The organism is Sphingomonas sp. KR3-1, from assembly GCF_040049295.1.
Taxonomy (GTDB): domain Bacteria; phylum Pseudomonadota; class Alphaproteobacteria; order Sphingomonadales; family Sphingomonadaceae; genus Sphingomonas.
On sequence record NZ_JBDZDQ010000001.1, the window covers coordinates 1,674,060 to 1,789,402 of the forward strand.

The following is a 115,343-nucleotide window of genomic DNA, read 5'->3' on the forward strand; positions in this document are numbered from 1 at the left end:
GTCGATGTAGCGCTTCAACATTCGCATGGAAGGTTTCGCCAGCGGTAACGCGGTTTGCGACAAATTGGCGAGCCTCTGATGTCCAACGCAGATCGATGCCATCAATCTGGTCAAGCTGCCCTGCGAGTGGGAACGGAATGAAGATGCCACTTGCCGACCGCCGCAGCGGCATGTCGCCGGCGTGGCGCTTGAGGCGGGTCAACAGGTCGGCGCTCCGCTCGCGCTCGCGGATCCCCAGATACAATCCGTCGAGCGCGTCGCCGACCCGGACATCTGCAACGATCCGAGCCATGTTCGAATTACCCAGCATCCCCCGCCTCATCGCCTGGCTCGACATAACCTTCGACGAGTTTTAGCGCCTGGTAGAGCCGCGCCAGGTTCTCATGCGACAAGGCATCGGGAGGACCGGGCCGGAAAATCTTGACGGGGGCATTCTCTAGCCAGTTGACGAAAATCTCGACGCGCTTGTTCGCGCCCACCTTGCGTTCGATCTCGCGCGACGCCTTGGCCATCGCGATCGCGGTCTCGACCTTAACCTGGGCCTCTTTGCCCTTAAGGTCAGCGGCTTCACGTAGATACAGCATCGCGTCATCGTCATTATAGACCGATTTCAACTCACGGATCTGCGCCCAGTTTTTGAATTTGTCATCATAGAGCAAATCATAGACAAGAGCCTTGAAGCCTTCGTCATCATTCAAGGTCTGGAGAATACCATTCCTCCGGCCCTTCCCAATTTCTTCAAAGTACTGGAAGTATTTTTCGGCCTTGTGCTTGACGGCAAATTTGTCCTTTGCGCGTTCCACAACATGATAATCTTCGAACTCATCGGCGAGCTCGACCATATTGATGTAACGCGTGACCCGATCCGTCTTGATCGCGAATCGGCGAGCGATCGTCCGACGTAGCTCCGTCTGGCGCGCCGGGGACGGGTTGGCGCGCCCTTCCAGTGAGAGCAGGCTCTGCCAAAAGGTATAAACCTTTCGAGCTTTCACGTATTCTGGCCAGTCCTGCTTGTAGTCCGGTTCGAAGTTGAGCGACACAATCACCGCCTCGCGATCGTCATCCGTCGCATGCTCGGTCAGTTGCCAAACCTGAAGCCATTCAGCGCGCATTTTCTGGTCGGCATCGAAGTCAGAGCTGTTCAAAATGTAGTAGCAGGCAGTGACGCGACGATTTCCGTCGAGCAGATTACCTTCTTGATCGATAATTGGCGGCTTGCGCACGCCGTTCGTTGCTACGCTTCGCGCGAGCTCGCTGATCTCAAACTGATCGTCTTCGGTGACTCCAGGCAAACTCATTTTGCCCAGCATGATCGACAGCAACTCTTCGGCGTTGGGCTGGCGACCATGGGCCTGCTGGAACTGGTTCAAGTGGATATCGATGCGCTGGTTCTCACCCCAGAGCTGAATGTCGCGCGTGCGTACAAAGCCCTCACGAACCGCAACGCTGCGCTCATGGAAAACCGGGGTGGGTAGCACCGGCCGCGGCGCAATCCCATTGTGCTCAACCAACTCCACGCGCTGCGCCGATTGCACCGGCTGCTGCCGCAGTGCAACGCGCGCCGATTCGATGCGGTCGATCAGAGCCTCGAGATCGGTCGTGAACTGCTCCGTCACGGCCTGATCCCCACGGTCAGCCGCCCGCTCGCGGATCTTCGTCAGGATCCTGCCAAGCAGCTGCCGCGCTTCCTCTGGCGCAAGCGGCGTATCAAGCCCGGCCTGAAGAATGTCACGAACGACGTCGCCCACATCGGCAGAAACGTGCTCCGCCGCGGCGATCAACGCGCGAAATTCATGGGAGATATCGTTCATTGGTCGGTGTCCTCATCGGCATCGAAGGTTGTGTCATTGTCGGGGTTGGTCGGAAGCGCTTCGATCTCGATACCCTCGGCGCGGGCGGCGGTGCGCAGCCGATCGAGACCGCGTGACATCAACGAGCGCGCGGCGCTGCGTGAAATGCCAAGGGTGTCGGCAACCACTTCTGACGATAGATCGGGTTCGCCAGCTTCAACGGCATCGATGATCAGTTCGACAACATCTCGAACCTGACCATGGCCAACCGACGCTAGGAGACGCCGTGCTGTAACGATGGCCTGGGCTCGGCGGTGTTCCGCCAGCGTATCAATCTCTTCCCGCTCTTGAGGGTGAAGCTCTGCCGGACCAGGCAGCGCCAGATCCTCGGTCAGTTCGCGCACCGACTTGTAGTTCGTGTTCCATCGATCGGTTGCGATATTGTCCACGGCCTTCCACAACCAGGCCCCCAGGTTCCCGACCTTGCGCCCACCTGACACGGCCGCGAAGGAAGATTCGACCGCCTCGGCAACACAGTCATCGATCTCGGCAGCTGGCAGTTTCGGCCATTTTTTGTGCACCCGGACCTTCAGACCTGCGAGATATCCGCTGACGTGGAGCGCTTCGACCATCGCCAGCGCATCTTTGGCGGTCGCCGCGACCTGGGCCGCGGCGACCAGCGCGCTCGCGCGCTGCGCCAAATCAGGTCGAAATGGATCGTTGCTCAACCTAGTGTCGCCCTGCTGGATCGGCAGTGTGTCGATCCTCTAGATGTTAGTCTGGAGGCGAAACAGGTTGGGAGCCACCGCGATCGGAAAAGCGATGGTCGGCCGGGCGATAATGGACAAAATCAGCGGGTGCTGACCGCCTTGATGCGCTTGCGCCGAGACACGGTTGTCGCGCGGCGCGCAACCCGGGGAGCGCCGGTGATCACATCCCCAAGCCGTTCGATGCGAACGGGTTCGCGCGACGGCAGGCGGACGATGAGGTCGAGTTGCCCACCGATTGCTTCGACATAACTTTTGAGCGTCGAAAGATACATGTCGGTTTGCTTTTCAATCTTCGAAACCGAAGGCTGCTTGATCTTCAGTGCCGAGGCAATGTCGGCCTGCGCCATGCCAGCGACCCGGCGCAATTCACCCAGACTCTCGACTTCATCCTTCAGCTCGAGGAAGCGCGCCTCGACCCGCTCCCGGCGATCCTGCGGAAGCGCCGCGACAATGTCGCCAAGCTTGCGGCCCATCACTTCGCATCCTTCTTCTTCGCGGCCGTCAAGCGATCCAGATGCGCCTGATAGCGCTTGTCGGCCGTCCGGATCAGCGTCTTGTAAAAGCGCTTCTCGCTGCCCCCCGACTTGTCGCCGGCGACCAGCAGGATGGCCTCCCTGCGCGGATCGAATGCAAAGGCGATACGCCACACGCCATCCGCAGCGTCGAAGCGCAGTTCCTTCATATTCGAGAACGATGAGTCATTGAGCGTATCGACATGCGGGCGCCCGAGCTGGGGGCCAAAAGCCTCCAGGAGCTTCGCTGCCGCAAGCACCCCATCCTGGACCGCCTCCGGCAATACATCGAATTCGCCATCAAACTCGTCGCCGAGAGAGACTTCCCAGCTCATACATAGCTCCCAGGCTATTTTTGTCAAGTTTTCTGCCTGACTGTATGTCTGACAACGAAACAGGCGGCCGCGACGCGGGCTGGCATTGCGGTAACGGCGCCTCCGCGGCATGCGTTGGAAATGCTCGACTTCCCGCCGCTAATCGCCCGCATCGAAGTGCAAATCCTTCATATAGCGCCCCCGATCACGCGAACCTTCGAACTGCCTTTCAGCTATACCCTGTCGGCGTTGCACCACATTTTGCAAACCGCGTTCGGGTGGAAGGACCAGCATCTGCACCGGTTCGAAATTGGCGGGCTCAATTACGGTCCGCCCGACCCGGAACAGGATGACGGAAGCCGCCGGACGTTCAATTCGAGCACGGTTCGGCTCGAGGATTTTGCGTTGCGCTATGGGGAGCCGATCGTCTTCCTGTATGAATATGATTTCGGTGATCGCTGGGTTCACGCGATATCGCTGAACGTTGCAGTGCGCGACGCTGCGGCGCGCTATCCGCGATGCACGGGCGGCAGCCGCGCGGGGCCGCCTGAGAACAGCGGCGGCGCGGAAGGCTATGCGAAATTACTTGACGCCTGGGGAACACCGGGAAATCCAGACCATAAGGAAACGCGCAAATGGGCCGGCCGCCGTTTCGATCCCGAACGCTTCGATCTCTCCAAGACCGACGAGGCTGTCCAAGAAATATGCCGGGTGCTGAGACTCAGAGATGAGAGTTAAGAACCTCCGCGTCGGGCGGACGCTCAGGGGATGAAGACACTGGCGCGATGATGCTGAAAATAGGGACGCGCCCGAGGCTGCATCGGCGACGGTGGCGGCCTTCGCCCTGAGTGCAGCCCAAGCCTGGTGGCATTGTCATCGCTCAGTTTGGAGGAAAACAGCAGCCGCCCGTCATCCTCAAACCCGAGCAGCCCCCGGTCGAACAGAAAGTCCGCATGGGGGGTGAGCATCAGGCCATTGAAGCCATCGAGCCGTTCATGCGCGGTCTGGCACGCCCGCCAGGGCTTGATGTGACTGGCGATCAGCAAGGTTGGTATCGCGACGCCGGTGACGCGGCAAATCGGTTCGACATCGAGCACGCGCTCGCGAAATAATCCCTGCCCGCGACGCGCACGCGAGAGTTGCTCCCGAACCGTCTGATCGAGTGTCCCATCCTGCTGAATGCGCTCTTCGACAATGTCGTCGAGAGCGGTACCAAAATCTCTAGCGGTCACCACTGCAGGAAATGAGCGGCCATCGAGTCGTACGTTAGCCGCTTCGAGCACAAGATCGATAACCGCGCGATCTACTGCGGCGAGATAGGCCTTCTGATTGCCGTTTCCGGTCTTCGCTTGAATTGGTGAATAGGTTGCCGGCAACAGCGGCGCCAGCCGATCAAGGATTGCTTTGGGGCTAACTGCGAGCGGCACGTCGATCCAATGGATGGGCAGCAGCCAGCCCGTGTCACTCCAATAAGTCCCGATTGATCCGAACTCGGTCGGTTTAGGCGCGCTGATTGCGAAATCAGCGACAATTCCAATGCGACCGACACGACCATCAGCATATGACAGAACCAGATCGCCTGGCCCCGCGCGACGCATGTTATCGTAAAACTGGCTGCGCGCACCATTGGCTTCGGTCACTGGCGACCAAAGATAGCCGCCATCGACTTCCTGGCGCACCGTTTGCGCATGGTTGACCCACCAACATTGCATCGCTCTTCATCATCGCTCGTATCATTCAGCGTTGGCAAGACTTGGGCATTAGGAGAGGTGCGGTTGCCCCACGACAACGCATGCCTATGCTGAATGGATGACGAGCGATCAGTTTCGAACCTTCGTGCACAGCGCGCCGCCGCTCGCTGGCCAACTCGGCTTGACGCATGTCACCGACTGCGCGCGTCTCGCCAGTCTGGTGCAGTCAGAGAAACTTGAGCCGCGCATGTGCGACGTGTTCGGCGAGAAGCTAATCTATCTGTTCTACGGCCGGCCCGCTTACCGCCGGGCATGGGACGGCGAGGCAACCTCTAATCTCGATTACGCGCGGATTTGCCTGATATTGCGCGACGAAGTGGTTTCTCAAGCGCACCGCGTTTTGCCGTTCGATAGCGGAGGATTCGCTCGCTACGCGAGCGCGTTCCACGACAGTCTCGAACTGGGCGACTTCGAAGTCGAAAAAGGCGACCATCCACTTCAGATAATCGGCGCCTTCTACGAATCGCTCGAACGCTACTGGACAATGGAGCCGATCCAGCCGCGCAGCTTCCCTGTCACGCAGAATGTCGTGCGCTCCTACTATCAGCTGATCACCGGTGGTCTTGCAGAAAAATTCGATGATCGCTGCGCGGCGATCGAGGTACAACTCGCCGACACCCTACCGCTTGCGGACCAGGTGCTTGCTTTAATCGGACCCAACCAGATTTTCGACGATCCCAAGGTTAAGGCACTGGTCGCGGCCTGGGGTGCGGAACCGCGCGGCTACCGCCTCACCCATATGTTCAACCCGGCCGAAACTGCCGGCAGATTGTTCAGCGAGGTTGAGCGATTCCTGGAGGATCGCAAATGGCTCTGAGCCCGATCACCCAGGCGCGGGCCATCGCGCTGTTCAACCCCACGCCCGGCCAGCCGGGTTTTCTGCAGCCTTTACTGGCCGGTCCCCAGGGCGACAATCAAAGCTATATCCAGATCGTCTCAGAGGACGGTCTTGTCGCAGGTTTCATGGCGGTACCTTGGCCCGAGCGCGACGTCGTCCTGCTGTCTGAAGAGCAGCCGATCGAAGTTGGGGCCGATAGCATTTGGGCGTTCGCATTTCCTGGGGAGGCGCCGCGAGTGCTGCATTGGGCGGCATTCCGCGAGGCAATGGGTACGCGCATCGCGCAAGGCGCCCTGGCGGATCATCCGCTATTGCAGTTCGACCTGGTCGACACCCTCAATCTCGCGCAAGCTAAACGCGAAACGTACCGACGCGCGTTTGATAGCTATCGAGAAATCGATCGCTCTAGCGCTGACCACTGGCGCGATCGGGCAATCCTTGAGCCGGCGCTACTGAGAGCACTGGCAGGTAAGCCAGGCGAGAATATCAACGAATTAGGGGACCTGTCACCGCATCCAAGATTAATGCTCCGTGCGCGCTTGCAAGATGATCATGTGGTAGTGACTGTGCCAGAGTTCGCGACCGGACTCGCAGCAAGGCTGAGCGACGCCTATCGCCAGCTCGCTAGCGACCTTCCCGAATTGTTTCCCCGCGACATGACCGTCCATCTGGAGGAACACCGGTCACCGGTCGCGAACCGGCACAAGCCGGCAACCATGACAGTCGTGCTAGTTGGGCGCGTTCAGGCTGGGCTGATCGACCGTGAACGCTGGAGCACTTTGGGCGTAGATGTTGTGGGCGCAGACCACTTCCGGCCGACGCGCGGCCGCGCGCCACACGCTTCGCTAACGATATTGCTGGCGGTGCAGACGGAATGGCGAGAACTTGTCGAGGTTGGTAGTCGATTAGACGAGCGCACCACATTGCTCGTATCGTTATCGACATCGGCGATGCCTTTGATCCGTGATCTGGAATTTCAGTCCAAGACGAGCTTACCAACGATCAGCTTCTTCGCGCCGTTCGCGACCAGCACCGTGCGCGGACGGGATCCGGTGCAGTTGATCGCGCCCCTGATCGACATTTTCATCCGCCATCGAGGTGAAAAGTATCCTTCTCACATTTTCGGGCTGGCCCCGCATCGCCTGCTGATGCGCGAACCAGTTCGCATGGGGCAGGACATCACAACGATTTCTTGCCGGCTCGCGGCGCGCGCGATCAGGGCAGGCGCGGTTCTCCATGGCCACGGCGAGCTATATGGGCAAAGCATCCCGGAGACAGTGGCCGCACAAAGCGGATACCTTCTGGCGCCACTGTTCGATTTGACGGAGCCGCTCGGAGGCCGGCATCTCGACAAGCGCCAGCCGGCATTATTGCTGCTGGTCGAGCGGACCCATCGTTATGAGACGGGCGAGAACCACTACCGCACCCTGATGGATGCGCTCGGGTCGCTGCTAGAGCTACGGGGCTGGGAAGTGTCGGAGCGCCACGAACGCTATCTAACAATTGGTACTAGTGACCGGCGATTCAACATCACGTTGGTCGATAGCGGCCACCACGGACCCGAGGAGGATCCGGCAGCACCGACGCCCGGCCTTGGCCGCGCTCCGCTAGTCGTCGTCCACGTTCAGCCGCGGCGCGAGGATCTGCTGATCGGCAATCGCGGCCAATTCCTGCACATCGCGATGGAGGACATTGCGCGAATGGTGCCGGGAACAGGTTGGATCTGGCCGGTGTTGCGGCGCCATCTTCTTGAGAGAGCGGCACGACCGACATTAGCAGCCCTACGGCTCAGCGCCGCGTTGGTGGTTGAGGCAATTCACACCGGTCGCGCATACCCCCATGATTTCAGTTGGGGAGAGATCGAGGCAACCTTCGGCGAGCAGGATCCTGAGCGTTTCGTCGATTTCTTTGGGGCCGGTATTCAAGGCGGACAGGCGTTACTCCGGGCGAGCATTAAGGACTCACAGGCGCCTAATGGGCGTCGACAGGTCTTGCTCGAACTTGGGATCGACGAAGAGGGCCCCTTCGTTGCCGAGCAGTATTAAGCGGCACCTGACTAGCCGATAGCATCTCCACGCAGAACGCAGAGATTAGTTCACGATCGAGCCTCCGATCATCGCGTTAGGTTTAGACTTGGGCGCGGATCGTTGCGGCGCGCTCCGCGAGTACCGCCGCCGGCCCTTCAAGCTCGTAGAAGGCAAATGGATTGAGGAATTGCCGTCCCCAGAACAGCGCTCTATCCACCTGCCCTAGGTTCGCCTCGTCGCACAGCGAGAGCCATTGCGCGCCAATAGTCTCGATCTGCTTAGACACGATCGCGATTGCTTGGTCAGACGTCATATGGAATTCGCCGGCGGCAGCTAGACAGGTGGCAATCTGGCTCGAGCGTTGCTGGCCAACAATCAGCATTGCTTGGCTGGCTTCCTGTCCGGCTCGGGCCTGTGGGCAAATGTCGTAGGCGGGCGTGAGAGCGAGCTGCGCCCCATCCCAAAAAGCGGCGTGGTTGCGCGCATGATCGTCGACATTGCCAACCAGGATGTTGAACGTTAGCCGCGCGAACAGCTCGTGCAGAGTCGCGGTCGGATCGATGAAGCGGAAGCGTATTTTTTCGGCAAGGTCCTGATAGCTGGCGTAGCGCGCCTGCATCTCGTCGAGCTCGAGGATGGTGAGAGCCGAGACCATCGCCCGCCGGTGCCAGTCATTCTCTGTCGGCACGCGATCAAACCGCTCGACTAAAAGCACATCCTTGCCCGCAGCATGGATCAGCCGGACCGGCGCGACTGATAGCCCAGCGAGCGCGGCTAGGCGCATCGCGATATATTCACCCTTCACGACCGAATAGGTGTCGCCGCTGCTGGAGAATTTAGCGACGTATTTACGCGACCCGTCCGTGAGCAGCGCCTTTGGACGGGCACCACCGATCGAACTGCCATGATGCAGGGCCTGATCGAGCTCCGGAGTGAGCGGCAGGTTCTTCTCAACCTTCTCCGCAGAGGCGAGCAGCTCCTCGACCGTCGCGTGCCTGCCGCCGCGTGGGGCATACGTGGTTGCAGACGTCTGGAAATCCAGTGCGCCGATTCGATCCGAGCCAGATTCGAGCAGGAAGACCAGCTCGTCCAGCTCAAGCCCATCAAGGTCGTCGCCTTTGACCCCGAAGGCCCTGTTGAGAATGACACGCCTTCCCCACGCGTCAGGGGCGCCGTCGCGGATCGCGCTCGCCATCGCGAGCGTACCGAGGGGCGCGATGGGTTCGCCTACGAGCGGGAGTTCCGGCATATAAAGCGGAATGGCGTCGGTCCGCTCGCGATACGAACGACCATAAATGAACTGGATACGCTCGCCATTGGGTACCAGCCGGCCAGCAACTACTGGCTTCGTGGCCTCGGGCAGCCAGGTCCAGACAAAGGCCTCGCGCGGATGTGGCAGCTTAGAAGTCATCGCTGATGCTCATCTGCTTCGGCCGCACGCGGCTAGGAAGTAGTGCCAGGCGCTTACCCGCTTCGTCGAGCCGCATCGACACGCCGTGCGTGTCCTCTTCGAACAGCGGAATGCCGAGGATGGCACAAGCCTCGAAGGCAAGTCCCAGTTCGACCTTCGGATCACCCTGTTCGAGCCGCTGCAAGGTGCTGCGGTCGATACCGAGCCGGTCCGCCATTTCTTGCGCGGTCATCTTTCGCGACTTGCGCTCAAGCTGCACAAGCGCGCCAAGGAGCTCTACCGCGGCAATTGTATAGCGTGCGTAGCTGCGCTTCTTTGATGCAGGCATTTGCGGGACCCATCCAGCGTTAAGTGGTTTAATGCGTGATGCATCCAGCAAATATACCTCCAGATACCCATTGTCAATGAATGTGCTGCATGCATCCAGCACTAAAGGCATTAATGCTGGATGCATCCAACAATCGCTTTTATCGCGCAGCTTTCGCTGTTGCCGGCAGGGAAGGCCTCAAGCCGATCGATTTTTGCAATTATCGCGCATCTGAAATGCGCGACAATTTATGGGCCAGGCGCTAGATCGACACCTGCTTTCTCGAAGCGATCGATGCATGGCAGCGTGCATCGCGTCGACTATCCGGCTATCTCACGCGTTTGACGGGCAGTACCAATGACGAGTCTAATTCCTTCATTCTCGCATTAGTCGATGAGATACCAATGGGAAGTTTGAAAGACACGCTGCTCGACGCCGAGACCTTCACGTCACACCCAGACCGCTTCGTTTCGGCCGAGTGTTTCGAGGACCCCTTCCTCCAACGGCTGATCACCGCGAACCTGGTGTCGAGGGTCTGCACCTATTCTGGCAGGAGAGCGCGCAAGCCTATAGCTGCGCCGCTGGATCTCGTCGTAACGCACATCCTCTCTAGTCTTGAATGTCACTACGACGATGCGGCCAATGGGGTGGCTTGGGAAGGTGGATATGTCGGCGACATGACGCTGGATACCTATGACCTGGTCGACGAGACGGTGACGTTTGCCGACGATGCGAGCGACACATTGCGCTTCGATATCGTAAATGCGCTACCCCAGCGCGACTGGAGCAAGATCGATCCCTATGGGCCGCGCGAGCGTGATGTGCTGTCGTGGAGCTGGAACGATTTTACCGAAACGGTGAAGCATGTCCGCCGATACTTCTTCGAGCGGCATCTCACATCGACCGATTGGCGAGAGGAGACCGTCTCGCCTTCGCAGCTGCTCAGTGAGGTTTTGAGCAATTGCGAGGCCACCGGAATGATAAGGGCGTTGCCGGCAGGTCAGCGTTATTTCCGGTGTCGTTCGCGCAAGAAGGGCGAGCGCTACATCCACCCCATCGATCTCGGGCCCCCGCCGGCGGTGAAGGCGTCGCAGAGCCGCATGAGCCCGGCAGGCATTCCGATGTTCTACGGCGCGCGTGAGAGGAAAACGGCTCGCGCCGAGATCCTCGAAGCGGGCCAGCGCTACGCAATCGCCGAGTTTCGAACCACTCGGCCCATCAGGATCCTCGACCTGACGATGTCTCCTCGCGTGAGTATCTTCGATCCACACAACGGCCATCTCAACGAGTGGGCACACTTCATGGGTGCGTTCGTGCGGGATTTCCAGCGCCCAGTGGCGCACGACGGCGCGGAGCATGTCGACTATGTGCCGACCCAAGTGGTGAGCGAATATATCCGCTCTTGGCCGCGCAAGGGCGGGCAGATCGATGGCGTCGCCTACCGAAGTGTAAAGAGGCCAGGTGGGCAATGCGTGGTGTTGTTCATCGATGCGAGCGAGGTCGAACCCGCAATCGACCCGCGTGAAGCACCCGCCGGTACGAAGATGCTTGCGATGCGAGTGGTGACGAATCGTGGCAAATACGCTGGCGAGCGGGGCGCCTGAGCACCCTTGCCGTCAACCGGATGGCTCACTCCAACCGAGGGCAGTGAGCGCAGTCGAAAGGCGGAGCGCCATGGCATCGCCGAACGGCCCGTCGACGGCCTTGGCGTGCGCGATCAATCCGCCAATATGACGCACCATGCCCCATATCGATGCGAAGTGGCGCGACGCAGCGTGCTCTGCCAGCCCGAACGTCTCGATCCCTCGAACATGTCCCTCAAGCCGCGCTCGATACTCGCGCGAGAGCCGCACTTGGCTGCCATCGACGAGAAGCCCGAGCACCAGCTTTCGCGCGCCGGGCGGCGCGATAGTGATCTTCTTCCGGTGCAGACGATGCCCGAAGGATGCAAATATCCGAGTGATATCGTTGAGGAGGTCGCGGATTTCCCGCCGCGTGATGTCGTCACTGGTCGAGAAAACGACGTCGTCGGAATACCGCGTATAGACTAGACCCTGGCTGCGCGCGAGCGATGCGAGAAGGTCGTCCATCGGCTCGCTGACCAGGTTCGAGAGCATCGGGCTGGTTGGGGCGCCCTGTGGCAAATGGCCGAGACGATCGTCGCTATAAGCAGTGATTTCCGTTGGGCCATGAACGCGGCGCGACTGCCATCTCGGCGGGATGCTCGCATAGGCTGAATGCACGCGGGTACAAATCCTTGCGAGCTCGAACGCGATCAGAGGTTGATAGCCGCACGAACGAAATATCGAATAGACTCGATCCTCCGAAATGCTCTCGAAGAAGTCGTGAATATCGAATTTGAACAGCCATCTCGCGCCAATGTGGCGGCTCGCGCATTTCAAGGGCGAGGCGCCGCGCGCATAGGCCATACTGCAGATGTGAACCGGGCGGTTCGCCAAAACCTGGCGCGCGATCCAGCGCTGCACGCTCAACAGCTGCGGCTCTGGAGATGCGATCAAGCGGCTGCCGCCAGTCTTCTTGCGGATGGTGAACGGCGTATAGCCATCCTCGCTGCGGGAAACGATCGCCCTCAGATATTTGTAGTCGGCGCCGGTGATGTGAGCGAGATGGCGCAGCGTCAGAATAGCCGGCACGCCATTGCGCTCTACGCGTTCAGCCTGGGCGAGAACGTGCTGAATGGTCTGGGACGAAAGACCCGCCGCCAGAGCGTTGGCACGATATTGGTGGGGCGAAGCGCCAATCATCTACTTTGGTCACCCCCGTGACGACGACAAGCGAGACGGCTCGAGACATCGAGAGAGGAAGTCTCGCTTGTCGCCGGCGCGAATGGCGGCTGATTTTTCCAGCCGAATGCGACGCATTCGGCCGCCGGTTTCCCGGATGGACGCCGACGGTCACCCGCCGGCAACGCTAGGTGTCAACGCCCCGCCCTCAATTGCCGAGGATAGTAGGGCTCGTCACTGCCATTCAATAGGAAATCGTCGCCGGGCAACGTGATCTTCTTGGCGTGCTGCAATTCAGCACGGCCACGATCGGTCAAATGGAAGCTGCGGTCGATCAACTTGAAGGTTGTGCAAAGGTCGGCGGCGCGGCGGACTGCGGGCAGAGATAACCCTGTCAGCTGCGCAACCAAATGCCGATCCCGGGGGCGGCGTGCGATCGCTGCGAGCACCAGCATCATGTCCTGTGTGTCTTGAGACCGCAATTGGCTCCAATCGATCAGCGATAGTCGCGGCTGCTGCAACTGCCGTACCGCCGAGGCTCGCTGCCGATCACGGTCTGTCAGACTGAAGAGTGCGCGAACGTCGTCGGGAATACCTTTGTCTAGGAAAAATGGTGCCCAACCCGGGTGGCCGGCGCGAAACATCTGCCATAAGATCACCGGCAGATTGTTGGGAGCACTGTGCGAGAAGGCAAGCAGGCCACCCGTGTCACCGTAGCCGAGCGGCGAGGTTTGAATGGCGGTTGAGGCATAGGTCGTACATAATCTCTTGATGCGCTGGATCTGATCCTCGTCCCACTTCCGGGTCCCGATCGTCGGGCACATCGTATGGACGTGGACGTGTTCCTCGCCGAACGTGCGTTGCAGGTTCCGAAACGCCAGCGGCGTGGCCGCATAACAGGCCACATGATATTCGATGCGCTGGTAGGAGAGCCAGCTGCGCAAGGTTGGATGCGCCTTGAAGCCGCGGTAGAAGGTCTTGATCCTGCCTCCCGAGCCCGAAAAATCATCGACCAGCAAGATGGTGCGGCATCTCGCGCCGCGCATATTCTTGAGGCTCGGCGCTTCGACAAAGGGCTGTTTGACGCCAGCAGCGCGGCGAACGCCATTTAACATCGCCGCGACGATAGCCTCGCTGCCCGGAAAAGACTGAGGCAGCAGGAGACGCGCGGGCGCATCGCGCCCGTGCTGAAAATAACGCTGGCCGGGAGCGAGCTCGCGTACCGGCACGAGGGCGATCGGATTTGGGAGGCTGTCGGCAAGCGATTCGATCAGCCCGGACAGGCCGATCTGCAACGCGTCCTGTCCAACGAGCTCAATACTGTCGAGCAACAGCGCGGCACTCTCGCGCTCGGCGACATCGAAGTTGCCGAGCCAGTTCAGGCCGCGGGGCGTATCGCTCAGGAGCAACCCAATCCTCTAACGTTGCTTTTGGACGGAGAAACCGAAGGCTAAGATGATACCCTCCGGCAAGCTTTCGGCCAGTATTTTGTGCGTTGTCCTACTGCACGAGCCTCGTCCCAGTAGATCGCTATCGGCGATCCGGAACGGATGCCGTCGATCGGTAACCCTCGCGATTGCAGATTTCTTGGTTCAGGAAGTTCGGCAAAGAATGTGTCGGGATGAGGGTGAAGTGAGGCTCGAGCATAACGTCCACTCACGTCCAGCCTTATCCACGAATCCAGAGTGTGCTATTGATAGTTACGGCGATCTTTAAGTCGACGATTTTGCTCGCAAAATCAGCGGCTTAGCTGCCCAGCTAGAAAGCTCTTCTGGGCTTCAATAGGAAGCCCGTTGCGCGTCCGATTAACGCAGGTGAGAAGGTCCTCGCCGAGACTGAGCGTCGGACGCTTTGCCAAATTCCAGCCTAAGCCGATGCAACGCTCAAAGCGATCGTTACTTCCCAAATAATCCCACCTCTAGCGGTGGGAAAAGTGGCGGGTAGTCCAAGACATTCAGATGATTTTCCACGTTAAAACAATGGGTTGCTAGGGAACTGGAAATCCCTCCCGCTCCGCCATTTCGCCTGCTTCAGGGTCCGTCAAAACTCTTCCGGATTACTATAAACCCTGCAGAGAGCCGGGACCCTCCACCCTCATCGGATTTCACTCGAAGAGCGGGCAGAGGAATCAGGCGTCGCGCCTTCGTCGCACCAAATGGCATCCGTTCGACTGCTGTTCGAATACCCAGCGCTGGCCCGTAAAGCGCTCGATGGTGTCGCGCGCGGTCAATGCATGCTGGCTCGGCTTCACCGTAGTGAAGCTGCCACCACCCGCCAGTGCGAAAGGCAGTAGGAGCTGGTCCGCCAGATAGGGTCCCGCGAACGCATCGGAAGCCAGGAACCCGGCCATGCGATGCGCTGCCGTCTTGGCGAGCGATTCCGCCGACAGGCCCAATTTACCGAAACCCGTGAAAATCTCGGTGGCATGCTCGAACATCGCCTCGAGCAACAACACGTTGCCCGGGCCCTGTTCCTCCGGAAGCTGCCGCGCGGCAAACGCATCTTCCGGCCAGTCGGGAAGCAGTTTGCGCACCGTCGCAATCTCGCGCTCGGCGATGTTGGGTGCCAGCGCCGCGAACAATGCCGTGCCGGACACGGACCGAAGCGCGCCACGATCGAGGCAGTCGATCGGCGCCAGCGTGCCCGGCACGATATCCACCTCTATCCGCCCTCCCCCACGCGGATAGAAGCCGTGACGGACGAGCCGCATCTCGATATTCGCGCCCATGCGACGTATCACCGGCACGAACGCCTTCGCCATGAAGTCGAACGGCGGGGCGAGCATGTTGTGGGTCCCGCCTTCGAGGACGAGCCGCGAGGGGCCGCCGGCCAGCAGCAGCGGCATCAGCAGGGTCTGGAAGACCAGACCGGTGCTGCCCGCCGTGCCCACCGCGAAATGATATTCGCCGGGCGCGACGCGGCCGGGCGTGAAGGTGAAGTCGGACGCGCCGACCGCTACACCTTCGCAGATGGCGCCACCGATCGCGCACGCCGCCTCGATCGCCGTGACGTGCTGGCGCATCAGCCCCGGCTTCTCGCGCTTGCCGCGCGCATTGGTGATGCGGAACGGCTGCCCGGTGACGAGCGACAGCGCGCAGCTATTGCGCACTACCTGCCCGCCGCCTTCGCCTTCCGATCCATCGATGATGATCATGTGTTTACCAGTTCACGAAAAAGTTGATCCGAGCGATCGACGAAACGATCGCGCAATTTGCGCGCCGGGAGCTCGGCCGCTTGGCCGAGCTCGTCGCGGATCAGTGCATCGATCGCGGACAGCCGGGCCCCGTTCGCACGTTCGTTGGTGCGGGCCTTTGCCTCGACCAGCGCATCGATCTGCTCGACCAGCACGGCCGGCAGATCGCTGGCCGCAACCAGTGCCTGCAGGTTCATCGGCGGACGCGATGCCGGGCTCAGCCGGATTGTCCGGATCGCCAGCGCCGGGCGCAGTGCGTAGAAATACTTCTTCACCGGCACCGGATCCCCACCATAGAGCCACCGATCCGCGGCCAACTTGCCCGATCGCGCATAGTGATACGCAATCGCGCGCGGATTGAGCAGATCGTCCGCAAGGCGCCTCAGCCGGCCGACAAAGCGGTCGTCGGGCCGGTAGCGGATCGGCGATTCGATCCACTCGCTCACCACCGCGTTGGACTTGAGCAGCAGGGTAAGCGCCTTGCGCACGTCCCAACCATTCAGATCGATTTCGTCCTCGATGGGCGTCTCGATCACGTCGCGGCCCGGTGCGAGCGAGAGATACCAGTCGCGCGGCCGGACATAGAGGAAGCGCACATCATAGTCGCTGTCGGGCGAGGGAAACCCCCAGGCGCGCGAACCGGATTCGACCGCGAGCAGCAGGCGCACGCCATTGTCCGCCTCGATCCTGTCGAGCCGAGCCTTGATCTCCTGCCGGACAGCTGGAGGGATGGTCCTGTCAGCCTTGGTCGTCATTTCTCTTCTCATCAAACCGACGGGGTGCGCCGCACGCCCGTTGTCGGGCGGCGACGCATCCTCTCGGCCCTTTCGGGGAAATCGGCGGTGTGCGCCAAAGGCTGACGAGAGCTTAGCCCTTCACGCACACCACCTGCTTGAGCGTATGGACGATCTCGACCAGGTCGGCCTGCGCCGCCATCACGGCCTCGATCGGCTTGTACGCCTTCGGCGTCTCGTCGATCACGCCTTCGTCCTTGCGGCACGCGACGCCCGCGGTATCGCGGATATGCTCGTCGAGCGTCACCAGCTTCTTCGCCGCGGTACGGGACATCACGCGCCCCGCGCCATGGCTGCAGCTGTCGAACGATTCGGCATTGCCCAACCCACGGACGATGAACGACTTGGCGCCCATCGAGCCGGGAATGATGCCCAGCACGCCCTTCGCCGCGCGGACTGCGCCCTTGCGGGTGACCAGCACGTTCTCACCGAAGTGGTTCTCGCGCTGGACATAGTTGTGGTGGCAGTTGACCGCCTCCAGCTCCGCATCGAACGGCTTGGCGATCTGCCCCCTGAGCGCACGGATGACATTGGTCATCATCATCCGCCGGTTCAGCGCCGCGAAGTCCTGCGCCCAGCCGACCGCCTCGACATAGTCGTCGAAATGGTCGGTCCCTTCCGGGAAATAGGCTAGGTTCTCGTCGGGCAGGTTGATGTGCCACTTGCGCATATCCTGCTTCGCCAGCTCGATAAAATAGCTGCCGATCGCGTTGCCGATGCCGCGCGAACCCGAATGCAGCATCACCCACACGCGCTGCTCCTGGTCGAGGCACAGCTCGATGAAGTGGTTGCCCGTGCCGAGCGTGCCCAGATGCACCAGGTTGTTGGTGTTCCTGAGCTTCGGATATTTCTCGACGATCCGATCGAAGCGCTGGGCAAGTGTAGCCCAGGCTTCGACGATCGCCGCGGGCGGATCGCCCCATGAGCCCTTGTCACGCTTGCCCCGGCCCACGTCGCGGCCGTGCGGCACCGCCTGCTCGATCGCGGAGCGGATGCCCTCGAGAGTGTCGGGCAGGTCGCTCGCCGCCAGCGAGGTGCGCGCCGCCATCATGCCGCAGCCGATATCGACGCCCACCGCCGCCGGGATCACCGCGCCCTTGGTCGGAATCACCGAACCGACAGTCGCGCCGATGCCAATATGGACATCGGGCATGGCGGCCACGTGCTTGAACACGAACGGCATCTGCGCCGCGCGTGCAAGCTGGGCGCGCGCACCGTCCTCGACCGGCACGCCGCGGGTCCACATCTTGATCGGCACGCCACCTTCGACATGCTGGAAATCATACAAAGCCTCGGTCATCCCGACCTCCCTCAAACGCGATCATGGTGCCGGCGACGATAATTGGCGAGACATCCCGGGCGAGCCCGGGGGCGGGGTCGAACCGCCTCGGCCTTTCGGCCTTACCGATGTAGTCCCACCGGCATTCGCCAGCGTTTCATTTGTCCTGTGCCGGCGACGATCGATGGCGAGACATTTTTTGCTGAGCTATCCGGTTACCCGGAGGCGGAGTTGAACCGCCGACCTCCCGCCTCTCAGCGAGTGCTCTACCCTGTAGTCCCGCTGGCATTCGCCAGCTTGAAATGGGTCACGGCGACGAGAATGAGAAAGACACCCCTAAGGGCCGGTGCTCTACCAGACTGAGCTACTGCCCTTGCGGGGCAGGCGGGATTCGAACCCGCGACAGCCGCATTATCAATGTAGTCCTTCCCGGCATTCGCCGTGATGTTCATGTCGGGCCGTGGCGACAAGAGTGACGAGAACGTCCTTGAGCTACCGCTGCAACGGGGGGACTCGAACCCCATCTCCCGTTCGGCATCGCTGCTTCCTGGGCGCTCTACTCTGGACTTTCGGGTTTCCCCTTGGAGCAATGTAATCCCGTCGGCATTCGCCACGGCCCTGTTCGTCAGACCTCCGTCTGCTTGACGATGTCCACCCATTCGCGCGTCTCGCCGGAGACGAAGCGCGCGATGGTGTCGAACACCGCGTCGGAGAAACCTCCGACATTGAGTATGTCCGCCCGGCCCTGCGGCGCCTGGCTGGTGCCGTAGGGCTGGATGTCGACGCACACGAGCTTGGCGCCCGGGTTGCGGTTCTTCAGCCGCTCCCATTCGCGCATCGTCGCGGTCGCGCCGGCCCGGGTGGCATCCACCCAGGACTCGTTGTCCGAAACGATCACGACCAGGTCGACCTGCGCCCGCTCCGCATTGAGCAGGGCGAGCGGCGCCGAGACCTTGGTCCCGCCCCCGCCGACCGCCGCCAGCTTCGCCGCATTGACGGCGAGGCGGGCTTGTGCGTCCAGCTTCAGCTTCACCACCGCCTGCTCGAACGGCAGGACGCGGGTGTCGCGGTTGGTGCGCAGCATCGCCGCCGCGACCAGCGCCGCGACATCGATGCACCGCGCCTTCGACGAGGCGCCCTTGCGGTACCCCGTCGCCGGAGAGCCCATTGAGCCCGACACGTCAGGACAGACGACCACACGCCCCGGCACCGTCGGCACGCGGACGAGCGACTGCTCGAGCGCATCCTCCAGCGCCGCCTGCACCTTGAGCGGCACGCCCTCGCCGGCCTGCCCCAACGCCACCATCAGCTGATAGGGCATGGGCCGGACCTTCGCGAGCGCATCGCCGTCGGCGAGCCGCGCGGCAACCGCATCGGTGACCCCCGCCACATCGAACGCGCCGCCCCGCGCCAGCGTGTTGAGGTTCATCCGCAGCGCCTGCCACCCGATCCGCGTGGACAGCTCCGCCCAGTTCTCCGCGGTCAGCGGAAACGCGGTAAGCCACTCGAACGGCACCGCCGGCAACGGCAGCGACCGATCGACCTTCCACGCTTCGAACGCAGCGATCTCGGCAGGCAGCGCGGCAACGTCATAAGGACGCCCGATCAGCCAGCCATAGAAAGCCCGCCGCGTCGCATCGGCGGGTTTGGGGTGAACCATGCGGACGATATCCGCCAGGCTCGGATCCCTGCCCGTCGCCGCAGCCATCAGTTGCGGCATCGATGCCTGCTCCAGCCAGCGCTGGACCAACCGCTTCGGCCGCGAGCCGAGCGACGAGCGCCCCACCTGACCCGAGCGCATGATCTGCACGAAATTGCGCAGCATGCGGCCGTTGTCGATCACGCGGTTGAACACCGCGACCGCAAGATCGGGATCGGCGACCGTCAGCCAGGCCGCCAGCAGGGACGGCATGTCCTTCATCGCGCCCGATTGCCGGGAATAGATGGCTGCCTGCGCTACGAAGTACGGATCGCAGGCGCGCGCCGCCTCGAGTACGTCCGACAGCTGCGTCTCCGCAGCGCCGTAGAAGCCGTCGGCCAGCGTGCCGGTTGCCGCGACCTGGGCGAGCTTGTGCTCGGGCCCATAGGTATAGGCCGGCGCTCCCTCCCGGTTCCGCGTGTCCGCGGCCGGCATCAGCTTTGCGATCGCCGAAGCGAACAGTCCCTTGTTGGCCATCGTCCAACTCCCTCAACTGGTCAGGGCGGCAGGATTTGAACCTGCGACCTCCCGCTCCCAAGGCGGGCGCTCTGCGCAGCCTGAGCTACGCCCTGTGAATTTCCTCGGGGGCGGCCAGCCCATTCCGGCCGCCCCGCGTTCCGCCGCCGGGTCAGGATGTTCGACCGCCCTGTCCGACGCCGATGTATTTCGCAGGAGGCGTGCCAGTTTAGCGAACCGGCTCGCGCAATTCTTATAACTTACTGATTATCAGTGATTTTATTTCCGGCGCTGGTAGGATTATGACCCGTGGGGAAGTAGAGTGCCCGCAAATATCCTATCGCTGTAGATCGAGATTTATCCTACAGGATAAGCATGAAACCTCTCACCGTTATCGGATTCCTCGGATCGACGCTGGACGCGAGCAAGTTCGGCCCATCGCGCTGGAACAAGTGGCGCCCCTCGGTCGCGCTCACCATGCACGAGGATCTGCGCGTCGATCGCTTCATCCTGCTCCATGGCGCGCCGCACAGCCGCCTCGCCGACTATGTCGCCGAGGATATCCAGTCGGTATCGCCCGAGACGCGGGTCGATCTGCGCCGGCTCGACTTCAGCGATCCGTGGGACTTCGAGGAAGTGTACGGCAAGCTGCTCGATTTCGCCCGCGCCGAGCCCTTCGATCCCGATGCCGAGGACTATCTGGTCCACATCACCACCGGCACGCATGTCGCGCAGATCTGCCTCTTCCTGCTCACCGAGGCGCGCTATCTGCCCGGGCGGTTGCTCCAGACCCAGCCGGCCAAGCGCGCCGAGGACGGCGGCGCGCCCGGACGCTGGACGGCAATCGACCTCGATCTCTCCCGCTACGACAGCATCGCCACGCGCTTCGCCGTGGCAGCAGAGGAGAGCACCTCGTTCCTCAAGTCTGGCATCGCGACACAGAGCGTTACCTTCAACCGGATGATCGACGAGATCGAGCAGGTCGCGCACCGCTCAAAGGCGCCGATCCTGCTGATGGGCCCGACCGGGGCGGGCAAGAGCCAGCTTGCGCGTCGCATCTACGAACTGAAGCGCCTCAAGCACCAGATCGCGGGGTCCTTCGTCGAAGTGAACTGCGCGACCCTGAAGGGCGACAGCGCGATGTCCGCGCTGTTCGGACACCGCAAAGGCGCCTTCACCGGCGCGGTCGCCGACCGGCCTGGACTGCTGCGCGCTGCGGACGGGGGCATGTTGTTCCTGGACGAGATCGGTGAGCTGGGGCTCGACGAGCAGGCGATGATCTTGCGCGCGATCGAGGACAAGCGCTTCCTGCCCGTGGGCTCGGACAGGGAAGCCGCGTCGGAGTTCCAGCTGATCGCGGGCACCAATCGCGACCTGGGCGAGGCGGTGGCGGCGGGCACCTTCCGCGACGACCTCTACGCGCGCCTCAACCTGTGGACGTTCCAGTTGCCCGGCCTCGCCGAGCGGCGCGAGGATATCGAACCCAATCTCGATTATGAGCTGGACCGCTTTGCCGAGCGCGAAGGCGATCGTGCGAGCTTCAACAAGGAAGCGCGCCAGCGCTATCTCGCCTTCGCGACCAGCCCGGACGCGACTTGGCCAGGCAATTTCCGCGACCTCGCGGCCAGCGTCACCCGCATGGCGACCCTCAGCCCAAAAGGTCGCATCGACATGGAGTGCGTCGAGGCCGAGATCGGACGCCTGAAGCGCCTGTGGTCCGGCCGACGCGACGACGGCGCTGACGTGCTGGCGGAAGTCCTTGCGCCCGAGGCTCTGGCAGAAATCGATCCCTTTGATCGCGTCCAGCTGGCCGAGACCATTCGGGTCTGCCGGAAGAGCCGCTCGCTTTCGGAAGCCGGGCGCACGCTCTTCGCGGCCTCGCGTACCCGTCGGACGTCGGCGAACGATGCCGATCGGCTACGCAAATATCTCGCGCGGTTCGGACTGGATTGGTCCGGACTGGCATAGTCTTTCCGCGCCAGCCAAACCGCCGGGCGCCTCAACCGGAGTCTCGCAACTCCGCCCTTGCGACACGAGGCGCGCCGCACTCGCGAATCGCATCCTAGACCGGGAAATAGTGATTTCCGATCGAGAGCAGCGGCTGCTGGTCGTCAACGCCGTCGCCATAGATCAGCAGGTCGACCACCCACTGGTCGCCCGTCACCGCGACGATGCCGAGCGCGGTCGCGTTCTGCTGCATGGTTGCGGCGAGCTGACCGCAGAAGCTCTTCGGATCCTGCGCCCAGTCCTTGGCGACGTCGAAGCTGTAGATCGGCACCAGCAGCAGCGGATTGCGATAGCTGAGCTTGTCCGTCACGGGATCGCCACCGCTCGGCGAGCGCCAGTAGCTCGCCTGCACCCGGATGTTGCGCGTCGCCGATTCGCCCGAGCCGACCAGCGCCGCCTGGCCGGCGAACAGCTTCTCGAACAGGGTGCAGAGTGCCACTTCGAGGGACGTGCCGGTTAGCGCCACCGCATCAGGCCGCTGGATGAACGGCGTGATCCGCGTCGGGAAGCGGGTGAGCGGCGTCTCGTAGACGAAGCCGGGGTTCACATTGTCGAGCAGATTGGCGTTGCGCGAGATCCAGAAGCCGCCCCAGGCATTGGACAGCGACATCGCATCGAGCCGGTAGAAATTGAACTGTAGATCCAGCGGCGCACCCTCGCCGATCTCCTGCGCGCTGGTGAGCGAATAGCTGAGCTGGGTGCCCGCCTGGGTGCTGGGCAACGGCACGAAACCGGTTCCGATCGCGAGCGAGATCTGTGGCCACAGCAGCTGGCGCCAGATCTGGAGCGTCGCCGGCGTGGTCGTGGAGACGAGCTGGAGCCGATAGGTCTGGGGCGGGATCAGCTTGGCCGGATCGCCATTGTCGATGATCATCCAGTCGGCATTGGGCGCGGTCGTCGATACCGTGACGGCCGCATTGCCGCTCAACGGGAAGGCGTGATCGATGAAATCCTGCGACAGGCTCGGCGGGATCACCTTGTTCGCCAGGCTGCTCGCATCGGATGTCGAGCTGGCAAGGAACAGGAAGTCGTCGGGCGCCTGGCTGAAGTCCATCGCCTGTCCCACCCGATCAAGCACCAGCGCATCGACCTTGCCGTCCGCCGCAATCCGGGTGGAGAGGTTGTACTGGAAGGACGAAGGCACCTGCGGCGCGCCGAGCGCGAGGGTCTGGCCAAGCCATGCATTCTGCACCTGCTGCGCTGTCCAGGCCAGGGCAGCGAGCGCGTTGCGCGCCGCAGTCTGCTCGCCGGGCGTGGGGGCATTGAGCAGCTGCGGCAGCGCCGCCAGGTCCTTCGCCACCGCCGGCCAGATCGCACTGAACCCGGCCAGCGCGTGCACCACTGCGCTGCGATCCGCTGCACCGCGTGGCGCAGGCGTGGAAGCGTCGGCGTCGTTGAACGTGATCTCCAGCGTCATCTCGTCCTGCGCCGCGAAGGGGCGCTGGGCGTTGAACTGATAGTCCCACTGGGTAAGCGTACTGTCGGCCAGCCCGCCGCTCGGCGGAGGGGAGGCCTGCTGGCCGGAGATGACCGCGGGCACCGGATAGCCGCGCAACGCGATCGGAATCGCGACCTGGCCGATCGCATTGGGCGCCGGGTCGAGCGGCAGCACGAAGGACAGCCAGGACGAGCCTTCATAGCCCGCCACCCCGTTGATCCCGTAAATGTCGAACTCGAGCTGGTTGGGCACGAAATCGAGATCGAGCACGAGCTTGCGTTGCTCGGATGGCCGGCTGACCGTGAGCAGCGTGGTGAGCGTGGCGCCCTGGCTGAGTTCGGCCTTGCTGCTCTGCAGGCTGATCTGCGGAAGCGCCTGGAGCGCGCGCGGCATCGCCGCCGGGTTGAGCGTGTAGCTGCCCGGCATCGTCCCGGCATCGACTTCGGCGATGTCCGAGGCGAAGCTCGTCATCCCGCCGAACTTGCCCGCCACGGTGGCAAGCGTATCGCCTGCTTGCGGGGTGTAGCTGGTGCCGCCCAGCGCGACCTGGCTCTGGGGCGCGAAGAAATCGGTGCGCTCGGCATTGGCGGCGAGCAGGTCGGCCACGGCCGCGCCGAGCCATAGCGCGCCGGCGCTCACTGTCAGCGTGCCGGCGGGCACGGTCACCGTCGAGGCATTGACCGGCGTGACGGCACGGAACAGCGCGGCGCCGTTCGTTGCCAGAGTGAGGCCGCCCGCCAGCGCCTCGAGCGTTGTGTTGTACGCAGCGGCAATGCTGGTCAGCGTGTCGCCGGCGAGCGTGGTCCGCGCGGCGCCCGCATAAAGGGTCCCGACCCCGGCACGGATGATATCGGGTACGTCGCCGATCGCATCGACGAGATAGCCGGTCGCCACGCCGGCGTTGCGCGCCAGCGCCGCGAAGGGGTGGGCCGGATCGACCGGCGTCGAATCATCGGGCGTGGTGACGACATTGGCATTGAGCTTGCCCGCCAGCCGCGGCGCATTGCCCGAAACCGTGCCGCTGCCACCCACATCGACGCCGAACTGGACCAGCGCCTGCGTCGAATAGACGCTGCCCAGCGTGATGAGCAGCTGCTGCTTCATCGTGTCGATCGCGTCCTGCAGCCCGTCGCTCTGATCCGCTTCGATCGACGCGACCAGCGTGGACAGGCCGGTGGCGATATCCGCCTTGGCCGAAAGGATCGCGGCAAGGCTCTTCGCCGCAGCGGGGTCCGTCTGCGCTGCGGCGGCATAGGCGGGCGACAGCGCCAGGTCGACGGCCTGGAGGAAGGCGAGATTCCAGTCCTCCGGGTCGGCACCCCTGAAATTCATCGTCTTCGTCGCGCCCAGCCCCGTGTCGCTCGCATAGGTAGGCACGGTGACGTTGTCGGCCGAGAAGGCATAGGTGGTGAGCGGCTCGACCGCGAAGAAGCGCGCCTGGCTCGCATCGATCTTGTAGGTGATTCCGCTCGACGAGAAATTGACCACCCATAGCGCGCGCACCGATCCGCTTGCGCTCGATCCGGTGCCGCCCGCCATCGCGGCACGCAGCGAGGGCTTGGAGACGACGGGTGCGAAATTGGTGTGCTGCGGGCCGGTGGCGAGCTTCTGCCCGGGGAAGGCAGCCTCGAAATCGGCGGCGAACTGGTTGAGCGACACCGGCGCACCTTCGCTCGCCGCAAAGGGTGCCGCGGCAATCGCCGCATTCGCCGAGACGACGCGCGCCGAACCGGCAAAGGCGGGCGCGACCAGCGTCGGAGCGCGCGAGATCGCAAGATCGACGGCGAGGCTGAGGATCGGCTGGACGTCGGCCGGCGTCACCTGCGCGCCGATTACGGCACCCGCCGGCACGCCGAGCAACGTACGCGCCAGCACGGGCACCGATGCCGCCGCCGTGCCGATCGTCGCGATGTCGATCGGCGGCAGCTTGGCCGCGGTGCGCGCCGCATTGAGGCGCGCGGCGATCAGCGCGAAGCTGTCATGGACGAAGACGGTCACGTCGGTGCCGTCGACGGTGAAGGTCTGCCCCGGCGTGAGCATCCCGGGCAGGCAGGCACTGGCCCCGGCGAGCGTGCCCGGATCGGTGGCGAAACGCGCCGCCAGCGCTGCCAAGGTCTCGCCGGCAGTCGATGCCCAAGCCGGCGTGATCAGCACCGCACCCTGCGCCAGCACCCCGGCCGTCGCACCGATCTGCTGCGCGAAATCGCCCGGCGACAGGCTGAACTTGGCAGCGAGCGACGCGAAGGTCGCATTCGCATCGGGCGTGACCGTCGTCGAGCCGATCGTGATCGGCTTGGGCGCGAACAGCCCGGGCCAGTTGAGATTGTCGGCGGCGAGCTGCGCCAGGCTCCACCCGGCGAACTGCGCGACGACGGTGCTCAGCGCTGCGTTCGCCGGGGCGGCGAAACTGCCCGCCGCGACTGCGCCATTGTCCGCCGACCAGGGAATGACGAGCTCGGCCGCGCTGGCGAGCGCCGCAGTGGCGTTGCTCGACAGGATCAGCCCCGGCGCGGCGTTGTTTGCGCTGGCGATCGAGGCGAGCGTGTCGCCCGGGGCGATCGTGTAGGCGATGTTCTCGAGGAAGAGCGCGGTCGACGCCGGCCATATGCCGGGCACCTGCAGGTTCGCCTGGAGCAGCGCCGCCGGCGTCGCCGGACCATAGGCTGCGGCAAAGCTCGTCAGCGTCTCGCCGCCCGCCACCACCGCGCTGGCGATCGTCGGCGCCGCGGTGCTCGCGAACAGCGGCGCCACATAGGCATTGGCCGCGGCGACGTCGGCGGCGGTGAAGGCCGTGCCCGATTGCCCGCCGAGCGTCGTCGCGACGCTGTCGAGCGTGTCGCTGGCGCCAGTGACGGTGCTGTAGCTGCCGATCGACAGCGTGATGCCCTGGGTGAGCGGCGCCGTCGCATTGGCGGTGGCAAGCCCCGGCACCGATGCGGGCCCATCGATGATCGTGCAGTCATAGGCATTGGCGAGCGCGGCGAGCGACAGCCCGACATCCGCTGCCTCGATATCGCGCACGGCGGTATTGAGGATCGCGCCGGCCATCAGCCCCACATCGTCATTGTTCGCGGCGAAGCTCGCCGGATCGCTGACACCGACACGCGCGATGAACCCGTCCGCCGTTTCGCCCGAGAGCGTGGTCTTGAACACCGGCACCTGGATCTGCGGGCCGGCGAAGACCAGCGCCGCCTCGGCATTGGCGTTGACCGTCGCCAGATCGTCGAACGAGGCCGGATAGCCACCATTGCCGCTGGTCACCGGGGTGGTCAGCGCCTGGAGCGTGGCAAAACCCTGGGCCGGTCCCGCGGTGGTGAGCGCCAGTCCCTGCGCATTGGCGAGATAGACATAGGCCGACCCCGCCACGCCGCGCAGCGCCGCGCGCACGGCGTCGGACAGTGCCACCGAATTGGCCACCGGGCCGAGGGTTGTGCTCAGCGCGCATTCCACATCGGCCTGGAGCAGCTGGTAGAAGATCTCGCCATAGCGCGCCTGCGCCTGGCCCGCGCGCGTCGCCGCCGGGCTGTGCGCGGCATCGGGCGCGCCCGCGATCATCGGCGCGGCGCTGGCATCGGGCAGGAACTTCGCCGCCGCGACCGACAGCGCCACGACCAGATTGGGCTGCTGGTTCAGGAAGCGATAGGAGCTGGTAAGCGAAGGCCAGCCGGCAAGCGAAACCAGCTCGTCGGTATAGCCGATCGGCCCGGTCAGCGTCGCGCCGCCGCTGCTGCCGGCAAGCACCGAACCCTGGGTGCGGTTGCCGAGCACGTCCTGGAAGGCGAGATCGAGCGACAGCGCCGCGCCCGCGGCGATCCCGGCATAGGGGTCTGCGTCCGACGGCGGCAGCGCCGCGGGCATCGCCGCCGGCTGGCTGGTCGCGAAGGGATAGACCGCCATCACCTGGCGATAACGCCACAGCCCGTCGGCGGGATCGCCATCCTCGTTGGCCGGCGTGGCGGGCAGGCCCTCGCCGCTGTCGTTGAAGCCGCCACCCGCCGCGATCTCGAAGCCGAGCATATGGTAGAGCTGGCCCAGCGTCTGCTGCGGGGTCGGCGCGGGCGCCGGTGTAGGCGTGGGTGTCGGCGTCGGGCTGGGCGTGGGCGCCGGTTCCGGATCGGTGCGAGTGAGCGCGAAGCCGGCGCGGCCCGGCGGCAGCGTCGCCACAGTGCGCAGCGTGTCCTGCGCGACCACGATCCCCGCGCCCTCGGCCAGGATCGGCGCATCGGCATTGGCCTCGCCCAGCACCGTCACCGGCAGGCCGGCCGCCGAGGCGATGGTGCCGAAGCTGTCGCCCTGCTGGATCGTGTGACCGGCATGGCCCGGCACCGCCATCGTCTCGCCCACCGCGAGCAGGCCCGGCGTCGCGGCGTTGAGCGCGGCGAGCGAAGCCGGATCGAGATAGGAATGGTCCTGCGAAATCAGCACCAGCGTGTCGCCGGCGGCGACCGTCTGGATCGGCTCGCCGAGCAACTGGAGCAGCGCGCCCGCCTGGAGGCAGGCGTTCTCGACAATCTGCGTCGCGAGCGCCGCGACGGTAAGCCCGGCGCGCTCGGCGAGCGAGAGCAGGCTGTCGTCGGGCTGCGCGACCTGGCCGGCGAGCGTCATGCCCGGGATCAGCACGCCCGGGATCAACTGGTTTACCGCGGCAAGCGACGCCCAGCCGAAACCGCTCGGCAGGCCGGGATAGGCGGCGATGATGCTGTTCGCCGCGCTGGCCAGCGAGTCGCCGGCAACCACGGTGTAGGCCACCGCCTCGAACATCAGCTTCTGGTGCGCCGGATCCTCATTGTCGCCGACGATCAGCGCATTGTTGAAGGCCATCGCGATCGGCACGTTCGCCACCTGGTCGCCCGAGGCGACGATCAGCTTGATCTGCGCCGACTTGCCGTCCTTGAACAGCCCTTCGGGCAGCCCCGGCTTGCCGGCGGTGCTGATGTAGCGAAGGTAGAAGCCGCCCGAGCGCACCGCACTGCATTCCCACAGGAATTGCAACAGGTCCTGGCTGTCGCCTTCGGTGAAGGTCGCGACGCTGGTCACGCTCGCCGGGGTGTTGAGCAGCGGCCGGGCGGCGAGTGTCGCATGCACCGGCGGCGCGTTGGTCTCGGTCGAGAGGTTGGTCTTGAGCAGGAAGCTGTTGGTGCGGTCGAGCGCATCGGTCACTACCGTGCCGGATGCCGCGTTCGCGTCCTGGCTGGCATAGGCGATGTAGAGATCGGCGGTGGCGTTGACGGTCTGCAGATGCTCCCACAGCGCGATCATGCGCTGCAGCCCGGCCTGATCGGTGCCGACCATGTTATAGACCCCCGGCACGGCGCCGGGGACCTGCTCGATCGTTAGGTCGAACACAGTGGCGAAGCGGCTGGCGGCCAGCGGCGCGCTGGTCACGCTGCCATCGGCATTGGTGGTGCCGAGCTTGCCGGCATAGGCGAGCGTGCCGGTCGGGCTCGCCGCCAGCGCATCGGCGAGCGGCGCCGGCAGCATCCACAGGCTCGGCTGGACGACTGCGGGCGGCGCGGCCTTGCTGGTGCCCTTCAGGTCGGGCAGCTCGGGCGTCTGCCACCAGAGCAGCGCCGACGGCGGCTGGCGATCGGGAGTGACGGCGAATTGCGGCAGCATCTGCGCCGCGCCGGCGGGCACGCCCGGATCGAAGGTCAAGCTGGCGAACGCTGTGATCAGCGCCACTTCGCCCGTATCGAGCGGGAAGGGGTTGTCCGGCGGCACCACCCAGCTCGCGCCGCTGCCGGTGATCGTGATCTCATATGCAGTCGTCGCGCCCGCATTGACCGGGAATTCCTGCCCGACCAGCGCATAGAGCGGATAGGTCGCCACTGCCGCCTGCGCCGCGACGCTCTTGAGCGAGGGCGCCGCTTCGAGCTGCGCTGCCGACGCGCTCGTCTGGAAAGTCGGCGCCGGGACGCGCAGTCCGCCCATCAGGAAGCGCGAGGTCATGTTGAGCGCATTGGTGAAGCCGCCCGTGGTGGCGAGTGCGGCACTCAGCCGGTCGGCGCGCATGCCGGGAATCGCCGGGATCTTCGCCGGCGTTTTCGTTGTCGCGGCGAACAGCGGCAGCTGTGCGAGCTGATCGACCAGCCGCTCGAGCGACAGATCGTAATTCTGCGCGAGGCCGCCCAGCGTATCGGCCGCGACTAGCGTGTGGCTGACGCTGGCGATCGTGATCGGCGCACGCGCCGCAAGGATCGTGCTGCTCGTCATCGCCGCATTGCCGGCGAGCGTGGCGACCGTCAGCCCATATTGCCGCGTCAGGTTGGCAACCGAGCTGGCATAGGGGATCTTGACCACGGCGCCGGCCACCGGCTCGGTGCTGCCGTTGATCTGCTGGAGCTGGAGCAGGGCGGCGGCGACGGCATCGGGCGCGAAGAAGGCCGCGGCGATCGTCGCATAGGTGTCGCCGGTCGTGGTCGTGTAGGCGAGCTGGTAGCTGGCCGCGACGGTGTGGACCACGTCGGGCAGCGCCACCGGCTGCGAGGGATCGAGCCGGATCGGCGCGTTGTTAGCGGTCAGCGCCTCGACCGTGAGCCCGGCATATTTGGCGATGATCCCAGCAAAGGTGTCGCCGCTCACCGTGGTGTAGGACACGTCGGGGCTGGTGCCCTGCGGGATCGCCAGCACCTGCCCGCCCGTGATCTTGAGCGTCGGGTTGGCGGCGGAAAGCGCGCTCAGCGTGACCGTCGCGCTGCCATACCAATAGGCCCAGAGACCGGCTAGCGTATCGAGCGCGCGCGTCTGGGTGCCGAGCTGGCCGAGCGTGATCGTCTGGCCCGGATTGAGCAGCGCCACGCTCTCGGCATTGCCGGCAAGCAGGTCCGCCACCTGGATGCCGAACTGCGTGGCGATCGTCGTCGGGGTATCGCTCGACGCGGCAGTGAAGCTGATGTCGGTCAGCGTGATCGCAGTGCCGCTGGCGAGCAGTCCCGGCGTGGCTGCGTTGATCGTGGCGACGGCGAGCGCGCTCAGCTGGCTCGGGATGAGCAGCACTTGGCCGACGCTCAGCTTGTCGAGATCCACTCCCGGATTGGCAGCCGCCAGCGCCGCCGGATTGACCGAGAAATCGTTCGCGATCGAAGGCGCGGTCTCTCCCGCCACCACGCTGTGCAGCACCCGCATCGCCGGGATCGACAGCGCGGTGCCCGGCTTGAGATTGCCGAAATCGACGCCGGTATTGGCCGCCTGCAGCGCGGCACCGGTCAGCCCGAAGCAGCTCGCCAGCCCGGCCAGCGTGTCGTTCGCCACGCTGGTGTAGGTCAGCTGCTGCGTCGGCACGAAGATCGCATCGCCCGGTGCCGGACCGGCCTGGGGCAGGTCCGGATTGGCGGCGGCGAGCACTGTCGCGGTCAGCCCGAACATCGCCGCGATGCCCGCCAGCGTGTCGCCGCTGCGGGTGGTGTAGTCGTTGTTGTAGAGGTTCGCGATCGCGGCGAGCGACATCGGCGCGGTGAGGCTCAGCGTGGAGCCGCCGAGCAGGTCGCGCGCGGCCTGCACTACCGATTTGGTGAGCAGGCAGAACTGGTAGCGGAACACGAAGGTCGCCAGGCTCTCCACGGTCGCCGCATTGGCCGCCTTGGGTGCCGCATTGTCGCTGCCGAACTTGGCCGCGAGGTTGGCGAAATAGTCGCGGATCGTGCCTTCATAGTCCGAGCTGACCTTGCGATCGGCGGTGAAGTCGATCGTGAAGTCGGGCGTCGAGAGCTTGAGCTCGGGGATCATCGACAGCACCGCGGCGGGCAGGCCGTCGCTGCCGCCGGTGGTCGGGCGCGGCGTCAGCGTGAAGACCACGCCATTGCTCGCGAACATGCCGGTCAGCGCCGAATAACCGAAATAGGTGTCGCAGGCATCGGCGGCGGACAGCGCCTGGAGCACTTCCTCGATCACCGCGGCCGAGATCGTGTCATGCTCGTGCCCGATCGCATCGACTGCCCAATTGAGCAGGAATGCCATCAGCTGGTTGACGCCCTGGCTCGGGTCGGTCGAGGTCTGCAGCCCGAGCAGCATGCCGAGCACCGGCGTGGTGACGCTGTTCGGCGGCGTCGGGCCCGAGGGGAAGGCGAAATCCTGGCTGAATGCCTGGCTGACCAGCGGGATCGCCAGCACCGGCACCGCGATCGTCGTTCCGCTGGTCGCCGCCAGCCCGGCGAGCCGCATCCGGCCGAGCTGGAGCATGCGCGGCGGCCGGCTGCGCAGCTGGGCATAGGGCAGCTGGCGGAGCAGCAGCGGGCTCGGATTATAGGTCCGCCGGTCACGCAACATATTGTCGTTGCTCGCGCCGCCTCCGCCCGGAGGCGCCAGCGTCCAGGGCGGAGTCGAGTCCGAGCCGATGGTGAAGCTCTCGGTGATCGTCGCGTTGAAGCTGAAATGGATCCGCACGAAGAGGATCTTGATGCTCACCTCGACGCTGACGCCGGCGCTCACCTGGATCAGGATCGCCTTGTAGCTTTCCACGTCCATGCTGATCGAGGCATAGACGGTCAGGCTCACGCTCGCCGAGACGATGCCGAAATCGACCGTGGCATAGACCTTGCCGATCAGCGCCACCGTGCCGGTGATATGGTGGTAGCGCGCCGAGGGCAGGTTGGAATCATTGGGGCTGTACCAGCCGAGCACGCCCTGCAGCGCGCCGCCCACGGTGATGCTGATCCCGCCGCTCAATATGCCGAGCGACAGCGTCTTGCCCACGCCGACCTGGAGCGCGAAACCGAACTCGACGACGGTGCCGAAATGCCCGCTGGTCACCTTCGGCACGTTGGTCGAGGTCTCGCCGTTCAGCATCGCGAAGTAGAGCCCGGCGAACCCGGTGAACGGGAACACCTGGACGCTGAACGAGCGCGAGAAATCGGTGAGGCTGGGCGGATAGCCGAGGTCGATGCGGAAATTGCCGTTGGTGTAGATGTCGAGCGTGACCACCGGCAGCGTGATCGAGACCTCGCCGAATTCGAGGTGGCGCATCACATCGGGCAGCGTCAGCTCGATATGATAGACCCCGATCGTGTCGGTGACCTTGCGGTAGAGGATCTCGAAGCGCAGCCCGGCGAAGATCCCCGCCTTCTCGCCCGAAAGCTGGATCAAAAGGCCATAGACCACCGGATCGTTGAAGATCAGGTCCATCCTGAGCGTCGACATCACGGTGAAGCGCGTACCGATCAGCCAGTTGCTGCCCGCATCATAGGAAAGGTTCTGGAGCTGGGTGACGGGGTTCTTGTTGGGATCCGCCGGGGGCTGCATCGATGCTTCGAGCGCGTCGATGATCTTGTCCATCTCGGTCGGCACCGAGCCGGTGATGGCGACGCGCTGACCCACGCCGAGGAATTCCAGGTCGAGCACCTGCGTCCCCGATCCCGGCACTGCCGGCGGCGGATCGTTGAGCGCGTCCCATTTGAGCGGCGGGTTGCCGCCCTTGCCATAGGGCTGGCCGAGGAAGCTGCCGGTCAGCTCGAGATCGAAGCTCGGCTTGCCGTAGCTGCGGCTGTAGTTGAGCACGACCTTCTCAAGATCGAGGAAGCCGAGATTGGCGACATGGTCGAGCTCGACGCGGATCGCCTTGGTGGTGAGGTTCACCGTCACTGATATCGCGGGCAGTTCGATCTTCTCGAACGCATCCCAGGGCGATCCCAGCGACACCGTCCGCCCCGGCTCGGCGAAGGACAGCAGGAACGAGAACAGGTCGCCCACCGTCCCCTGCCCCAGGCTGATCGTCACCGTCGGCCCGCTCTTGTCCTTGTTGTAGCTGATCGTCAGGCTGCGATAGGCGAAGCTGATCCCCATGCTGGTCGGCGAGAAATCATAGCGGACCAGCAGCACCAGTCCGTGAATGTCGACCTCGCCCTTGAGGAAGCCCGAATATTGGCCGGCGGCACGGGTGATCTGCAGCTCGGCGGTGATCTCGGTATCGATCTCGTCGATCTTCCAGTCGACCACCGTGTCGAACATAAAGGCGCCGCCGGTATCGAAGGCAACGCTCAGCGATTCCACCGTGATGTCGGGCGGGTTGAACGAAAAGGGCAGCAGCGCCTTGGTGATGTTGACCAGCGGCAGCGGCTGGACGAGCATGCCGCTGAACGACCAGATCTTGCTCGCGCTGTCGGTCGCGGCAGTCACCAGCACCTGCGCCCCGAACAGCGTCGCGGTCGCCGCCAGCGCCACCGAGCGCGACGAGCTGCTCTGCACGATGCTGAGCGTCACTTCGTCGAGCCCGATCGCCGTCTCGCCCATCAGCTGGATCGACCAGGCCTTGCTGAAGGTGACGTCGCCGGTGAAGCTCCAGGTCTTGTTGGGGAGCGAAACCGTGCCCGCCAGCAGCTGCACCGTCATCCCCGTCGTCGGCGGATCGACGCCGAACACGCTGAGCAGCTGCCCGACATCGAACGCCGAGAGATTCTGGGCGCTCAGCTGCTGGTCCGGCAGGGTGAACCCGGCATAGAAACCCAGCTTGTCGTTGCCACCCAGATTGAAATTGCCGCCAAAGCCGAGCTGGACATTGGTGCCGCCCATCCAGCCGAAGGTCGCGCTCACCTGGGTGAGGTTGAGCAGGTTCGCCGGCAGTAGCGGCCAGTTGAGCGCGTTGCCCGTGTTGACCGCGACCTGGAGCAACTGGGCGCTGCCGCCACCCTGCGCCAGACCGAGCTGCATGGCGCCCAGATTCAGCACATTGCCGAGGCTGAACTGCGAAGGGACCAGCGCGCCGACCTGCTGGCCGACGAAAAGCCCCGAAAGCGTGCCGAGATCCGGGATCGACACGTTCACCGGCCCCGTGCCGAAGCTCGGGGCAAGCCCCCCGGACACCGGCAGCGCGCAGGTGGAGAGCAGCCCGTCGAACTTCGAGCCCGGGTTCAGTACCTTGCTGACCAGCTGTCCGCTCGCGCCGCTGGTCGTGGCGCTCAGCGTCATCTGAATCTGCATCGCCAGCAGCCCGGCGGTCGCCGAGGCGGCGGCAAAAGGCGTGGCGAGCTGGAAGACCGGGCTATCGCCCCAGCTGGTGATCGGGCCGGCAAGCAGCGGCGCCTTGCCCTGCCAGAGCTGGGCATAGGAGGTCTGGCTGATGTCGGGCGTGCCGCTGAACTGGAGCGTCGGCGGCGCCCCCGAGCTCGCCGTGAAGCTCGCCGCGGAAAAGGCCTGCACCGCCGGCGCTGATTTGGCATCGAGCTTGGCAAAGGCCTTGGCGAGCACCGTGCCCGAGGCCGTTGTCACCACGAGCGCCAGCGCGGGCACGCCGCCATTGTCGATCGTGAAGGTAGCGCTCGCCACCGGCTTGTCCTGGCCGAGGAAGGGACTGGTCAGCGTGCCGCTGATCACGATCGAATCGCCTGGCGGCTTCGTCCCCGTCACGGCCATCGACAGCGTGCCCTTGGGGAACAGGATCTTGTCGCCGATCAGCGCGCTGATCCCCGGCGATCCCAGCGAATTGCTCGCCGGAATATTGAGCGAGCTGGAGGTGTAATAGCCGGCGCTCTGCAACGCGCTCCACAGCTGCTGGATCGTCGTAGCCATGGCCTAGCGCCTTCCCGGCAGCGTGGGGCGCTGCGCCAATTGCTGCTGCTTCTTGCTGCCGCCGCCTGCGCCGTTCTTGATATAGGCGGCGAACCAGCCGAGCGCCCCGCTCGTCTGCTGCTGCGGATTGCCGAACAGCGTCATGTTGACCTGCCCGTTGGGCGGGAAGCTCACGCTCAGGATCTTGAGCGCGATGTTGCTGAGCTGGATCAGATAGGTCGGCGGTGCCACGACGAAGCTGATCCCGCCGAACACGAGGCTGACCACGCCCTCGAGCGAGATCGCGCGCTGCCCGCCCGAGACGCCGGGTAGCGACAGGCCGCAATAGATGGTCGCGCCCGAGCTGTTGGGCGCCCAGCCGAGCAGCAACCCGGCATTGAAGCCGGTCGCCGCCGCCAGCGCGCCCGGCGTGCCGAGATCGAGATCGAAGCGCAGCGCGAACCAGGGCGCGGACAGGCTGCTGCCCTGGATCGGCATGTCGACCGGCATGAAGCCCAGGCTGTCGGGCGTGACGCCACCCAGCCCCTGCACCAGCGCGGTGAGCTTCATCGGAAAATGGCTGACCAGGCTTGCCGACCGTGCCAGGCTGGTCGCCGGATCGACCACCAGCTTCGATGCGTCGAAGGCGAAGCTGCGGTAGCTCGGCGTCGCCTCGTTGAAGCTCATGTCGATGGCGAGTGCACGATAGGAGAGCCCCTGCTCGATCGTGCCGGTCACCTGTTCTGGCCCATAGGAGAACAGGTCGAACCCGGCCTGGGGCAGAAAGGCGATGGCGCCGTTCAGCTGGAAGACCGCGTTGACGATCGGGTTCTGGTCGGTCGTCCCCGGCAGCGTCACGAAGGTCGCGCCGGTGATCGCCACCTGGTCGAGCACCCTGCTCGACACGGCATAGGCGGTCGGACCCGGCGTGACGAAGCGATAGGTGCCGACTTCGTTGCCCGACCCGGTCGTCTCGCTGGTCTTCTGGTAATAGCCGTCAAAGCCGAGATTGTTGTCGGAAGCGCCGATCTGGGTGACCGGCTCGCCGAACAGCTGGTTGACCAGCAATTCGACATGGCTCGAGAAGTTCGCGACCTGCGAATTGGCGATCCGCACCTTGAGCGTGTTGACCTTGAACGCATAAGGGTCGCCGCTCTGCAGCGGCGTCTGGTCCTCATAGTCGATCAGCCCGAAGATCGAGCTTGGCTGCGCGACGAAGCTCGTCGTGCCCGGCGTCACCGGCGTCACCGATACGCCGACGTGATGCGCCTTGAACTGCGAGGGATCGATACCGGCGGAAAGCGCGCGCATCTGCTCGGGCAGCCCCGACAGCGGCACCAGCGCATTGAGCGCGATGATCCCGCTCCAGCTCGGGTCGTCGAGCACCGTCTCGACGAAATAGGTCAGGTCGCTGTCGTTCTTCTGGCGCGCGCGCGCATCGAGGATGATCTGGCCGATCTGCTGCGCGGTGGCCGCGGCATTGGCGTTGAAATCGTCGGCCGCGCTCCACTGGCTTGGATCGACGACGGCCTGGGACAGCATCTTGTTGCAGAATTTGAAGATCAGGATCGTCTGGTGCTCGCCCCAGCGCCACGGCGATAGATCGAACTCCCAGCCATCGGGCGCTGCCCCCGCGGCGAACAGGCTGAAATCGCCGGCATAGGTCTTCACCGTGTCGAAATAGCCGGCCATGCCGGACGGCGCGCCGGTAAGGATCAGCGTCTTGAAACTGGCGAGGTCGGGCCGGGAAACCGCGCCGCCCTGCACGAGCCCGCTCAGCCATTGCTGGCAGGCCTGGTCGCTGATCTTGGTGTTGATGAAGTCGACACGCTCCTTCGACAGCTCATAGGTCATGTCGCTGTCGGCGAGCAGCAGGTCGCCGGCCGAGACGACGAGGAACAGCTCGTTGGTCTGCAACGCCGCACGAAGCTTGCCGGTGACGGTCTCCAGGATCGGGCCGGGCTGGCGCCCGCCGCCGGGCGGCGGCGACGACATCGCCAGCGTCAGGTCCTGCCAATTGCCCTGGCCGTCGAACTGGAGCAACAGGCCCTGCTTGGTGGTGCCGAAAGGCGGGTTGGGCGGATTGCCCGGCGGCGGCTGGGGCCCGCCAACCGCTACGGAAGCCCGCGAAGCGGGCGCCGGCTGGAGCGTCGCCAGCCGCTTGGGCGACCAGGCCTGGCGCTCGAACTGGCCGAGATCCTCCAGCGTCAGGCCCGGTCCGGTCTCCACCGATCCATAGGGCAGCAGCGGCACCGGCGCACTCTCCCCGACCGGCAGCGCCGAGATCTGCAGCGGCAGATAGGAGAGGAAGCTCGATCCGCTGGGTGCGCCCTGGTGGAGCACGGCCTGGTCGGGCTGCGAATAATAGGCCGTGCCGGCGCTGGGCGCGACGATAGAGGCCCAGGCAGTGGTCGCGGCATGGGTCAGCCCGCCAAAGCTGCGCCCCGTCCCGTCCGTTCCCGCCGGCTGCACCGTCGGCGCGAAGGCCGGCTGGTCGGGCACGAAGGTCAGCGTCGCCGCCGAGGGTGCGCTGAAATATTCGACGGGCGAGAGCCCGCCCATCAGCGTCGGCCCCAAGCTCGATGCGCCCGCGCCCGCCAGCATCTCGGCCGGCAGCGCCAGGTCGACCGTCCCGCTCGGCACGATCGTGTAGACCGGGTTGCCGGGCACCGGATTGCCCTTGGCATCGACGCCGGTGAGCCGCAGCGCGAGCACGAAGGCGAAGTCCGACCCGAAGCTCGCCTGCCAGGCCGGCCCCGCGGCGCTGCGATAATAGCTCGGCACGCTCAATCCCGATGCCGGCACCAGGTTGCTGCGCGCATGATCGGTCGGCGCGAGCGGATCGAGCGTCGCGGCGAGCGTGACGCTGCCCTTGCTGAAGTCGAAGGGCCGGTGCCGCGCCGTCTGCGCATAGCCGCCCTTCGGTGGCGCGCTGTACGAGCGCAGGCCGACGTCGAGCGAATCGAGCCCCGCTTCATCTGCGGTGAAGCCGAAGGTGAGGCAACCGGCGCTGGCCGGCGCGCTCGCAAGGTTGACCAGCAGCGGCCCGCTCGCCGGGAAGGTGACCGGGGTACGCGCACCGAAGGGCGTCACCGCCAGCGTCACCGGGCTGCCCGCGGCCGTGAACATCAGCGCGGTGCCGCAGGGGCTGGCGGCAAGGGCGGTGCGGCTGGGCAGCCCGATCGCGAAATTGCCGAACTGGATCGAGGCAGTGCTGGTCAGCGCGGTGCGGCTGCCAGCGGGGCCGGCAAACACCGTCCAGCCTGCCAGCCCGCTGCTCGGATTGGCAGCATTCGTGAACCAGCTGAGCACGGCGCCGGCGCGCGCCGAGGACGCGAACCAGACCTGTGCCGCCGCGACAAAGGCCGGCACCGCACTGTCGGCCACCGAGCCCGCGGCGACGAACCAGCCCTTCGCCGCCAGCGCGTCCGCGATCGCGATGGTCGGCGGCGGCGTGCTGCCGGTCGGGAAGAGGAAGCCGGTAACCGGCCCGTTCGCAGGCCGGTCGGCAGGGACGTAGAGCAGGCTGCCGGCACCGAAGGGCTGCAGCGCGACGGTCACTTCGGCACGCCCCGGCTCGGCGCGCCCGGGCCGGGCGCGATCGGCACCGGCGCCGCCGGGTTCGGCGGCCCATAGCTCGCCCAGGCGGATGGTGCCGACTCCGAACGCGAGACCAGCCGCACGGCGCTGCCGGCGGCGGTCGCCTTCGCCTGGAAGCCGCTCTTGGTGCCAGGGATCGAGCCGTCGTAGAGATAATTGCCCGCCGCATCGTTGACGGTGATGTTGTAGCCTTGGAAGTTCTGCTGGACGCAGTAGAGCGTCACCACACCGTTGGAATCGGCCTGGATGGTCAGCGGCGACGAGCCGACAAAGTCCGGAATGAAGTCGACCATCGCGTTGGGCACCGGCACCTTCTGCGCCTTGTCCCGAATCAAGACCTGATAGACGTCGTAGATCGCCGTCTCGCGGCCGCCGGTGACGCCGGGCTGGGGCAGCGTCTGCGTGTACCAGCCCCAATCGCTCGGATCGCTGACGAACACGTCCGAGGTGAGAAACGGCGTATAAGTGACGAAGATGCTGTAGCCATACATGCCGCCACGGAAGGGCGAGATCGTGGTCGACCAGGTTATCGGCGCCTTGTCGCTGACCAGGTTGGCCGATGCGTTGATGTACAGCTTCGTGAAATTGTCGCCGATGAGGACGACGGGATCGTCGCCTTCGGCGCCGCTGGCACCATATTTCGTGCATTCCTTGGGCAGGGTGAATCCCTGCGCCGCCGCCGCGCCGGGCAACGCAAATAGCGCCGCAAGCAGCCACGGGGCGATCCGCGCGCAATGCCGCCGCGCCTCTGCCGGGCTCAGCATGTGAGGCTCACATCGGCGATCACGCCCATGTGGTCGGAGATGTTCTTGCGCCAGTTCGCGCCGGTCATCCCGCCCATATAGACCCAGCTGCCGCTTGTCGTCTGGCTGATCGTGACCGACGGCGGTGTCGTGCTGTTCAAGGTGTTGACCGCATGATCATAGGCGCTGCTCGGCGCGCCGGTGGCGGTCAGGCTGGTGAGCACGTTCGGCTGTATCGACGCGTTGTTGGTCGCCACCCAGCTGAAGCCCGAGTCGGTCGCTGCGAGGTTCCAGTCGCCCGCGACGATCACCGAACCCGTCTTCTTGGCCATCAGATTCTGGTAGACCGTCTTCATCTGCGTCGCCTCGTACTGGCGGTCGCTGGCCACCTTGCCGAAGATCGAGTGGATATCGACCACCCAGACGCTGCATGCCTTGGCGTTGGTGGTGTTGGTGACTTGGAAGAGCGCGCCGAAGGGCGGGCGCATGAAGGTCTTCGTGGTGCTGAGCGTGTCGTCGCTCCCGCTCAGCGTTATCTGCATGTTGTTGCGCGTGTTGGTGCGATAGAGGATCCCGTAATATTCGACATAGGACGAGCGCCCCTTCGCCGCCGAGGTTACATAGGCGAAGTTGGTCGGGATCGGGACATTCACCCCCTTCTTGTTGTTCGCCGTGAGGCACGGATAGCCGGGCTGCATCACTTCCTGCAGCACGATGATATCGACGGTGGCCGACGCAGTGGTGATCGCGTTGCACTGGGCGAGCAGCCTGCTGCCATGGCCGAAGCGCAGCATGTTCTGGCTCAGGATCGTGAACGACTGCGCCGTCGCCGCGGCGGGAAGCAATGCCCCCGCCAGCGCCAGCGCACAAAGGAAGCGTTGCGCGCGCATCAGCTGTTCCCCGGCAGGAAGATGGTGAGATAATCTCCCTTGATCAGCGGCGTGTCGAAGCCGTCCCCCAGGGGCCCCGTCGCCGTTGCGCCCTTTGAGAGATCGATCTGGCCGATGTTGAAGGTCGGCATGGTCGAGTTGATCGGCGGGGCGTTCTGCTGCGCCCAGCGCTGGATGCCGAGCTGGAGGTTGCTCGTCGGAACCCCGGCCTGCATCTGATAGGCGATCGGGTCGGCGAAGCGCTGGACCAGGTTGCGCACGCTGATGCCGAGCGGCACGCGCTGCGGCGCCCCCATCATCCACACCCAGATCTCGGGCACCATCGTCACGCGGCTGGTGAAGGCGATGCTGACGATCGGATTGTTGCCCTGTGCCTGCAGGCCGCAGGCGGGCTGGCCGCCGGCGATCGCGGCGGTAGCCGCCTCGATATCGGCGAAGGTATCGGCGCCGAGCAGGACGCAGCTCAGCTGGTTCGACGATCCGTTGTTGTCGACGCTGCCCGCGCCAGCGAAATTATTGGGCCAGACCAGCCGCAAGTGCCGCCGCGCATTGCCCTGGAGCTGGAGGTCCACCGGGCCTCCCGCGGACAAGGGGCAGGCCGCCGGTGGCTGGAGCGTGATGCCGGGCGAGAATTGTGCGGAATAGCCGTCGAACGCCAGCGTCCGGTCCGGCCGCCGCACAATCTCGAAATGGCTGGCGCCCGTCGTCGTGAAGCCGTTCAGCCCCGCGCCGCCGCCGCCGGGGCCATCGCAATATTGATAGCCGGCCCAATCGATGCGCAGCGACATCCCGGGCAGCAGGTCGATGCTCTGCATCCCCGGATCAAAGCAATAATAATATCGCAGTATCTCGTCGAAGCGCAGCGGCAACGCCGCGGCGAGGCGATTGACGATCAGATCCGATGCACCCGGCAGCAGCACGGGCGTGCCCGCCGCCTCGAGTGCCTCGAGCTGTGCCCGGAAAACCTTGAACGCCAGCAGCATGTCGCCGCGCTGCGTGTCGTCCGCGCTCCAGACCGGCGCCTGGGCGACATCGACCTTGACCGCAGGCAGCGGCGACTGGCCGGCCGCGTTCATAATGCTGAGCGCAAAGACACTCTGCGTCGTCGGCGCCGGCGTCGGCAGCGTCACGCTGGGCAAGGTCACCGAGCCGGCCGGCGCGTTCGGCGCGACCGGGCCGACCACAAAGATGCTGACTGCGCTGCCCGCAGTGAGCGCGCTCGGCACCAGATAGGGGCCGACGGCCGTCTGCCCGCCAAAGCTGCTGGTTACACCATATTGGCCGGCGGGCATGCCAGTTCTCCGGCTGCTTCGCCGAGGCCCGTTCCGGCATCGGCGATCACATAGGTGACGGTGGGACTGAAGGTCTGCGCATTACGCACACCGTAGGAGAGCAGCACCACGCTGGTGCCCGACGCCAGGCCATAGGCGATCACCGGGCTGCCCGGCGACCAGCTCCACGACATGTTGATCGTGCCGCCGCTGGCCGGCACGAGGATGATAACCCCTCCCGCGCTGCTGAAGGTCGAGCCGCTTGCATTGACATAGGTGCTCTGCCCCGCGCCCAGCACGGTGCCGGGAGTCGGTGATGCGCCGACCCAGCTGCCACCGGTCAGCATGCCCTGGCTGATCCCGAGATCGACCGAGGACCCGTTCTGGACATCAATGGTGATCACCATCCCCTGCCCGCTTTCGAGCATGTGTTCGCACGGCTCAGCCAAGATCCCCGCTCCCCGGTAGCGGCGCGCCGCCGGAGCGGCGCGCCGTCAGTTCGGTCAATCAGCAGGCGCCGCCGCTCGCCTTCAGCGAGGCGGCGTGCTCAAACGCCTTGGTCAGCGACTGGGTGTCACTGATATAGACCTGGAGGGTCGGGTTGTTGGTCTGGGTGTTGATCACCTGCGAGGTCACCGACAGGCCGACCAGCGAGGTGCTGCTGGTGCTGCCGGTCACGCCCAGCCCATGCGGCCAGGACCAGGTGATGGTGATCGTGCCGCCCGAGGCAGGCGCCAGCTGGATCTGGCCGCCCAGCGCAGTGAAGATGTTGGTCGCGCCGTCGGCGAAGCTATCCTGGCCCGCGCTGATCACGTTGCCGGGCACCGGCCCGGGACCGACCCAATTGCCACCGGTCAGCTGCGACGAGCCGATGCCGACATCGCTATCGCTGCCGTTGTTGATCTGAATGGTGATCTGACGAACCACACCGTTACTAGCCATTTCCTCAACTCCCCTGCTCTACGGGCATGCCGACCAACATCGCGACGGGCAGATCCACACCGGCTTTCGATGTACAAATACCCGCATGCCCAACTTAAAATAAAATACGCAACCAAGCTGCCGCGCGGACCATAGGTCACCGACCTCGTTTAATTGCGATGTACTATTCGGTAACTCGACTCGAAGCTTGCATGATTTACATGCAGGTTCAAGCAATTAAGTGTTATGAAGCAGTTTACCCACTTATCCATTGATCAAAATCAACAATATTTGTTACATGAAATATACTTCACATATCGATCAACGACGCACACACCTCATACCCGAAGAAAAACTTCGCGTGACAGGCGCAAGACATCGGCCGACGCGATCCAACATGGATTGCTCGGTGAAGATACTTCTCGTCGTATAATTCTGTTGATCGCCGCTTGGCGCGGCTTTCCCCGATCCGATGCGCCTAGTCTGTTCCTCGGGCGAACCGATTGCAAGCCGACGCCACCGAGACGGACCAAAATTATTGGCCGGATCTACGTCGCTGCCCGCCGCCCACGCGTGGACAACTTTCACAATAGTCTCAGCCATTTGCAGAGACGACGCGGCGATTCGCTTTCTATCGCGCTTATCTGCGGACGAACCGCGCGCGATAGTCGGGCAGGTCGAAGCTGAAATCGTCGCGCTTCAGCTGGCCGGCGCCGAAGAGCCCGGCCATGCCGTCCAGCATTTCGGCCGCGCCACCGCGGGCGACGCGCCGAGAAGGAAGACGATGGCGAAAAGCAGGCGGCGCATCATCGGGACCTCATAGGCGGGGGAGCGGGCAGGTGATTGGCGGCGAGGACCAACGTGGCGACTTCCGCCGCGTCGGCAGGCGCGAGCGAACCGGGATCGTCCTGCGGCATTGAGAGCCGGACCTTGGCAGCGAGCGCCGCCTCGCGCCCACGCCACTTCGCCTGGAAGCGCGCGCCGACCAGCGCGGGCATCTCGTCGACGCCTTCCAGCGCCCGGCCATGGCATGCGGCACAGCGCGCGGCATAGACCGCACGACCATGCTCCAGTCCATCGCCGGGCCGCCCCGGCGCGGTCGCGCAAAGCAGGGCGCCCGCGCCGAGCAGCAGCAAGGGTGGCGCCACCCGCATCACTTCACCTGCTTGCGCGTGCCCTTTTCCTGCAGCGGCTGCGCCTGCTCCGCGCCAGGCACGGGCGGGTTGGGCAGGTTCGCCGCGGCATAGGTCGCGCGTTCGAGCATCGCCGCGGTGCCGGGGAGCGGCGGGAACTTGCCCAGCGGCTGATCGAAGCGGAAGGCGGCGGTGAGGTCGCCGAACGCCTGCCGGCGCCAGTCGCTGATATTGGGCTCGCGGACCCCGGTGACCTGCTCGCAGAACTGCAGCACCGAGGTGTGATCGAAATTCTGGCTGCACACCCAGCCACCCGCCGTCCAGGGCGAGACGAGGATGCACGGCACGCGGAAGCCGCCGCCGATCGGCAGGTCGCCGACGAATTCGTGCGGCGTGCCGGCCGGCGGCACCGGCGGCGGCACGTGATCGAACAGCCCGTCATTCTCGTCATAGTTGAGGATGAAGACGGTTTTCGCCCACACCTCGGGATTGGCGGCGAGCTCGTTCAGCCGGTCGGCGATGAACTTGGCGCCGGCCGCCGGCATGTGTTCGGGATGCTCGTTCGCCTCTGCGCTCGGCATGATCCACGAGATCGCGGGCAGGCGATCGTGGAGCACATCGTGCGCGAAGGCGCCTTCGTCGGTATCCGGGATACCCTTCATCGCCAGCGGCGAGTCCGCCGACGCGTCGCGGAACTGGGCGAAATATTTGAACAGATTGTGCGCGCGCTTGCCCTGCTCGCCATATTGATAGACCCGCCATGGCACGCCCGCCGCCTCGAGCCGCTCGGCATAGGTGGTCCAGCGAAAGCCCTCGGGCGGGGCCTTGTTGCTGATCACCGGGCCGCCGCCGGTGGCATCGGGATCGATCATCCCGGTCATCCAGTAGAGCCGGTTCGGCCAGGTCGGCCCCATCACCGAGCAGTGATAGGCGTCGCAGAGCGTGAACGCCTCGGCCAGCGCGTAATGGAAAGGGATGTCCTCGCGGGTGAAATAGCCCATCGTATAGGGGCCGTCGGTGCCATCGGCCGCGCGGTGCGCCGGCAGCCACTGGTCCATCCGGCCCCCGTTCCAGGCCTGGTGCTGCACCTTCCAGGCGTGGCTGGTCGACGGCAGCTTCTGCGCGTTGGTCGTCCGGGTATCGAGGTGGAACGGTAGCAGGTGGCCCGCCGGGTTCTCGGCATCGGGCTGGTGGAACACGTTCCTGCCGCCCGGCAGCACCAGCGCCTTCGGATCGCCAAAGCCGCGCACGCCCGAGAGCGTGCCGAAATAATGATCGAAGGAGCGATTCTCCTGCATCAGCATCACGACATGCTTGATGTCTTTGATCGAGCCGGTCCGGCTGGGCGCCTGTGCCAGCGCCTTCTGCACATTGGGCGGCATCAGCGTCGACGCGGCAGCGATCGAGGCGAGCTGGGCGCCGCTGGTGACGAGGCGGCGGCGCGTGATCAGGGATTGGTCGGCCATGCGGGAAGCTCCGATCGGGCGGTTAGAAGCGGGCGCGGATGCCGAACGTGCCGGTGCGGCCGTTCTGGACGAAGATGGCGCTGTGGTTGGGAACGCTGGTCGAGCTGGTCGCCAGGTCGCCCGGGACCATCACGTTATAGGGCTGGTCGAGCAGGTTGTTGACCGAGAAATAGGCTTCCCAGTGCTTGATCAGCTTGATTCGGCCGGAGACGCTGAGATCGGTGCGCGCCTGGAACCAGCTGGGCGTCGTCGAGCGGTATTTGTCGTCGTTCCACAGCAGGTTGATATAGAGCCGCACCGGCCCCTTCTCGTACATCAGCGCCGCCGAGCCGATATTCTTGCCGACGCGGGTGATCGGCTGGCTCGGTTCGTTGTGCATGAAGGCGCCGCGGACCGACAGGCCGTCGAACGGCGCCGGCAGCCAGCTGAAAGCATGCTGGAACGACGCCTCGATGCCCTTGATGCTCACCACGCCGAGCTGGCGGTAGGTGGTGTAGGTATAGCCGGCATAGCTCGGATCTTCGGCATAGCCGGCAGCGGGGGCGCCGACCTCGTCCGCGCTCAGCCCTTCCTGCAGGTCGGCCAGGCCGTCGATCCGGTTGTAGTAGAAGCCGATCGTCGCTAGGCCGACCGACTTGAAATAATGCGAGGCGCGCAGCGAGACATTGTCCGACATCGCCGGGGTCAGCCCAGGATTGGGCACCGAGATCACCTTGTTGGCATCGTCCACCGTCGCACTGCCGGCGATCGCGTTCAGGCCCGGGCGCAGGATGGTACGGCTATAGCCGGCCTCCATGTCGGTGCTGCGGCCGAGCGTGAGCTTGGCCGAGGCACTCGGGTAGAACTTGAAGTAATTGCCCTTCACTTCCCCATAGCCATTGGTCTGGAACTGATAGTCGACGCAGGGGATCGTCGTGGCGATGCCGGTGGAGGCGGTGACCGCGCACTTCACCCCGCCGACCGTCGCTGCCTTCACTTCGGTGGCCGAGAGCGGCGACCAGCCCCAGCTGGTATTGGCGGTCCATTCGGCGCGCAGGCCCGCGCGCAGCTTGAGCTTGCCGATGTTCGCCGTCGCCATCGCATAGGCAGCCTTGATGTTCTCCTCGAACCGGGTGTTGTTGGAGTAATTGGCCGCCGCATAGTTCGCCGCGGTCAGCGTGTGCGTCCATAGCGTCGGGTTGCTGGCAAAGAGCCGGTAGAGCTTGCCCAGGTCGATCGTCGGGATGATGCTCGAGCCCGAGAGCGTGGTGATGCTTGCGCCGCTCTTGTCCCACTGCGCCCGCATCTCCGGATTGCTCATCGCCGCGAGGAACTCGGCGTTCGTCATCGGGCCGGTATAGGTGTATAGGTTGTTCCCCGAGTCATCGCCGAACCGGTAGACGGTGTCGGTGATCTTGAGGCCCGCCTTGAAGCTGACCGGCACCGCGCCGAACTGCGCGTCATAACTGGCATTCAGCCCGCCCGACTTCTCGTAGATAAAGGCATTGGCGCCGCTGGTGGTGCGGATCTGCGGCGCGGCGGAGAGCGTGTAGGACGCGGCATTGCTCCAGTCCGGCCCGCTCACCTGCGTGCTGTTCCAGTCGGTATAGGCCAGGCTCGAACTGCCGCGCACCGAGGAGAAATTGCCCGTCGACGTCACCGTCGGGATGAAGGAGACCACCTGCCCCTGGTGCGGCGTGTCGTAATAGGATTGCGAGTCCGAATAGGCGAAATAGCCGTCGACATGCGCATTGCCGCGGTTCCACGCGAAGCTCGGCGCGATGATGTTGCCCTTGTTGACCTTGTACTGGGTCGAATCGGCGCTCTGGATGGTCTTGGTCGCCGCGGGATTGAGCGTGGTGTAGTTGCTGAGGATATCGCCGCTCACCCCGATGGTCCGAGCGCCGGTAGTCAGCGTGACGTCGGTGGTGTTCTGGTAGACGTCGCCGCGGAAAGCGATGCCGAGCAGTGACACGGTCAGGCGATCGTCGGCCTTGAAGTCGAGCATCAGCGAGCCGGTGCGCCGCGTCGTCTGGCGGGCCGACATCTCATATTCCATCGCAGTGAAGGCGAGCGGGTCCGGGCTCTTCGCCGTCGGCACATAGTTGCGGCTCATCGTGATCTGCTCACGCTCGATATAGCTGTTGTTGTAGCCGAGCGAGGCCATCACGCCGAGGCGGCGATCGAAGAAGCTGTTGGCGTAGAACAGCGAGGCCTCGGGCAGGAAGCGGCGGTTGCCGAAGCCCTGCGGATCGGGGCCGGTGTTCCTGTTGCCGTCGAGCATGTTCTCGTGGGTGAAGCCGCCGACCGAGAGCACCAGCGCCGCCTTCTTGCGGTCATAGGCGTGCTTGGTGCGCAGATCGATGATGCCCGCCGGCGCATCGGCGTTGTTGTCGGCGCTGACCGTCTTGTAGACCGTCACCGAATCGATCGCCGACATCGAGATCGATTCATAGCTGAAGATCCGCGCCGCCGCGGCCGAATTGGCATAGCCCGAAGGCGCGTTGGCATTGGCGGAGACCACGTCCATGCCGTTCAGCTGGGTGCGGGTATATTCCGCCGGCAGGCCGCGCAGAAAGGCATAGAGCGCGGTGCCGTTGGTGCCGTCGACATCGACGCCCGGCATGTACTTCAGGAACTCGGCCGGGTTTCCGCCGGCGATGTCGCCATAGGCTTCGGTGGACAGCACATCGACGATGTTCATCGACTTGCGTTGCGCCATGATGTCCTGCGCATAATCCTCGCGCGCGCCGTTGACGACAATCGCGCTGCTCGCCTGCTCGCCCTCGGCCCCGCCTTCGCTCAGGCTGAAATCGAGCCTGGCAGTCCTGCGCGGCTGCACCTGCACTTCGGCCGCCTCGGTGGCATAGCCGGTGAAGTGCGCAGTCACCGTCGCCGGGCCGGCGGGCACGTCGTTGAACCGGTAGGCGCCAGCATCGCCCGACGTGACCGTGCGGCGCTCGCCGTTCGCCGCAACGAGGTCGACCACCGCGGCGCGGAGATACTCGCCGCTCGCCGGCGTGCTCACCTGGCCGGCGACGGTGCCGCGGCCGCTGACCTGCGCGCTCGGCGGACGGGCCGGACCGCGGCGCGAGCGCAGCGTGACCACCTGGCCGTCATCGCTGACGATCTCCAGCGGGGTGCCCGCGATCAGCCGGCGCAGCGCGGCGCGGGCATCCAGGCTGCCCTTGATCGCCGGCGTGCGCACGCCGGCCAGGTCGCGCGCGGAGGCGATGACCTGGATCTGCGCCTGGCGGGCGAACTCCGGAATGGCTTTGACTGCGGGCGCGGCGGGAACGTCGAAGCTGCGGACCTGGGCATGCGCCGGGGCGGCAATCGCCAGCGCAGCCATGATCGCCGTGGACGACAGGATGACATTCCGGGAAACCATGCTCGCAAACCCCCATTCGCGCGGCACAGGTCGCCGCGGCCTTCGAGGCTGAGAGGCTTTGGACGGAAAGTTCCGCCATTCCGGTTATAAATTTTAAGGCTGTCGGGTTCCGCGGCTGAGCAGCACGATATCGCCGCGCTGCTCGATTTCCGCATCGAACAGCCGCGCCGACGCACGCGCAAAGCCCAGCGGATCGCTGGCCGAGAACAGCCCGGCCACCGGCTCGTTCGCGAGATCGGCATCGCGGATCTCGATGCGCGTCTTGCTGTAGCGGGCGAACTCCGCCGCGGCCTGGCCGAGCGTCTCGCCCTCGAACGCGATCTTGCCCTCGCGCCAGGCGAGCTCGCGCGTGACGAGATCGGGCGCGATCGACTGGGGCGCCGGCAGCCGGTCCGCCGCCAGGCGCGGCGGCAGCACGAGCCGGGAGCTCGCCGGGATCACCAGCGGCGCGGGCAGACCGGCCGCGCCCAGCGTCAGGTTCCCCTGGTCCACCAATATGTCGACCGGCTTTCCCTCGAGCTTGCGCACCCGGAACAGCGCACGCTCGGCGCGCAGCCGCGTGCCCGTCACCTCGACGACGAAGGGCCGGATCGCATCGCGCAGGATCGTGAAGAACGCCTCGCCATAGAGCAGCTCTACCCGGCGTTCCCGTGCGCCATAGTCGATCTTCACGCTGGTCTGGGTGTTAAGCATCACGGTCGAGCCGTCCTCGAGCGTGACCAGCCGTACTTCGCCGAGACCGGTGGTGATCGCCGCGGCCGGCAGGCTGAACCCGATAGCGGCGATCGACGCGGCCACTGCCCCGCCGGTGCCAACCATCGTCAGCAGCTTGCGCCGCGAGATCTTGCGCGGTGCCGGCTCGGGCATGGTGGCGAACTTTGCGGGGTCGAAATTGGGCCCGAGCGCGCGCGCGGATTCGCTCAGCATCGACAGCGCATCGGCGCGCAACAGCGCCCCGCGCCGCCGCGGATCGCCGTTCAGCCAGGCCTCGAACGCCTGGTTTTCCTCTGCCGACAACGCCCCTCGATCGAGCCTGGCGATCCAGTCGGCAGCATGATCGTCAATGGATCGACTGGTTTCGCGCTCGGCCGTCAAAAGTGGCAACCTCCATTTCCCTGACCCTAGAGGCTTTTGCCAAAGCTTTTCCGCCATGGCCAAACCAATCGACAAGGAAACGAAGCCCGTTCGAGATGTGCTTTTCGACCGTGTTCTCCGAAATCGCCATGCGCTGGGAGATGTCGCGCTGCGACAATCCCTCGACACGGCGGAGGATAAACGCCTCCTGTGTCTTCGCCGGCATCGCGCCGATCGCCTGCGCCAGCCGGGTCAGCTCGTCGCGGTCGATCGCGATCTGCTCGGGCGAAGGGCTGTCGTCGCCCAGCTCGAGCAGCGATAGATCCTCGACCGTGTGGATCGAGACGACCCGCGCCCGGCGCAGATGCCGGGTGATCACCGAGCGGGCGACCTGGAAGAGGTAGGCGCGCGGATTGCGGATCCCTACCACGCTCTCCAGGTCGTGCAGGATCGCATAGGATTCCTGGATGATGTCGTCGACGTCGAGCCCGAGCGGCTGGCGGCGCGCGAGCCAGCTGCGCAGCGCCGGCTCATGCGGCAGCACGTTGCGGAGAAACCACCGCGTTCGTTCCCGATCGATCGCGCGCATCAGCTATCCCTGAACGGAGCAAGCCAGTCCTGAGACGCTGCGGCCATGCCTTCGGCCCGGGCCGCTCGCAGCGAGTCTCGCTCCCGTTAGGCGGCAAATGTGACAGTCTTTGTTTCGCCCGCGGCACGCGGACGGTCAGGCGCTCCAGGCAGCGATGTCGTCCTGCTGCCCGATCAGCGCGAGCCCGTGCGCGATCGAGGTGAGCTCGCCGCCGGTGGCGATCCGCTCGGTCCCGAAACGCTCGGCGAACAGCCGGCGCACACGCGGAGTGAGCGAGGTGCCGCCGGTGAGGAAGACGCGGTCGATCGCCGCCGCCGGCGTGCCGGCCTGGTCGAGCGCGCGATCGACCGCCGCCTCGATCCGCGCCATGTCCGGCGCGATCCATTGCTCGAACTCGGCGCGCGTCACGTCCGCCTCGATCGCCAGCGCCCCGCCGGCGAAATGGAAGTGCGCCGACTCCTCGGCGGAAAGCGCGCGCTTGAGCGCGCCGACCGCATGATAGAGCTGATAGCCGAGCTCGCCTTCGATCACGGCGATCATCCGCTCGATCGCCTCGGGATCGAGCGCGGCACGCTTGAGCTTGTCGAGTTCGGCCAGGGTCTTGCGGTTGCGCATCAGCGCGAGGCGGGACCAGTCGGAGAAATCGGTGAACCAGCCGCCGGGAATGTCGAGGATCTTGTCGAACGAGCGATAGCTGCCGCCCTTGCCGAGCATTGGCAGGACGAGATGCTCGACGATGCGCTGGTCGAACCGGTCGCCGGCGATTCCGACGCCGGCATGGGCGAGCGGCGTGCAGCGCTGCGCCGCGCCGGGCGCCTCGATCCGCACCAACGAGAAGTCGCTGGTGCCCCCGCCGAAATCGGCGACCAGGACCGTCGCCGGCTCCTCGATTCGCGACGCATAGCTGAACGCGGCGCCGAGCGGCTCGTAGACATAATGAATCTCGGCACCGAAGCCGGCGAACATCGCATCGTAGCGCTGGCGGGCGAGCGCCTCGTCGGGGCGGCTGCCGGCATATTCCACCGGGCGGCCGACCACCACGCGGCGGGCGTTGCCGTCCAGCGCACCGCCCGCGCCCTCGGCCATCAGCGTCAGGAAGCGCCGGCCGATCTCCTCGAAGCGGAAGCGCCGTTCGAAGACGATGGCATGCTCGAAGCTGGCGCTCGCCGCGACCGACTTGAACGATTGCAGGAAACGGCTGCCCTCGGGGAATTCGAGATATTCGGCGATCGCCCAGGGGCCGGCGGCGGCGGCCAGGTCGCGCTCGTCCTGCCAGAAGCAGAGCGCGGAGCGAAACACCGGATCGGGTCTTTCGGGCCCGGCGAGCTCGACGAGCGCAGCGCCGCCCTCGCCGGCAAGCGCCGCGACCGAATTGGTGGTGCCGAAATCGAAGCCGAGGGCGGAATGCGCGGTCATGGTCGGGCGCCTCTACCTTCGTCGCGGCGCATTTCCCACCCTGCACGGATTCTGCACGGCTTCTCCTCGCGCTTCGCCGCGCCGGCTGGACGGGCAGCGACCATCGCCGCTTCCGAACCTTCGGGAGATCCGCATGCCCCGCCGCACGATGCGCTTCAGTTTCCTCGCCGAGATCCTCGCCGCGATCGCGCTGGTCGCCGCTGCCGACCGGCTGTTCCTCGGCATCGCCATCGGCTCGTGGATCGGCGGACTGGCGTTGGGCTGGGCGCTGGTGCTGCTGCTCGCCCGCCCGGCGCTGCGGCAGCGCGCAAGCCTGGCCTCGATCGGCGTCGCCTGCGGTTTCGCAGGCGTGCTGGGCTATGATCCGAGCCTGCTCGGATGGGCGCTGTTCTGGTGCGCCCTCTCGATCGCCACACTGATGCCGCGGATCGGCCGGTTCGACGATGCGTGGCGCTGGGCACTGCGCCTGGCCACGCATGCGCTGACCGGACCGCTAACGCCGGTGCTGGACCTTCGCCGCCTCTTCCGCGCCCGGCCGCGCCGCGGCCGGCCCAGCCTGCCGGGGCTCGCGGCGCTGCTCGGCGTGCCGCTGGCGATGACCGCGCTGTTCCTCGCGCTGTTCGCCAGCGCCAACCCGCTGATCGCCAACGCGCTGGCGCAGATCCGGCTGCCCTCGCCCGGCCAGGCGATCTTCTGGATCTTCGTGATGCTCGTCGTCTGGCCCAGCCTGCGACCCAGCCAATGGGCGACGCGCGCCGCGACGTGGGTGCCGCAGACCGACAAGGGCGTGCCGAACCTGCCAGCCGCCACGCTGCTGCTCTCGCTCCTCCTGTTCAACGCCGTGTTCGCGCTCCAGAACGGGCTCGACCTCGCCTTTCTGTGGAGCGGCGCGGCGCTGCCCCGCGGCGTCACGCTCGCCGATTATGCGCACCGCGGCGCCTATCCGCTGATCGCCACTGCCCTGCTCGCCGGCCTGTTCGTACTCGTCGCGCTCAGGCCAGGCTCGGTGAGCGCCGCCAACCCGGCGATCCGCCGGCTGGTGGTGCTGTGGGTGGCGCAGAACCTGCTGCTCGTCGCCTCCTCGATCCTGCGCACGCTCGACTATATCGACGCCTATTCGCTCACCGCGCTGCGCATCGCCGCGCTCGCCTGGATGGCCTTGGTCGCGGCCGGGCTCGCGCTGATCTGCTGGCGGATGCTGACGAACCGGAGCGCCGCCTGGCTGATCAACGCCAATGCGCTGCTCGCCACGCTGCTGCTCGCCACCGCCGCCCTGGTCGACCTCGACGCCAGCGCCGCCGCTTGGAATGTGCGTCATGCCCGCGAGGTGGGCGGGCGCGGCGTGGCGCTCGACATCTGTTATCTCTCGCGGAGCGGATCCGCCGCGCTCGCGTCGCTGATCGAGTTGGAACGCCGCCCGCTTGCCCCCGCCTTCCGCGACCGGGTGCGCTACGTCCGCGATTTCGCGTTCCAGCGGCTCGCCGCCGACCAGGCCGATTGGCACAGCTGGACCTGGCGCGGCGCGCAGCGGCTGGCGGTGGCGCGCCGGCTGCTCGGGGCCCATCCGCCGATGCCCGCCTCGCTGCCGCCCAGGGCGTTTCGCGACTGCGATGGCACGATCATCGTCGAACCCGCGCCCATCGCCGCGCCGACACCGCCCCCGGTCGCCGCCCCGGCAACCCCGAATCCCGTCGCCAATGCCATTGCCGACACCACTCCGCCGTTGACCGGAACCCCTGCGCGATGATCCAATGCCCCATGAACCGCACCATCCTTGTCGCCGATGACGATCCGCACATCCGGCAATTGCTCGTCTTCGCGCTCGCCAAGGCCGGGCTCGAGACGATCGAGGCCGCGGACGGCGAGGAGGCGCTGCACCTTGCCGAGACGCGCCAGCCCGACCTGATCGTGCTCGACATCAACATGCCGCGGATGGACGGGCTCGAGGTCTGCCGGCGGCTGCGCGCCGAGGGCGGCATGCCGATCCTGTTCCTCTCGTCGCGCGACGACGAGATCGACCGGATCATCGGCATCGAGCTGGGCGCGGACGACTATGTCACCAAGCCCTTCTCCCCCCGCGAAGTGGTGGCGCGGGTGATGGCGGTGCTCCGCCGCACCGCCGCGCACCCACCTGAAGTCGATCGCGCCGCCGCATCGGTCCGCCACGGCAAGCTGCTCCTCGACCCCGAGAGCTGGGAGGCGCGCTTCGCCGGTGCGCAGGTGCCGCTGACCGTCACCGAGTTCGGCATATTGCGCACGCTGGCGGGGCTGCCCTCCAAGGTGTTCAGCCGCGACGCGCTGATCGACCGGCTGCGCGGCCCCGGCTTCGCGCTCACCGACCGGACGATCGACAGCCATGTCCGCAACCTGCGGGCCAAGTTCGCCCAGGCCGGCGCGCACGACCTGATCGAGACGCGGGCCGGCATCGGCTATCGCATCGGCCCGTGCTCGGGCGAATGATCGAAGCGATCAAGGCGCCGATCCGGCGCTTCTGGCCGCGCCTGCGCCTGCGCACGATCCTGCTCGTCACCTTCGTGTTCGTCGCCGCGCTGCCCGGCGTCGGCGCGCTGTTCCTGCGCGTCTATGAGAATACCCTCGTCCGCCAGACCGAGGCCGAGCTGATCGCCCAGAGCAGCGCGCTGGCCGCCATCGCCAGCGCAGAATGGCCGGGTTCGCACGGCCCGGAGCTGACCCCGCGCATCTCCAGCGGCATTGCCGGCGGCCCGCTCTCGACGATCGATCTCGGCAGCCGTCCGCTGCCCGAGCGCCCCGCGCCGGTTCCGGCACCAGGAAGCCCCGCGCCCGATGCCCGGGCGGCGGCCGCCCGCCTCGAGCCGGTGGTGAACGCCACGGCAGACGCGACGCTCGCCTCGATCCTGCTGCTCGCCCCCGATGGCCGCATCCTGATCGGCAAGGATGCCGGCGAAAGCCTGGCCGGGTTGCCCGAACTCGCCGCCGCGCGCGCGGGGCGACCCGAGACGGTGCTGCGCCGTCGCGGCGACTATCGCCCGGAATACGCCTTTGAATGGCTGAGCCGCGCCTCGGGCCTGCGCATCCACCACGCCCGTCCGGTCATCGTGAACGGCAACATCGTCGGCGTGCTGCTGCTCTCCCGCTCGCCGCGCGCGCTGTTCCGCGGGCTCTACGAGGATCGCGGCAAGATCGCGTTCGGCGTGTGCGCGATCTTTGCGACGCTGGTGCTGCTGAGCGGCCTGCTCTCGCGCGGCATCGCCCGGCCGATCGAGGCGCTGAGCCAGGCGACCCGCGACGTGGCGCGTGGCGGCGGCACCGTGCCGGAAGTGCCGCCGACCGCAGCGATCGAGATCCAGGCGCTCTATGCCGACTTCGCGACGATGGCCGACGCGATCGATCGCCGCTCGCGCTATCTGCGCGACTTCGCCCATGCGGTGAGCCACGAGTTCAAGACCCCGCTCGCCGGCATCCGCGGCGCCATCGAGATCCTCGAGGATCATCACGGGGACATGAGCGAAGCCGATCGCCGCCGTTTCCTCGCCAATGCGGGTGCCGATGCCGATCGGCTGGCCCAGCTCGTCACGCGCCTGCTCGAGCTGGCGCGCGCCGACATGGCCGAGGCCGATGCGGGCGCTTCGGCCGATATGGCGTTGGTCGTGCGCCGGATCGCCGATGCCTGGGCCGATCGCGGGCTGGCGATCGCGCTCGACCTGCCCGAGGCACTGCCCCGCGCAACCATGCCGGGCGCGATGCTGGAGGCGATCGTCGAGAGCCTGGTCGAGAATAGCCGCCAGGCCGGGGCCGGCTCGGTACGCATGGCAGCGAACGAGACGGGGCGCGAAATCCTGCTGACGATCGCCGATGACGGCCCCGGCATTCCCGAAGCCGACCGCGCCCGCATCTTCGAGCCCTTCTTCACCAGCCGCCGGGCCGCGGGAGGCACCGGCCTGGGCTTGCCGATCGCGCGCTCGCTGCTGGCTTCGCATGGCGGGACGATCGACCTAGGCGCAGCTAAAGTCGGCACCTGTTTCGAGATTCGCGTGCCCTCAGCTCCAGCCGCCGCCTAGCGCCTTGTAGAGCGCCGTCGCCGCCTGCGCCTTGGCGGCGCGGGCCTGCTGGTCGCGCTGCTGGGCGGAGAGAAGAGATTGGCGCGCGCGCTCGAGCGTCAGCCGATCGTCCTCGCCGCGGTTCGCGCGTTGCTCGGCAAGGGCGAAGGCGCCTTGCTCGCGCTGGAGCGAGGCCGCTGCTTCGTCCGCCGCGACGCGGGCATTGAGGAAGCGGTTGATCGCCGCCTCGCTGTCCGAAAGCGCACCGACCACGGCCTTTTCGTAGCGCGCCGCCGCCGCGTCGGCGCGGGCATCGGCGCCACGGATCTGCGCGCGGATCGTGCCGAGCTGGAAGATCGGCCAGGAGATGCTCGGCCCGATCTGGAGCCGGGTCGATTCGGTGGAGAACAGGTCGCCGGGCTTGCGCGCCTGCTGGCCGACGCTGCCGAACAGGCTGAAGCGCGGGAAGAGATCGGCGGTGGCGACGCCGATATCCGCGCTGGCCGCCGCAAGGTCGCGCTCGGCACGGCGCACGTCCGGGCGGCGCTCGAGCAGCTCGGAGCGCAGCCCGACCAGGATCGCATCCGGGCTTGCCGGCAGCGGCGCCGGCGCCTGCAACTCGGGCACGACCTGCTCGGGCGGCACGCCGACCAGCGTGGCGATGCGATAGGCGGCGGCGCTAGCCTGGGCCCGGGCATTGGGCACCGCCGCGGCACTCGCCTTGGCTGCCGCATCGGCACGGTCGAGATCGAGCCGCGAGGCCTCGCCATGGTCGAACCGCAGCCGGGTGAGCCGCGCCAGCTCGGCATTGGACGCCGACTGCGCCTCGGCCGTGGCGGCATCGGCCTGGGCGGCGCGCAGGTCCATATAGCTGCGCACCACCTCGGCGATCAGCGTCAGCATCACGTCGCGCCGGGCGAATTCGGCGCTCTGCTCGCGCGCCGCCGCGCCCTGCATCTGGCGGGTCTGGAGGCCCCAGATGTCGACCTCCCAGCTCGCGTCGAAGCCAAGGTCGAAAAGCGGGAAATCGCGCGAGAAGCCGGGGAACGGGATGCTGCCGAGCGGGAGCTGGCCGTTGTTGCTCAGCACGTTCTCGGTCGCCGAGGCCTTGAGCGTGCCGGTCGGCAAGCGCCCGCCGGCCACCGCTTCGCGATTGGCACGGGCTTCGGCGAGCCGCGCCTGCGCTTCCTTGAGATCGGGGCTCGACGCCACCGCGCGCTGGACGAGCACGGAGAGCTGCGGGTCGCCGAACCGGTCCCACCATATCAGGTCGACCTGGCCGGGCGTCCCCGGCTCGATCCAGTTCGGCGCCGCCTTGGTCTCGGGCGCGTGATAGTCCGGCCCCACCGTGCAGGCGGAGGCCAGCAACGGGGGGAGCAGGAACAGGGGAAGCGAACGAACCATCACATTACTCCATGCGCGCCCGGAAGAGCCAGGCCGAGGCGGAGAGCGTCGCGACCGCGATCAGCGCCAGGGGCCAGAGCTGGTGGAATACCGCCGCCGCCGGCATCGCCTTGAGGAACAGCCCCTGGACGATGACGAGGAAATAGCGGGCGGGATCGAGATAGGTGATCGTCTGCAGCCAGTCGGGCATGTTGTCGATCGGGCTGGCATAGCCCGAGAGCAGGATCAGCGGCGTGGTGACGAGGAAGACGCCGAGGAACGCCTGTTGCTGGGTCTGCGAGGCGGCCGAGACCAGCATGCCCATGCCGATCAGCGCGAGCAGATACATGCCGAGCGAGAGCCAGAACAGCAGCAGCGATCCGGTGAAGGGCACGCCGAAGACGAGCGGCGCCACTACCAGATAGACGCTGCCGTTGATCATCCCGATGACGAAGGGCGGGACCATCTTGCCGATCAGGATCTCGTGGACGCGCAAGGGCGAGACCATCAGCTGGTCGAACGTGCCCAGCTCGCGCTCGCGCGCCACCGATTGCGAGGTGATGGCAAGTCCGGCGACCGAAGTGATGATCGCGACCAGCGAGGGCAAGGTGAACCAGATATAATCGAGCGCCGGGTTGTACCAGTTGGTCACGACGCTGCCGCCGGCGGCACCCTGCACCTGGGGCGAGGCGAGCTCGGCGCCCATGCCGCCGGCGATCGCGGTAAGATAGCCCGAGACGATCTGCGCGGCGTTGGAGCGGCGCCCGTCGAGTACCAGGCCAAGCGTCGCGGGCTTGCCCCGGCTGAGGTTGCGATCGAAATCCTCGTCGATCACCAGGGCGGCGATCACCTTCTGGTTGTCGATCGCGGCCTTGAGGTCCTTGGGCGTCGCGAGCCGCTCGATGCGGCGGAAATTGGGGCTGCCGGCGATGCGCTGGACGAGCTCCACCGAATGCGCGCCCGAGCTGCGATCGAGGATGCCGAGATCGACATTCTTGACGTCGAGCGTGGTCGCATAGGTGAAGATGAAGAGCTGCATCAGCGGCGGCACGAACAGCACCAGCCGCGCCTGCGGATCGCGCAGCACCGCCCACATCTCCTTGACGATCATAGCCAGCAAGCGCCGCATCAGTCGAGGCTCCGGCGAGTGACGCGGAAGGAGAGCGTGAAGAACACCATGCCGAACACGAGCATGATGCCGATATTGGGGAGGATCAGCCCCCATTGGTCGCCGGCGAGGAACACCGTCTCGAGGCTGGGGATCAGGTAGCGCGCCGGGACGATATAGGTCAGCGCCTGGATCGGCCAGGGCATCGAGCCGATCTCGAAGATGAAGCCCGAGAGCAGGAAGGTGGGCAGGAAGGCCGAGAGCAGCGCCACCTGGCTGGCGACGAACTGGTTCTTGGTCGCCGCCGAAATGAACAGGCCGAGGCCGAGCGCGGGCATCAGAAAGGCCGAGGAGATCGCATAAAGCGCGAAGATCGAGCCGCGGAAGGGCACCCCGAATATCCATATCCCGATCACTGCGCAAAGCGTCATCGAAGCCTGGGCGAGGATGAAATAGGGGATGACCTTGCTCGCGATGAACTCGGCCATCGAGATCGGCGTGGCCATCATCGCCTCCATCGTGCCGCGCTCCCATTCGCGCGCGACGACCAGCGCGGTGAGCAGCGTGCCGACCATCGTCATCACGTTCGCGATCGATCCGGGGACGAGGAAGAAGCGGCTCTTGAGCTCGGGATTGTACCAGTAGCGCGCCGAGATGGTGACCGGCGCTGCGCTGGCGCGAGGGCTACGTTCCAGCCCCTCGGCCGCGGCCCAGCTGGCGCGGACGCCCTCGCCATACGCCGCAGCGAAATTGGCGGTGTTGGGCTGCGAGCCGTCGGTGACAATCTGGATCGGCGGCATGTGGCCGCGCTTGATGCCGGCGCCGAAATCCTGGGGAATGACGATCAGCGCGCGCAGCTCGCCATCGACCAGCTTGTCGCGCACCTCAGCCACGGTGCGCGCCTCGGTCACTTCGAAATAGCGCGAGCTGCGATAGGCTTGCGCCAGGCGGAGCGCGGGGGCGCTGCTGTCCTGCAGGACGAGGCCCACGCGGGTGCGGGTGCTGTCGAGCGAGACCGCATAGCCGAACAGGAAGAGCAGGATCATCGGCAGCACGAAGGCGATGAGGAAGGTCGAGGGGTCGCGCAGGATCTGCGCGGCTTCCTTGCGGACCAGGGCGGCCAGGCGCCGGAGATCGAAGCGGAAGGTCATGCGGCCTCCTTCGCCTCGCGCTTGCGGTCGAATTCCTCGATCAGCGCGATGAAGGCGTCCTCCATCGTCGGGTCTTCCGACTTGGTGAGCCGCGCGGCCTCGGCCTTGAGCTCGTCCGGCGTGCCGGTGGCGATCTGCTCGGCGCGGTAGATCAGCGTCGCGCGGTCGCAATATTCGGCTTCGTCCATGAAATGGGTGGTGACCAGCACGGTCACGCCCTTCTCGACCAAGCCGTTGATGTGCATCCAGAATTCGCGGCGGGTGACGGGATCGACGCCCGAGGTCGGCTCGTCGAGGAAGAGCACCGGCGGCTCGTGCATCACCGCGCAGGCGAGCGCGAGGCGCTGCTTGAAGCCGAGCGGGAGCGTGCCGGCGTTGACGCCGAGCTTGTCCTTCAGCTCGAAGATCTCGGTCATCGCCTCGATCGCCCGGCGCGCCTTGTCGCGCGGCAGCTCGTAAGCCCCTGCGAAGAAATCGAGATTCTGGCGGACCGAGAGGTCGCCATAGAGCGAGAATTTCTGCGCCATGTAGCCGAGCGAGGCGCGGGCATCGGCGCGGCTGTGGCGCAGCGACTTGCCCGCGACGGCTCCGGTCCCCGAAGTTGGCTGAAGTAGGCCGCAGAGCATCTTGAACGTCGTCGACTTGCCCGCGCCATTGGGCCCCAGAAGACCGAAAATCTGGCCCCTTGGGATGCTGAAGTTCATGTCCTTGGCCGCGGTGAAGTCGCCGAATACCTTGGTGAGGCCCTTGGCCTCGATCGCGCATTCGTCGGTCTCGGGGATCGTGCGGTAGCGTTCGGCGAGCGCCGAGGTGCCCTTGGGGCCGCCGCCGAGCCGCTCGATGAAGCCGTCCTCGAAGCGCGGATCGGCCGCCTCCACTTCGGTGTCCGGTCCGCCGTCGAAAGACTTCGCGTCCGGGATCTCCTTGCCGTCGCCGATCAGCAGCCGCACCGAGCGCCCCTGGATCGTGCCGTCGATCACGTCGTCGCGATCGAGCGCATGGGTCAGGAAGGCACGACGACGCTCCTTGAACCCGGTGACGCGGATGACCCGGTCCTTCACCCGCCCGGTCAGCTCCGCCGGCGGGCCGTCGAACAACAGCTTGCCTTCGTTGAGCAGATAGACGGTGTCGCACTTCTCCGCCTCGTCGAGATAAGCGGTGGACCAGAGCACGCCGATGCCCTGCTCGGTGAGATCGCCGACCATGCTCCACAGCTCGCGGCGGCTGATCGGATCGACGCCGACGCCGGGCTCGTCGAGCAGCAGCACCTTGGGCGTCTTGACCAGCGCGCAGGCGAGACCGAGCTTCTGCTTCATGCCGCCCGAGAGCTTGCCCGCCAGCCGATCCTGGAAGCGGGCGAGATCGGTGAACTCCATCAGCTTGTCGAAGCTCGCCTGCTGCTCGCCCTTGGGCAGGCCGCGGACTTCGGCGTAGAGCCGCAGGTTCTCGATGACCGAAAGGTCCTCGTAGAGCCCGAAGCGCTGGGGCATGTAGCCGAGGTCGTCGAGCTTCTCGCCGGGCTTGCCGCCGAGCACTTCGACGGTCCCCGAAGTTGGCGCCATCAGCCCGGCGAGGATGCGGATCAGCGTGGTCTTGCCCGCGCCGTCCGGCCCGACCAGCCCGGTGATGCGTCCGGGCTCTATCGCCATCGCGACGCCGTCGAGCGCGCGATTGGCGTCGAAGCATTTTACCAGGGACTCGGTGTGGGCGAGCGCCACGCCCTCAATCCTTGTGCTTGGGGCGGGCACCGGGCACCGACACGCTCACCGGCTGGCCCTGGCGCAGGCCGTCATCGGGATCGTCGACGATGATGCGCAGCTGGTAGACGAGGTCGGTGCGGAGATTCTCGGTCTCGACGGTCTTCGGCGTGAACTCGGCCTTGGGCGCGATATAGCCGATCGTGCCGTGATAGCTCTTCGCATTGCCGTCGGCGGTGACCACCACCTTCATCCCCGGGCTGATCCGGCTGAGATCGGTCTCGGCGACATAGGCGCGCACGCGCAGCGGCCGCATGATCGCCAGCGTCAACACAGTCTCGCCGGGCTGGACGATCGCGCCGGGCTCGCGCGCGCGGGTGACCACCGTGCCGTCGGTCGAGGCGAGCAGGCGCGCATCGCCGAGATCGGTGGCGGCGCTCTGGCGGGCGGCGACGGCGGCGCTGACATCGGCCTGGCCGGCGGCGATATCCTCCCGGCGGCTGCCGGCGTTCATCAGCGACAATTGCTGCTGGGCAGCGGCGAGATCGGCACGCGCCTTGTCGCGCTGGGCCACGGTCTGCTCCCAGACATCTCGGCTGATCGCGCCGGGCTCGACCAAGGGCTGGCGGCGGGCATAGTCGCGATCGGCATCCTGGGCGACCGCAGCGGCAGCGGCGACGCGGGCGCGGGCCTGGGCGATATCCTGGCTGCGATTGCCGTTGCGGAGCTTGGCGAGCTGCGCCTCGGCCTGCGAGACCTTCGCATCGGCCTGGGCGATGCGGCTGTCGAGCGACGCGGCATCGAGCGTGGCGAGCAGCTGGCCCTGCCTGACCTTGGCGCCCTCCTCCACTGCGACCCCCGAGATGCGGCCGTTGACGCGGAAGCCGAGATCGACTTCGCGGATATCGACATTGCCGTTCAATTTGAGCGCGCCATCGTCCTGCGGCTTGAACAGGCCGAAGCCGCTGGTGGCGATCGCGGCGATCACCAGCACGACGATGACGGCGATGATCGCGATGCGGCGGCGGTTCATGCGGCATTCTCCGACAGGATGCACAGGGCGTTGGCACGCAGGCGGGCGCGCAGGAGCTTCTGGGTGGCTTCGTCGATCGTCTCGACGGAGAGGATGCGGGTGACGGCGGCGCGGCAGACGCGCAGCACCAGGCACTGGCCGAACAACATGATGCCCATCGCCAGCACGTCGCGCTCGGCAAGATCGGTGCGGATGCGGGCAAGCGCCGCGACGAAGGCATCGACGACGCCCTGCATCACGCCGGCATAGAGCCGGTCGAAAGCCTCGGTCGGGGTCTGCTGCTCGCGCGTAATGAACAGCGCCCAGGCCTCGGTCTGCGGGCTGATCATCATCAGCGCGAAACCGTCGAGCATGGCGAGCAGCGCTTCGGTCGCCTGTTCGCGCGTGCCGTTCGCGGCGACCTGGCGCGCCGCGTCGAGCGCCGGTCCCTGGATCTGCTTCACACAGGCGGCGATGTGATCGGCGGCGGCGAGATAGAGGCCGTGCTTGCCGCCGAAATGATAGGTGATCGAGGACATCGCCGTGCCCGAGGCACGCGCGATCTCGCGGGTGCTGGCGCCTTCGAAGCCGTGGCGGCCGAACTGATCGATCGCCGTCTCGATAAGGGTCTGGCTGGTCAACGCACCGAATCCTGTTCGTTCGAACGAACTATACTTGCACGGCGCCGTACATGACAAGCCCCGCCGCGCCTAACGCTCGACGGGGCTTCGGGTTCAGGCGAACCGGATCGGGCCTAGTGGTTATGGTCGCCCTGATCGTGATCGCGGTCGCCATGGTCGCCGCGATGATGATCGCCGCGGCGATGATGGTCGCTGTTATAGCCAGGGCGATCGCCATAGCAGCCGGTCAGGGCCACCGAAGCCAGCGCCAGGGCGCCGGCGAGTCTCAACATGCGCATTTGCTCTCTCCTCTTGGCCGTACAACGCATGACTTTCGCGCGATCTCCGGTTAATCTCGCCTGACTCGCGTGACTGGCGACTGGATGGAGCACCATCGGGAAGCGCGAGGGCATGGCGCCGCATCGCCTGGGCACCCCTTCCACCATGGAGGTCCGCATGCCCGATCCCTTGCATATCGCTTTCCTGCTCTTCCCCGACGTGACCCAGCTCGACCTGACTGGGCCGGCCCAGGTGCTGTCGCGGCTGGGCAATGTGTCGCTCGACCTGGTGGCAAAGACCCGCGACCCGGTGCGCACCGATGCGATGTTCGACCTGCTGCCGACCGCGACGTTCGACCGGGTGACGAAGACCGACATAGTGTGCGTGCCGGGCGGGTTCGGCACGGCGGCGGCGATGGAGGACGCCGAAACACTCGCCTGGCTGCGCCACGTCGCCGAGGGTGCGGCCTGGGTGACCAGCGTGTGCACCGGATCGCTGCTGCTGGGGGCCGCGGGGCTGCTGCGCGGCTACCGCGCCGGCTGCCACTGGGGATCGCGCGAGCAGCTTGCCTGGTTCGGCGCCGAGCCGGTCGCCGAGCGCGTGGTGTTCGATCGCAACCGGGTGACCGGCGGCGGGGTGACCGCGGGAATCGACTTCGCGCTGGCGTTGACCGCGGCGATCCGCGGAGAGGCGCATGCCAGGTTCGTGCAGCTGAGCCTGGAATATGACCCGGCACCGCCGTTCGATTGCGGCTCGCCGGAGCGGGCGGATGCCGAGACGGTGGCACGTTACCGCGCGATGGTGGAGCGGTTCGCGCCCGGGCGGGCGGAGAAGGTGAAGGGGATTGCCGAGGGGTTGGGGTTCCAAGCTTAATCCTCTCCCAGCTTGTCTGGGGGAGGGGCCGGCGCGACGCCGGTACCCGGCGCCCCCTCCACCACCGCCTTCGGCGGCGGTCCCCCTCCCGAGCAAAGCTCGGGGAGGATTTAATCAGGAAAGCGCCTTCGCCGCGCCCTTCAGGTCCTCGACGAACGCCGCGAATTCATCCTCGGCCTTGGACTTGTCCGGCATGCGCAGCAGGAAGCTCGGGTGGATCGTCACCCAGCCGCGCCCGCCACCCTCCAGCTCGATCGGGCGGCCGCGGGTGGCGGTGATCGTCACCGCCTTGCCGAGCATCTGGCGCGCCGCAGTGGCGCCCAGCGCCACCGTCATCTCGGGCTTGATCAGCAACCGTTCCTGCTCGTACCACCAGCGGCAGGCACTGATCTCGCCCGCATCGGGCTTGGAATGGATGCGGCGCTTGCCGCGCGGCTCGAACTTGAAATGCTTCACGGCATTGGTGACGTAGACGCTGGCGCGATCCAGCTTCGCCGCCGCCATCGCGCGATCGAACATCTCGCCCGCCGGGCCGACGAATGGACGGCCGGCTAGGTCCTCCTGGTCGCCGGGCTGCTCGCCCATGATCATCATCCGCGCGTCGACCGGGCCCTCGCCGAACACGGTTTGCGTCGCGTGCTTGTAGAGGTCGCAGCGGGTGCAGTGCTCCGCCTCTTCGCGCAGCGCCTGCCACGCACCCTCGATGTTGCTACCAGGCGTGACCCGGGGTGCGCTTGCCACCATTGCCGTCTCCCGCTGGCGCGCGCCGGCGACCAGTTCCTTCACCAACGCGGTCTCGGGCATGTTTTTCCAATATTTGCGCGGCATCTCCTTGAGCATCGCGCCGGTCTTGAGGCGGGCCGGGTTGAAGATCGAGGCGTAATAGGTCTTCCAGATATCCTCGACCGGATCCTCGCCGGGCGCATCCGCCCTGGTCGCGCCAGGGCCTTCGGACAGCATCTCGGTGTCCCAGTGGAGCGAGAGCGCGGGGGTGAGGATCGACCAGCGCATATTGGCGAAGCGATCGACGAAGAAGCGGGCATTGGCGCGGACGATGTGATGCTCGGGCTCGAACCAGGCGACGTAGCGCGTGTTCGGCTCGCCGGTGCCGGGGAAGGGCAGCGCGTCCTGGACTTCGCGGAAGCGGACAAAGGCGCGCATCTTGTGGATGTCGCGGCGGACCTCGCGGGCCATCGCTTCCAGGCGCCGGACGAGCGGGTCGGCCTGGTCGGCGACGCGGTGCGGGTCGCCGGCGAGCAGCGCGTAGAGCAGGGCGAAGCGCTCGGGATCGCTGTGGAGGATCGCGGTTTCGGCGAGGTCGAGAAAGGCGCGCGGCACCTTGAGCGCGCGCGGGGCTGCTGGCGGCATGACGGCTTCGTCGGCGAACAGGTCCACGGGCGCTTCGCCGACCTGCCAGAGGATTTCCGATGCGGGAACGCTGGCCTGGGCGAGCCCGCGGGCGGCTTCGCGCCAGCCCGGGAAATCGTCTTCTGCCGCCAATGTGACTACGCGCACTTCCACTCCCTGACCGTCATCCGGCGAAAGCCGGGATGACGGTACCTAACGTTTCGCGCCGGATTTCGGCATCCCCGCGATCCACGCGCGGACCAGTGCCACGCCCTCCTTGTGGACGGTGGCGCGGCCGAGCTCGGGCATGGCGATGCCGGGATCGGTCGATTGCAGCCGGTAGAGCAGGATCGAGGCATCGGGATCGCCGGGGACGATGTCGAAGTCGCGGGTGCCAGCGCCGCGGCCGGCGGCGGTGGGACGCTTGAACAGCCCGCGCTGCTCGGGATCGGTGCGGGCGAGATCGAGGAACAGGCCGGAGTTGGACGCGGCACCCTGCGGGTTGTGGCAATGCGCGCAGTTGATCTCGAGCCAGGCGCGGGCACGGCCGTCGAGCGGGGCGGCGTGGTCGTCCCAGCGGGCGACGCGGGGCGCGTCGACGGGCAGGCGATCGAGCATGCCGGCCGCCAGCATCTTCTCGAGCTGGCCACCATGGTTGAGATAGCGCGCCTTGATGCCGATCGGGGTGACCTGCCCGGCAAGGCCGTGGCAGTCCTTGCACTGGTTCTGGTTGGGCACGGCATAGCTGATCGCGTGCCGCTCGCCCGCGGGATCGGTGAAGGTCACCGGGATGCGGGTGCCGGCGCGGCGGATGTCGGCGTCGGTGCCGGCGGCGTTCCAGACATAGGGGATCGGGGTCCAGCCGCCAGCGCGGTGGAGGAGGACGCGCGTCTCGAGCGGCTTGAAGGCGCCGTCCACCCGGTAGCCGAAGGTCTTGATCAGCGCCGCGCCGATCGGGAGATCGAGCGCCTTGTCGGGATCGTAGCGCGCCCGAGTGCCGGCGGGGAGGTAGAGATAGCGCTCCTTCTCGGCATAGTCGGAGAAGAGCGGGGTCTCGAGATCGTAGCGGAACAGGCGCTGGGCCGGCGCGCGGGACGCGAGGTCGGTGAAGAAGGCGTAGTCGGAAAGGTGCGCGGGGTAGCCATCGGCCGTGATCGCCGCGTCGTTGACGCCGACTGGGCGGCCGAGCAGCGCGGCGGCGAACAGGGCAGCCGCGCCGAACAATGCCTTCATCGCGCGGCGGCCTCCATCGCGGGCGGCAGCGCGATCGGGGCAAGCGGCGCCGCGATCGGGCCGGAGAGCTTGACCTCGGCCGGCCTGGCGGTTTCGAGCGAGGCGCCGAGCGCGAGGCCGAGCCCGAGGACAGGCACATTGTCGTTGACCACCAGCCGCACTTCGCTGCCGCCGGTGCCGTCCCACAGGATCGGCGGGATCGCGCCGCCCATCGCGGCGGCGAGCAGCGGCCCGCCGGGCATGGCGGGCGCAAAGCCGGCGCGGCCGTGCTTGTTCACCGAAATATATATGTCGTGCGGAATCGGGTCGTAGCCCTTGTCGTCGAAGGGCTGTCGGTAGGCGACGACCATGATGTTGGCGGTGCCGTTGCCCGACAGCATATTGTTGCCGACCTGGACCATGTCTTGCGCCATGATCAGCACGCCGGTTCCGGTGGGTACGCTGGCGACGATATTGCCCTTGGGCGCAAAATTGGGGGTGTCGTTGTCAACCACGCTATTGCCCCAGACCGCGACACGCCCCGCGCCGCGCCGGGGCAGCGCCGGCAGGTCGAACACCAGGATACCCCCGGTGTTGTGCGAGACCTGATTGCCATGGACCTCGGCATAGCCGCTATTCTCGATCTCGATGCCGGCGACATTGTATTTGGCGACCGAGTTGCGGACGATGATCCGGCTCGACTGGCCGACATAGATGCCCGCATCCGACGCGCCGATCACGGTGACGCCGTCGATCAGCACGTCCTCGCTCTCGACCGGATAGACGCCGTACGCGCCATTGGTCGCCTTGGGGCCGCCGGTCCATTCGACGCGGACATTCTTGTAGACGATGCGATCGGCGCCCTTGGACTTGATGCCGTCGCCCTTCGAATCCTCCACGGCGAAGTCGCGCAGCACCACGTCGTCGGAGGTGACCAGCAGCCCCTCGCCCGCGCCGAGCTGGCCCTTGAAGCTGAGCACGGTGCTGCCTGGGCCGGCGCCGCGCACTGTCACCCCGTTCACGTCGAGGCTGAGGCCGTCGGTCAGCTCGAAGCGGCCGGCGCCGATGCGGACGGTGTCGCCCGGCCTGGCGTCGAGCAGCGCGGACTGGAGGCGCTCCTGGGCCTTGGGGCCGGCTTCGACGACCAAGTCCTTCGCCAGAGCAGGCGCCGCGACGAACAGCGCGGCGAACGCAAGGTTTCGAAGCATCCCTCACTCCCTATTTTCGGGAGATGATACGCCGCTTCGGCCAAATTGACAGGCCTGTCAGTTACTCGCGGCCATCGCCGGGAGGATTGGCCTCGGCACGCGCCAGTTCCCTGGGCTTGCGCTTCTCAAACAGCTTGCCGAGCGCTTCTTCCTGCGCCGCGGAGAGATGCTTCGCCGCGGTGGGGAACATCTCTTCCTCTTCCTCGTCGATATGGTGGAGATAGCGGTGGCGCATCTCCTTGAACTTCACCAGCCAGCCCGGCGACGACATCTCGGTGTCCATCAGCTCGCCGAGATAGTCATCGACTTCCTTGTGCTCGGAGACCGAGTGACGCGCGTCCTCGCGCAGCTCGGGATCGGCGAGCATCGTCGCGTAGAGCGCTTCCTCCTCGGCCGCGGCATGCGCCTGGAGCTCGAGGCGGAGCTGCTCGAACAATGTGCGGCGCTCCTCGCTGTCACCCGACGTCTCGCCCACGCGCTCCAGCAGCACGCGCTGACGGTCGTGATCGGCGATGAGATCGGCGAAGATGCGGGAATCGGCCATATGTTGCTCCTTGGTCGGAGCGAGAACCACTCAGGCGGCGAATAGTTCGAGCTGCTCGCGTTTCGGCGCCACCAGCGCGCGCAGATCGGCGCGGTCGGACAGCGCCACGGGCTTCCAGTCCTCGGCGACCAGGAAAGGACGGACCTTGGCGATCGACGCGGTCAGCCGGGCGACATCGGCAAGGCGGAGCCGGCGCCAGCGGCGCGTGGCGAGGATCGCATCGACTGCCTTCACGCCGAGCCCGGGAACGCGCAGCAGCGCCTCGCGCGGGGCGCGGTTGACGTCGACCGGGAAGCGGTCGCGGAACTTCAGAGCCCAGGCAAGCTTGGGATCGATGTCGAGCGGGAGCATGCCGGTGGCGGGATCGGCAGCCTCGGCCACTTCGCCCGGCTTGTAATCGTAGAAGCGCATCAGCCAGTCGGACTGGTAGAGCCGGTGCTCGCGCATCAGCGGCGGGCGCTGCAAGGGGAGCACGGCGCTGGCATCGGGGATCGGGCTGAACGCCGAATAATAGACGCGGCGCAGCTGGAAGCGCGAATAGAGCCCGGCGGCGCGGGTGATGATGTCGCCGTCTGTGGCGGCATCGGCGCCGACGATCATCTGGGTCGACTGACCGGCGGGCGCGAATTTCGGCGCGGATTTGTAGCGCTTGCCCGCATCGGTGCCGTCGTCGATCGCGGCGCGGACGTCCTGCATCGCGCCTTCGATCCGCGGTGCCGACTTCTCGGGCGCGAGGCGGGTGAGGCCCGCCACGGTGGGCAGCTCGACATTGATCGAGACGCGGTCGGCGTAGAGCCCGGCCTGGTGCACCAGCTCGGGATCGGCATCGGGGATCGTCTTGAGGTGAATATAGCCGCGGAAATCATGCACCTCGCGCAGCAGCCGCGCCACGCGGACGATCTGCTCCATCGTATAGTTGGACGAGCGGATGATCCCCGAGGAAAGGAACAGCCCCTCGATATAATTGCGCCGATAGAAATTGAGCGTGAGATCGACGACTTCCTCGGGCGTGAAACGTGCGCGACGGACGTTCGAGCTTTTGCGGTTGATGCAATAATGGCAATCGAACACGCAGCTGTTGGTCAGCAGGATCTTGAGAAGCGAGATGCAACGGCCGTCGGGCGCATAGGCGTGGCAGATGCCCATACCCTCGGTGGAGCCGAGCCCCTTGCCCCCAGCCGAGTTGCGCTTGGCGGTGCCCGATGAGGCGCAACTGGCATCATATTTCGCGGCATCGGCGAGGATGGCGAGCTTGGCGCGGAGATCGAGCTGCGACATATGTTCCTTGTATGTTCCTGATATTGCGGAGTCCAGCCGCTTGTGGGAGAGCCGCGGCAGAAGGAGCGCGCGATGCGGTGGAAGTTGGACCGGCAATTGAGGGCGCTGTTGATCGCGCTGGCGATCACCTCGCTGCTCGGCTTCGGCTTCAAGCAGCATTGCATGCCCGGCGGCTGGACCCAGTCCGAGCAATATACCACCGGCTGCTACAGCGACGCGGTGCCGTTCTGGACGACGCGCGAAGTCGACAAGGGCAAGATCCCCTATCTGCAGACGCCGATCGAATATCCGGTGCTGACCGGCACGGCGATCTGGATCGAGGGCGCGGCGACGCACCTGCTCTTCGGCAGATGGGCGAACGACGCCAAGTTCCTGGGCGTGGTGACCGCGGTGAACATCGCGCTCGCCTTCTTGGTGCTGGGGATGCTGTGGCGCGCGGGACTGGACCGCCGGCGGCTCTGGTGGTGGGCGGCGTCACCGCCGCTGATACTCTATCTCGGGCACAACTGGGACATGATCGCCGTCACGCTGGCGGTGGCGGCGACGCTGCTGGCGCGCGAGAACCGGCTGGTCCGCGCCGCCGCCGCGGCCGGACTGGGCGTGGCGGCCAAGCTGTTCCCGATCGTGCTGCTGCCGCTGCTCGGGCTCTCGGCGCTGTTCGAGACGGGCAAGAGCGGGTTCGAGCGCGTGCGCCGCGCCGCGCTGGTGACGCTCGCCGCTATCGGCGCCTGGGCGGTGGTGAACCTGCCGGTCGCACTACTCGCGCCGGACAACTGGGCGCAATTCTACCTGTTCTCGCAATCGCGCAGCGGCACCGCGGCGGCAAGCTGGGACGTGCTTGGCAACCTGGGGGTGCTGGCGCTGGGGACGCCGGAGAAGAACCTCTACGCGACGCTTGCCTTCGCGATCGGCGGGGCGGCGATCGTGGCGCTCGGCTGGCGGCGGCACCGCGCCCGGCTGTGGCTGCTCTTCACGCCGCTGCTCGCCTGGTTCCTGCTGACCAACAAGGTCTATTCGCCGCAATTCGACCTGTGGCTGTGGCCGCTGCTGGTGATCACCGCGCCGCGGCTATGGCCGGTGGCGCTGTTCGCAGTGACGAGCGTGTGGGCCTATTTCGCCGAATTCTGGTTCTTCGCCGCGATGGACGGGGCCTGGCCGGCCGCGAGCACCACCGACATCGCCTGCGCCGCGATCGTGCGCGCGATCGTGATGCTCTGGATCATCGCGGACTGCGTCTTCCGCCAGCCGCCAGAATGGGTGGGGCGCTGGCCGGTGCGGGACTGAGGCAATCCGTCATCCCCGCGAAAGCGAGGACCCATCTCCCGGACTTTCCGAGATCACGACCGCCGTATTCGCTGCATCTGCAGGCGATGGGCCCCCGCTTCCGCGGGGGTGACGGCTAACATCAAGGCAGCGGCAGGTTCTGCTCTTCCTTCTTGCGCGCGCGGGTCTCGGCCTTGGCCGCGGTCGCTTCCTTGACGAAGCAGCCGGTGGTGCCGCCGACGCCGGCGGTGGTGCAGCTGCCGGTGCCGAAGCCGCCCGCGGTGACGGCGTCCTGCGAGCGCACCGCCCAGCTCTCCGTCTGCTGCGGCGGGCCGGCCTGCTCGCGCAGGTTCGACGGGATCCGGTAGCGCTCGGCCTCGTCGAGGCGCTTGCAGACGACGATCTCCTCGCCGTTCGAATTGGTCGGGCACTTGTCCTTGCCGTAGATCAGCAGCACGCCGTTCTGCGGCGCGTTCTGCGCGTGCGCGGCGGCAGGCAGCAGCATCGGCACGGCAGCGAGCGCGCCTGCGATCAGGATCCGGTTCAACATCGGCTTACTCCTCTGGTCCGGTCATCGAATGGAACGGGGGCTTTATATCCGTTTCGATACCGCAATGGCAGCACGGCAGCCCATGCGGATCAATCCAGACAATACCGGATAGGCCGGGGCATTTTCAGCACCGTGCGCGAGCGCGGTATCGCGGTGCTCGAGCTCCTCGTCGCGGAACTTGGCGACGGCTTCGGCAAGCTCGGGGTCGCCGGCGCCGAGCTCCTCGAGCTGCTGCTGGTAGTGGAGATCGATCTCGGTCTCGATCGCGGCGGTGCAGGCCATCGCCGCCTCCGGGCCGATCGCCGCGGTGACGGCGCCGAGCGCGAAGCCGGCGACATCCCAGAAGGGCTGGAGCGCCGTCGGGCGCACGCCGCGCCGCGCGATCATCGCATCGAAAAAGGCGCGGTGGCGCTCCTCCTGGCTCGCCATGCCGGCGATCATCCGCGCGGCGGGCGTGCGATCGCCCATCACCGCGAGCTGGCCGGCATAGATGCGCGTCGCGCCATATTCGCCCGCCTGATCGACGCGGACCATCGAGCTGGTGCCCTCGCGCCGATCGCCGGGCTTCCAGCTCATCGCCGGGCCTTCCGAACCGAGAGCGCGAAGATGACCGCCGCGCCGGTGAGCGAGATAATCGCGTTGAAGCCGGCCAGGCTGATCCCGAACAGCGTCCATTGCGGCACGTCGCAGCGAATCAGCGGACGGCGCAGCGCATCGGTCAGCATGTCCATCGGGTTGCTGCCATGGACCTGGGCAGTGCAGGCAGTGATGCCCTGCCACCAATGATATTCGACGCCGGCATGGAACACGCCGATGCCGCCGCTCACCGCCACGGCGGCGCCGGCGAGCAGCACGAAGGTCATCCGCAACGGCTTGCCCGGCACGACGAAGGACAGCAGCGCGAACAGGATCGCGACATAGTGCGGATAGCGCTGCCACCAGCACATCTCGCACGGCACCAGCCCGAAATGCTCGGACAGGTGCGCGCCGCCGACCAGCGCGAGCGGGAGGAGGAGCGCGATCCAGCGCGCGATGCGGAGCCCGTCAGCCTGCATGGCTTACTTGCTCTTCGTCGCGGCGACCTGGGTCTTGGGCCCGAGGCGCGCGATGCTCTGGACGGCGTAGCTCAGCTGGAAGTCGTCAACGCCCTCCTTCTTGAGCTGCTCGGCGGTCTTGGCGAAGCGCGGATCGGTGCGGGCGTCGTCCTCGAGCACCGAATCATCGACCTTGTCGTTGTTGATCAGATGCGCGCGCAGATCGGCCTCGCGGATCGCCGGGCGGCTCTTATAGTCGGGATCGGTGAGCTGCGGCACGAGCAGATCGGGCTTGATCCCGCCTTCCTGCACCGAGCGGCCCGAGGGCGTGTAGTAGCGCGCGGTGGTGAGGCGCAGCGCGGCGCGCGGGCCCATCGGCAGGATCGACTGGACCGAGCCCTTGCCGAAGCTGCGCACGCCCATGACGAGCGCGCGGTGATGATCCTGGAGCGCGCCGGCGACGATCTCCGAGGCCGAGGCGGTGCCCGCGTCGATCAGCACGACCACGGGGAGCCCCTTGGCGAGATCGCCGGGGATCGAGGTCATGCCGGGCTCGTTCACATCGGCATACCAGCGCTCGATATCGGTCTTCTCGCGGCCGCGCTGCGAGACGATCTCGCCGTGCGACAGGAACACGTCGGACACTTCGATCGCCTGGCTGAGCAGCCCGCCGCCATTCTCGCGCAGATCGACGATATAGCCGAGCGGCTTGTGGCCGAGCTTCTTGTCGATCTCGGCGATGGCCTTGGCGGTGTCGGCGCCGGTCTGCGCAGTGAAGGTGTTGATGTTGATGATGCCGACGCCGTCCTTGACGTCCCACTTCACCGGCTTCTGGACGATCACTTCGCGCGTCATCGTGAAGGTGAGCGGCTTGTCGGCTCCGGGGCGGACCACGGTGAGCGTCACCTTGGTGCCGGGCTTGCCGCGCATCGATTCGATCGCCTCGTCGAGGCTGCCGCCGACGATGAACTTGCCGTCGATATGGGTGATGAAGTCGCCCGACTTCATGCCCGCGCGCGCGGCCGGGGTGTCCTCGGTCGGCGCGATGACCTTCACGGCGCCGTCTTCCTGGGTGACCGTCAGGCCGAGGCCGCCGTAATTGCCGTCGGTCTGGATCTTGAGATTGTCGAAATCGAGCCCGTCGGCGAAGCTCGAATGCGGATCGAGCGCGGCGAGCATGCCCTGGATCGCGCCCTTCATCAGCGTGGCGTCGTCGACCTTGTCGACGTAGTTCGCCTTCACCTGGCTGTAGACTTCCATGAAGGTGTCGAGCTCCTTGAAGCTCGAAGTATCGACGCTCGCCATGGCGCCCGAGGCGATAGGGACGAGCGCCAGCGCGCCGACGGCGGCGGTGACCTGAAGGAACGAACGAAGCATAACGACTTTCCGGAAACGCGGTTCTTGGCGAGCAACCTAGGACGGGATCGCGGCAAATGCACGGCGATTCATCCCAGCAGGCGCGCGAGGTCCATCGGTTCGCCGCGGCGGCGCAGCTCTATGGTGACGTGCGGGGCCTCGCCGGCAGGGGCGCGGCCGATGCGCATGCCCTGGGCGACCTGCGCCCCGACACGGACCGCGATGCCGCCCAGCCCGGTGATCGAGCTGGTCCAGCCATTGCCGTGATCGATGATCACCACCCCGCCATAGTCGCGGAACGGCCCGGCGAAGAGGATGCGGCCAGGCGCGGGGGCGACGGCGACGGCATTGGCGGCGCAGGCGAGCGTGATGCCGCGGGCGCGCACCCCGGTGGCGGAAAGCTCGCCCATGCCGGTGACGACCGCGCCGGCGATCGGCAGGATATAGGGCGCGCCGCCGCGATGCGTGGTGGGACCGGCGCTGCCGGGGCGCGGCAGCGGGCCGGGAAGCGCCTCGAGCCCGGCCTGGATCTGTGCGGCCTCGCCGGCGGTCTCCATCTGGTCGACGATCTCGCGGGCATGCTCGCCGAGCGCGATCGCGCGGTCCGATTCGACCAGCGCGCTCGACGCCAGCTCGCGCGAACGGGCGCGGTGATCGGCCTCGAGCTTGACCAGGGCGACGCGCTCATTCTCGATCCGGCCGCGCGCCTCGCGGAAGCTGTCTACGGCGGCGAGCGCCTGGGCGCGGAGCTGGCGGACCCGGCCAAGCTCGGCGCGGACGTCGCGGGTGCGCGCCTCGACCACGGGCATCACCGTGCCGAGCACGGCGCGGACATGGACCATGTCGGCGGTCGAGCCGGGCTGGACGAGGCCGAGCACCGCCGGGCGGCGAGCCATCGACTGGAGCGCGGCGATCAGGCGGAGGATCGGCCCCTGGCGCTCAGCGACTCGGGTGCGCTGCTCGGCGAGCTGGCGATCGACGATCGAGATGCGCGCACGGGCGGCGGCGATATCGGCCTCGGCCGCCTTGATCCGCTCGGCGGCGGCGGCTTCCTGGGCGCGGGCCTGGCGCGCCTGGTCGCGCTCTGCCGCGGCCTGGCGCTCGAGCGCGGCGCTGCGCGCCTGGGCGGCGTTGGACTGGGCGGTAGCGTCGCGCAGCCGGCCCTGCTGCTCGGACAGGCTCGGCGCCTGTGCCGCGGCAAGGCTGCCGGTGGCGAGGATCGCCAGCAGACTGGCGCCGAGAATCAGCGGGCGGAGCATCGCGGCTCAGCCTTCGCGATGATAGGGATGGTTGGCAAGGATCGAGGTGGCGCGCCAGAGCTGCTCGGCGAGCATCGCGCGGGCCATCATGTGCGGCCAGGTGGCGCGGCCGAAGCTGATCAGCAGGTCCGCCCCGGCGCGCTCGGCATCGCCGAAGCCGTCCGCCGCGCCGATCAGGAAGCGCGCCTCGCGCACGCCATCGTCCCGCCAGGCACCCAGCCGCTCGGCAATGACGCGCGAGGGCAGGTTCTCGCCGAGCTCGTCGAGCAGGACGATGCGGGTGGCGCCGGCGATGTCGGGCATCTTGCCGCCGGTATCGGGCAGCTCGGTCACCCGCGTCGGCCATTGGATGCGCTTCAGATAGCGATCGACCAACTCCGCCTCGGGGCTGCGGCCGATCTTGCCGCGCGCGATGATGTGGAGCTGCATTGCCGGCGCGGCTCCCTGGTTAGCGAATCAAGCTTGGCCGGCTTCGCCGAACGACCACATCCGCTCGAGATTGTAGAAGCTGCGCACCTCGGGGCGGAACAGGTGGATGATCACGTCACCCGCGTCGATCAGCACCCAATCGGCGGTGGGCAGGCCCTCCACGCGCGGCGTGCGGCCGAACTCGGCCTTGATCTTGTCGGCGAGCTTGACCGCCATCGAGGCGACCTGGCGCGTCGAGCGCCCCGATGCCACGACCATATAGTCGGCGATGCTGCTCTTGCCGGCGAGCGGGATCGAGATCGTCTCGACCGCCTGATCGTCATCGAGCGACGCCATCACGAGCTGATGCAGCGCCTCGACGCTGCCAGCGGCATCGGACGAACGCAGAACATTGGACGAAGTGGCCAAGGGGCCTCCTAGGGTTGCAACGGGCCTGTGCGGTGTTGTGATGGAGACGACGCCGTATCCGAACCTGTCAAAGTGTCACCTTGACGGGTACCCGCATAACGCCGGTGCCAGGCGGGATCGGCGGCCCTAAGGCTCGTCGCCGACGTAGGATCGGGGCGGAAGCGCAACAGCACGAGGGCCGGCAATCTCCAACGCGTCCAGTTCTTCGCCTGGCCTGCGGGCCGCACAGCGCGCCGCAGCCAACCCATTGCAGGACTTGCATGGGCGTCCCGGTCATACCCCGGACGCGCGATCACCGCAATCGGAACCTGCTCGGCAATCGTGCGCCAGCGCTCCCATTTGTGGAATTGCGCCAGATTGTCCGCGCCCATCAGCCAGATGAAGCGATGGCGCGGGAAGAGCCGGGGCAGCTTGCGGATCGTATCGGCGGTGTAGCGCGTCTTGATCCGCTTCTCGATCCCGGTCACCCGGATCGGCGCGTGGCGCGCCATCGCCCGGGCCGAGGCCATGCGCGCCTTGAACGGCGCCATGCCGGCCTTGTCCTTCAGCGGATTGCCCGGCGAGACCAGCCACCACACCTCGTCGAGCCCCAGCGCGCGAATCGCGTGGAGCGAGAGCTTGCGGTGCCCCAGATGCGCGGGATTGAACGAACCGCCGAGCAGGCCGATGCGCCTGGCATTTCTCGAAACCGGCCTGTGCACGTTTATTGTCGAAGCCTTCCCCGCTTGATACGCAATGGCCTGCATATAGCGACTTGGGGGGTATCATGCGCAAGACAGCGCTCGGCATCGCATTCTCGGCCTGGATCGGCTGCATCGGCGCGGCGACGCCGCCGCCCGCGGACGAGGTGGCGGTCTTCCTCAAGGGCCAGGACATCAACCCCGCCAGCGCCGCCGCGGTCGATGCGCGCTGCGCCGCCGCCGACGCGCTATCGAAGAAGCTGTTCAAGGCGCTCGAGGCGCGCAGCGGCCCGGCGAGCATCGCGGGCGACTATCAGCGCTATGATACGCTGCTCAACCTGATCGGCGACACCACCGGCCAGATGTATTTCATCTCGCAGACCAGCACCAAGGCGCCGGTGCGCGATGCCGGCCAGAAATGCTCGGAGCAGCTCTCCGCGATCAGCACCGACATCTCGCTGTCGCGCCCGGTCTACGACCGGCTGGCGGCGATCCCCAGGGCCGGGCTCGACGCGAAGACGGCGTTCACGCTCGACAAGCAGCTGCTCTCCTACCGGCTGGCCGGCGTCGACCGCGACGCGCCGACGCGCGCGAAGATCGCCCAGCTCAACAAGGACATCACCACGGTCGGCCTCGAGTTCGACCGCAACATCTCCGAGGACAAGACCGGCGTCACCCTGCCCGCCGATGCGCTGGCGGGGATGCCGCAGGACTATATCGACGCGCACAAGCCCGGCGCGGACGGCAAGATCCACCTGACCACGACCTATCCGGACGTGTTCCCGATCTTCAAGTTCGCCGACCGGCCCGAGACGCGCAAGGCGGTCTATCTCGCCTTCGTCAACCGCGCGCATCCGGTGAACGACCCGGTGCTCGCCAAGCTGATCGCCAAGCGCCAGGAGCTCGCGCAGACGCTGGGCTTCCCCGATTATGCGACGCTGATCACCAAGGACAAGATGATCGGATCGCCCCAGCGGGCGCAGACCTTCCTCGATGAGATCAACGGCGCGGCGATGGCGGCGGCGAAGCGCGATACCGACCGGCTGCTCGCGCGCTATCGCCAGATCGACCCCAATGCGACCGAGCTGCACGGCTGGGACACCGGCTATGTCAGCAACCTGGTGAAGAAGGAGCAATATGACGTCGATGCGAGCGTCGTGCGGCAATATTTCACGCTCGCCAAGGCACAGAAGGGCATCTTCCAGCTGGTCCACGACCTGTTCGGCGGCGATATCCGCCCCTGGCAGGGCGCGCCGGTCTGGGCGCCGGGGGTGAGCGCCTGGGAGCTGTGGGACGGCAAGACGCTGGTCGGTCGCTTCTACCTCGACCTCTCCCCGCGCGAAGGCAAGTACAACCATGCCGCGCAGTTCGGCATCCAGGCCGGCGTCGCCGGCGCGCGGATCCCGGTGGGCGCGCTGCTCTGCAACTTCCCGGCGACCGGGCCGATGGACCATGGCGATGTCGAGACCTTCCTCCACGAGTTCGGCCACCTGATCCACAGCCTCTATTCAGGGCACCAGCGCTTCGCGACGCAGGGCATGGACCAGCTGCAATGGGACTTCATCGAATCCCCCTCGCAGCTGCTCGAGGAATGGGTGTGGGACTATGACACGCTCAAGGCCTTTGCGAGCAACGACAAGGGCGAGCCGATCCCGGCGGCCTTGGTCGCCAAGATGAACGCGGCGCGGCATTTCGGCGAGGCGGCGAGCTGGCAGCGCCAGCTCGGCTTCTCGGCGGTGTCGCTGGGCTTCTACACCAAGCCCGCCGGCTTCGACCTGGCGAGCAACTATCTCGAGCTCTACAATCGCTATTCACTGGTGAAGGAAGACCCGCAGGCCCACATGTATGCCGCGTTCGGCCATCTCAACGGCTATTCGGCGATCTACTATACCTACACCTGGTCCAAGGCGATCGCGCTCGACCTGTTCACCCGCTTCAAGGCCGAGGGGATGCGCAACCCGAAGACCGCGATCGCCTATCGCCGCGCGGTGCTCGATCCGGGCGGGTCGGAGCCGGCGGACCAGCTGATCCGCAACTTCCTGGCGCGCGACACCAACACCAAGGCGTTCCGCGACGAGCTCGGGCTCTCGACGGCGCCAGTGACGGCGCCAGTGACGGCGGCAAAATAGCGGCTATTCGGGAAAGCTGCGCACCACCTCGATCGGACCGATGATCGCGGCGTTGAAGGCGGGCAGATCCTCGGCGGGAATCCAATATTCGCAGTGCGCTCGCCCACCCGCTTCCTCGACGCGATAGGCATCGAGGAAATCGCCGCGGACCGCGAAGCGTGTAACGAACCCCGAGCCGCTCTCGGGGACGTTCCAATCGCGTGCGATCCTCACCGCATATTCTTCGGTGGTGACCGGGTAGAAAATAGGTTGCTCCGGCAGGCGCGGCGGAAAGGCGGACATCCCGCTTTCCTCGATCAAAGCGAGCTCCGCCGGGCCAACGGGCCGCCACAGCGTCACGCTATCGCTCATGGCCGGGCTTGGCCCGTGCCGCGCACCACCCATTTGTAGGTGGTGAGCCCCTCCAGCGCGACCGGGCCGCGGGCGTGGAGGCGGCCGGTGGAGATGCCGATCTCGGCGCCGAGGCCGAACTCGCCGCCGTCGGCGAACTGGGTGGAGGCGTTCCACACGACGATGGCGCTGTCGACCTGGGCAAGGAAACGCTCGGCCACGGCCTCGTCGGCGGTGACGATCGCGTCGGTATGGTGCGAGCCGTGCGCGGCGATGTGCGCCATCGCGGCATCGACGCCGTCGACCAGCTTCACCGACAGGATCGAATCGAGATATTCGGTGTCCCAGTCCTCGACATTCGCGGCGATCATGCGCGGTTCGAGCGCGCGCGCGTCGCTATCGCCGCGCAGCTCGCAGCCGGCATCGGCGAGCGCGGCGAGAATCGGCCTGGGATCGGCAAAGGCGCGGTCGATCAGCAGCGTCTCGGTCGCGCCGCAGATGCCGGTGCGGCGCATCTTGGCGTTGAGCGCGAGGGCGCGCGCCATCCCCGGCTCCGCGGCGCCGTCGATATAGGTGTGGTTGATGCCGTCGAGATGCGCGAGCACGGGGACGCGCGCCTCGGCCTGGACGCGGGCGACGAGGCCCTTGCCGCCGCGCGGCACGACCATGTCGATCGCACCCTCGGCCGTGAGCATCGCGCCGACCGCGGCGCGATCGGTGACGGGGACGAGCTGCACCGCGTCCGCAGGCATGCCGCCCTCCTCCAGCCCGCGGGCGAGCGCCGCATGGATCGCGCGGTTCGAGCGGATCGCTTCCGAGCCGCCGCGCAGGATCGCGGCATTGCCGGCCATCGCGCAGAGCGCGCCGGCATCGGCGGTGACGTTGGGCCGGCTCTCATAGATGATGCCGATCACCCCGATCGGCACGCGGACGCGGGTGAGGACGAGGCCATTGGGCCGATCGACCCGGTCGATCACGTTGCCGACCGGGTCGGCGAGCCCGGCCACGGCCTCGACGCCGGCGGCCATGCCCTCGATGCGCCTGGCGTCGAGCTTTAGGCGATCGAGCAGCGCGCCGGACAGGCCATTGGCTTCGGCGGCGGCCATGTCCTCGTCATTGGCGGCCTGGATCGCACCCGAATCGGCGCGAATCGCGGCGGCGGCGGCGCGCAGGGCGGCGGCCTTGGCCGGGGTCGGCATCGCGGCGAGGCTGGTTGCTGCGATGCGGGCGCGGGCTGCCATATCGGCGATCAGCGTGGAGACGTCGGTCATGATCTGCACCCGCTAGCACGTGCAGCATGAAGCTGGTAGCCAAGGCGCCATGTCGGGGGGAATCGAAGCAGCCGGGGAACTGGCGACAGGGGCATTGCTCGGCCGTGCGGTCGAGCCGAATGCAGGTGAAGGCCATGGCGGGGCGCATGGGCTGTGCCTCAATTGCGGCACCGCGCTGATCGGATCGCATTGCCACAATTGCGGGCAGGCGGGGCATGTCCACCGTTCGCTGCACGCGATCGGGCACGACCTGCTCCACGGCGTCTTCCATTTCGACGGGAAGTTGTGGCGCACGCTGCCGATGCTGGCCTGGCGCCCAGGCGACCTGACCCGGCGCTATATCGGCGGTGAGCGCGCGCGCTTCGTCTCGCCGATGGCGATCTTCCTGTTCTCGGTCTTCGCGATGTTCGCAGTCTTCTCCTGGGTGGGCATTTCGACGCCGACCGACCTCGACACCAATTCGATGAAGCCCGTCGCGGCGCTCGATTTCGCACGCAAGGACGCCCAGCAGAAGCTCGAACGGGCGCAGGCCAAGCTGGCCAAGGCCACCGATGAGGACGACCGCGCCGAATATCGCAGCCGGATCGCCGAAGCACAGGACGACCTGAAGGGAATCGACGAGGCAAGCAAATCGCTCGGCGACGGCAAGGTCCATGTCACCACGACCACGGCGCATACCGGCTGGCACGCGCTCGATCACGGCATCGAGAAATGGCAGAAGAACCCGGCGCTGATGCTCTACAAGCTCCAGTCGGCGAGCTACAAATTTTCCTGGCTGCTGATCCCGCTGTCGCTGCCGTTCCTGTGGCTGCTGTTCTTCTGGAAGCGGCAGTACAAGCTCTACGACCACACGATCTTCATCATCTACTCGATCGCGTTCATGTCGCTGTTCTACATCGTAGTGGCGGTGGCCGCCGCGATCGGGATGAGCGGCGGCTGGCTGGCGGTGGCGGCGCTGGCGATCCCGTTCGTCCACATCACCCGGCAGCTGCAGCAGGCCTATGCGATCGGCTGGGTCTCCGCGACGCTGCGCGCCACGCTGCTGACGGTCTTCATCAGCTGGATCCTGACGATCTTCGTGCTGATCTTGGTGGCGCTGGGGATGTTCGGCTGAGGCGGATTAGGGCGTCGCGCCTTTTCGCCCTCTCCCCGTCGTCCCCGCGCAGGCGAGCATGACGAAAAGGAAAAAGGCCTCCCCGAGCGAACGGGGAGGCCTTTTTCTTTGGACGGGAGGCTAAGCTCAGGCGCCCTGCGGCGCCGGCTGGCCGAACGGACCCTTGGGCTTGCTGATCTTGGGGATCGAGGTGCCCGCCACTGCCGTCGGCCGGGCGGTCGCGCCCGGATCCTGGCGGCCGAGATCCTCGCCGGCGATCAGACGCTTGATCTCCTCGCCGGTAAGCGTCTCGTACTCGAGCAGCGCCAGCGCAATGGTGTGGAGCTGGTCGATATGGTCGGTCAGCAGCTGGCGAGCGCGCTGCAGGCCGCGCTCGACAAAGGCCTTCACTTCGCTGTCGATCAGCCGCGCCGTCTCGTCCGACATCGGCTTGGAGCGGGCCATCGAATAGCCATAGCTCTCTTCGCTCTCGGAGAAGTCGAGCGGGCCGACTGCATCCGACAGGCCCCATTTGGTGACCATCGAGCGCGCAAGCCGCGTCGCCTGCTGGATGTCGCTCGACGCACCCGACGAGACCTTGTCATAGCCGAAGATCAACTCCTCGGCGATGCGGCCGCCGAACGCCACGGCGATGTCGGCGTGCATCTTGTCACGGTGATAGCTGTACGAATCGCGCTCCGGCAGCGGCTGGACCATGCCGAGGGCAAAGCCGCGCGGGATGATCGTCGCCTTGTGGATCGGATCTGCGGTCGGCTCGTGCGCGAAGACCAGCGCGTGGCCGGCCTCGTGATAGGCGGTCATCCGCTTCTCGTCGTCGGTCATCACCATCGAGCGGCGCTCGGCACCCATCAGCACCTTGTCGCGCGCATCGTCGAACTCCTGCGCTGCGACCAGCCGCTTGCCGCGGCGGGCGGCGAGCAGCGCAGCCTCGTTGACGAGGTTGGCGAGATCGGCACCCGAGAAGCCCGGCGTGCCCCGCGCGATCACCCGCGGATCCACGTCGGGCGCCAACGGCACCTTCTTCATATGGACCTGGAGGATCTTCACGCGGCCTTCGATGTCCGGACGGGGCACCTGGACCTGACGGTCGAAGCGGCCGGGACGCAGCAGCGCGGGATCGAGCACATCGGGACGGTTGGTCGCCGCGATGATGATGATGCCTTCGTTCGCCTCGAAGCCGTCCATCTCGACGAGCAGCTGGTTGAGCGTCTGCTCGCGCTCGTCATTCTGGTTGCCGAGGCCCGCGCCGCGCGAGCGGCCGACGGCGTCGATCTCGTCGATGAAGACGATGCACGGTGCCGACTTCTTGGCCTGCTCAAACATGTCGCGCACACGGCTGGCACCAACACCGACGAACATCTCGACGAAGTCCGAGCCCGAAATGGTGAAGAAGGGCACGCCCGCCTCGCCTGCGATGGCGCGGGCGAGCAGCGTCTTGCCGGTGCCGGGCGAGCCGACGAGCAGCGCGCCCTTGGGGATCTTGCCGCCGAGGCGGGCGAACTTGGTCGGGTCCTTGAGGAACTCGACGATCTCCTGCAGCTCCTCGCGCGCCTCGTCGATGCCGGCGACGTCGTCGAAGGTGACCTTGCCTTCCTTCTGCGTCAGCAGGCGCGCGCGCGACTTGCCGAAGCCCATCGCGCCCGAGCCCGAGCCCTTCTGCATCTGGCGGATCACGAAGAAGGCGACGCCGAGCATCAGCAGGAACGGCAACGACTGGTAGAGCAGGTAGATCCAGATGTTCGGACCCTCTTCCGCCCGCGCGGAGACCTTGACGTTCTTCGCCAGCAGCGTCTCGATCATCTTGGGATCTTCGGGCGCGTTGGTGCGGAACTTGCCGCCGCCCGACAGCTCACCGCTGACCACGCCGGTGGTGCGCGAGACGTTGACCGACTTGACCTCGCCGTTGTTCACCTTCGCCATGAAATCGGAATAGGCGATGCCCTCACCCGGGGCGGGCGCATCGCGATTGCCGAAAATCGAGACGAACAGGGCCAATGCGGCCAGGATGCCCACCCAGATCAACAGGCTCTTCATCCAGGGGTTGCCCCCATTTTCCGGACCCTGCTGCTGCTTGTCGTTGTCGCTCATGCGGAATCGGTACCTTTCACGCCCCAAGATAGGCACGGCCAAGTTAATGGCAATGGAACAGCGTCGATCAGTGTGATCGACGCGGCGGCGCCAGTTCGAAACGCCAGATACCCGCTTTGGTTCGCGCGATCACTTCCGCAAGAGTACCGGAGCCGCCGGCGTCGAGCGCGGCGAGGAGCGGGTCGAGCCCGGTCTCGCGCCAGTCGCCGTGCAGGCCGTGCGCGGTGCGGACGCTGGCGACGGCGCGCTCGGCGAGGCGGCGGCGCAGCTCGCGCGGCAGGCCGGCGGGATCGAGCGTCACGCCGCCAGCTTCAACCAGGGCGCGCGCGGCCCATTCGCGCTCCGCTGCCCAGGAAAGGGCATCCTCGGCATCGCGCAGGTTGCGCGCGGCGCTCGCGAGGCGATCGGCGGGCAGGTCCTCCGCTTCGCCCAGCAGCGCGCGGATGCGGGCGCGATCGAAGCGCGGATCGGCGTTGGAGGGATCGCGCACCGGGGCGATCCCGGCGCGGGCGACCAGCTCGGCCAGCTCGGTGCGGCTCCAGCCGAGCAGCGGGCGGACGAGCAGCGCCTCGGCGAGCGGCCGGGCGGCGGCCATCGCGGCTAGCCCGCCGACCCCCGCGCCGCGCCGGGCGCGCATCAGGAAGGTCTCGGCGACATCGTCCTGCTGGTGGGCGGTGGCGATCCAGGAGGCGCGGCCCCGCGCCCAATCGGCGAGCAGGGCATAGCGCAGCTCGCGGGCGCCCTGCTGGAGGTTGCCGCTGGCGGATACCGTTCCTGCCAAGGTCTCGTGCGGCACGTCGCGCTGGTTGCACAGGCCCCGGACCAGCGCAGCCTCTTCCGCCGCCTCGGGGCGCAGGCCGTGATCGACCGTGGCGGCGACCACGGCGCCGGGAAAGGCGGCATGGGCAAGCAGCAGCAACGCCAGGCTGTCGGGTCCGCCCGATACGGCGAGCGCCAGGCGCTGGTCACCGGGCTCGGCACCGGTCAACGCCAGCAGATCCTGCCGGAAACGCGCGACCGTTGCCGGATCGAGCGTCAGCCGGTCACTTGCACTTCTGGCTTGCACGTCCCTCGGCCATGCCGGTCTTCATCTCGACCGAGAGCTTGTCGCCATAGAGCTGGTCGAGCTCGGTATAGACCTTGCACACTTCGCTGGCGGGCTTCTTCAGCTTGATGAGCGCCTGAGCCAGATAATAGAGGCTGTCGGGCGCGCGCTCGCCCTTCGGGTTCTTCTTGTAGTTCTCGTAGAACGCCACCGCCGCCAGGCTGGGCGCGCCCGAATCGAGATAGGCGCGGCCGAGCAGGTTCTGCGAATAGCTGGCGCGGCGATGGGTGGGATATTTGGTCGCCACGGTTTCGAGCTCGCGGCGCGCCTCCGGATAGAGCTTCGCCTGCCACAGGCGATAGCCATAGGTGTAGCCATCCTCGGCCGGATCGCCCGTATTGGGCTTCTCGATCGCGGCGAGCTGCTGCGCGCGCGTGCCGGTGGCCGGCGCGGCGGGCGTCGGCTTGGCGGGTGCGGTGGTGCCAGCGGCGCTGCCGGGCGCCGGGATGCTCGGGCGCGGATTGCTCGCGGGCGGGCGGATCACGGCGCCGCCGGTATCCCCGGGCACGGTGGTGTCCTCGCCGCCGAGCGCAGCATTGGCGGCCGAGCGATCCTCGAGCGCCTTGATCCGGGCATCGGCGCCGCGCTTATAGGCGGCGAACGCGTCCTCGAGCTGGCGCAGGCGATACTGGCCCTGCTCGACCTGGCCGGTGAGCGTGCGCTGCTGCTCCTCGAGCGCAGTGACGCGCTGGGTCATGTCGGCGAGCGGGGAGCTCGCGGGGGTGCCGGGGACGTTGGTATTGGTCTCGGGCGTGATCTGCGGCTCGACCGTCTGGCCGGCGCCGCCCGGGAATACCTTGCGCTGCACCGCGCGCATCTCGCGCTCGAGCCGGTCGACCCGGCCGGTGAGCGCCGTGTCCTGGGCCTGGGCGGTGCCGGTGGCACCAAGGACGACGGCAAGAGCCGTGGCAGCCAGAAGAAAACGCATCGATCACACCCCCCGGTGCAGGTCAGACATGGAAGAACAAGGCCTTGCTATAGCCGCGACGCCCGCGACCGTGCCAGTCCCTTACGGCGCGCTGTTGCCAGTGCTCGTCGCAGGCGCGGGCTCGGCGGGCGCCGGCGTCGGCGTCGCAACCGAAAGGCGCGCGGCCGGGCGCTCCGCCGGGCGGCGCGCCGTCGTCGTCGCGGCAGGGGCCGGCGTCGGGCTCGCCGTCACCGCGCCGGGCTGGCCGCGGCCGCGCAGCGCATCGGCGCTCACCTCGACATTGACCGTGGTGCCCGGCTTGCCGAGCGGATCGATGTTCGAGCCGTTGAGCGTGACCTGCAGCTTCTCGGGGCCGCCGGTGAGGATGCGCGGATGATCGGCATCGGCCGGCACGTCGTAGCGCTCGCCGGCAGCAAGCTCCTTCTCGACCAGCTTGGTGCCCTTGGCATCGGTGACGCGGATCCAGACCGTGTCGAGCGCGATCAGCGCGACCTGGCCGCCAGCCGCCGCCACCGGTGTGGCGCTGTTGGCCATCGCGGCATTGTCGGCAACATTGGCGGTCGGTTCGTCGGTCGCTAGCGTCTCGGGCGCCGGCGCGCTGCCGCGGAACAAGTCGGTGCCATAATAGAGGCCGCCGCCCACGACGAGCAGCAGCGCCAGGATCACGCCGACGATCGCGATGCCGCGCGAGGGCACGCGCGAGGGATCGGCGGTTTCATAGGCGGGGACCGGTGCGGCGCGCTCGGGATTGTGGTGGAGCTCGGCGCGCAGATCGCGGGCGATCGTCACTTCATCGGCGCCCACCGCGCGGGCATAGGCCTTGGCGAAGCCCAGTGCATAGGTGATCGAAGGAAGCCCGGCGTAATTGCCCCTCTCGATCGCCTCGAGATGCCGCTGCGGAATGCGCGTGCGCGCGGCGATCTCGGGTAAGTCGAGACCCTGTGCTTCCCGTGCGGCGCGCAGCTTTTCGCCCACGCTGGTCGGGAACAGGTTCGGGTCCTCGGCGGCTTCGCCTTCCATCCATACTCTCCGGGCGGAAGGGTTGCGCCCGATGCTCCCGCCGACGCTTGAAGCTGTCGTTCACCAAACCGCCCCTGTCAACGCCGACAGGGGCGATTTTGCCAGTAGTTCAGGCCAGTTCGACGCTATGTTCGCTTGCCCAGCCCTCGAGCGCGGCGCGCAGCGAGCCCTGGGGCCGGGTGAGCATGCCGGCAACCGCCTCGCGTAGCGCGGCGCGGTCGACCGAGCGGATCATCGCCTTGATCGGCCCGACCGCGGCAGGCGTGATCGACAGGCGATCGATACCGAGCCCGAGCAGCGCCAGCGCCTCGAGCGGACGCCCGCCCATCTCGCCGCACACGCCCACCGGCACGCCCGCGGCGTGGCACTGGCTGGTGACGCGCTGCAGGAAGCGCAGGATCGAGGGGCTGAGCCAGTCATAGCGCAACGCGAGCTTGGGATGCGCGCGATCGGCGGCGAACAGGAACTGGGTGAGGTCGTTGGTGCCGATCGACAGGAAGTCGAGCCGGGGCAGCAGCACGTCGAGCACTTCGGCGAGCGCCGGCACCTCGAGCATCGCGCCGTAGCGGATCTCGGTCGGCATCTTGCGCCCGCGCGCCGCGAGCCAGGCGCGCTGCGCCTCGAACAGCGTGCGCGCCTCGTCGAATTCCCAGGGCTCGGAGACCATCGGGAACATGATGTTGAGCGGGCGGCCGGCACCCGCCTCGATCAGCGCGCGCGCCTGCGCCTTCATCAGGCCATCGCGATCGAGCGCGAGGCGCAGCGCTCGCCAGCCCATCGCCGGGTTCTCTTCCTCGCCATCCTCGTCATGGTTGAGATAGGGCAGCGCCTTGTCGCCGCCGATATCGACGGTGCGGAAGGTGACCGGGCGGTCGCCCGCGGCCTCGAGCACATCCTTGTAGAGCCGCTTCTGCGCCTCGCGCTGGGGCAAGGTGGCGGAGACGAGGAACTGGAACTCGGTGCGGAACAGGCCGATGCCGTCCGCGCCGGTCAGGTCGAGCGCCGCCAGGTCGTCGCGCAGGCCGGCATTGATCATCACCGTCACGCGGTGGCCGTCGGCGGTGACCGGCGCGACGCCCCGCATTTCGGCGAAGGCGGCGCGGCGCTTGTGGCTGAGCTCGAGCTTGGTCTCGAAGGCTTCCTGCATCGCCGGCGTTGGGCGGACGAACAGGCTTTCCTCGGCGGTGTCGAGGAGGAGCATGTCGCCCTCGGCGATCAGCTGGCGGATGTTGCGGACGCGGCCGAGCACCGGCACGCCCATCGCACGCGCGACGATCGTGACGTGGGCGGTCAGTGAGCCTTCCTCGAGGATCACGCCCTTGAGGCGGCGGCGATCATATTCGAGCAGCTCCGCCGGACCGAGATTCCTGGCGATCAGGATCGAATCCTGGCGCAGCCCCATCTGCGCCGCGGTACCGAGCTGGCCCGAGACGATGCGGAGCAGCCGGTTGGACAGGTCCTCCAGGTCGTGCATCCGGTCGCGCAGCAGCGGATCGTCGATCTCGCGCATGCGCTGGCGGGTGCGCTGCTGGACGCGCTCGATCGCCGCCTCGGCGGTCAGGCCGGAATCGATCGCCTCGTTGATCCGGCGCGACCAGCCCTCGTCATAGGCGAACATCTTGTAGGTCGCGAGGATCTCATCATGCTCGCCGCCGCCGCCGAACTCTGCCTGGCTGGCCATCCGGTCGATCTGCTCGCGCATCTTGTCGAACGCGGCATAGACGCGGTGGCGCTCGGCCTCGGTATCCTCGGCGACGGTATGCTCGATGACGATGCGCGGCTGGTGGAACACGGCGACGCCGGCGGCCATGCCGTCGACCAGCTTGAAGCCGTGCCCGACTTCGGGGGCGGTCGACTGGAGCCGGGTGGAGCCGCCGCCCGCCGCGGCATCGATCAGGTCGGCATTGGCGATCAGCTCGCTGAGCACCATCGCCACGGTCTGCAGCGCCTCGATCTCCTCGCTGGCATAGCGGCGCGATTCGGCATGCTGCACGGCGAGCACGCCCACTGCGCGCTCGCGCCGGATGATCGGCACGCCGGCAAAGCTGTGGAACGCCTCTTCCCCCGTTTCCGGGCGATAGGCGAAGGCGGGATGCAGCTCAGCCTCGTCAAGGTTCAGCGTCTCGACATTCTGGGCGATCGTGCCGACCAGGCCCTCGCCGAGCGCGAGCTTGGTGACATGGACGGCGTCCTGCGACAGGCCGCGGGTGGCATAGAGCTCGAGCAGGCCCTCGCGCAGCAGATAGATCGAGCAGACTTCGCTATCGAGCGCGCCGCCGATGATGCCCACGACCGAATTGAGCTTCGATTGCGCGGGGTTGCGCGACGCCATCACGTCGTGGAGGCGCGTCAGGATCTCACGGGCCGAGGCGGCTGCGGACACGGGCATGCACCCGCGCTAACAGATTGTGTTCGCCCACGCCATTACGCAGGCGAACACAATTCCTTGGGCATGCCCGATCAGCGCTGAAGGCTGGCCAGCTGCCCCTGCCAGGCGCGATCAGCGACGCGCCAGGCGTCGTAATCGCGGTAGAAGTCGGTGAACGGCGCCTCGAGCCGCGGCAGCGCCTCCATCGCGAAGGCCGCGAACCGGTCCGGGCTCACCTGCGCCGCCTCGGCCAGCACAGCGCGGGCAACCCGGCAGAAGCCGGTCTGCGCGGGCGGCTGGGCGAAGAAATTGTAAACGCGGGTCATGTCGCGGTCGTGCCGCGAATCCCAACCCACGCCGTAGCGCGCGCGATACTGCGCCTTCACCGCCAGATCGGCGGCGGCGAGCGGCGCCCGGTGCCGGCCGAGCATCGCATTATAGGCCGCAACCGTCTCGCGCTCCGCCACGTCGCGGCAACCGAGCGCCGCGACGTTGAGCGCGGCGCGGACGTGCCACGCCGTCTCTTCGCGCGAGATGCCGAGATTGACGGTCATGTAATGCCCGTCCCCGGCAATCGCCGGGATCAGCTGGTTCGGTGCCGAACCCGCCGGCGGCAGCGGCCACGCGCCTTCACTGGTCTGATATTGCGCATGCGCAGGCAGCGCGCACGCGAGTGCAACAAGCGCCGCAGCGCCCCGAATAATCGTCTTCATGCAAGAAACCCCCCGGTCTCTAATCCCCGGAGCCAGCCTCGCGCATCGCGCTGAATCCGCCCTCAATAATCCTTGTGAATCAGTCGTTTACCGGCTCGATTCGTCGCAAATTGCAACCGCCTGCGAAACGGTTGCAACTCACAATACTGTGTGATACATAGTATGCGTCATACACGATATGAGGCACAGGCAGATGCCGATCGAAGAAGACCTGTTCGAGAAGTTGCGCATCGAGCTGCGACGCGGCTCGCTGGTGCTGGCGGTGCTCGGCGCGCTGCGCGAGGAGCGTTATGGCTACACGCTGCGCACCAGCCTGGAGGAAGCCGGGCTGCCGATCGACGAAGGGGCGCTCTACCCGCTGCTGCGCCGGCTCGAGAGCCAGGGACTGCTGACCAGCGAATGGCGCGAGGAGGCCAAGCGCAACAAGCGCTTCTACCGGCTGACGCCGGTGGGTCTCGACGTGCTCGGCCAGCTGCTCGCCGAATGGAACGCAATCTCCGAATCGATCCTCCGCCTGACGCAGGGAGACAAGTGATGGACCTGATCGAACGCTATCTCGGCGCGGTGCGCTGGAACCTGCCGGCTGCCAAGGCCGACGACATCATCGCCGAGCTGGCCGACCTGATCGCCGCGCGGATCGAGGATCGCGAGGAAGCGCTGCGCCGTCCGCTCCGCAGCGAGGAAGTGAGCCAGCTGCTGCGCGAGTTCGGCCATCCGCTCGCGGTCGCCGGCCAATATCACGGCCAGCGCGCGCTGATCGGATCGGAGGTGTTCCCCTTCTACTGGTTCGTGCTCAAGGTCGTGCTCGCCATCGTTGCGGTGATCGAGCTGGTGCAGATCGGTGGAGCGATGGTGGTGGGCGACTTCAGCCGCGCGCTCCTGCACGGCTCCAGCGGGCTGGTGCATTCGCTGATCTACAATGCCGCGCTGGTGACGATCGGCTTCGCGGTGATCGAGCGCACCGGCTGGCTCGACGACTATCTCGCCAAGTGGAAGCCCGAAGAGCTGCCCGATCTCCCCAAGCTGCGCCTCGACCTGCCGCCGAAGAAGCGCTGGGAGCCGGTGTTCCAGATTGCCTTCGGCCTCGCGTTCCTCGCCTGGTGGGCAGGCGCCTTCCCGATCGTCTTCGTGCCGCACGACGCCAGGATCAACCTGGTCGGCGCGCCGATATGGACCCAGCTCTACTGGCCGGTGATCGCGCTGGTCTCGACGCGCCTGCTGCTCAACCTGGTCAGCCTGCTTCGCCCGGCCTGGAAGCCGCTGCGCGCCGCGCTGATCCTCGGCAGCACCGCCGGCACGCTGCTGATCGCCAGGGCGCTGCACGCGGTGAGCCAGATCGTGATCGTCACCGGCAGCGACGCGGACAAGGTCGCCCAGGTCCAGCAGGGCCTCGACAAGGGCCTGTCGATCGCCGTGATCGCGGTCGCCGCCCTATCCGCCTTCGAATGCGCGAAGGAGCTGTACCAGCTCTACCGGGAGCGCCGCTGAGGCGCTCCCCAGGGCATCAGGCCGCGCGCTTCTCCAGCGCGTGCGCGGCCTCGGCCATCAGCGTGGCGATGATGTCGGCCACCGGCTCTTCCTTCGAGACCATGCCGACCGACTGGCCCGCCATCACGCTGCCATGCTCGACATCGCCGTCGATCACGGCGCGGCGCAGCGCCCCGGCCCAGTAATGCTCGATCTGGAGCTGGGCTTCCATCATCTCGATCTTGCCGTCGTCGAGCAGCTGGGCGACTTCGCGCTGCTTGGCGGTGAACAGCTCGCCCGCGGCATTCTTGAGCGCGCGGACGGGGATGACGGGCAGGCGCGGATCGATCTGGACGCTGGCGATCGCGTCGCGCGCCGAGGCGCGGATGAACGCCTTCTTGAAGTTCGCGTGCGCGATGCACTCGCTGGCGCAGACGAAGCGCGTGCCGAGCTGGACGCCGGCCGCACCCATGTCGAGATAGCCGGCGATCGCCTCGCCGCGGCCGATGCCGCCGGCGACGAAGACGGGGACCTGCTCGGCGACTTCGGGCAGGATCTCCTGCGCGAGCACGCTGGTCGAGACCGGGCCGATATGGCCGCCGGCTTCCATGCCCTCTACCACCAGCGCATCGACGCCCGAACGGATCAGCTTCTTGGCGAGGCTGAGCGCCGGCGCGAAGCAGATCAGCTTGGCGCCATTCGCCTTGATCGCATCGAGCGAACCCGCGGGCGGCAGGCCGCCGGCGAGGACGACATGGCCGACCTCATGCTTGTTGCAGACTTCGATCAGCTCGAAGAGCTGCGGGTGCATCGTGATCAGGTTTACGCCGAAGGGCCTGGCGGTGAGCGCCTTGGTGCCGGCGATCTCCTTGTCGAGCAGCTCGGGGCTCATCGCGCCGCACGCGATCACGCCGAAGCCGCCGGCATTGGAGATGGCGGCAACCAGGTTGCGCTCCGACACCCAGGACATGGCGCCACCCAGGATGGCGACTTCGGAACCGAGGAACGCGCAGCCGCGGGCCATGCGGCGGGTCAGGCGCTCGGCGCCGACGGAAGATGCATTGGTCATCCCCCCGCCTAGCCCCGCTAGCGCCCATGGGGCAAGGGTCAGGGTGCGCGGCGCGTCTGGCTATAGTCGATGCGGATCGACACCCAGGCGCCGACCATCAGCTTGTTGTCGACGCGCGGCGCCCGCACGAGGAACTGGAACGCGGCCTGGCGCACCGATCCCGCAAAGCCCGTGCCGACCGTTTCGCCGAGTTCGTAGCAATCCTCGACCCGGTTGCGCGGCGCGGTGCGGCAGGCGACCAGCCCATAACCCGGATAGCGTGCGCGATTCTCGTTGATATAGGGCTGGAGCTCGGCGTTGCGCGGCTCGCGCACCCATTCCGCGGCATAGAGCGTCTCACCATGCCGGCCCTTGCCGACCGCCGGCGTGTCGCTCTTGCCGCCCCCGCCGCCGGCATCGGCGGTCTCGGCGCTGTCGCCATCGCTGGTCGAGGGATGGGTCGGCGCCTTGGAGATGTCGCCCTGCTGATAGTCGTTGCGGCTGAGCTTGAGGAAGGTCGGCGGGCCGACGGGCACCGGCGTCTCGACCGGAGACGGCACCGGCGGCTTGGGCTGGGTCTGCGCCTGAGCCTGCTGCTTCTGCGCGCTCGCGCGCTTCTGGACCTTCTTCTGCGAGGTCTTCTTGTCCGGGCTGTCCTCGCCCTTCGACGCCTCGATCCCGAACACGGTGGTGCGCCCGCTCTGCTTGCGGCCCGGCAGGGGCGGCACGAAGAACAGCAGCAGCAGGATGAGCAGCAGCTCGACGATGATCGCGAACAGCAAGGCCGCGCTGCGCCTGCGCAGCAGCCCCGAATCAGCAAAGAGACGGGAGCGCAGCCACATCATCACAATCCTGCCCCAACCATGCCGACACGGCGGCAGCGCGACCGAAATGGGGCAGCATCGCGCCGCATGTTACCGTTCGTTGCAGGCGTCGCGGCGAACCGGAGTGGTCAGGCCGCCTCGTCGGTCGCGTCGAGGCCGTAGGCGGTGTGGAGGATGCGCACCGCCAGCTCGGTCTCGTCCTCGTTGATCAGCACGCTGACCTTGATCTCCGAGGTGGTGATCGCCTGGATGTTGATCCCGCGCTCGCCGAGCGTCTTGAACATCGCCGCGGCGACGCCTGCATGGCTGCGCATGCCGACGCCGACCACCGAGATCTTGGCGACGCGGGTATCCTGGATCAGCTCCGCGAAGCCGATGCTCGCCTTGGCCTGGGTGAGCGTCTCGATCGAGCGCGCCAGGTCGGCGGCCGGCACGGTGAAGGTCACGTCGGTCGCGCTCGCCGAACCCGCGCTCTGGTGCGCGATGTTCTGGATGATCATGTCGACATTGATGTTCGCCGCGGCGAGCGGGTCGAAGATCGTCGCCACCGCGCCGGGCTTGTCCGGCACCGAGGTGAGCGTGATCTTGGCTTCGTTCTTGTCGTGCGCGATGCCGGTGATGAGCTGGCTTTCCACGTCCTGTATCTCCTCTTCGCCCACGATCATCGTGCCGGGCAGCGTGTCCGCCATCGGTGCGTTCTCGCCGGTGAACGACGACAGCACCTGCACGCGGACCTGTTCCTTCATCGCCAGACCCACCGAGCGCGTCTGGAGCACCTTGGCCCCGACGCTGGCGAGCTCGAGCATTTCTTCGTACGTCACCTTCTTGAGCTTGCGGGCCCGGGGCACGATGCGCGGATCGGTGGTGTAGACCCCGTCCACATCGGTATAAATGTCGCAGCGATCGGCCTTGACCGCCGCCGCCACCGCCACCGCCGAGGTATCCGATCCGCCGCGGCCGAGCGTGGTGATGCGGCCTTCATGCATGCCCTGGAAGCCCGGGATCACCGCGACCTCGCGTGCTTCCATGCTGGCGAGCAGCGGGCCGGTCTCGATGTCGCCGATGCGCGCCTTGGCGAAGGCGTCGTCGGTGTGGATCGGCAGCTGCCAGCCGAGCCAGGAGCGCGCCGGCACGCCGAGCGCCTGGAGCGTGATCGCGAGCAGGCCCGAGGTGATCTGCTCGCCCGCGGCGACGACCACGTCATATTCGCGCGGATCGTAGAGCGAGCTCGCCTCGCGGCAGAAATTGACCAGCCGGTCGGTCTCGCCGGCCATCGCCGAGACGACCACCGCGACCTGATTGCCGGCTTCCCATTCGCGTTTGACGCGCGCGGCGACGTTCCGGATGCGCTCGATGCCCGCCATCGAGGTGCCGCCGAACTTCATCACGATACGCGCCATGGAAAGAGCCTGTCTGCTTTGCGGGCTTGGTCCCAGCCTGCGCGGGGATGACGATAATGGGGCGCCCTGATAGGAGCGGCGCATGGCAAGCGCAACCAAAGCAACTATTGACCCGCGTGAAGCTGAGCATTTCGGCAAGCTGGCGGCCGATTGGTGGAATCCCAAGGGCTCCTCGGCGATGCTCCACAAGCTCAATCCGGCGCGGCTCGGCTATGTCCGCGCCGCGATCGACACGCATTGGGGCGGGGACGGCGCGAGCTTCACGCCGCTCGCCGGCAGGACCGCGATCGACGTCGGCTGCGGCGCCGGGCTGCTCGCCGAGCCGCTCGCCCGGCTGGGCGCGACGATGACCGGGATCGACGCGGCGCCCGAGAATATCGGCGCCGCCCGCGCCCACGCCGCCGCGACCGGGCTCGACATCGATTATGTCGCCGGCGGGATCGAGAACCTGCCCGGCCGGACCTTCGACCTCGTCACCTCGATGGAAGTGATCGAGCATGTCACCGATCCGGCGGCATTCGTCGGCGCGCTGGCCGGCGCGCTGGCCGAGGGCGGATTAATGATCCTCTCGACCCCCAATCGCACCCTCGCCTCGCGCATCGCGATGATCACGTTTGCCGAGGGCACGGGCGCGATCCCCGAGGGCACGCACGACTGGAGCAAGTTCCTCCGCCCCGAGGAGCTGGAGGCATTGCTGGTCGCCGCGGGCATGAAGGTGATCGACCGCACCGGCCTGGGCTTCTCGCCCGCGCGAGGCTTCGTCACCGGCACGCGCGAGACGCTCAATTATCTGGTGACTGCGGTGCGCGCCTAGGGCTTCTGCCCGAAGTCCAGCACCGCCAGCGCGCCGATATCGAGCGTCTGCCTGGCCGTGTTGACGTGCAGCGCCGCGGCGAGCTCGCCCTTGGCATAGTCGCGGTCGGCATGGCCGGCGACCTTGTAGAGCTTCCACTCCGGCCCGACGGTGACGCCTTCGCCGAACACCTTGGTATAGGGCGCGGCGGCGAGCTGGAGCTGGGCCGCGGCGATGGTGGCGCTGGTAGTGCCGTCCGCCGGCTTCTCGACCCGCGCGTAAAAGGCGATGAGGATCTTGTCGCCCTTCTTCGCCCCTGCCTGGAGCGGCGAGTTGACGCCGACACTCCACACATTGCCGCCGCCCGGCGTTTCGATGCGGATCGCCTTGCCGAATTGGACCTTGGGGTCCTTGATCGGCGTCGGCTTGGCGCCGCCCGGCAGGCCATAGACCTGGAAACTGTCCGGATTCGCATTGTTGAGGATGTCGGGCTCTGCCGCCGCTGCTGGCGCGGTCTGCGCGCGCGGCGCGGATGCCCCTGCCGGAACCGATAGAGCAATGGCGGCAAGCGCCAGTCGCTTGAGCATGTCTGCCTCCCCTTCGTTATTTTGAGGCGAGGCTATGCGCCTGTCCGGGAGGTTTCAACGAAAATGTTAGCGCTACCTGTCAGAACAGCCGGCCGCCGTTCGGGACGGACTGCGACGGGTGGAACAGCACGACCTTCCCTTCCGCATCGGGGAAGCCGAGCGTCAGCACTTCGGACATGAACTTGCCGATCTGGCGGGGTGGAAAATTGACCACCGCGACGACCTGGAGCCCGGGCAGCTGCTCGAGCGCATAATGTTCGGTGATCTGCGCCGAGGAGCGCTTGCGGCCGATCGCCGGACCGAAATCGATCAGCAGCTTGAACGCCGGCTTGCGCGCCTCGGGAAAAGGCTCTGCCACAACGATCGTGCCGATGCGGATATCGACGGCGAGGAACTGGTCGAACTCGATCGTCTCGGCGGCCGGCGCGGCGGGATCATGGGTGACGTGCATGCCCCGCCCCTTGCCACCTCGGCACTGCCGCCGCCAGCCGGACATTGCGCTTGTTCTATCTTTGTTCTATGTCCTCACCATGCAACCCGGCTTCGGCTTTTTCGGGCATGACGATATCCTGCGCTGGCAGGCGGCGCTGGAGCCGATGCGCGCGCTGGCCGGGCCGCTGCCGCGGCGCACGCCGATCGGAGCGCTGGTCAAGTCGATGATCAGCGGGCGGACGCAGGACGCGGTATCGCTCGCCGCCTATGACCGGCTGGTCGCCGCGTTCGGCACGCCGGGCCAGGTGCTGGCAGCCGACCCGGCCCAGGTCCTGCGCTGCATCGGCGCCGTCACCCATGCCGAGGACAAGGCAGGCTATGTGATCGGCGCGCTCGGGCGGATCGCGGCGGAGCGCCGCGGCTTCGACCTGGGCTTTCTTGGCGCGCTGCCGCTCGACGAAGCGCTTGCCTGGCTCGAGCGGCTGCCGGGCGTGGGGCGCAAGGTCGCCGCGGCGACGCTCAACGGCAGCACGCTCGATCGGCCGGTGCTGATCGTCGACGGCCATGTCTGCCGGGTGCTCCAGCGGCTTGGGCTGGTCCACCGCAATGCCGATGCGCGCCACGCCAGCGAGGCGGTGACCGGCGCGATGCCCGAATGGCAGGGCCGCGACTTTCTCGACTTCCATATCGGCACCAAGAAGCTGGGTCAGACTTTGTGCCGCTTCGACGCGACCGACTGCGCGCGCTGCCCGCTGCGCCACCACTGCCGCTCCGCCAGCCGTTGACAGCGCCGCGCCGCTTGGCGGACAGGGGGGCATGGGCGAGGTGAAACTCCATCAGAGCTGGCTCGAACCGCTGCAGGGCGAGTTCGCCGATCCGTACATGGCGGCGCTGCGCCAGTTCCTCGTCGCCGAGAAGGCCGCGGGCAAGCGCATCTTCCCGGCCGGCAACGAATGGTTCCGCGCGCTCGACCTGACGCCGCTCGACAAGGTCCGCGTCGTGATCCTCGGCCAGGATCCCTATCATGGCGAGGGCCAGGCGCACGGGCTGTGCTTCTCGGTCAAGCCCGGCGTGCGCACGCCGCCGAGCCTGGTCAACATCTACAAGGAGATGGAGACCGACCTCGGCATCCCGCCGGCGCGGCACGGCTTCCTCGAGCATTGGGCCGAGCAGGGCGTGCTGCTGCTCAACGCGGTGCTCACCGTGCAGATGGGCGCCGCCGCGTCGCACCAGGGGCGCGGCTGGGAGCGGTTCACCGATGCGGTGATCCGCCTGATCAATGCCCGCGCCGAGCCGGTCGTCTTCCTGCTCTGGGGCAGCCATGCCCAGAAGAAGGCGGCGTTCGTCGATTCGATCGATCGCGGCGGGCGCCATCTGGTGCTCAAGGCGCCGCACCCCTCGCCGCTCTCCGCCTATTCGGGCTTTTTCGGATCGCGGCACTTCTCCAAGGCAAATGCCTTCCTCGAAAGCCTGGGACAGAAGCCGATCGACTGGGCATTGCCGCCACTTTCGTAGTAAAAGCATCGAAAACAAGGGGATGACTTGCCTGAAACGCCAGCATAGGCTGTGTGCAAGGAGAGTCCCATGCGCCGCACCCTCACTTCCCTGATCTGCCTGTCCCTCGCCGCGTGCAGCGGAGGCGGCGGAAGCGGATCGGTCACCGGCGGCGGATCGACCGGGGGCATCACCCCGACGCCCACGCCCAGCTCGACCACCGCGGCGGGCTGCACGCTGCGCGAGCGCCAGCTCTGGGCGGCGGCGCAGCTCAACGAATGGTATCTCTTCCCTGAGACGCTGCCGGCCAGCCTCGACCCCGCGCCCTATTCGACCGTCAGCGACTATATCGACGCGCTGACCGCCACCGCCCGCTCGCAGGGCCGCGACCGCTATTTCACCTATCTGACCTCGATCGCCGAGGAGAACGCCTATTACAATTCGGGCGCGACCGCGGGCTTCGGCTTCCGCCTCTACCTGAACGGCAACCGCCTGTTCTCGGCCGAGACCTTCGAGGGCACCACAGCGCTTGGCGCCGGGATCGACCGCGGCACCGAGATCCTGGCGATCGGCACCAGCACCACCAACCTGCGCAACGTCAGCGACATCCTGGCGACCAGCGGCACCGCCGGGCTGACCGACGCGCTGGGCCCGAACACCAGCGGCACCACCCGCAGCCTGCGCGTGACCGACCCGGCGGCGGGCACCCGCGTGGTGACGATCGCCAAGACCGACTATTCGCTCGATCCGGTCTCCACCCGCTACGGCGCCAAGATCATCGACGATGGCGGCCACCGCGTCGGCTATGTCAACCTGCGCACCTTCATCAGCACCGCCGACACGCCGCTGCGCAACGCCTTCGCCTCGTTCAAGGCTGCCGGCGTGACCGAGGTGATCGTCGACGTGCGCTACAATGGCGGCGGCCTGGTCTCGATCGCCGAGCTGATGGGCAATCTGCTCGGCGCCAACCGCTCGACCTCCGACGTGTTTGACTCCATGACCTTCCGCCCGTCCAAGTCGGTCGAGAACAGCACCACCTATTTCAGCCCGCAAACCCAGTCGATCGCGCCGACCAAGCTCGCCTTCATCGGCACCTCGAGCACGGCCTCGGCCAGCGAGCTCGTCGCCGCCGGCATGCTCCCCTATCTCGGCGCCAACCTCGCGCTGGTCGGCAGCAACACCTATGGCAAGCCGGTGGGCCAGATCGCGATCGACAAGACCGCCTGCGACGACCGCTTCCGCATCATCGCCTTCGCGCTCCAGAACAGCGCGCACCAGGGCGCCTATTTCAACGGCCTGGCCAGCATCGTCCAGGCGAGCTGCAAGGCGGCGGACGACATCGCCTATCCGATGGGCGATGCGCGCGAGGCATCGACTCGCGCCGCGCTCGACTTCATCGAGGGCAAGAGCTGCACCGCGATCACCGCGTCGACCGGCGATCCCGCTGCGGCGAGCGCGCGCCAGGCATCGACCACCGCGGTCTCCGAGGCCGGCCGCACCCCGCTCACCCCCGCCCGGCCGAGCGTCCCGCAACGCGACGTGCCCGGCATGTTCTGAGGCCCTCCGCGCCGCACGGGCATTCCCGCCGGCGCATTGGCTTGCTATCGTCCCCGTCGGACGATGGAGGAAGCAATGAAGTCGCTGTTCGGCCGCCTGTTCGGCAAGCGCGCCGCTCCCGAGGCGGAGCTCGCGCCGCCGGCGGCCCCGCCCGAGGAACGGGACGAATGGGTGCGCGACCAGATCCGCCGCGACGTGGCGAGCGGCTTCTATGACGAGGACGCGATCCTGACCAACGCGGCGGATGCCTTCGCCGACGATTTCACCCCCGAGGAACTGCGACCGCTCGCCCAGCAGGCGCTGCGCCAGGCGCTGGCCGAGCAGCGCGCCGCCGAGCGCCACTGGCCCGACGAGACCGATTGCGACCGGCTCGACGCCGCCTTCGCCCAGCTCGAGGAGGACGGCGTCGTCGCCCGCCAGAACTTCAGCTGCTGCGGCAATTGCGGCGCGACCGAGATCTGGGACGAGGTGCGCGCGGTGGAAGACACCGGCACCGACGTGCGCGGCTATGCCTTTTACCACATGCAGGACACCGAAGGCGCCGTGGAAGGCAACGGGCTCTACCTCAACTATGGCGCCTGCGCCGAGGGCGAGGACGCCGCGCTGGCAGTGGCGCGCGAGATCGTCGCCGAGCTCGAGGCGCACGGCCTCGAGACGCAGTGGGACGGCACCTGGGACAAGCGCATCGGCGTGATGCTCGACTGGAAGCGGCGGCGCAGCGGGCTGTGACGCGCGCCGGCCTCCTGCTCGGCGGCGCGGCGCTGCTGCTCGCCGGCTGCACCCAGGGCGCCGAGATCCGCGCGACCGTGGTCTCGCCCGACGACGTGCGCTTCGAAGTGACCCGCGCGCCGGAGGGCTTCTGCCTGCTCGGCGCCAGCATCGTCCGCGAGGGCGAGGACGAGGCACTGTGGGAGCTGCGCCGCCACAATGGCAGCCAGGCTCCTTGCCCGACGCGCTTCGCCTTCCCCGCCGTGCCCCAGGGCTATGACGCGCTCGGCAAGCCGAGCCCGCTTGCGCCGGGGCGCTACCGGCTGAGCGTGGATGGCGGGATGGGCATAGGCGAGGTGGAATTCGCCGTGCGCTGACGGCGCGGCTTCGGCCGGCCCGCGCCGGCGCGGAAGCGCTGCGCCGCAGCCTGCTCCCCGGGCCCGGAAAGTCACAAAGGCCGCGACATTCACGCGCGCGCGAGTCCGGCCTTCAGGGCGGGGCGGCGCGGAATCGAACCGTCGCGCGGGCCGTTGGCGCGCTCGCCGGCGGAAGCCGCGCGCGTGGCGGCGGCAATGCAGGTCTTGCTCATCCGGCAGGATAGATCAGAGGGTTTCCTACATTGCGAGGGGTGTAAGGGGATTTTCCGAGCGTGTTGCGCGGGGGCATCCATCAGCGGACGAGGGCGGAAAGGCGATTTCCACGCGCAAGCGTTACCAGACCTCCAGCGCAGCCTCGAACGGTGCGCCGCCGCGGCTGTGCGTGGCGATGAAGCGGATGCGCGACGGGACGATGCTGGCGCCCTTGTAGTCGGCGCGGACGTCGAGCTGGTCGATCAGGTCCTCCGCGGTGAAGCGCTTGAGCGTGCCGATCAAGAGCTGGCGGACTTCCTCGACCGCGGGCGGAATGTAGACGATGTTGTGCGGATCGTCCCGACCGCCCAGCTCGGCGGGGAAGAGGCGGATCCTGACGAGCCGGCCCTCGCGGACGAGCCTGTTCGCCGCTGCCTTGCTGGTGATGTCGGAGAAATCGGGCGCGTTGCTCGTCGCCTTCGCCCCCTGCGCGGCGGCATCGGGCGCGAGGATGAGGCCGCCGAACAGAAGCAGCGCCCCGGCCAGTCCCTGCAATGCCCGCGTCATCGCGCCCTCCCGATTGCCTGCGCGCGAGGCTATCGGGAATTGGATCGACTTTGGCGGCAGGTTTGTCCGTTTCGGACAAGACTCCGCCTCCGCCGGCCGGCCCACGCCGGCGGGGAACCTCAGTCCCGCGCGGGCGGCACCGCGGTTGCCTTGTCCCGCGCACGCGCCGCGACGATGGCGACGCGGGCGGCCTCGGCGACTTCGGGGGATTTGGGATGCGCGCGCCAAGAGCCACAGGCGGTGTCCGCGGTCTTGTAGCCAGCTTCCTGATATTTGCGGATTTCCCAGCGCAGCGCGTGCGCCTGTTTCTGCTCGGGCGTCTCGCCGGCGGCGCAATCGACCGACTCGCCCCTTTCGGGATCGCCGCAATCCATCGGCCCCTCCGCCATCGCCGCCAGCATCAGGCGCGGATAGACCTGCGCCACCCGCGCGCATTCGGCCTTGAGGTCGATGTCCTGGGGCATCGGCGCTGCGACGGTACCGGCGGCCGCAAGGGCCAGGGCAAGCAGGGGCATCGGTCCTCCGCAGGCAGTTTCGCCTGCGAAGGTCGATGCTTATCGGGCCGCGGTCAAGCCGGGCCGGTTCAATCGTGCTCGCGGCCGCCGGCGCCCATGTAAAGCTCGCGGCCGGTCTCGTTGTAGAGCTGCGACATCGCGGCCATGCCGGCCTCGGCATCCTCGGCGGCGAGGAAGCCCTCGACCGGCGCGTTCTGCTTGGCAGCGAAATCCCGCACTTCCTGGGTGATCTTCATCGAGCAGAACTTCGGGCCGCACATCGAGCAGAAATGCGCCGACTTGGCGCCCTCGGCCGGCAGCGTCTGGTCGTGATACTTCTCCGCCGTGTCGGGATCGAGCGACAGGTTGAACTGGTCGCGCCAGCGGAACTCGAAACGAGCGCGCGACAGCGCGTCGTCGCGGACCTTGGCCGCCGGGTGGCCCTTGGCGAGATCGGCGGCATGCGCGGCGAGCTTGTAGGTGACCACGCCGACCTTGACGTCGTCGCGGTCGGGAAGCCCCAGATGCTCCTTGGGCGTGACGTAGCAGAGCATCGCGGTGCCGTACCAGCCGATCATCGCGGCGCCGATGCCGCTGGTGATATGGTCGTAGCCCGGCGCGATGTCGGTGGTGAGCGGCCCGAGCGTGTAGAAGGGCGCCTCGCCGCACGCCTCGAGCTGCTTGTCCATATTCTCTTTGATCTTGTGCATCGGCACATGGCCGGGACCTTCGATCATCACCTGGACCTCCTGGGCCCATGCGCGCTTGGTCAGTTCGCCCAGCGTGTAGAGTTCGGCGAACTGGGCTTCGTCATTGGCATCGGCGATCGAGCCGGGGCGCAGGCCGTCGCCGAGCGAATAGGCGATGTCGTACGCCTTCATGATCTCGGTGATCTCGTCGAAGCGTTCGTAGAGGAAGCTCTCCTTGTGATGCGCCAGGCACCATTTCGCCATGATCGAGCCCCCGCGCGAGACGATGCCGGTGACGCGCTTGGCGGTGAGCGGGACATAGGGCAGGCGGACGCCGGCGTGGATGGTGAAATAATCCACGCCCTGTTCGGCCTGTTCGATCAGCGTGTCGCGGAAGATTTCCCAGGTCAGGTCCTCGGCGATACCGCCGACCTTCTCCAGCGCCTGATAGATCGGCACGGTGCCGATCGGGACGGGGGAGTTGCGCAGTATCCATTCGCGGGTGTCGTGGATGTTGCGCCCGGTCGAGAGGTCCATCACCGTGTCCGCGCCCCAGCGGATCGACCAGACCATCTTGTCGACCTCGCTCGCCACGTCGGAGGCGACGGCTGAGTTGCCGATATTGGCGTTGATCTTGACCAGGAAGTTGCGGCCGATCGCCATCGGCTCTGATTCGGGGTGGTTGATGTTGTTGGGGATGATCGCGCGGCCGCGCGCGACTTCGTCGCGGACGAACTCGGGCGTGACGTAATCGGGGATCGACGCGCCGAAGCTCTGGCCGTCGCGGACATATTCCGCCAGGCGGGCGCGGCCGAGATTCTCGCGCTCGGCGACATATTCCATCTCGGCGGTGATGATGCCCTTGCGCGCATAGTGCATCTGGCTGACGTTCGCGCCGGGCCTGGCGCGCAGCACGGTCTTGCGGACGTTCGGGAAGGGCTGGACGCCGCCCGAGCGATCGGGGCCGAGCTGGCCATTATCCTCGGGGCGGACCTCGCGCTGGGCGACTTCGACCACGTCCCCGCGCGCGCGGATCCAGTCGCGGCGCAGCTCGGGCAGGCCGGCCATGATGTCGATCCGCGCGTTCGGATCGCTGTAGGGACCGGAGGTATCGTAGACGCGGACCGGCGCCTCGCCCGAGCCCGGCTCGAGATGGATCTCGCGCATCGCGACCTTCAAGGGCCCGACATGGATCTTCTTCGAGCCACGGATCGCGCCGGTGGTGACGGCAAGCTCGGTCTTGGCGGGGATATCGGCCATTCGTCTTTCTCCATTGGAGAGAGACGGTCCTGGAGTGCGGCCGCTCCCTCCCTACGCCGGTGTCAGCCGGATCAGGTTCAGCGGGTCGAGGGCTCCTGCCCTCCTCTCAAGCGCGGCCAGCGCTCCCCCGGGGATGGCGCGGGTGTACGCGCGGGGCGGGGGCGGGTCCAGTGCGGCCAGTCGAAAATTTCGCGGGCGTCGCTGCGCGCTTTCCCGGGCGGCGATCCGCCGCCCGGGAAAGCGGCGAACGCATCAGAAGCTGTAGGCGAGGCCCGCCGAGCCGAGCCACTGGCCGCGCGAGCCGGCGGTGCGGACGATCGGCGAATCGCCGATGCTGTTGAGCAGCTTGCGATAGGTGCCGCCGGCGAAGAGCTGGAGCCCGTGGGTGAGATCGCCGGTGAGCGACACCGCGCCGCCGATGCCGGCGGTCCAGTCCTTCCACCCGCCCTGCGCGTTCCACACCGGCAGGCCGCTCGCCGCGGAGCCGGCGGGCGTGACGCTGAAATAGGTGTCGGCATAGCCCTTCTCGACGCGGCTCGCCGAGAGGAACAGCCCGACCATCGACTTGCGGCTGAGCGGCGTCATGTAGGTGATCGACGGGGTGAAGACGCCGGCCTTGGAGACGTTCGACACGTCCTTGCGATAGGACGCGCGGAAGGCGATCCGGTCATAGGCGCTGGTGAACACCCCGGTCTTGGCAAAGCCGGCAAAGCCGCCGACCTCGATCGAAGTGTCGATCTTGCCGAGCGCCTTGATCCGCGGATCCTCGATGCCTTTCAGACTGGTGCGGTTGAGGTTGACCGTCGCGGTGGGCCCTAGCTGGAAATCGATCCCCGAGCTGCTGTGATCGGGGATCAGGTCGACGCTGAGCCGGGTGCCGGCAAGCTCGAAGCCGAAGCCCGAGACCTTGCCGGTGGCGAGCGGCACGGGCGCGCCGCGATAGTCGTTCGACCCTTCGTAGTCGGGCAGGATGGCGCCGCCGACGCCGATGATCGCATAGTCGCCGCCATCGGCGGCTTCGCGGGGGAGCTGAGCCTGGCCGTCCTGGGCGAAGGCCGGCGCGGCGAGCAGGCAAAGGGGCGCGAGCAGCGCCAGGGGCATGATACGCATGGTTACAGGTTCCCGATGTTACAGGCGCGAAACTCCGCGCGCGAAACCCGGTTCCTCGCCCGAAGCGTCCGATCAGGACCTGTTGTTTTTGCGCATCGCCGGGGCCGGGAAGCCGCCGAGCCCGGCATCGGTGCCGCAGAGCCGGTCCCAATGGCGGAAATAGAGACCGAAATTGCTGGCATAGCGCTCGTGATGGCGCTGGTGATGGCTGGCGGTGATCAGCCAGCCGCCGAGCGGCCCCTGCCAGACGAAGCGGGGCCAGACTTCCCAGCCCATATGGTTGGTCACGCCCATCACGGTCATGATCGCCAGCACCAGCCCGAGCGCGCCGACATGGACGGGCACGAGGAACACCAGCGCCGGGATCACCACCGCGCCGGTCAGCGCCTCGAGCGGGTGGAAGCTCATCGCGGCCCAGGCGGTGGGCGGGCGGCTGGCGTGGTGGACCGCGTGCATCCGGCGGAACAGCGCAGGCACGTGCATCCAGCGATGCGTCCAGTAGAACCAGGTATCGTGCGCCAGCAGGTAGAGCAGCACCGAGACGGGCAGGTACCAGAGCGGAAAGGCGTGGGCGTCGGTGTAGATCCGCGTCCAGCCATGGTTCTGCCAACCCCAGGCGACCACGCCGGCGGGCACGCCGTAGATCGCGGCGCTGGCGAGGCTCCAGCCGATTTCGCGGCGGATCTGCCTGTCGAGCCCGGCATAGAGGCCGGGATGCCTGAACCGCGTCGCCAGCGCGAAGCCGCCGCTCGCCAGCAGATAGCGGACCCCGACGATCAGCGTCATCGCGAGCGCGGAGAGGAGCAGCGCCAGCAGCATCAGGGTTCGCTCGCCAGCCCCTCGGGATAGAATTCGAGCCCGTCGCCGATCGCATCGATCGTCGGCAGGCCCGCGCCGGACAGCCGGGCCCAGCGAACCTTCTCCGCATCGCTCTCGATCGTGCCATGCGCGATCCGTATCTTGCGGGTGAGATAGTTGACGCTGAGCGACGACGTCTCGCCGCTGTTGCGCTGGGTATTCTCGCTATCGAAGCCGATCAGCCGCAGCGCGCGGTCCTTCCAGCGAAGCGTGAACACCGTGCGGCCCATCCCCCAGCCGCCCGCGCTCATGAACCGGCCGAGCGTGACCACGACATTGCCGCGCGCGATGGCGATCCCGCCGCCCATCTCGCCATCCGCGGCAAGCCAGTCGTCTGCGCAGGGGTTGTCGCGCCGCGGTACCAGCGCATGGTTCTGCGCGACGAGGCGATAGCCGCCACCCGGCTGGGCGAGCGCAACGGCGAGGATGCGCGGGTTGGTATCGATCGTCTCGCCGCAAAAGCCGCCCTCGTTCTTCAGGACATTGGCGGGATCGTTCATGTGGAGCACGAAAGCGAGATCGGGCTTGCCGTCACCGTCGAGATCGCCGCTCTCGCTGCTTTCCAGCACCCAGCCGACGGGGACGAAGCCCTGCGCGCGCGCAGCGGCAGCGGGAAGCGCCGGATAGCGAACGGTCGGCGGATCGTCCCGCGACACCGAGGCAACGGCAAAAGCGGGCAGGAGGAAAGCGAGGATCATGCCGCGCTTCTACCCTGCCCGCCGCGCCGCGTCAGTAGCTGACCAGCAGCGTGACGATCGTCAGCTTGCCATCGATCCCGGCGACCATCGTCACATTGCCGAGCGGCGCATCGATGCTGTTCATCGCCATGAAGCCGAGCGGCTTCAGCCTGGCCGAGAAGAAGGGCGTGAATACCTTGCCAAAGGGCACGGTGACGCGCGTCTGCCCGGTGCGGTCGTCGCCCCAGGCGCCAAAACCCCAGGAACCGGCGAGCCAGTGCAGATGGCTATCGGCCGGCGCGGGGCCGGGCTGCTGCACCGGAGGGCGCCGGGCACTGCAATCGCTGCGACTGAGGCGCGCATTGGCAAGCTTGCCGTCCTCATATTCGGCGCCGAAGCGGAAGCAGCTGCCGTTGCTGAAGGCCAGGTTGACCGGCAGGAAGCCGACCGCCCAGGCCTCCCTGAGCGGCGCACCCCTGGGCTCGTCGACCACATAGGCGCCAATGACCTTGGCGGTCGCTTCGCCAAAGCCCTTATAGTCCGGATCGACCGTGAACAGCCCGGCCAGCGTCTCCTCGGCGACATGGCTGAGCCGCGGCGTGCCCGGCTCGACCGGCGTGGCGAGCGCGGCGCGGGGACCGCCGCCGCTCGAATAGCCCGCGGGAGGAACGAAATCCTGTGCCCGCGCCGCCGGCGCGCCGAACAATGCGAACATGGCGCATGCGATCGCCCAAATCCTGCCCATCATTTGCCCTCCAAACCTGCCCGATTTTTAAGCAGCCCTTCGCATCTGCACAAAAATTTACCCCTCCGTAACATTTGATTGCGCGGAAACGGCGCGGAATCGCGGGATTCTTGCCCTTGGCACGCCCCTTGCTCCTGCCCTCTCCGGGATAACCGCCAACGAGGGGGCGACATGAAGCTCATCATCGCCATCATAAAACCGTTCAAGCTGGACGAGGTCCGCGAGGCGCTCACGGGCGTCGGCGTCGCGGGCATGACCGTGTCGGAAGTGAAGGGGTTCGGCCGCCAGAAGGGCCAGACCGAGATCTACCGTGGCGCGGAATACAGCACCAACATGGTGCCCAAGATCAAGATCGAGGTCGTGGTGGGGGCCGACCTGGCCGACCGCGCGGTCGAAGCGATCCAGGCTGCAGCCAGCACCGGCGCGATCGGCGATGGCAAGATTTTCGTCCTCGATGTCGGCCAGGCCGTGCGCATCCGCACGGGCGAAACCGACGAGACGGCGCTGTAAGATGGGGGTCCAGATGAAACTAGCGATGAAGATTGCCGCGGGAGCGGGGCTCGGCGCCCTGTTCGCCGCGATGCCGGCGCTGGCACAGGCGCCTGCCGCCGCCGCGCCGGTCGTGCCGACCGATGCGATGGTCAACAAGGGCGACGTCAGCTGGATGCTCGTCTCGTCGGCGCTGGTGCTGATGATGTCGGTGCCGGGCCTGGCGCTGTTCTATGGCGGCCTGGTCCGCACCAAGAACATGCTCTCGGTGCTGATGCAGGTGCTCAGCATCGTCTGCGTCACCGGCCTGATGTGGGTGACGATCGGCTATTCGATGGCCTTCACCAACGGCGACGCGCTCGGCCTCAACTGGTTCGTCGGCGGCTTCTCCAAGGTGCTGATGCACGGCGTCGACGCCAACAGCTTCGCCGCGACCTTCTCGAACGGCGTCTATCTGCCCGAGACGACCTTCGTCGTCTTCCAGATGACCTTCGCGATGATCACCCCGGCGCTGATCGTCGGCGCGTTCGCCGAGCGGGTGAAGTTCACCCCGCTGATCATCTTCGTCGTGCTCTGGTCGATCTTCGCCTATTATCCGATGGCGCACATGGTGTGGTACTGGCCGGGCCCAGACTTCACCGCCGGCCTGCCCAACGACCATGGCTATCTGTGGGGCAAGGGCGCGCTCGACTTCGCGGGCGGCACCGTCGTCCACATCAACGCCGGTATCGCCGGCCTGGTCGGCTGCATCGTGATCGGCAAGCGCACCGGCTACAAGCAGGAGCCGATGGCCCCGCACTCGCTGACCATGACGATGATCGGCGCCTCGCTGCTGTGGGTCGGCTGGTTTGGCTTCAACGCCGGCTCCAACCTCGAAGCCAACAAGTTCGCCTCGCTCGCCTTCATCAACACCATGGTCGCCACGGCTGCCGCCGGTGCGATGTGGGCGATCATCGAGCAGGTGGTGCACGGCAAGCCTTCGCTGCTCGGCGCGGCCTCGGGCGTCGTCGCCGGCCTGGTCGCGATCACCCCGGCAGCGGGCTTCGCCGCACCGATGACCTCGGTGGTGCTGGGCGCGGTCGCCTCGATCGTCTGCTTCTTCTTCGTCACCACGGTGAAGAACAAGCTCGGCTATGACGACACGCTCGACGTGTTCGGCGTGCACTGCGTCGGCGGCATCATCGGCGCGATCGGCACGGGCATCGTCGCCGATCCGGCGCTGGGCGGCCAGGGCTTCATGGACTTCACCGTGATCCCGGCAGTCGCGGGCAAGTACGACATGGCAGCGCAGCTGGTCACCCAGGCGACCGGCGTGGGCGTGACGCTGCTGCTCTCGGGCGGCGTGTCGGCGATCCTGTTCCTGCTGCTCAAGTACACCATCGGCATCCGTCCGAGCGTGGAAGTCGAGATGGAAGGTCTCGACATCAACGCGCACGGCGAGCGTGCCTACAACTACTGACGAGATCGGGCGCCGCCCCCGTCTCCTCTCCTGAGGGGCGGCGCCCAACCGAGGTTCCTCCTGCGGACGACTTGGGCCGGTGCGAAAGCGCCGGCCCTTTTTTCATTCTCAAATCCCTCTCCCATTGGGAGAGGGAGGCAGCCGACGAGGTCGGCGGAAGGGTGAGGGTCGAGCGCGATCATCCAACGACCCTCACCCTTCCCACGCGCTTCGCGCGGGCCCCTTCCCTCTCCCATAGGGAGAGGGAACTTAGGCCAGGTCTTCCCGGATGAACTGGGCGCAGCGCTCGCCGATCACGACGGTCGGGCCGTTGGTGTTGCCGCCGATCAGCCGGGGCATGATCGAGGCGTCCGCGATGTACAGCCCTTCGACCCCGCGGACCTTCAGGCGCGGGTTGACCACCGCGCCTTCGTCCGAGCCCATGCGCGCGGTGCCGACGGGGTGGTAGATCGTGTCCGCCCGGGCGCGGATCAGCCGCTCGAGCGCGGCGTCGTCGGCCAGGTCGATCGGATAGCGGTCGCGGCCCTTGAAGCGGGCGAGCGGGGGCGCCTCGAGGATGCGGTACATGGTGCGCACGCCCTGCTTCAATCGCTCCATGTCGCGCGGATCGCCGAGGAAATCGGGATCGATCAGCGGCGCGACGCGCGGATCGAGCGACTGGAGGCGCACGGTGCCGCGGCTCTCCGGCCGCAACACGCAGGCATGGCAGCTGAAGCCGTGCCCCTGCACCGGCGAGCGGCCATGATCGTCGACCATCGCGATCAGGAAATGGAGCTGGATGTCGGGCCGATCGAGCGCCGGATCGGTGCGCAGGAAGGCGCCGGCTTCGGCATAGGGCGAGGTCATCGCGCCCTTGCGGGTGAGCATCCAGCGCGCCATCGACCCGAGCGACTTGAGCGTGCCGATCCCCGACCGGCCGAGGAAATAGCTGCCCGGCGTCTCGAACGCGGCGACATAATCGAGATGGTCCTGGAGGTTGCCGCCGACCGCGGGGCGATCGATCCGCACCGACAGCCCGCTCTCGCGCAGATGGTCGCCCGGGCCGATGCCGGAGAGCATGAGCAGCTGCGGCGTCTGGAAGGCGCCGGCGGCGAGGACGACGGCGCGGCGGGCGCGGATCTCGCGCGCCTGGCCGTCGCGCTGATAGGCGACGCCCCACACGCGGCCCTCCTCGAACAGCACGCGCTCGACCATCGCATCGGTGATGATCTCGAGGTTTTCGCGGCGGGTGAGATAGCCGCGCGCCGCGGTCCAGCGCTCGCCATTCTTCTGCGTGACCTGGTAGAGCCCGGCGCCCGACTGGTGCGCGCCGTTGAAATCCTGGTTGCGCGGGATCTGGAGCGCGCCCGCGGCTTCGATGAACGCCTCGCTGCCGCCATGCGCATAGAGCTGGTCGCTGACCCAGAGCGGGCCCTGGTCGCCGTGAAAGGCGTCGGCGCCGCGGACATTATGCTCGGAATGCCTGAACCAGGGGAGCATCTCGTCCCAGCCCCAGCCGGGGCAGCCGAGATCGCGCCATTCGTCATAGTCCCTGGCGTGGCCGCGGACATAGAGCATCGCGTTGATCGCGCTCGAGCCGCCGAGCCCCTTGCCGCGGGGCTGGTAGCCGCGCCGGCCGTTGAGCCCGCGTTGCGGCACGGTCTCGAACGCCCAGTTGGTCGCCGGGCCCTGGAAGGGGAGCATGCCGGGCATGCGCGTCTTGATGCCGGTGTTGCGGCCGCCCGCCTCGAGCACCGCGACGCTGTACTTGCCGCCTTCGCTCAGGCGGCCCGCGACGGCGCTGCCGCCGGATCCTCCACCGATGACGACGATGTCGGCTGCTTCCACGCGATCCCCCGATTCTGCCGCGCCTCCCAGCGCGCCTTTATGATCTCGGATGTATCGCGGCTGCCGTCGTGGCTCCAGCCCGGCGGCATCCACATATACCCGATTCGGGACTTCAGGTCCGGCGCGGCCCATACGTCCCTGGCGATCCCCACCCATTCGTGAAAGGCGGCCCAGAGCAGGTTGAAGCTGCCGAGATCCTTGACGATGCCGTAGCGCGGGCGCTCGTCGACCCGCTCTTCCTCGAAGGTGCCGAGCCAGCGGTCCCAGACGATGAACACCCCGGCATAATTCCTGTCGAGATAGCGCGCGTTGGTCGCGTGATGGACGCGGTGGTGCGACGGCGTGTTCATCACCGCCTCGAACCAGCGCGGCATCCGCCCGATCACTTCGGTGTGGATCCAGAACTGGTAGATCAGGTTCAGCCCGGCGACGAAGAAGATCATCAGCGGGTGGAACCCCAGCAGGAACAGCGGCAGGCGGAACAGGAAGCCCAGGCTGACGAAGCCGGTCCAGGTCTGCCGCAATGCCGTGGTCAGGTTATAATGCTGCGAGCTGTGGTGGATGACATGGCTCGCCCAGAACCAGCGGACGCGGTGGGCGCTGCGGTGGAAGACGTAGTAGGCGAAATCGTCGAGGACGAAGGCGATGGCGAACCAGTACCACGCCCAGCCGAGCGTGAAAATGCGGAACTGGTAGACCCACATCGCCATCGCATAGACGAAGCCGGCGGTGAGCAGCCCGGCGACGGTGCTGCCGAGGCCGAGCGCGAGGCTGGTCAGCGTGTCCTTCGGGCAGAAGCGCCTGCGATCGCGCAGCCGCGCGACGGCCATCTCGGCGAGGATGAGCGCCACGAAGGCGGGGATCGCATAGTCCACCGGATTGGGCAGATGGGGCATGGCCGCCTGCTTACCCCAATGTCAGTAGGCTGTCACGCCGCGCAGCAACACGCTGCCGAACCGCTTGTCGCCGCTGTCGATGCGCAGGCCCTCGGGGGTCGCCTCGCTGGCGAGCGGGGCGTGGAGATGGCGCGCGGCGATGCGGGCGCCGTGGAGCTTGAGCAAGGCGGCATCGCCGGCCTTGCCGCGGACGAGCGCTGCCTTCCCGTCGCTGCCGAGCAGCGCCTCGTCGGCGTCGAAGCCCGAGATCATTGCCTCCGCCGTATCGCGCGCTTCCTCGGCGCTGGCGATGCCGCTGCCCCGGCCGAGCCCGAGCAGCCAGGCGGCCAGCGTCATCACCAGGATCGAGGCGAGCGATCCGGCGAAGATCGCGAGCTGGTTCACGCCTTGCCCGAGAGCTGGTCGAGCAGCGGGCGGATGCCCGAGATGTCATAGCCGGCCTGGGCAGCCTTGGCGGTGATCTCCGCGGGGTCGCCACCGCGCGACGCCTCGGCCAGCGCCCAGAGATTGCACGAGCGCGTGCCCGAGCGGCAATAAGCGAGCACCGGGCCCTTCGACTCGGCCAGCGCCGCCGCCATCGCCTCGACCTGCGCGGAGGAGAAGCCGGCATGGGTGACGGGGATCGCGGCATAGCCGAGCCCGGCCGCTTCCGCCGCGGCGCGGATCGCGTCGCCGCCAGGCTGGCCCATTTCCTCTTGGTCGGGTCTGTTGTTGATCACGAAGCCGAAGCCCTGCTCGGCGAGCAGTGCGACATCCTCGGGCGCGATCTGGGGGGCGACGGAGATGCTGTCATCGACGCGGCGCAGGTTCATGGGTTCATTTCCTTGTCCTCGATGACTTCGCCGGTCTTCGACCAGCTCGCCATCTGCTTTTCCGCCGCACCCACGGCGTCGTGGATCGGCTTGAGCTTGGGGTTCTTGCAGCCGAGATCGAACGCGAGCGCCTGATCCATCAGCCCCTTGTACCAGCGGATCGATCCGTACGGAAAATCGGTCCAGCGGTCGCCGCATTCAGGCGGAGGCATAGCCCCGGCGGCGTCCTCGGCAGGGGCGAGCAGCGCGCGGATCTGCGCGACGCCCCGCCTGCCAACGTTGAACTCGCGGGTGACCAATCGCGTGCCAAGACCGGGGCCTTCGGCATGCGTATAGCTCGCGGCGCCATTCGCCTGGACGCTCCACTCCGAGACGATCTTGCCCCAGCTGCTGACCCGGAATTCGATCAGCTCGACCGGGATGTTCACCGCCGTTCGGGGCTGCGGCGCGGGCGCGCAGGCGGCGAGCAGCACGGCACTGGCGAGCAGCAGTCTCACGCGGCCTCGCGGATCACTTGCAGGAAGGCGTCACCATAGGCGTCGAGCTTGCGCGCGCCAACGCCCGAGATGTTGCCGAGCGCGGCGATGCTGCCGGGCTTGAGCAGCGCCATGTCGCGCAGCACCGAATCGTGGAAGATGACATAGGGCGGCAGCCCGGTTTCCTGGGCGATCTCGCGGCGCTTGGCGCGCAGCGCCTCGAACAGCGGATTGCCGACCGGATTGTCCCCGCCCGCCTTGCCGCCGCCGCGGCGGCGGCGCTCGCGCTTGGGCGGCAGGATGAACTCGACCGTCGCGCCACCCTTTAGGATCGCCTTGGCCTCGGGCCCGAATTCGAGCCCGCCATGATCGTTGGTCCGCAGCGCATCGCGCAGCAGCAGCGCCCGGGCGACGGGCTTGATCAGCGCGGCTTCCTCGCCCTCGACGATGCCGAACACCGAGAGCGATTCATGCCCGTTGCTGATGCTGCGATCGGTCGACTGGCCGAGCAATATGCTCTCGATATAGCCGACGCCGAACAGCATGCCGGTGCGGAACACCGCGGAGAGGAATTTCTGCGCGGTCACCGTCGCGTCGATCGCGGCGGGGGGATTGAGGCAATTATCGCAATTGCCGCAGCGCTCGGGCGTGTCCGCCTCGCCGAAATGCCGGAGAAGGATGCGGCGGCGGCAGGTCGCGGTCTCGACCAGCGCGCCGAGCGCAGTGAGCCGGGCGCGCTCGCCGGGCTGGCGCTGTGCCTCGACCTCGCCGATGCGCTGGCGGGCGCGGGCGAAGTCGTCGGCGCCCCAGAAGAGATGCGCGACCGCCGGGTCGCCGTCGCGGCCGGCGCGGCCGGTTTCCTGGTAATAGGCCTCGATCGACTTGGGCAGGCCCGCATGCGCGACGAAGCGGACGTCGGGCTTGTCGATGCCCATGCCGAAGGCGACCGTGGCGACGATCACCATTTCCTCCGACGCGACGAACGCGGCCTGGTTGCGGCGGCGGACATCGGGATCGAGCCCGGCATGATAGGGCAGCACCGGCCGGCCGGTCTCGCTCGCCAGCTTCTCGGCGAGCTTCTCCACCCCGGCGCGGGTCTGGGCATAGACGATGCCGGGGCCGGGCGTCTCGGCGATCAGGTCGATCACCTGGCGCGTGGTGTTCTCGCGCGGAGTGATCGCATAGCGGATATTGGGCCGGTCGAACCCGGCGACGATCAGCCCCTCGTGCGGGATGCCGAGCTGCTCGAGGATGTCGGCGCGGGTATGCGCGTCGGCCGTGGCGGTGAGCGCCAGACGCGGCACCTCCGGGAAGCGATCGAGCAGCGGGCGGAGCAGCCGGTAGTCGGGGCGGAAATCATGCCCCCATTCGGAGACGCAGTGCGCCTCGTCGATCGCGAACAGGCTGAGCCTGGCCTGGGTCAGCAGGTTGCGGAAATGCTCGTTCGAGGCACGCTCGGGGGCGACATAGAGCAGGTCGAGCTCGCCGGCCCGGAAGCGCTCGATCGTCTCGGCGCGGTTCTCGTCCACCGAGGTGAGCGTGGCGGCGTGGATGCCGACCGCCTCGGCGGCGCGGAGCTGGTCGTGCATCAGCGCGATCAGCGGGCTCACGACGACGCAGGTGCCCTCGAGCATCACCGCGGGCAGCTGGTAGGTGAGCGACTTGCCGGCGCCGGTGGGCATCACGGCCAGCGTGCGTTCCCCGGCCAGCACGCGCTCGACGACATCGGCCTGGACGCCGCGAAAGGCATCGAAGCCGAAGATCTTCCGGAGCATGGCGGGTGCGTTCATCGGGGCTAGGTAGCGATGAAGCCGGGTTTCGTCATCCCCGCGAAGCAGCGCTTCCGGTGCGCCGGAAAGCGCCTTAGGATCGGCGCATGACTGATTTCCGCATCGGCCGGCGCGGCCTGATCGCCGGCGGCGCCGCCGCGCTGCTTCCCCTTCCCGCCGCGGCCGAGCAGGACTGGCGCGCGCTCGCCGGCGAGGTGCGCGAGGCGATGCGCTGGGCGTGGGGCAATTACCGCGAAAAGGCCTGGGGCAAGGACCAGATCCTGCCGATCTCGGGCGGCGCCGAGAGCTTTTCGATCAAGGGACATCACCTGGGGCTGAGCCTGGTCGAGGCGCTCGACACGCTGTGGCTGATGGAACTCGATGCCGAGTTCAAGGACGGGGTCGACTGGATCAAGGCCAGCCTCGATTTCGACGTCGATGGCGAGGTCTCGGTGTTCGAGACGATCATCCGGCTGGTTGGCGGGCTGCTCTCCGCGCATCTCGCGGGCCGCGATCCAATACTGCTCGCCAAGGCGAAGGACCTGGCCGACCGGCTGATGCCGGCCTTCGCCGCATCGCCGATCGGGCTGCCCTATCGCTATGTGAACCTGAAGACCGGCGCGGTGCGCGGCAACGTGACCAACCCGGCCGAGATCGGCAGCTGCATCACCGAATTCGGCACGCTGAGCCGGCTGACCGGCGACCCGCGCTATTTCAAGGCGGCGAAAAAGGCGATGGTCGCGCTGTTCGGGCGGCGCTCGGACATCGGGCTGATCCCCGACGCGATCGACTGCGTCACCGGCGAATGGAAGAGCAGGCGGGCGACGATCGGCCCGCCCTCGGACAGCTATTACGAATATCTGTGGGACGGCTGGCAGCTGCTCGGCGACCGCGACTGTCTGACCATGTACAAGAGCTGCACCGCCGCCATCCTCGAGAACCAGAAGGCGATGCTGAACGGCGACCTGTGGTTCGTCGATGTCGATTTCGAGACCGGCAAGCGCCTAACCTGGGAGCAGGACGAGCTCTCGTCCTTCTATGGCGGGCTGCTCGCCCAGGGCGGCGACCGCGTGGCGGGCGAGGCCTATACGCTGGCCTGGAGCAAGGTGCAGGACAAGTACGGCATCCTGCCCGAGGGCTATGATCCCGAGAAGGGCGCGCCGACCGCCGCGACCAACGCACTTCGCCCCGAACTCGCCGATGCCGCGTTCAACCACTGGCTGCTCGACCGCAAGGAAGACTGGCGCGCGCTGGTCGCCCGGCATTTCCGTGCGATGCA

The 115,343-nt window shown here is 66.9% G+C and carries 97 protein-coding genes, 1 tRNA gene and 2 riboswitches (2 of these 100 cut by a window edge); of the genes, 23 read left to right on the top strand and 75 right to left on the bottom strand.

Translation table 11 applies throughout. The features are described 5' to 3' along the window. From ABLE38_RS08215 to ABLE38_RS08235, 5 genes are all read right to left on the bottom strand, one after another. Window positions 1–310 carry the 5' end (the start) of a DEAD/DEAH box helicase gene (locus ABLE38_RS08215; RefSeq protein WP_348973668.1) on the bottom strand. 1,472 nt of this gene lie to the left of the window's left edge, so the window shows 310 of its 1,782 coding nt (coding positions 1–310); its start codon is at window positions 308–310; its stop codon lies off the left edge, out of view. After that, window positions 300–1,811, bottom strand: coding sequence for a hypothetical protein (locus tag ABLE38_RS08220; protein WP_348973669.1), 1,512 nt, complete (start codon window positions 1,809–1,811; stop codon window positions 300–302). The genes ABLE38_RS08215 and ABLE38_RS08220 overlap by 11 nt, the downstream gene beginning before the upstream one ends. Further along, complete coding sequence (locus ABLE38_RS08225; protein ID WP_348973670.1) at window positions 1,808–2,518, bottom strand: sigma factor-like helix-turn-helix DNA-binding protein; 711 nt, start codon at window positions 2,516–2,518, stop codon at window positions 1,808–1,810. The genes ABLE38_RS08220 and ABLE38_RS08225 overlap by 4 nt, the downstream gene beginning before the upstream one ends. Window positions 2,519–2,640: 122 nt before the next feature. After that, window positions 2,641–3,033, bottom strand: a complete 393-nt coding sequence (locus ABLE38_RS08230; RefSeq protein WP_348973671.1) for an XRE family transcriptional regulator — start codon at window positions 3,031–3,033, stop codon at window positions 2,641–2,643. Then, entirely contained in the window at window positions 3,033–3,407 is a 375-nt protein-coding gene (locus tag ABLE38_RS08235) for a type II toxin-antitoxin system RelE/ParE family toxin (RefSeq protein WP_348973672.1), read from the bottom strand. Before ABLE38_RS08235 ends, ABLE38_RS08230 begins: the two co-directional genes overlap by 1 nt. A gap of 120 nt (window positions 3,408–3,527) precedes the next feature. On the opposite strand from ABLE38_RS08235, the gene ABLE38_RS08240 reads away from it, so the two are divergent. Further along, complete coding sequence (locus tag ABLE38_RS08240) at window positions 3,528–4,124, top strand: plasmid pRiA4b ORF-3 family protein (RefSeq protein WP_348973673.1); 597 nt, start codon at window positions 3,528–3,530, stop codon at window positions 4,122–4,124. Window positions 4,125–4,147: 23 nt separating this feature from the next. On the opposite strand, the gene ABLE38_RS08245 is transcribed toward ABLE38_RS08240, so the two are convergent. Next, on the bottom strand, window positions 4,148–5,026 hold the full coding sequence (locus ABLE38_RS08245; RefSeq protein WP_348973674.1) for an HNH endonuclease signature motif containing protein: 879 nt from the start codon (window positions 5,024–5,026) through the stop codon (window positions 4,148–4,150). 169 nt (window positions 5,027–5,195) lie between these two features. Here ABLE38_RS08245 and ABLE38_RS08250 point away from each other — a divergent pair, with 169 nt between their 5' ends. Continuing rightward, a complete protein-coding gene (locus ABLE38_RS08250) occupies window positions 5,196–5,954 on the top strand; it encodes a hypothetical protein (RefSeq protein WP_348973675.1) in 759 nt (252 codons plus the stop codon). Beyond that, window positions 5,945–8,020, top strand: a complete 2,076-nt coding sequence (locus ABLE38_RS08255; RefSeq protein WP_348973676.1) for a hypothetical protein — start codon at window positions 5,945–5,947, stop codon at window positions 8,018–8,020. Before ABLE38_RS08250 ends, ABLE38_RS08255 begins: the two co-directional genes overlap by 10 nt. Window positions 8,021–8,102: 82 nt before the next feature. On the opposite strand, the gene ABLE38_RS08260 is transcribed toward ABLE38_RS08255, so the two are convergent. Both ABLE38_RS08260 and ABLE38_RS08265 read right to left on the bottom strand, forming a co-directional pair. Next, window positions 8,103–9,413 carry a HipA domain-containing protein gene (locus ABLE38_RS08260; protein WP_348973677.1) on the bottom strand — a complete coding sequence of 437 codons (1,311 nt, stop codon included), beginning with the start codon at window positions 9,411–9,413 and terminating at the stop codon, window positions 8,103–8,105. Next, the gene (locus tag ABLE38_RS08265) at window positions 9,403–9,741 is read right to left on the bottom strand and encodes a helix-turn-helix transcriptional regulator (RefSeq protein WP_348973678.1); all 339 of its coding nucleotides are present in this window, start codon (window positions 9,739–9,741) and stop codon (window positions 9,403–9,405) included. Before ABLE38_RS08265 ends, ABLE38_RS08260 begins: the two co-directional genes overlap by 11 nt. A 320-nt stretch (window positions 9,742–10,061) precedes the next feature. On the opposite strand from ABLE38_RS08265, the gene ABLE38_RS08270 reads away from it, so the two are divergent. Further along, window positions 10,062–11,324 carry a HEPN-associated N-terminal domain-containing protein gene (locus ABLE38_RS08270; protein WP_348973679.1) on the top strand — a complete coding sequence of 421 codons (1,263 nt, stop codon included), beginning with the start codon at window positions 10,062–10,064 and terminating at the stop codon, window positions 11,322–11,324. Between the two features lie 12 nt (window positions 11,325–11,336). On the opposite strand, the gene ABLE38_RS08275 is transcribed toward ABLE38_RS08270, so the two are convergent. The 7 genes from ABLE38_RS08275 to ABLE38_RS08305 form a co-directional block, all read right to left on the bottom strand. Next, window positions 11,337–12,485 (bottom strand): reverse transcriptase family protein, encoded by a 1,149-nt coding sequence (locus ABLE38_RS08275; RefSeq protein ID WP_348973680.1) that lies wholly within the window; start codon window positions 12,483–12,485, stop codon window positions 11,337–11,339. 173 nt (window positions 12,486–12,658) lie between these two features. Continuing rightward, entirely contained in the window at window positions 12,659–13,873 is a 1,215-nt protein-coding gene (locus ABLE38_RS08280; RefSeq protein ID WP_348973681.1) for a hypothetical protein, read from the bottom strand. 719 nt (window positions 13,874–14,592) lie between these two features. After that, window positions 14,593–15,618, bottom strand: a complete 1,026-nt coding sequence (gene rtcA / locus ABLE38_RS08285; RefSeq protein ID WP_348973682.1) for an RNA 3'-terminal phosphate cyclase — start codon at window positions 15,616–15,618, stop codon at window positions 14,593–14,595. Beyond that, on the bottom strand, window positions 15,615–16,424 hold the full coding sequence (locus tag ABLE38_RS08290) for a nucleotidyltransferase domain-containing protein (protein ID WP_348973683.1): 810 nt from the start codon (window positions 16,422–16,424) through the stop codon (window positions 15,615–15,617). Before ABLE38_RS08290 ends, rtcA begins: the two co-directional genes overlap by 4 nt. A 100-nt stretch (window positions 16,425–16,524) precedes the next feature. Further along, window positions 16,525–17,751, bottom strand: coding sequence for an RtcB family protein (locus tag ABLE38_RS08295; protein ID WP_348973684.1), 1,227 nt, complete (start codon window positions 17,749–17,751; stop codon window positions 16,525–16,527). A gap of 604 nt (window positions 17,752–18,355) precedes the next feature. Then, complete coding sequence (locus ABLE38_RS08300; RefSeq protein ID WP_348973685.1) at window positions 18,356–19,906, bottom strand: RNA-binding protein; 1,551 nt, start codon at window positions 19,904–19,906, stop codon at window positions 18,356–18,358. Between the two features lie 17 nt (window positions 19,907–19,923). Next, window positions 19,924–20,001: transfer RNA gene (locus tag ABLE38_RS08305), tRNA-Pro, on the bottom strand. A 259-nt stretch (window positions 20,002–20,260) separates the two neighbouring features. Here ABLE38_RS08305 and rtcR point away from each other — a divergent pair. Then, complete coding sequence (rtcR, locus tag ABLE38_RS08310) at window positions 20,261–21,853, top strand: RNA repair transcriptional activator RtcR (RefSeq protein ID WP_348973686.1); 1,593 nt, start codon at window positions 20,261–20,263, stop codon at window positions 21,851–21,853. 94 nt (window positions 21,854–21,947) lie between these two features. Here rtcR and ABLE38_RS08315 read toward each other — a convergent pair whose 3' ends face one another. From ABLE38_RS08315 to ABLE38_RS08375, 13 genes are all read right to left on the bottom strand, one after another. Then, window positions 21,948–34,829, bottom strand: coding sequence for a LysM peptidoglycan-binding domain-containing protein (locus ABLE38_RS08315; protein ID WP_348973687.1), 12,882 nt, complete (start codon window positions 34,827–34,829; stop codon window positions 21,948–21,950). Window positions 34,830–34,832: 3 nt separating this feature from the next. After that, window positions 34,833–38,369, bottom strand: a complete 3,537-nt coding sequence (locus ABLE38_RS08320; protein WP_348973688.1) for a hypothetical protein — start codon at window positions 38,367–38,369, stop codon at window positions 34,833–34,835. Next, a complete protein-coding gene (locus ABLE38_RS08325; protein ID WP_348973689.1) occupies window positions 38,366–39,172 on the bottom strand; it encodes a hypothetical protein in 807 nt (268 codons plus the stop codon). Before ABLE38_RS08325 ends, ABLE38_RS08320 begins: the two co-directional genes overlap by 4 nt. Next, window positions 39,166–40,041, bottom strand: a complete 876-nt coding sequence (locus tag ABLE38_RS08330) for an endonuclease/exonuclease/phosphatase family protein (protein WP_348973690.1) — start codon at window positions 40,039–40,041, stop codon at window positions 39,166–39,168. Before ABLE38_RS08330 ends, ABLE38_RS08325 begins: the two co-directional genes overlap by 7 nt. Next, on the bottom strand, window positions 40,041–41,333 hold the full coding sequence (locus ABLE38_RS08335; RefSeq protein ID WP_348973691.1) for a hypothetical protein: 1,293 nt from the start codon (window positions 41,331–41,333) through the stop codon (window positions 40,041–40,043). Before ABLE38_RS08335 ends, ABLE38_RS08330 begins: the two co-directional genes overlap by 1 nt. Continuing rightward, complete coding sequence (locus tag ABLE38_RS08340; protein WP_348973692.1) at window positions 41,309–41,719, bottom strand: hypothetical protein; 411 nt, start codon at window positions 41,717–41,719, stop codon at window positions 41,309–41,311. Before ABLE38_RS08340 ends, ABLE38_RS08335 begins: the two co-directional genes overlap by 25 nt. A 100-nt stretch (window positions 41,720–41,819) precedes the next feature. Beyond that, window positions 41,820–42,254 carry a hypothetical protein gene (locus ABLE38_RS08345; RefSeq protein ID WP_348973693.1) on the bottom strand — a complete coding sequence of 145 codons (435 nt, stop codon included), beginning with the start codon at window positions 42,252–42,254 and terminating at the stop codon, window positions 41,820–41,822. A 785-nt stretch (window positions 42,255–43,039) separates the two neighbouring features. Next, window positions 43,040–43,387 carry a c-type cytochrome gene (locus ABLE38_RS08350; RefSeq protein ID WP_348973694.1) on the bottom strand — a complete coding sequence of 116 codons (348 nt, stop codon included), beginning with the start codon at window positions 43,385–43,387 and terminating at the stop codon, window positions 43,040–43,042. Further along, window positions 43,387–44,832: an alkaline phosphatase family protein gene (locus ABLE38_RS08355; protein WP_348973695.1), complete on the bottom strand. Its 1,446-nt coding sequence runs from the start codon at window positions 44,830–44,832 to the stop codon at window positions 43,387–43,389. Before ABLE38_RS08355 ends, ABLE38_RS08350 begins: the two co-directional genes overlap by 1 nt. Window positions 44,833–44,854: 22 nt before the next feature. After that, window positions 44,855–48,202 carry an outer membrane beta-barrel protein gene (locus tag ABLE38_RS08360; protein WP_348973696.1) on the bottom strand — a complete coding sequence of 1,116 codons (3,348 nt, stop codon included), beginning with the start codon at window positions 48,200–48,202 and terminating at the stop codon, window positions 44,855–44,857. Between the two features lie 93 nt (window positions 48,203–48,295). Next, the gene (locus ABLE38_RS08365; RefSeq protein ID WP_348973697.1) at window positions 48,296–49,306 is read right to left on the bottom strand and encodes a FecR domain-containing protein; all 1,011 of its coding nucleotides are present in this window, start codon (window positions 49,304–49,306) and stop codon (window positions 48,296–48,298) included. Beyond that, on the bottom strand, window positions 49,263–49,865 hold the full coding sequence (locus tag ABLE38_RS08370; RefSeq protein WP_348973698.1) for an RNA polymerase sigma factor: 603 nt from the start codon (window positions 49,863–49,865) through the stop codon (window positions 49,263–49,265). The genes ABLE38_RS08365 and ABLE38_RS08370 overlap by 44 nt, the downstream gene beginning before the upstream one ends. Window positions 49,866–50,000: 135 nt before the next feature. Next, window positions 50,001–51,281 (bottom strand): Hsp70 family protein, encoded by a 1,281-nt coding sequence (locus ABLE38_RS08375; RefSeq protein ID WP_348973699.1) that lies wholly within the window; start codon window positions 51,279–51,281, stop codon window positions 50,001–50,003. A gap of 133 nt (window positions 51,282–51,414) precedes the next feature. Between ABLE38_RS08375 and ABLE38_RS08380 the strand changes: the two genes are divergently transcribed. From ABLE38_RS08380 to ABLE38_RS08390, 3 genes are read left to right on the top strand one after another with little or no spacing between them, the layout of a single operon-like run. Further along, window positions 51,415–53,028, top strand: coding sequence for a DUF4173 domain-containing protein (locus ABLE38_RS08380; protein ID WP_348973700.1), 1,614 nt, complete (start codon window positions 51,415–51,417; stop codon window positions 53,026–53,028). Between the two features lie 11 nt (window positions 53,029–53,039). Further along, window positions 53,040–53,741 (top strand): response regulator transcription factor, encoded by a 702-nt coding sequence (locus ABLE38_RS08385; RefSeq protein WP_348973701.1) that lies wholly within the window; start codon window positions 53,040–53,042, stop codon window positions 53,739–53,741. Further along, window positions 53,738–55,321, top strand: coding sequence for a HAMP domain-containing sensor histidine kinase (locus ABLE38_RS08390; RefSeq protein WP_348973702.1), 1,584 nt, complete (start codon window positions 53,738–53,740; stop codon window positions 55,319–55,321). The genes ABLE38_RS08385 and ABLE38_RS08390 overlap by 4 nt, the downstream gene beginning before the upstream one ends. On the opposite strand, the gene ABLE38_RS08395 is transcribed toward ABLE38_RS08390, so the two are convergent. The 7 genes from ABLE38_RS08395 to ABLE38_RS08425 form a co-directional block, all read right to left on the bottom strand. Next, window positions 55,301–56,704: an efflux transporter outer membrane subunit gene (locus tag ABLE38_RS08395; protein ID WP_348973703.1), complete on the bottom strand. Its 1,404-nt coding sequence runs from the start codon at window positions 56,702–56,704 to the stop codon at window positions 55,301–55,303. The genes ABLE38_RS08390 and ABLE38_RS08395 overlap by 21 nt on opposite strands. A gap of 4 nt (window positions 56,705–56,708) precedes the next feature. Continuing rightward, window positions 56,709–57,812: an ABC transporter permease gene (locus tag ABLE38_RS08400; protein ID WP_348973704.1), complete on the bottom strand. Its 1,104-nt coding sequence runs from the start codon at window positions 57,810–57,812 to the stop codon at window positions 56,709–56,711. Beyond that, a complete protein-coding gene (locus ABLE38_RS08405) occupies window positions 57,812–58,942 on the bottom strand; it encodes an ABC transporter permease (RefSeq protein ID WP_348973705.1) in 1,131 nt (376 codons plus the stop codon). The genes ABLE38_RS08400 and ABLE38_RS08405 overlap by 1 nt, the downstream gene beginning before the upstream one ends. Further along, window positions 58,939–60,660 (bottom strand): ATP-binding cassette domain-containing protein, encoded by a 1,722-nt coding sequence (locus tag ABLE38_RS08410; RefSeq protein ID WP_348973706.1) that lies wholly within the window; start codon window positions 60,658–60,660, stop codon window positions 58,939–58,941. The genes ABLE38_RS08405 and ABLE38_RS08410 overlap by 4 nt, the downstream gene beginning before the upstream one ends. Before the next feature lie 4 nt (window positions 60,661–60,664). Continuing rightward, entirely contained in the window at window positions 60,665–61,672 is a 1,008-nt protein-coding gene (locus tag ABLE38_RS08415; RefSeq protein ID WP_348973707.1) for an HlyD family efflux transporter periplasmic adaptor subunit, read from the bottom strand. Next, window positions 61,669–62,292, bottom strand: coding sequence for a CerR family C-terminal domain-containing protein (locus ABLE38_RS08420; RefSeq protein ID WP_348973708.1), 624 nt, complete (start codon window positions 62,290–62,292; stop codon window positions 61,669–61,671). Before ABLE38_RS08420 ends, ABLE38_RS08415 begins: the two co-directional genes overlap by 4 nt. Window positions 62,293–62,405: 113 nt before the next feature. Then, a complete protein-coding gene (locus ABLE38_RS08425; protein WP_348973709.1) occupies window positions 62,406–62,570 on the bottom strand; it encodes a hypothetical protein in 165 nt (54 codons plus the stop codon). A gap of 59 nt (window positions 62,571–62,629) precedes the next feature. Then, a riboswitch (ZMP/ZTP riboswitch) is annotated at window positions 62,630–62,710 on the top strand. A gap of 17 nt (window positions 62,711–62,727) precedes the next feature. Between ABLE38_RS08425 and ABLE38_RS08430 the strand changes: the two genes are divergently transcribed. Next, the gene (locus tag ABLE38_RS08430; protein WP_348973710.1) at window positions 62,728–63,423 is read left to right on the top strand and encodes a DJ-1/PfpI family protein; all 696 of its coding nucleotides are present in this window, start codon (window positions 62,728–62,730) and stop codon (window positions 63,421–63,423) included. A gap of 114 nt (window positions 63,424–63,537) precedes the next feature. Here the strand turns inward: ABLE38_RS08430 and ABLE38_RS08435 are convergent, their stop codons facing one another. From ABLE38_RS08435 to ABLE38_RS08455, 5 genes are all read right to left on the bottom strand, one after another. Beyond that, the gene (locus tag ABLE38_RS08435) at window positions 63,538–64,938 is read right to left on the bottom strand and encodes a UdgX family uracil-DNA binding protein (protein WP_348973711.1); all 1,401 of its coding nucleotides are present in this window, start codon (window positions 64,936–64,938) and stop codon (window positions 63,538–63,540) included. Between the two features lie 45 nt (window positions 64,939–64,983). Further along, the gene (locus ABLE38_RS08440; RefSeq protein ID WP_348973712.1) at window positions 64,984–66,003 is read right to left on the bottom strand and encodes an SO2930 family diheme c-type cytochrome; all 1,020 of its coding nucleotides are present in this window, start codon (window positions 66,001–66,003) and stop codon (window positions 64,984–64,986) included. Beyond that, complete coding sequence (locus ABLE38_RS08445; RefSeq protein WP_348973713.1) at window positions 66,000–67,190, bottom strand: parallel beta-helix domain-containing protein; 1,191 nt, start codon at window positions 67,188–67,190, stop codon at window positions 66,000–66,002. The genes ABLE38_RS08440 and ABLE38_RS08445 overlap by 4 nt, the downstream gene beginning before the upstream one ends. Before the next feature lie 61 nt (window positions 67,191–67,251). Next, window positions 67,252–67,734 (bottom strand): hemerythrin domain-containing protein, encoded by a 483-nt coding sequence (locus ABLE38_RS08450; RefSeq protein ID WP_348973714.1) that lies wholly within the window; start codon window positions 67,732–67,734, stop codon window positions 67,252–67,254. Window positions 67,735–67,764: 30 nt separating this feature from the next. After that, window positions 67,765–69,012, bottom strand: coding sequence for a putative DNA modification/repair radical SAM protein (locus ABLE38_RS08455; RefSeq protein ID WP_348973715.1), 1,248 nt, complete (start codon window positions 69,010–69,012; stop codon window positions 67,765–67,767). Between the two features lie 72 nt (window positions 69,013–69,084). Here ABLE38_RS08455 and ABLE38_RS08460 point away from each other — a divergent pair, with 72 nt between their 5' ends. After that, window positions 69,085–70,296, top strand: coding sequence for a glycosyltransferase 87 family protein (locus ABLE38_RS08460; RefSeq protein WP_348973716.1), 1,212 nt, complete (start codon window positions 69,085–69,087; stop codon window positions 70,294–70,296). Between the two features lie 121 nt (window positions 70,297–70,417). Here ABLE38_RS08460 and ABLE38_RS08465 read toward each other — a convergent pair whose 3' ends face one another. From ABLE38_RS08465 to ABLE38_RS08500, 8 genes are all read right to left on the bottom strand, one after another. Beyond that, window positions 70,418–70,825: a hypothetical protein gene (locus tag ABLE38_RS08465; protein ID WP_348973717.1), complete on the bottom strand. Its 408-nt coding sequence runs from the start codon at window positions 70,823–70,825 to the stop codon at window positions 70,418–70,420. Between the two features lie 42 nt (window positions 70,826–70,867). Beyond that, complete coding sequence (locus ABLE38_RS08470; RefSeq protein ID WP_348973718.1) at window positions 70,868–71,401, bottom strand: demethoxyubiquinone hydroxylase family protein; 534 nt, start codon at window positions 71,399–71,401, stop codon at window positions 70,868–70,870. Next, window positions 71,398–71,880, bottom strand: coding sequence for a disulfide bond formation protein B (locus ABLE38_RS08475; protein WP_348973719.1), 483 nt, complete (start codon window positions 71,878–71,880; stop codon window positions 71,398–71,400). The genes ABLE38_RS08470 and ABLE38_RS08475 overlap by 4 nt, the downstream gene beginning before the upstream one ends. Before the next feature lie 3 nt (window positions 71,881–71,883). Beyond that, window positions 71,884–73,236 (bottom strand): S41 family peptidase, encoded by a 1,353-nt coding sequence (locus tag ABLE38_RS08480; protein WP_348973720.1) that lies wholly within the window; start codon window positions 73,234–73,236, stop codon window positions 71,884–71,886. 68 nt (window positions 73,237–73,304) lie between these two features. Next, a complete protein-coding gene (locus ABLE38_RS08485) occupies window positions 73,305–74,474 on the bottom strand; it encodes a peptidoglycan DD-metalloendopeptidase family protein (protein WP_348973721.1) in 1,170 nt (389 codons plus the stop codon). Between the two features lie 6 nt (window positions 74,475–74,480). Further along, window positions 74,481–74,903, bottom strand: coding sequence for a 23S rRNA (pseudouridine(1915)-N(3))-methyltransferase RlmH (locus ABLE38_RS08490; protein WP_348973722.1), 423 nt, complete (start codon window positions 74,901–74,903; stop codon window positions 74,481–74,483). A 27-nt stretch (window positions 74,904–74,930) separates the two neighbouring features. Then, the gene (rsfS, locus tag ABLE38_RS08495; RefSeq protein ID WP_348974467.1) at window positions 74,931–75,239 is read right to left on the bottom strand and encodes a ribosome silencing factor; all 309 of its coding nucleotides are present in this window, start codon (window positions 75,237–75,239) and stop codon (window positions 74,931–74,933) included. Window positions 75,240–75,319: 80 nt separating this feature from the next. After that, entirely contained in the window at window positions 75,320–76,057 is a 738-nt protein-coding gene (locus ABLE38_RS08500) for a nicotinate-nucleotide adenylyltransferase (protein WP_348973723.1), read from the bottom strand. A 20-nt stretch (window positions 76,058–76,077) separates the two neighbouring features. On the opposite strand from ABLE38_RS08500, the gene ABLE38_RS08505 reads away from it, so the two are divergent. Beyond that, window positions 76,078–78,120: a M3 family metallopeptidase gene (locus ABLE38_RS08505; protein WP_348973724.1), complete on the top strand. Its 2,043-nt coding sequence runs from the start codon at window positions 76,078–76,080 to the stop codon at window positions 78,118–78,120. Window positions 78,121–78,123: 3 nt separating this feature from the next. Here the strand turns inward: ABLE38_RS08505 and ABLE38_RS08510 are convergent, their stop codons facing one another. Next, window positions 78,124–78,420 (bottom strand): hypothetical protein, encoded by a 297-nt coding sequence (locus tag ABLE38_RS08510; RefSeq protein WP_348973725.1) that lies wholly within the window; start codon window positions 78,418–78,420, stop codon window positions 78,124–78,126. 47 nt (window positions 78,421–78,467) lie between these two features. Beyond that, window positions 78,468–79,721 carry a glutamate-5-semialdehyde dehydrogenase gene (locus ABLE38_RS08515; protein WP_348973726.1) on the bottom strand — a complete coding sequence of 418 codons (1,254 nt, stop codon included), beginning with the start codon at window positions 79,719–79,721 and terminating at the stop codon, window positions 78,468–78,470. A 49-nt stretch (window positions 79,722–79,770) separates the two neighbouring features. Between ABLE38_RS08515 and ABLE38_RS08520 the strand changes: the two genes are divergently transcribed. Beyond that, the gene (locus tag ABLE38_RS08520; RefSeq protein ID WP_348973727.1) at window positions 79,771–80,835 is read left to right on the top strand and encodes a DUF3667 domain-containing protein; all 1,065 of its coding nucleotides are present in this window, start codon (window positions 79,771–79,773) and stop codon (window positions 80,833–80,835) included. A gap of 126 nt (window positions 80,836–80,961) precedes the next feature. Here the strand turns inward: ABLE38_RS08520 and ftsH are convergent, their stop codons facing one another. The 6 genes from ftsH to ABLE38_RS08550 form a co-directional block, all read right to left on the bottom strand. Next, entirely contained in the window at window positions 80,962–82,923 is a 1,962-nt protein-coding gene (gene ftsH / locus ABLE38_RS08525) for an ATP-dependent zinc metalloprotease FtsH (RefSeq protein WP_348973728.1), read from the bottom strand. A gap of 67 nt (window positions 82,924–82,990) precedes the next feature. Continuing rightward, the gene (tilS, locus tag ABLE38_RS08530; protein ID WP_348973729.1) at window positions 82,991–83,989 is read right to left on the bottom strand and encodes a tRNA lysidine(34) synthetase TilS; all 999 of its coding nucleotides are present in this window, start codon (window positions 83,987–83,989) and stop codon (window positions 82,991–82,993) included. Then, the gene (locus ABLE38_RS08535; RefSeq protein WP_348973730.1) at window positions 83,967–84,956 is read right to left on the bottom strand and encodes a hypothetical protein; all 990 of its coding nucleotides are present in this window, start codon (window positions 84,954–84,956) and stop codon (window positions 83,967–83,969) included. The genes tilS and ABLE38_RS08535 overlap by 23 nt, the downstream gene beginning before the upstream one ends. Before the next feature lie 81 nt (window positions 84,957–85,037). Continuing rightward, window positions 85,038–85,976: a helix-turn-helix domain-containing protein gene (locus ABLE38_RS08540; protein ID WP_348973731.1), complete on the bottom strand. Its 939-nt coding sequence runs from the start codon at window positions 85,974–85,976 to the stop codon at window positions 85,038–85,040. Window positions 85,977–86,085: 109 nt separating this feature from the next. Further along, a complete protein-coding gene (ptsP, locus tag ABLE38_RS08545; protein ID WP_348973732.1) occupies window positions 86,086–88,365 on the bottom strand; it encodes a phosphoenolpyruvate--protein phosphotransferase in 2,280 nt (759 codons plus the stop codon). A gap of 71 nt (window positions 88,366–88,436) precedes the next feature. Then, entirely contained in the window at window positions 88,437–89,057 is a 621-nt protein-coding gene (locus tag ABLE38_RS08550; RefSeq protein ID WP_348973733.1) for a hypothetical protein, read from the bottom strand. A gap of 193 nt (window positions 89,058–89,250) precedes the next feature. On the opposite strand from ABLE38_RS08550, the gene ABLE38_RS08555 reads away from it, so the two are divergent. Both ABLE38_RS08555 and ABLE38_RS08560 read left to right on the top strand, forming a co-directional pair. Further along, a complete protein-coding gene (locus ABLE38_RS08555; RefSeq protein ID WP_348973734.1) occupies window positions 89,251–89,592 on the top strand; it encodes a PadR family transcriptional regulator in 342 nt (113 codons plus the stop codon). After that, a complete protein-coding gene (locus tag ABLE38_RS08560; protein WP_348973735.1) occupies window positions 89,592–90,545 on the top strand; it encodes a hypothetical protein in 954 nt (317 codons plus the stop codon). Before ABLE38_RS08555 ends, ABLE38_RS08560 begins: the two co-directional genes overlap by 1 nt. 16 nt (window positions 90,546–90,561) lie before the next feature. Here ABLE38_RS08560 and ABLE38_RS08565 read toward each other — a convergent pair whose 3' ends face one another. The 3 genes from ABLE38_RS08565 to ABLE38_RS08575 all read right to left on the bottom strand — a co-directional run bounded on the left by ABLE38_RS08565 (window position 90,562) and on the right by ABLE38_RS08575 (window position 93,796). After that, the gene (locus ABLE38_RS08565) at window positions 90,562–91,593 is read right to left on the bottom strand and encodes a nitronate monooxygenase family protein (RefSeq protein ID WP_348973736.1); all 1,032 of its coding nucleotides are present in this window, start codon (window positions 91,591–91,593) and stop codon (window positions 90,562–90,564) included. Between the two features lie 38 nt (window positions 91,594–91,631). Beyond that, window positions 91,632–92,414 carry a hypothetical protein gene (locus ABLE38_RS08570; protein WP_348973737.1) on the bottom strand — a complete coding sequence of 261 codons (783 nt, stop codon included), beginning with the start codon at window positions 92,412–92,414 and terminating at the stop codon, window positions 91,632–91,634. Window positions 92,415–92,524: 110 nt separating this feature from the next. Further along, window positions 92,525–93,796 (bottom strand): aspartate kinase, encoded by a 1,272-nt coding sequence (locus tag ABLE38_RS08575; protein ID WP_348973738.1) that lies wholly within the window; start codon window positions 93,794–93,796, stop codon window positions 92,525–92,527. Between the two features lie 82 nt (window positions 93,797–93,878). Here ABLE38_RS08575 and ubiG point away from each other — a divergent pair, with 82 nt between their 5' ends. Next, window positions 93,879–94,610 carry a bifunctional 2-polyprenyl-6-hydroxyphenol methylase/3-demethylubiquinol 3-O-methyltransferase UbiG gene (gene ubiG / locus ABLE38_RS08580; protein WP_348973739.1) on the top strand — a complete coding sequence of 244 codons (732 nt, stop codon included), beginning with the start codon at window positions 93,879–93,881 and terminating at the stop codon, window positions 94,608–94,610. Here ubiG and ABLE38_RS08585 read toward each other — a convergent pair. After that, the gene (locus tag ABLE38_RS08585) at window positions 94,607–95,176 is read right to left on the bottom strand and encodes a hypothetical protein (RefSeq protein ID WP_348973740.1); all 570 of its coding nucleotides are present in this window, start codon (window positions 95,174–95,176) and stop codon (window positions 94,607–94,609) included. The two genes, ubiG and ABLE38_RS08585, sit on opposite strands and share 4 nt — an antisense overlap. Window positions 95,177–95,255: 79 nt before the next feature. Beyond that, window positions 95,256–95,627: a tRNA-binding protein gene (locus tag ABLE38_RS08590; protein WP_348973741.1), complete on the bottom strand. Its 372-nt coding sequence runs from the start codon at window positions 95,625–95,627 to the stop codon at window positions 95,256–95,258. A 79-nt stretch (window positions 95,628–95,706) separates the two neighbouring features. On the opposite strand from ABLE38_RS08590, the gene ABLE38_RS08595 reads away from it, so the two are divergent. The 5 genes from ABLE38_RS08595 (at window position 95,707) to ABLE38_RS08615 (ending at window position 99,744) form a co-directional block, all read left to right on the top strand. After that, window positions 95,707–96,393, top strand: a complete 687-nt coding sequence (locus ABLE38_RS08595; protein WP_348973742.1) for an endonuclease III — start codon at window positions 95,707–95,709, stop codon at window positions 96,391–96,393. 31 nt (window positions 96,394–96,424) lie between these two features. Next, window positions 96,425–97,123, top strand: coding sequence for a uracil-DNA glycosylase (ung, locus tag ABLE38_RS08600; protein ID WP_348973743.1), 699 nt, complete (start codon window positions 96,425–96,427; stop codon window positions 97,121–97,123). A gap of 69 nt (window positions 97,124–97,192) precedes the next feature. Further along, complete coding sequence (locus ABLE38_RS08605) at window positions 97,193–98,659, top strand: S41 family peptidase (protein ID WP_348973744.1); 1,467 nt, start codon at window positions 97,193–97,195, stop codon at window positions 98,657–98,659. Window positions 98,660–98,734: 75 nt separating this feature from the next. Next, window positions 98,735–99,388 carry a hypothetical protein gene (locus ABLE38_RS08610; RefSeq protein ID WP_348973745.1) on the top strand — a complete coding sequence of 218 codons (654 nt, stop codon included), beginning with the start codon at window positions 98,735–98,737 and terminating at the stop codon, window positions 99,386–99,388. Beyond that, window positions 99,385–99,744 (top strand): hypothetical protein, encoded by a 360-nt coding sequence (locus ABLE38_RS08615; protein ID WP_348973746.1) that lies wholly within the window; start codon window positions 99,385–99,387, stop codon window positions 99,742–99,744. The genes ABLE38_RS08610 and ABLE38_RS08615 overlap by 4 nt, the downstream gene beginning before the upstream one ends. A gap of 89 nt (window positions 99,745–99,833) precedes the next feature. On the opposite strand, the gene ABLE38_RS08620 is transcribed toward ABLE38_RS08615, so the two are convergent. The 8 genes from ABLE38_RS08620 to ABLE38_RS08655 form a co-directional block, all read right to left on the bottom strand. Then, entirely contained in the window at window positions 99,834–99,956 is a 123-nt protein-coding gene (locus ABLE38_RS08620) for a hypothetical protein (protein WP_348973747.1), read from the bottom strand. Window positions 99,957–100,077: 121 nt separating this feature from the next. Beyond that, on the bottom strand, window positions 100,078–100,503 hold the full coding sequence (locus tag ABLE38_RS08625; RefSeq protein WP_348973748.1) for a hypothetical protein: 426 nt from the start codon (window positions 100,501–100,503) through the stop codon (window positions 100,078–100,080). 119 nt (window positions 100,504–100,622) lie between these two features. Beyond that, the gene (locus ABLE38_RS08630) at window positions 100,623–101,018 is read right to left on the bottom strand and encodes a hypothetical protein (RefSeq protein ID WP_348973749.1); all 396 of its coding nucleotides are present in this window, start codon (window positions 101,016–101,018) and stop codon (window positions 100,623–100,625) included. A 68-nt stretch (window positions 101,019–101,086) separates the two neighbouring features. Further along, window positions 101,087–102,946 (bottom strand): phosphomethylpyrimidine synthase ThiC, encoded by a 1,860-nt coding sequence (thiC, locus tag ABLE38_RS08635; RefSeq protein WP_348973750.1) that lies wholly within the window; start codon window positions 102,944–102,946, stop codon window positions 101,087–101,089. A gap of 44 nt (window positions 102,947–102,990) precedes the next feature. Further along, window positions 102,991–103,080, bottom strand: a riboswitch (TPP riboswitch). 118 nt (window positions 103,081–103,198) lie between these two features. Further along, a complete protein-coding gene (locus ABLE38_RS08640) occupies window positions 103,199–104,056 on the bottom strand; it encodes a MipA/OmpV family protein (protein WP_348973751.1) in 858 nt (285 codons plus the stop codon). A 72-nt stretch (window positions 104,057–104,128) separates the two neighbouring features. After that, complete coding sequence (locus tag ABLE38_RS08645; RefSeq protein WP_348973752.1) at window positions 104,129–104,875, bottom strand: sterol desaturase family protein; 747 nt, start codon at window positions 104,873–104,875, stop codon at window positions 104,129–104,131. Beyond that, entirely contained in the window at window positions 104,875–105,612 is a 738-nt protein-coding gene (locus ABLE38_RS08650; RefSeq protein ID WP_348973753.1) for a hypothetical protein, read from the bottom strand. The genes ABLE38_RS08645 and ABLE38_RS08650 overlap by 1 nt, the downstream gene beginning before the upstream one ends. A gap of 31 nt (window positions 105,613–105,643) precedes the next feature. Beyond that, the gene (locus tag ABLE38_RS08655; protein ID WP_348973754.1) at window positions 105,644–106,306 is read right to left on the bottom strand and encodes a hypothetical protein; all 663 of its coding nucleotides are present in this window, start codon (window positions 106,304–106,306) and stop codon (window positions 105,644–105,646) included. A gap of 201 nt (window positions 106,307–106,507) precedes the next feature. On the opposite strand from ABLE38_RS08655, the gene ABLE38_RS08660 reads away from it, so the two are divergent. Next, on the top strand, window positions 106,508–106,846 hold the full coding sequence (locus ABLE38_RS08660; RefSeq protein ID WP_086127851.1) for a P-II family nitrogen regulator: 339 nt from the start codon (window positions 106,508–106,510) through the stop codon (window positions 106,844–106,846). 25 nt (window positions 106,847–106,871) lie between these two features. After that, window positions 106,872–108,284, top strand: a complete 1,413-nt coding sequence (locus ABLE38_RS08665; protein WP_348973755.1) for an ammonium transporter — start codon at window positions 106,872–106,874, stop codon at window positions 108,282–108,284. Between the two features lie 249 nt (window positions 108,285–108,533). On the opposite strand, the gene ABLE38_RS08670 is transcribed toward ABLE38_RS08665, so the two are convergent. From ABLE38_RS08670 to recQ, 6 genes are read right to left on the bottom strand one after another with little or no spacing between them, the layout of a single operon-like run. After that, entirely contained in the window at window positions 108,534–110,111 is a 1,578-nt protein-coding gene (locus tag ABLE38_RS08670; protein WP_348973756.1) for an FAD-dependent oxidoreductase, read from the bottom strand. Then, complete coding sequence (locus ABLE38_RS08675; RefSeq protein WP_348973757.1) at window positions 110,045–111,007, bottom strand: sterol desaturase family protein; 963 nt, start codon at window positions 111,005–111,007, stop codon at window positions 110,045–110,047. Before ABLE38_RS08675 ends, ABLE38_RS08670 begins: the two co-directional genes overlap by 67 nt. Before the next feature lie 21 nt (window positions 111,008–111,028). Further along, complete coding sequence (locus ABLE38_RS08680) at window positions 111,029–111,391, bottom strand: hypothetical protein (RefSeq protein WP_348973758.1); 363 nt, start codon at window positions 111,389–111,391, stop codon at window positions 111,029–111,031. Continuing rightward, a complete protein-coding gene (locus tag ABLE38_RS08685) occupies window positions 111,388–111,819 on the bottom strand; it encodes a TIGR01244 family sulfur transferase (protein WP_348973759.1) in 432 nt (143 codons plus the stop codon). Before ABLE38_RS08685 ends, ABLE38_RS08680 begins: the two co-directional genes overlap by 4 nt. Beyond that, window positions 111,816–112,316, bottom strand: a complete 501-nt coding sequence (locus ABLE38_RS08690; RefSeq protein WP_348973760.1) for a hypothetical protein — start codon at window positions 112,314–112,316, stop codon at window positions 111,816–111,818. The genes ABLE38_RS08685 and ABLE38_RS08690 overlap by 4 nt, the downstream gene beginning before the upstream one ends. After that, window positions 112,313–114,085: a DNA helicase RecQ gene (gene recQ, locus ABLE38_RS08695; RefSeq protein ID WP_348973761.1), complete on the bottom strand. Its 1,773-nt coding sequence runs from the start codon at window positions 114,083–114,085 to the stop codon at window positions 112,313–112,315. Before recQ ends, ABLE38_RS08690 begins: the two co-directional genes overlap by 4 nt. Window positions 114,086–114,171: 86 nt before the next feature. Between recQ and ABLE38_RS08700 the strand changes: the two genes are divergently transcribed. Continuing rightward, window positions 114,172–115,343, top strand: the 5' portion of a protein-coding gene (locus ABLE38_RS08700; RefSeq protein WP_348973762.1) for a glycoside hydrolase family 47 protein. 199 nt of this gene lie beyond the right edge of the window; only the first 1,172 of its 1,371 coding nucleotides appear in the window; its start codon is at window positions 114,172–114,174; the stop codon falls past the right edge of the window.

Coding starts and splice junctions, on each gene's coding strand:
- ABLE38_RS08455 (WP_348973715.1), bottom strand. CDS start 69,012: ATGTCGCAGCTCGATCTCCGCGCCAAGCTCGCCATCCTCGCCGATGCC.
- rtcA (WP_348973682.1), bottom strand. CDS start 15,618: ATGATCATCATCGATGGATCGGAAGGCGAAGGCGGCGGGCAGGTAGTG.
- ABLE38_RS08430 (WP_348973710.1), top strand. CDS start 62,728: ATGCCCGATCCCTTGCATATCGCTTTCCTGCTCTTCCCCGACGTGACC.
- ABLE38_RS08220 (WP_348973669.1), bottom strand. CDS start 1,811: ATGAACGATATCTCCCATGAATTTCGCGCGTTGATCGCCGCGGCGGAG.
- ABLE38_RS08655 (WP_348973754.1), bottom strand. CDS start 106,306: ATGTTCGCATTGTTCGGCGCGCCGGCGGCGCGGGCACAGGATTTCGTT.
- ABLE38_RS08685 (WP_348973759.1), bottom strand. CDS start 111,819: ATGAACCTGCGCCGCGTCGATGACAGCATCTCCGTCGCCCCCCAGATC.
- ABLE38_RS08515 (WP_348973726.1), bottom strand. CDS start 79,721: ATGACCGACGTCTCCACGCTGATCGCCGATATGGCAGCCCGCGCCCGC.
- ABLE38_RS08290 (WP_348973683.1), bottom strand. CDS start 16,424: ATGAGAAGAGAAATGACGACCAAGGCTGACAGGACCATCCCTCCAGCT.
- ABLE38_RS08230 (WP_348973671.1), bottom strand. CDS start 3,033: ATGGGCCGCAAGCTTGGCGACATTGTCGCGGCGCTTCCGCAGGATCGC.
- ABLE38_RS08385 (WP_348973701.1), top strand. CDS start 53,040: ATGAACCGCACCATCCTTGTCGCCGATGACGATCCGCACATCCGGCAA.
- ABLE38_RS08560 (WP_348973735.1), top strand. CDS start 89,592: ATGGACCTGATCGAACGCTATCTCGGCGCGGTGCGCTGGAACCTGCCG.
- ABLE38_RS08650 (WP_348973753.1), bottom strand. CDS start 105,612: ATGATCCTCGCTTTCCTCCTGCCCGCTTTTGCCGTTGCCTCGGTGTCG.
- ABLE38_RS08350 (WP_348973694.1), bottom strand. CDS start 43,387: ATGCGGGTGGCGCCACCCTTGCTGCTGCTCGGCGCGGGCGCCCTGCTT.
- ABLE38_RS08330 (WP_348973690.1), bottom strand. CDS start 40,041: ATGCGCGCGCAACGCTTCCTTTGTGCGCTGGCGCTGGCGGGGGCATTG.
- ABLE38_RS08610 (WP_348973745.1), top strand. CDS start 98,735: ATGAAGTCGCTGTTCGGCCGCCTGTTCGGCAAGCGCGCCGCTCCCGAG.
- ABLE38_RS08415 (WP_348973707.1), bottom strand. CDS start 61,672: ATGAACCGCCGCCGCATCGCGATCATCGCCGTCATCGTCGTGCTGGTG.
- ABLE38_RS08605 (WP_348973744.1), top strand. CDS start 97,193: ATGCGCCGCACCCTCACTTCCCTGATCTGCCTGTCCCTCGCCGCGTGC.
- ABLE38_RS08625 (WP_348973748.1), bottom strand. CDS start 100,503: ATGACGCGGGCATTGCAGGGACTGGCCGGGGCGCTGCTTCTGTTCGGC.
- ABLE38_RS08405 (WP_348973705.1), bottom strand. CDS start 58,942: ATGACCTTCCGCTTCGATCTCCGGCGCCTGGCCGCCCTGGTCCGCAAG.
- ABLE38_RS08450 (WP_348973714.1), bottom strand. CDS start 67,734: ATGGCCGATTCCCGCATCTTCGCCGATCTCATCGCCGATCACGACCGT.
- ABLE38_RS08440 (WP_348973712.1), bottom strand. CDS start 66,003: ATGAAGGCATTGTTCGGCGCGGCTGCCCTGTTCGCCGCCGCGCTGCTC.
- ABLE38_RS08485 (WP_348973721.1), bottom strand. CDS start 74,474: ATGCTCCGCCCGCTGATTCTCGGCGCCAGTCTGCTGGCGATCCTCGCC.
- ABLE38_RS08295 (WP_348973684.1), bottom strand. CDS start 17,751: ATGACCGAGGCTTTGTATGATTTCCAGCATGTCGAAGGTGGCGTGCCG.
- ABLE38_RS08465 (WP_348973717.1), bottom strand. CDS start 70,825: ATGTTGAACCGGATCCTGATCGCAGGCGCGCTCGCTGCCGTGCCGATG.
- rtcR (WP_348973686.1), top strand. CDS start 20,261: ATGAAACCTCTCACCGTTATCGGATTCCTCGGATCGACGCTGGACGCG.
- ABLE38_RS08555 (WP_348973734.1), top strand. CDS start 89,251: ATGCCGATCGAAGAAGACCTGTTCGAGAAGTTGCGCATCGAGCTGCGA.
- ABLE38_RS08665 (WP_348973755.1), top strand. CDS start 106,872: ATGAAGATTGCCGCGGGAGCGGGGCTCGGCGCCCTGTTCGCCGCGATG.
- ABLE38_RS08400 (WP_348973704.1), bottom strand. CDS start 57,812: ATGCGGCGCTTGCTGGCTATGATCGTCAAGGAGATGTGGGCGGTGCTG.
- ABLE38_RS08505 (WP_348973724.1), top strand. CDS start 76,078: ATGCGCAAGACAGCGCTCGGCATCGCATTCTCGGCCTGGATCGGCTGC.
- ABLE38_RS08375 (WP_348973699.1), bottom strand. CDS start 51,281: ATGACCGCGCATTCCGCCCTCGGCTTCGATTTCGGCACCACCAATTCG.
- ABLE38_RS08540 (WP_348973731.1), bottom strand. CDS start 85,976: ATGGAAGGCGAAGCCGCCGAGGACCCGAACCTGTTCCCGACCAGCGTG.
- ABLE38_RS08255 (WP_348973676.1), top strand. CDS start 5,945: ATGGCTCTGAGCCCGATCACCCAGGCGCGGGCCATCGCGCTGTTCAAC.
- ung (WP_348973743.1), top strand. CDS start 96,425: ATGGGCGAGGTGAAACTCCATCAGAGCTGGCTCGAACCGCTGCAGGGC.
- ABLE38_RS08360 (WP_348973696.1), bottom strand. CDS start 48,202: ATGGTTTCCCGGAATGTCATCCTGTCGTCCACGGCGATCATGGCTGCG.
- ABLE38_RS08550 (WP_348973733.1), bottom strand. CDS start 89,057: ATGAAGACGATTATTCGGGGCGCTGCGGCGCTTGTTGCACTCGCGTGC.
- ABLE38_RS08265 (WP_348973678.1), bottom strand. CDS start 9,741: ATGCCTGCATCAAAGAAGCGCAGCTACGCACGCTATACAATTGCCGCG.
- ABLE38_RS08345 (WP_348973693.1), bottom strand. CDS start 42,254: ATGGCTAGTAACGGTGTGGTTCGTCAGATCACCATTCAGATCAACAAC.
- ABLE38_RS08630 (WP_348973749.1), bottom strand. CDS start 101,018: ATGCCCCTGCTTGCCCTGGCCCTTGCGGCCGCCGGTACCGTCGCAGCG.
- ABLE38_RS08570 (WP_348973737.1), bottom strand. CDS start 92,414: ATGTGGCTGCGCTCCCGTCTCTTTGCTGATTCGGGGCTGCTGCGCAGG.
- ABLE38_RS08300 (WP_348973685.1), bottom strand. CDS start 19,906: ATGGCCAACAAGGGACTGTTCGCTTCGGCGATCGCAAAGCTGATGCCG.
- ABLE38_RS08315 (WP_348973687.1), bottom strand. CDS start 34,829: ATGGCTACGACGATCCAGCAGCTGTGGAGCGCGTTGCAGAGCGCCGGC.
- ABLE38_RS08235 (WP_348973672.1), bottom strand. CDS start 3,407: ATGAGCTGGGAAGTCTCTCTCGGCGACGAGTTTGATGGCGAATTCGAT.
- rsfS (WP_348974467.1), bottom strand. CDS start 75,239: ATGGCGTCGCTCGATGACGATCAGGCGGTCGAGACGATCTCGATCCCG.
- ABLE38_RS08355 (WP_348973695.1), bottom strand. CDS start 44,832: ATGGCCGACCAATCCCTGATCACGCGCCGCCGCCTCGTCACCAGCGGC.
- ABLE38_RS08335 (WP_348973691.1), bottom strand. CDS start 41,333: ATGCCCGCCGGCCAATATGGTGTAACCAGCAGCTTTGGCGGGCAGACG.
- ABLE38_RS08240 (WP_348973673.1), top strand. CDS start 3,528: ATGCTCGACTTCCCGCCGCTAATCGCCCGCATCGAAGTGCAAATCCTT.
- ABLE38_RS08500 (WP_348973723.1), bottom strand. CDS start 76,057: ATGCAGGCCATTGCGTATCAAGCGGGGAAGGCTTCGACAATAAACGTG.
- ABLE38_RS08395 (WP_348973703.1), bottom strand. CDS start 56,704: ATGGTTCGTTCGCTTCCCCTGTTCCTGCTCCCCCCGTTGCTGGCCTCC.
- ABLE38_RS08575 (WP_348973738.1), bottom strand. CDS start 93,796: ATGGCGCGTATCGTGATGAAGTTCGGCGGCACCTCGATGGCGGGCATC.
- ABLE38_RS08390 (WP_348973702.1), top strand. CDS start 53,738: ATGATCGAAGCGATCAAGGCGCCGATCCGGCGCTTCTGGCCGCGCCTG.
- ABLE38_RS08445 (WP_348973713.1), bottom strand. CDS start 67,190: ATGCTTCGAAACCTTGCGTTCGCCGCGCTGTTCGTCGCGGCGCCTGCT.
- ABLE38_RS08645 (WP_348973752.1), bottom strand. CDS start 104,875: ATGCTGCTGGCGCTGCTCCTCTCCGCGCTCGCGATGACGCTGATCGTC.
- ABLE38_RS08460 (WP_348973716.1), top strand. CDS start 69,085: ATGCGGTGGAAGTTGGACCGGCAATTGAGGGCGCTGTTGATCGCGCTG.
- ABLE38_RS08480 (WP_348973720.1), bottom strand. CDS start 73,236: ATGCTTCGTTCGTTCCTTCAGGTCACCGCCGCCGTCGGCGCGCTGGCG.
- ABLE38_RS08535 (WP_348973730.1), bottom strand. CDS start 84,956: ATGCGTTTTCTTCTGGCTGCCACGGCTCTTGCCGTCGTCCTTGGTGCC.
- ABLE38_RS08370 (WP_348973698.1), bottom strand. CDS start 49,865: ATGCGCGCGATCGATCGGGAACGAACGCGGTGGTTTCTCCGCAACGTG.
- ftsH (WP_348973728.1), bottom strand. CDS start 82,923: ATGAGCGACAACGACAAGCAGCAGCAGGGTCCGGAAAATGGGGGCAAC.
- ABLE38_RS08250 (WP_348973675.1), top strand. CDS start 5,196: ATGACGAGCGATCAGTTTCGAACCTTCGTGCACAGCGCGCCGCCGCTC.
- ABLE38_RS08620 (WP_348973747.1), bottom strand. CDS start 99,956: ATGAGCAAGACCTGCATTGCCGCCGCCACGCGCGCGGCTTCCGCCGGC.
- ABLE38_RS08260 (WP_348973677.1), bottom strand. CDS start 9,413: ATGACTTCTAAGCTGCCACATCCGCGCGAGGCCTTTGTCTGGACCTGG.
- ABLE38_RS08325 (WP_348973689.1), bottom strand. CDS start 39,172: ATGCTGAGCCCGGCAGAGGCGCGGCGGCATTGCGCGCGGATCGCCCCG.
- recQ (WP_348973761.1), bottom strand. CDS start 114,085: ATGAACGCACCCGCCATGCTCCGGAAGATCTTCGGCTTCGATGCCTTT.
- ABLE38_RS08590 (WP_348973741.1), bottom strand. CDS start 95,627: ATGCACGTCACCCATGATCCCGCCGCGCCGGCCGCCGAGACGATCGAG.
- ABLE38_RS08490 (WP_348973722.1), bottom strand. CDS start 74,903: ATGCAGCTCCACATCATCGCGCGCGGCAAGATCGGCCGCAGCCCCGAG.
- ABLE38_RS08675 (WP_348973757.1), bottom strand. CDS start 111,007: ATGCCCCATCTGCCCAATCCGGTGGACTATGCGATCCCCGCCTTCGTG.
- ABLE38_RS08595 (WP_348973742.1), top strand. CDS start 95,707: ATGCAACCCGGCTTCGGCTTTTTCGGGCATGACGATATCCTGCGCTGG.
- ABLE38_RS08340 (WP_348973692.1), bottom strand. CDS start 41,719: ATGGTGATCACCATTGATGTCCAGAACGGGTCCTCGGTCGATCTCGGG.
- ABLE38_RS08520 (WP_348973727.1), top strand. CDS start 79,771: ATGTCGGGGGGAATCGAAGCAGCCGGGGAACTGGCGACAGGGGCATTG.
- ABLE38_RS08565 (WP_348973736.1), bottom strand. CDS start 91,593: ATGACCAATGCATCTTCCGTCGGCGCCGAGCGCCTGACCCGCCGCATG.
- thiC (WP_348973750.1), bottom strand. CDS start 102,946: ATGGCCGATATCCCCGCCAAGACCGAGCTTGCCGTCACCACCGGCGCG.
- ABLE38_RS08475 (WP_348973719.1), bottom strand. CDS start 71,880: ATGCAGGCTGACGGGCTCCGCATCGCGCGCTGGATCGCGCTCCTCCTC.
- ABLE38_RS08470 (WP_348973718.1), bottom strand. CDS start 71,401: ATGAGCTGGAAGCCCGGCGATCGGCGCGAGGGCACCAGCTCGATGGTC.
- ABLE38_RS08275 (WP_348973680.1), bottom strand. CDS start 12,485: ATGATTGGCGCTTCGCCCCACCAATATCGTGCCAACGCTCTGGCGGCG.
- ABLE38_RS08425 (WP_348973709.1), bottom strand. CDS start 62,570: ATGCGCATGTTGAGACTCGCCGGCGCCCTGGCGCTGGCTTCGGTGGCC.
- ABLE38_RS08640 (WP_348973751.1), bottom strand. CDS start 104,056: ATGCGTATCATGCCCCTGGCGCTGCTCGCGCCCCTTTGCCTGCTCGCC.
- ptsP (WP_348973732.1), bottom strand. CDS start 88,365: ATGCCCGTGTCCGCAGCCGCCTCGGCCCGTGAGATCCTGACGCGCCTC.
- ubiG (WP_348973739.1), top strand. CDS start 93,879: ATGGCAAGCGCAACCAAAGCAACTATTGACCCGCGTGAAGCTGAGCAT.
- ABLE38_RS08380 (WP_348973700.1), top strand. CDS start 51,415: ATGCCCCGCCGCACGATGCGCTTCAGTTTCCTCGCCGAGATCCTCGCC.
- ABLE38_RS08585 (WP_348973740.1), bottom strand. CDS start 95,176: ATGCTCAAGCGACTGGCGCTTGCCGCCATTGCTCTATCGGTTCCGGCA.
- ABLE38_RS08660 (WP_086127851.1), top strand. CDS start 106,508: ATGAAGCTCATCATCGCCATCATAAAACCGTTCAAGCTGGACGAGGTC.